Source organism: Pedobacter sp. JY14-1 (assembly GCF_029269825.1).
Classification (GTDB): domain Bacteria; phylum Bacteroidota; class Bacteroidia; order Sphingobacteriales; family Sphingobacteriaceae; genus Pedobacter.
Genome location: NZ_JARJHU010000003.1, coordinates 872,353 through 970,001, shown reverse-complemented (window position 1 = coordinate 970,001; position 97,649 = coordinate 872,353). Strand labels below are relative to the sequence as shown.

General features: G+C 47.7%; 88 protein-coding genes. 40 read left to right on the top strand and 48 right to left on the bottom strand.

The features are described from left to right. Positions 1 to 244: 244 nt before the first annotated feature. From P2W84_RS10475 to P2W84_RS10460, 4 genes are read right to left on the bottom strand one after another with little or no spacing between them, the layout of a single operon-like run. Entirely contained in the window at positions 245 to 964 is a 720-nt protein-coding gene (locus P2W84_RS10475; RefSeq protein ID WP_276090063.1) for a hypothetical protein, read from the bottom strand. Between the two features lie 42 nt (positions 965 to 1,006). Beyond that, positions 1,007 to 1,390, bottom strand: coding sequence for a GntR family transcriptional regulator (locus P2W84_RS10470; RefSeq protein ID WP_276090062.1), 384 nt, complete (start codon positions 1,388 to 1,390; stop codon positions 1,007 to 1,009). 1 nt (position 1,391) lies between these two features. Beyond that, the gene (locus P2W84_RS10465) at positions 1,392 to 2,171 is read right to left on the bottom strand and encodes a hypothetical protein (RefSeq protein ID WP_276090061.1); all 780 of its coding nucleotides are present in this window, start codon (positions 2,169 to 2,171) and stop codon (positions 1,392 to 1,394) included. Positions 2,172 to 2,174: 3 nt separating this feature from the next. Then, the gene (locus tag P2W84_RS10460; RefSeq protein WP_276090060.1) at positions 2,175 to 3,008 is read right to left on the bottom strand and encodes an ABC transporter ATP-binding protein; all 834 of its coding nucleotides are present in this window, start codon (positions 3,006 to 3,008) and stop codon (positions 2,175 to 2,177) included. A gap of 74 nt (positions 3,009 to 3,082) precedes the next feature. On the opposite strand from P2W84_RS10460, the gene P2W84_RS10455 reads away from it, so the two are divergent. The 10 genes from P2W84_RS10455 (at position 3,083) to P2W84_RS10410 (ending at position 12,915) form a co-directional block, all read left to right on the top strand. After that, positions 3,083 to 3,226 (top strand): hypothetical protein, encoded by a 144-nt coding sequence (locus tag P2W84_RS10455; RefSeq protein WP_276090059.1) that lies wholly within the window; start codon positions 3,083 to 3,085, stop codon positions 3,224 to 3,226. Positions 3,227 to 3,434: 208 nt separating this feature from the next. Then, positions 3,435 to 4,367, top strand: a complete 933-nt coding sequence (bamD, locus tag P2W84_RS10450; RefSeq protein ID WP_276090058.1) for an outer membrane protein assembly factor BamD — start codon at positions 3,435 to 3,437, stop codon at positions 4,365 to 4,367. Continuing rightward, a complete protein-coding gene (locus tag P2W84_RS10445) occupies positions 4,367 to 4,690 on the top strand; it encodes a DNA-directed RNA polymerase subunit omega (protein WP_276090057.1) in 324 nt (107 codons plus the stop codon). The genes bamD and P2W84_RS10445 overlap by 1 nt, the downstream gene beginning before the upstream one ends. Positions 4,691 to 4,733: 43 nt before the next feature. Further along, the gene (gene coaBC / locus P2W84_RS10440) at positions 4,734 to 5,927 is read left to right on the top strand and encodes a bifunctional phosphopantothenoylcysteine decarboxylase/phosphopantothenate--cysteine ligase CoaBC (protein WP_276090056.1); all 1,194 of its coding nucleotides are present in this window, start codon (positions 4,734 to 4,736) and stop codon (positions 5,925 to 5,927) included. Positions 5,928 to 5,929: 2 nt separating this feature from the next. Next, positions 5,930 to 6,883 (top strand): DUF4835 family protein, encoded by a 954-nt coding sequence (locus tag P2W84_RS10435; protein ID WP_276090055.1) that lies wholly within the window; start codon positions 5,930 to 5,932, stop codon positions 6,881 to 6,883. A 91-nt stretch (positions 6,884 to 6,974) separates the two neighbouring features. After that, positions 6,975 to 7,355 carry a BlaI/MecI/CopY family transcriptional regulator gene (locus P2W84_RS10430; RefSeq protein WP_276090054.1) on the top strand — a complete coding sequence of 127 codons (381 nt, stop codon included), beginning with the start codon at positions 6,975 to 6,977 and terminating at the stop codon, positions 7,353 to 7,355. A gap of 3 nt (positions 7,356 to 7,358) precedes the next feature. Further along, positions 7,359 to 9,140 (top strand): M56 family metallopeptidase, encoded by a 1,782-nt coding sequence (locus tag P2W84_RS10425; protein WP_276090053.1) that lies wholly within the window; start codon positions 7,359 to 7,361, stop codon positions 9,138 to 9,140. A gap of 37 nt (positions 9,141 to 9,177) precedes the next feature. Beyond that, positions 9,178 to 10,836, top strand: coding sequence for a DNA repair protein RecN (recN, locus tag P2W84_RS10420; protein ID WP_276090052.1), 1,659 nt, complete (start codon positions 9,178 to 9,180; stop codon positions 10,834 to 10,836). A gap of 43 nt (positions 10,837 to 10,879) precedes the next feature. After that, positions 10,880 to 11,698 carry an SDR family oxidoreductase gene (locus tag P2W84_RS10415; RefSeq protein WP_276090088.1) on the top strand — a complete coding sequence of 273 codons (819 nt, stop codon included), beginning with the start codon at positions 10,880 to 10,882 and terminating at the stop codon, positions 11,696 to 11,698. Between the two features lie 146 nt (positions 11,699 to 11,844). Beyond that, on the top strand, positions 11,845 to 12,915 hold the full coding sequence (locus P2W84_RS10410) for a PA0069 family radical SAM protein (protein ID WP_276090051.1): 1,071 nt from the start codon (positions 11,845 to 11,847) through the stop codon (positions 12,913 to 12,915). 36 nt (positions 12,916 to 12,951) lie between these two features. On the opposite strand, the gene P2W84_RS10405 is transcribed toward P2W84_RS10410, so the two are convergent. From P2W84_RS10405 to P2W84_RS10385, 5 genes are all read right to left on the bottom strand, one after another. Further along, on the bottom strand, positions 12,952 to 13,884 hold the full coding sequence (locus tag P2W84_RS10405; protein ID WP_276090050.1) for a TIM barrel protein: 933 nt from the start codon (positions 13,882 to 13,884) through the stop codon (positions 12,952 to 12,954). A 55-nt stretch (positions 13,885 to 13,939) separates the two neighbouring features. Continuing rightward, complete coding sequence (locus P2W84_RS10400; RefSeq protein ID WP_276090049.1) at positions 13,940 to 14,959, bottom strand: FAD:protein FMN transferase; 1,020 nt, start codon at positions 14,957 to 14,959, stop codon at positions 13,940 to 13,942. Between the two features lie 11 nt (positions 14,960 to 14,970). Next, the gene (locus P2W84_RS10395) at positions 14,971 to 16,296 is read right to left on the bottom strand and encodes a Gfo/Idh/MocA family oxidoreductase (RefSeq protein WP_276090048.1); all 1,326 of its coding nucleotides are present in this window, start codon (positions 16,294 to 16,296) and stop codon (positions 14,971 to 14,973) included. Positions 16,297 to 16,361: 65 nt separating this feature from the next. Further along, positions 16,362 to 17,327, bottom strand: coding sequence for an SUMF1/EgtB/PvdO family nonheme iron enzyme (locus tag P2W84_RS10390; RefSeq protein ID WP_276090047.1), 966 nt, complete (start codon positions 17,325 to 17,327; stop codon positions 16,362 to 16,364). Positions 17,328 to 17,518: 191 nt separating this feature from the next. Further along, a complete protein-coding gene (locus tag P2W84_RS10385) occupies positions 17,519 to 20,059 on the bottom strand; it encodes an ATP-dependent Clp protease ATP-binding subunit (RefSeq protein WP_276090046.1) in 2,541 nt (846 codons plus the stop codon). 341 nt (positions 20,060 to 20,400) lie between these two features. On the opposite strand from P2W84_RS10385, the gene ettA reads away from it, so the two are divergent. Further along, positions 20,401 to 22,077, top strand: a complete 1,677-nt coding sequence (gene ettA, locus P2W84_RS10380) for an energy-dependent translational throttle protein EttA (protein ID WP_276090045.1) — start codon at positions 20,401 to 20,403, stop codon at positions 22,075 to 22,077. A 41-nt stretch (positions 22,078 to 22,118) separates the two neighbouring features. Here ettA and P2W84_RS10375 read toward each other — a convergent pair whose 3' ends face one another. The 7 genes from P2W84_RS10375 to P2W84_RS10345 form a co-directional block, all read right to left on the bottom strand. Continuing rightward, a complete protein-coding gene (locus P2W84_RS10375; protein WP_276090044.1) occupies positions 22,119 to 23,060 on the bottom strand; it encodes a sugar phosphate isomerase/epimerase family protein in 942 nt (313 codons plus the stop codon). Positions 23,061 to 23,111: 51 nt separating this feature from the next. Beyond that, positions 23,112 to 23,984 carry a sigma-70 family RNA polymerase sigma factor gene (locus tag P2W84_RS10370; RefSeq protein WP_276090043.1) on the bottom strand — a complete coding sequence of 291 codons (873 nt, stop codon included), beginning with the start codon at positions 23,982 to 23,984 and terminating at the stop codon, positions 23,112 to 23,114. Positions 23,985 to 24,129: 145 nt separating this feature from the next. Next, positions 24,130 to 24,945: an alpha/beta hydrolase family protein gene (locus tag P2W84_RS10365; RefSeq protein WP_276090042.1), complete on the bottom strand. Its 816-nt coding sequence runs from the start codon at positions 24,943 to 24,945 to the stop codon at positions 24,130 to 24,132. A 20-nt stretch (positions 24,946 to 24,965) separates the two neighbouring features. Then, positions 24,966 to 25,832 carry an ROK family protein gene (locus P2W84_RS10360; RefSeq protein WP_276090041.1) on the bottom strand — a complete coding sequence of 289 codons (867 nt, stop codon included), beginning with the start codon at positions 25,830 to 25,832 and terminating at the stop codon, positions 24,966 to 24,968. Between the two features lie 119 nt (positions 25,833 to 25,951). Beyond that, complete coding sequence (locus P2W84_RS10355; RefSeq protein WP_276090040.1) at positions 25,952 to 26,944, bottom strand: type IX secretion system membrane protein PorP/SprF; 993 nt, start codon at positions 26,942 to 26,944, stop codon at positions 25,952 to 25,954. 98 nt (positions 26,945 to 27,042) lie between these two features. After that, positions 27,043 to 27,282, bottom strand: coding sequence for a DUF1456 family protein (locus P2W84_RS10350; protein WP_276090039.1), 240 nt, complete (start codon positions 27,280 to 27,282; stop codon positions 27,043 to 27,045). A gap of 1 nt (position 27,283) precedes the next feature. After that, positions 27,284 to 28,591, bottom strand: coding sequence for a DEAD/DEAH box helicase (locus P2W84_RS10345; protein WP_276090038.1), 1,308 nt, complete (start codon positions 28,589 to 28,591; stop codon positions 27,284 to 27,286). 168 nt (positions 28,592 to 28,759) lie between these two features. On the opposite strand from P2W84_RS10345, the gene P2W84_RS10340 reads away from it, so the two are divergent. Continuing rightward, on the top strand, positions 28,760 to 29,233 hold the full coding sequence (locus P2W84_RS10340; RefSeq protein ID WP_276090037.1) for a ribonuclease H-like YkuK family protein: 474 nt from the start codon (positions 28,760 to 28,762) through the stop codon (positions 29,231 to 29,233). A gap of 14 nt (positions 29,234 to 29,247) precedes the next feature. Here P2W84_RS10340 and P2W84_RS10335 read toward each other — a convergent pair whose 3' ends face one another. From P2W84_RS10335 to P2W84_RS10325, 3 genes are all read right to left on the bottom strand, one after another. Further along, the gene (locus tag P2W84_RS10335) at positions 29,248 to 29,844 is read right to left on the bottom strand and encodes a hypothetical protein (RefSeq protein ID WP_276090036.1); all 597 of its coding nucleotides are present in this window, start codon (positions 29,842 to 29,844) and stop codon (positions 29,248 to 29,250) included. Between the two features lie 118 nt (positions 29,845 to 29,962). After that, positions 29,963 to 30,979, bottom strand: a complete 1,017-nt coding sequence (locus P2W84_RS10330; protein WP_276090035.1) for a porin — start codon at positions 30,977 to 30,979, stop codon at positions 29,963 to 29,965. A 69-nt stretch (positions 30,980 to 31,048) separates the two neighbouring features. Next, positions 31,049 to 32,410, bottom strand: a complete 1,362-nt coding sequence (locus P2W84_RS10325; RefSeq protein ID WP_276090034.1) for an ammonium transporter — start codon at positions 32,408 to 32,410, stop codon at positions 31,049 to 31,051. 286 nt (positions 32,411 to 32,696) lie between these two features. Between P2W84_RS10325 and P2W84_RS10320 the strand changes: the two genes are divergently transcribed. Further along, on the top strand, positions 32,697 to 33,164 hold the full coding sequence (locus P2W84_RS10320; protein WP_276090033.1) for an SRPBCC family protein: 468 nt from the start codon (positions 32,697 to 32,699) through the stop codon (positions 33,162 to 33,164). On the opposite strand, the gene P2W84_RS10315 is transcribed toward P2W84_RS10320, so the two are convergent. The 3 genes from P2W84_RS10315 to P2W84_RS10305 form a co-directional block, all read right to left on the bottom strand. After that, positions 33,159 to 34,112: a TIGR01212 family radical SAM protein gene (locus tag P2W84_RS10315; RefSeq protein ID WP_276090087.1), complete on the bottom strand. Its 954-nt coding sequence runs from the start codon at positions 34,110 to 34,112 to the stop codon at positions 33,159 to 33,161. The genes P2W84_RS10320 and P2W84_RS10315 overlap by 6 nt on opposite strands. A gap of 91 nt (positions 34,113 to 34,203) precedes the next feature. Beyond that, complete coding sequence (locus P2W84_RS10310; RefSeq protein ID WP_276090032.1) at positions 34,204 to 35,160, bottom strand: DUF3137 domain-containing protein; 957 nt, start codon at positions 35,158 to 35,160, stop codon at positions 34,204 to 34,206. A 17-nt stretch (positions 35,161 to 35,177) separates the two neighbouring features. After that, positions 35,178 to 35,735: a LemA family protein gene (locus tag P2W84_RS10305; RefSeq protein WP_276090031.1), complete on the bottom strand. Its 558-nt coding sequence runs from the start codon at positions 35,733 to 35,735 to the stop codon at positions 35,178 to 35,180. Positions 35,736 to 35,857: 122 nt separating this feature from the next. Here P2W84_RS10305 and P2W84_RS10300 point away from each other — a divergent pair, with 122 nt between their 5' ends. The 8 genes from P2W84_RS10300 (at position 35,858) to P2W84_RS10265 (ending at position 47,747) form a co-directional block, all read left to right on the top strand. Continuing rightward, positions 35,858 to 36,295 carry an SRPBCC domain-containing protein gene (locus P2W84_RS10300; RefSeq protein WP_276090030.1) on the top strand — a complete coding sequence of 146 codons (438 nt, stop codon included), beginning with the start codon at positions 35,858 to 35,860 and terminating at the stop codon, positions 36,293 to 36,295. 199 nt (positions 36,296 to 36,494) lie between these two features. Further along, positions 36,495 to 37,499, top strand: coding sequence for a hypothetical protein (locus P2W84_RS10295; RefSeq protein ID WP_276090029.1), 1,005 nt, complete (start codon positions 36,495 to 36,497; stop codon positions 37,497 to 37,499). A gap of 94 nt (positions 37,500 to 37,593) precedes the next feature. Continuing rightward, positions 37,594 to 39,036: a PP2C family serine/threonine-protein phosphatase gene (locus P2W84_RS10290; protein ID WP_276090028.1), complete on the top strand. Its 1,443-nt coding sequence runs from the start codon at positions 37,594 to 37,596 to the stop codon at positions 39,034 to 39,036. A gap of 1 nt (position 39,037) precedes the next feature. Then, a complete protein-coding gene (locus P2W84_RS10285) occupies positions 39,038 to 43,033 on the top strand; it encodes an FtsW/RodA/SpoVE family cell cycle protein (protein ID WP_276090027.1) in 3,996 nt (1,331 codons plus the stop codon). A gap of 1 nt (position 43,034) precedes the next feature. Then, the gene (locus tag P2W84_RS10280) at positions 43,035 to 43,820 is read left to right on the top strand and encodes an FHA domain-containing protein (RefSeq protein WP_276090026.1); all 786 of its coding nucleotides are present in this window, start codon (positions 43,035 to 43,037) and stop codon (positions 43,818 to 43,820) included. Continuing rightward, complete coding sequence (locus P2W84_RS10275; RefSeq protein WP_276090025.1) at positions 43,820 to 45,109, top strand: serine/threonine-protein kinase; 1,290 nt, start codon at positions 43,820 to 43,822, stop codon at positions 45,107 to 45,109. The genes P2W84_RS10280 and P2W84_RS10275 overlap by 1 nt, the downstream gene beginning before the upstream one ends. A gap of 18 nt (positions 45,110 to 45,127) precedes the next feature. Then, the gene (locus tag P2W84_RS10270) at positions 45,128 to 46,714 is read left to right on the top strand and encodes a serine/threonine-protein kinase (RefSeq protein ID WP_276090024.1); all 1,587 of its coding nucleotides are present in this window, start codon (positions 45,128 to 45,130) and stop codon (positions 46,712 to 46,714) included. Positions 46,715 to 46,946: 232 nt separating this feature from the next. Continuing rightward, positions 46,947 to 47,747 (top strand): hypothetical protein, encoded by an 801-nt coding sequence (locus tag P2W84_RS10265; RefSeq protein WP_276090023.1) that lies wholly within the window; start codon positions 46,947 to 46,949, stop codon positions 47,745 to 47,747. A gap of 59 nt (positions 47,748 to 47,806) precedes the next feature. Here the strand turns inward: P2W84_RS10265 and P2W84_RS10260 are convergent, their stop codons facing one another. After that, complete coding sequence (locus tag P2W84_RS10260; RefSeq protein WP_276090022.1) at positions 47,807 to 49,219, bottom strand: amino acid permease; 1,413 nt, start codon at positions 49,217 to 49,219, stop codon at positions 47,807 to 47,809. A gap of 238 nt (positions 49,220 to 49,457) precedes the next feature. Here P2W84_RS10260 and P2W84_RS10255 point away from each other — a divergent pair, with 238 nt between their 5' ends. The 3 genes from P2W84_RS10255 (at position 49,458) to P2W84_RS10245 (ending at position 54,309) form a co-directional block, all read left to right on the top strand. Next, positions 49,458 to 51,788, top strand: a complete 2,331-nt coding sequence (locus tag P2W84_RS10255) for a sodium-translocating pyrophosphatase (RefSeq protein ID WP_276090021.1) — start codon at positions 49,458 to 49,460, stop codon at positions 51,786 to 51,788. Positions 51,789 to 51,923: 135 nt separating this feature from the next. After that, positions 51,924 to 53,630, top strand: coding sequence for an amino acid permease (locus tag P2W84_RS10250; protein ID WP_276090020.1), 1,707 nt, complete (start codon positions 51,924 to 51,926; stop codon positions 53,628 to 53,630). Between the two features lie 109 nt (positions 53,631 to 53,739). Then, positions 53,740 to 54,309, top strand: a complete 570-nt coding sequence (locus P2W84_RS10245) for a MarC family protein (protein ID WP_276090019.1) — start codon at positions 53,740 to 53,742, stop codon at positions 54,307 to 54,309. A gap of 59 nt (positions 54,310 to 54,368) precedes the next feature. On the opposite strand, the gene P2W84_RS10240 is transcribed toward P2W84_RS10245, so the two are convergent. Genes P2W84_RS10240 through P2W84_RS10225 form a run of 4 tightly spaced genes read right to left on the bottom strand, consistent with a single transcriptional unit; the run spans position 54,369 to position 58,721 of the window. Further along, a complete protein-coding gene (locus P2W84_RS10240) occupies positions 54,369 to 55,535 on the bottom strand; it encodes an RsmB/NOP family class I SAM-dependent RNA methyltransferase (RefSeq protein ID WP_276090018.1) in 1,167 nt (388 codons plus the stop codon). A 9-nt stretch (positions 55,536 to 55,544) separates the two neighbouring features. Further along, positions 55,545 to 56,774: an ABC transporter substrate-binding protein gene (locus P2W84_RS10235; protein WP_276090017.1), complete on the bottom strand. Its 1,230-nt coding sequence runs from the start codon at positions 56,772 to 56,774 to the stop codon at positions 55,545 to 55,547. Further along, positions 56,731 to 58,260 carry a glutamine-hydrolyzing GMP synthase gene (gene guaA / locus P2W84_RS10230; RefSeq protein ID WP_276090016.1) on the bottom strand — a complete coding sequence of 510 codons (1,530 nt, stop codon included), beginning with the start codon at positions 58,258 to 58,260 and terminating at the stop codon, positions 56,731 to 56,733. The genes P2W84_RS10235 and guaA overlap by 44 nt, the downstream gene beginning before the upstream one ends. Before the next feature lie 8 nt (positions 58,261 to 58,268). Continuing rightward, on the bottom strand, positions 58,269 to 58,721 hold the full coding sequence (locus P2W84_RS10225) for a dCMP deaminase family protein (RefSeq protein ID WP_276090015.1): 453 nt from the start codon (positions 58,719 to 58,721) through the stop codon (positions 58,269 to 58,271). An 89-nt stretch (positions 58,722 to 58,810) separates the two neighbouring features. Between P2W84_RS10225 and P2W84_RS10220 the strand changes: the two genes are divergently transcribed. Continuing rightward, positions 58,811 to 59,437 (top strand): LysE family transporter, encoded by a 627-nt coding sequence (locus tag P2W84_RS10220; protein WP_276090014.1) that lies wholly within the window; start codon positions 58,811 to 58,813, stop codon positions 59,435 to 59,437. A 10-nt stretch (positions 59,438 to 59,447) separates the two neighbouring features. Here P2W84_RS10220 and P2W84_RS10215 read toward each other — a convergent pair whose 3' ends face one another. The 14 genes from P2W84_RS10215 to ubiE all read right to left on the bottom strand — a co-directional run bounded on the left by P2W84_RS10215 (position 59,448) and on the right by ubiE (position 72,795). After that, entirely contained in the window at positions 59,448 to 61,349 is a 1,902-nt protein-coding gene (locus P2W84_RS10215) for a class II glutamine amidotransferase (protein WP_276090013.1), read from the bottom strand. A 91-nt stretch (positions 61,350 to 61,440) separates the two neighbouring features. Then, the gene (gene murI / locus P2W84_RS10210) at positions 61,441 to 62,268 is read right to left on the bottom strand and encodes a glutamate racemase (RefSeq protein ID WP_276090012.1); all 828 of its coding nucleotides are present in this window, start codon (positions 62,266 to 62,268) and stop codon (positions 61,441 to 61,443) included. A 52-nt stretch (positions 62,269 to 62,320) separates the two neighbouring features. Continuing rightward, the gene (locus tag P2W84_RS10205; protein WP_276090011.1) at positions 62,321 to 62,902 is read right to left on the bottom strand and encodes an OmpH family outer membrane protein; all 582 of its coding nucleotides are present in this window, start codon (positions 62,900 to 62,902) and stop codon (positions 62,321 to 62,323) included. A gap of 43 nt (positions 62,903 to 62,945) precedes the next feature. After that, the gene (locus P2W84_RS10200) at positions 62,946 to 63,479 is read right to left on the bottom strand and encodes an OmpH family outer membrane protein (RefSeq protein ID WP_276090010.1); all 534 of its coding nucleotides are present in this window, start codon (positions 63,477 to 63,479) and stop codon (positions 62,946 to 62,948) included. A 15-nt stretch (positions 63,480 to 63,494) separates the two neighbouring features. Next, positions 63,495 to 66,041, bottom strand: a complete 2,547-nt coding sequence (bamA, locus tag P2W84_RS10195) for an outer membrane protein assembly factor BamA (RefSeq protein WP_276090009.1) — start codon at positions 66,039 to 66,041, stop codon at positions 63,495 to 63,497. 63 nt (positions 66,042 to 66,104) lie between these two features. Continuing rightward, on the bottom strand, positions 66,105 to 66,845 hold the full coding sequence (locus P2W84_RS10190) for an isoprenyl transferase (RefSeq protein WP_276090008.1): 741 nt from the start codon (positions 66,843 to 66,845) through the stop codon (positions 66,105 to 66,107). Between the two features lie 19 nt (positions 66,846 to 66,864). After that, the gene (locus tag P2W84_RS10185; RefSeq protein ID WP_276090007.1) at positions 66,865 to 67,668 is read right to left on the bottom strand and encodes a DUF6089 family protein; all 804 of its coding nucleotides are present in this window, start codon (positions 67,666 to 67,668) and stop codon (positions 66,865 to 66,867) included. Positions 67,669 to 67,670: 2 nt separating this feature from the next. Then, positions 67,671 to 68,555 (bottom strand): NAD kinase, encoded by an 885-nt coding sequence (locus tag P2W84_RS10180; protein WP_276090086.1) that lies wholly within the window; start codon positions 68,553 to 68,555, stop codon positions 67,671 to 67,673. Positions 68,556 to 68,578: 23 nt separating this feature from the next. Then, complete coding sequence (locus P2W84_RS10175; protein WP_276090006.1) at positions 68,579 to 69,241, bottom strand: CBS domain-containing protein; 663 nt, start codon at positions 69,239 to 69,241, stop codon at positions 68,579 to 68,581. Next, positions 69,242 to 70,006: an alpha/beta hydrolase gene (locus P2W84_RS10170; protein WP_276090005.1), complete on the bottom strand. Its 765-nt coding sequence runs from the start codon at positions 70,004 to 70,006 to the stop codon at positions 69,242 to 69,244. A 70-nt stretch (positions 70,007 to 70,076) separates the two neighbouring features. Continuing rightward, positions 70,077 to 70,523: a GatB/YqeY domain-containing protein gene (locus P2W84_RS10165; protein WP_276090004.1), complete on the bottom strand. Its 447-nt coding sequence runs from the start codon at positions 70,521 to 70,523 to the stop codon at positions 70,077 to 70,079. A gap of 5 nt (positions 70,524 to 70,528) precedes the next feature. After that, the gene (locus P2W84_RS10160; protein WP_276090003.1) at positions 70,529 to 71,287 is read right to left on the bottom strand and encodes an SDR family NAD(P)-dependent oxidoreductase; all 759 of its coding nucleotides are present in this window, start codon (positions 71,285 to 71,287) and stop codon (positions 70,529 to 70,531) included. Between the two features lie 45 nt (positions 71,288 to 71,332). Next, entirely contained in the window at positions 71,333 to 72,067 is a 735-nt protein-coding gene (locus P2W84_RS10155) for an outer membrane beta-barrel protein (RefSeq protein WP_276090002.1), read from the bottom strand. After that, complete coding sequence (gene ubiE / locus P2W84_RS10150) at positions 72,064 to 72,795, bottom strand: bifunctional demethylmenaquinone methyltransferase/2-methoxy-6-polyprenyl-1,4-benzoquinol methylase UbiE (RefSeq protein WP_276090001.1); 732 nt, start codon at positions 72,793 to 72,795, stop codon at positions 72,064 to 72,066. The genes P2W84_RS10155 and ubiE overlap by 4 nt, the downstream gene beginning before the upstream one ends. 51 nt (positions 72,796 to 72,846) lie before the next feature. On the opposite strand from ubiE, the gene yihA reads away from it, so the two are divergent. Genes yihA through P2W84_RS10130 form a run of 4 tightly spaced genes read left to right on the top strand, consistent with a single transcriptional unit; the run spans position 72,847 to position 78,026 of the window. Then, positions 72,847 to 73,485, top strand: coding sequence for a ribosome biogenesis GTP-binding protein YihA/YsxC (gene yihA / locus P2W84_RS10145; RefSeq protein WP_276090000.1), 639 nt, complete (start codon positions 72,847 to 72,849; stop codon positions 73,483 to 73,485). Next, on the top strand, positions 73,482 to 74,348 hold the full coding sequence (locus P2W84_RS10140) for a UbiA-like polyprenyltransferase (protein WP_276089999.1): 867 nt from the start codon (positions 73,482 to 73,484) through the stop codon (positions 74,346 to 74,348). The genes yihA and P2W84_RS10140 overlap by 4 nt, the downstream gene beginning before the upstream one ends. Positions 74,349 to 74,359: 11 nt before the next feature. Then, a complete protein-coding gene (locus P2W84_RS10135; protein WP_276089998.1) occupies positions 74,360 to 76,075 on the top strand; it encodes a M3 family oligoendopeptidase in 1,716 nt (571 codons plus the stop codon). Position 76,076: 1 nt separating this feature from the next. Beyond that, the gene (locus tag P2W84_RS10130) at positions 76,077 to 78,026 is read left to right on the top strand and encodes an amino acid permease (RefSeq protein ID WP_276089997.1); all 1,950 of its coding nucleotides are present in this window, start codon (positions 76,077 to 76,079) and stop codon (positions 78,024 to 78,026) included. 244 nt (positions 78,027 to 78,270) lie between these two features. Here P2W84_RS10130 and P2W84_RS10125 read toward each other — a convergent pair whose 3' ends face one another. Further along, on the bottom strand, positions 78,271 to 80,223 hold the full coding sequence (locus P2W84_RS10125) for a KUP/HAK/KT family potassium transporter (RefSeq protein ID WP_276089996.1): 1,953 nt from the start codon (positions 80,221 to 80,223) through the stop codon (positions 78,271 to 78,273). A gap of 149 nt (positions 80,224 to 80,372) precedes the next feature. Between P2W84_RS10125 and P2W84_RS10120 the strand changes: the two genes are divergently transcribed. The 4 genes from P2W84_RS10120 to bcp all read left to right on the top strand — a co-directional run bounded on the left by P2W84_RS10120 (position 80,373) and on the right by bcp (position 83,776). Next, positions 80,373 to 80,891, top strand: a complete 519-nt coding sequence (locus tag P2W84_RS10120) for a T9SS type A sorting domain-containing protein (protein WP_276089995.1) — start codon at positions 80,373 to 80,375, stop codon at positions 80,889 to 80,891. 81 nt (positions 80,892 to 80,972) lie between these two features. After that, positions 80,973 to 81,584 (top strand): fumarylacetoacetate hydrolase family protein, encoded by a 612-nt coding sequence (locus P2W84_RS10115; RefSeq protein WP_276089994.1) that lies wholly within the window; start codon positions 80,973 to 80,975, stop codon positions 81,582 to 81,584. A gap of 6 nt (positions 81,585 to 81,590) precedes the next feature. Next, on the top strand, positions 81,591 to 83,309 hold the full coding sequence (locus tag P2W84_RS10110) for a M23 family metallopeptidase (protein WP_276089993.1): 1,719 nt from the start codon (positions 81,591 to 81,593) through the stop codon (positions 83,307 to 83,309). A gap of 5 nt (positions 83,310 to 83,314) precedes the next feature. After that, the gene (bcp, locus tag P2W84_RS10105; protein ID WP_276089992.1) at positions 83,315 to 83,776 is read left to right on the top strand and encodes a thioredoxin-dependent thiol peroxidase; all 462 of its coding nucleotides are present in this window, start codon (positions 83,315 to 83,317) and stop codon (positions 83,774 to 83,776) included. Here bcp and P2W84_RS10100 read toward each other — a convergent pair. The 4 genes from P2W84_RS10100 to P2W84_RS10085 all read right to left on the bottom strand — a co-directional run bounded on the left by P2W84_RS10100 (position 83,745) and on the right by P2W84_RS10085 (position 87,471). Beyond that, positions 83,745 to 84,899 carry a response regulator gene (locus P2W84_RS10100; protein ID WP_276089991.1) on the bottom strand — a complete coding sequence of 385 codons (1,155 nt, stop codon included), beginning with the start codon at positions 84,897 to 84,899 and terminating at the stop codon, positions 83,745 to 83,747. The genes bcp and P2W84_RS10100 overlap by 32 nt on opposite strands. Continuing rightward, positions 84,896 to 85,264, bottom strand: a complete 369-nt coding sequence (locus tag P2W84_RS10095) for a hypothetical protein (RefSeq protein ID WP_276089990.1) — start codon at positions 85,262 to 85,264, stop codon at positions 84,896 to 84,898. The genes P2W84_RS10100 and P2W84_RS10095 overlap by 4 nt, the downstream gene beginning before the upstream one ends. Before the next feature lie 87 nt (positions 85,265 to 85,351). Next, a complete protein-coding gene (locus P2W84_RS10090) occupies positions 85,352 to 86,614 on the bottom strand; it encodes a sugar MFS transporter (protein WP_276089989.1) in 1,263 nt (420 codons plus the stop codon). A 152-nt stretch (positions 86,615 to 86,766) separates the two neighbouring features. Beyond that, positions 86,767 to 87,471 (bottom strand): DUF92 domain-containing protein, encoded by a 705-nt coding sequence (locus P2W84_RS10085; RefSeq protein ID WP_276089988.1) that lies wholly within the window; start codon positions 87,469 to 87,471, stop codon positions 86,767 to 86,769. Between the two features lie 294 nt (positions 87,472 to 87,765). Here P2W84_RS10085 and P2W84_RS10080 point away from each other — a divergent pair, with 294 nt between their 5' ends. After that, entirely contained in the window at positions 87,766 to 90,408 is a 2,643-nt protein-coding gene (locus tag P2W84_RS10080) for a HEAT repeat domain-containing protein (protein ID WP_276089987.1), read from the top strand. Positions 90,409 to 90,940: 532 nt separating this feature from the next. Here P2W84_RS10080 and P2W84_RS10075 read toward each other — a convergent pair. Further along, a complete protein-coding gene (locus P2W84_RS10075) occupies positions 90,941 to 91,975 on the bottom strand; it encodes a glycosyl hydrolase (RefSeq protein ID WP_276089986.1) in 1,035 nt (344 codons plus the stop codon). Between the two features lie 153 nt (positions 91,976 to 92,128). Between P2W84_RS10075 and P2W84_RS10070 the strand changes: the two genes are divergently transcribed. The 6 genes from P2W84_RS10070 to P2W84_RS10045 are packed head-to-tail and all read left to right on the top strand — an operon-like array spanning position 92,129 to position 96,729. Further along, a complete protein-coding gene (locus P2W84_RS10070; protein WP_276089985.1) occupies positions 92,129 to 92,974 on the top strand; it encodes a transketolase in 846 nt (281 codons plus the stop codon). Positions 92,975 to 92,987: 13 nt separating this feature from the next. Beyond that, complete coding sequence (locus P2W84_RS10065) at positions 92,988 to 93,947, top strand: transketolase family protein (RefSeq protein WP_276089984.1); 960 nt, start codon at positions 92,988 to 92,990, stop codon at positions 93,945 to 93,947. Between the two features lie 17 nt (positions 93,948 to 93,964). Continuing rightward, the gene (locus tag P2W84_RS10060) at positions 93,965 to 94,525 is read left to right on the top strand and encodes a sigma-70 family RNA polymerase sigma factor (protein WP_276089983.1); all 561 of its coding nucleotides are present in this window, start codon (positions 93,965 to 93,967) and stop codon (positions 94,523 to 94,525) included. Positions 94,526 to 94,559: 34 nt separating this feature from the next. Next, positions 94,560 to 95,069: a hypothetical protein gene (locus P2W84_RS10055; RefSeq protein WP_276089982.1), complete on the top strand. Its 510-nt coding sequence runs from the start codon at positions 94,560 to 94,562 to the stop codon at positions 95,067 to 95,069. Between the two features lie 10 nt (positions 95,070 to 95,079). Continuing rightward, a complete protein-coding gene (locus P2W84_RS10050; protein WP_276089981.1) occupies positions 95,080 to 95,529 on the top strand; it encodes a hypothetical protein in 450 nt (149 codons plus the stop codon). 15 nt (positions 95,530 to 95,544) lie between these two features. Then, a complete protein-coding gene (locus P2W84_RS10045; protein ID WP_276089980.1) occupies positions 95,545 to 96,729 on the top strand; it encodes an aspartate aminotransferase family protein in 1,185 nt (394 codons plus the stop codon). Between the two features lie 55 nt (positions 96,730 to 96,784). Here the strand turns inward: P2W84_RS10045 and P2W84_RS10040 are convergent. Continuing rightward, positions 96,785 to 97,649: DUF58 domain-containing protein (locus P2W84_RS10040; protein WP_276089979.1), on the bottom strand; the 865-nt coding region annotated here is incomplete at its 5' end.

The following is a 97,649-nucleotide window of genomic DNA, read 5'->3' as shown; positions in this document are numbered from 1 at the left end:
GGAATCTTTTTGGCTTCGTCAAGAACTTTTTTTTCTTTTTTTTGTTGCCCCGTTACCGGATAAACAACCAAAAATCAAATCAAGCCACACTCAACCATCACCCTTCCAGCCTTTCAGTCAAACCCCTTCCTTCCGAAGCGGAGTGCAAAAGTAGAAATCTTTTTTACTCCTGCAAAACACCCAGCAAACATTTCTGACACCACAAACATAAACCCACTGATAAACAAGGAGAAAAAATCACGCGCTAACGCCGCAAATTCACGAGTGCCCTCCCCTTGAGGCGAACCACAGCAGAATCTGATATATTAAAATTAGTCCGCCCGATCTCCGTATCGTCTATTTCTACACTCCCCGCCCCGGGGATATTCAGATCAAGCTGTGCCAGTTTACTGGTCCTGTCCAGATACAATACGCCATAAGGATCGCCCTCTCCGCGAATACCAGCATGAAGTTTCCCTAACTTCGCCAGAAAAACATTGACCCGGGTATACCTGCCGATATTCAGCGACAGGGAATCACCGGACAGGCCGACCAGGTTCACATTACCGTACGCATACTGATCACTGAACCAAAAGGCCATCTTCTGACTGGCATCCGTAGTCAGCGAAGCCAAGCCATCCGTCTGCAGAATCAGGTCGTTGTCACCATAACCTTTGCTGTCGAGCTCAAGAGAATCCCTGAACGACACCGTCAGCCGCCCGCCTTCCCTTTTCACCAGGACTTTGTCACGCAGTCCCTTCTTGATCCAGAGCCCGTGTTGTCCTGTCCTTACCTGTACATTAAAACGTTCCGCATTCCTCAGGTACAGTTCAGTTACCCTGCCGGTATCCGCCCTGTCATAACCCGAAAAAGGCTTTTTATATTCTCCGGAACGATAAACGGACCTCAGCCCGAAATTAAAAGCGGTCAATGTGCCCAGAAAGACAACCATTGCGCATACGATTAAGATATTACTCCATTTCATCTCTGTTATTTTTATGGTCTGATTAAGATACCCGCTGGCCAGTCAGGCCCCGGGCTGTTGATAATGTTCGGCTTTAAACTGTTCATAGCTTTCACGCAATTCATCCATACTGATATTGAGCAGGTAAATATTACGGAAAAACTCGGGAAGCTCATTGGTCATAAACCGTTCCCGGCTATAAGCCATGACCCGTTCCCGGGCATCGGCAGTAATGAAAAAGCCGATCCCCCGCTTGTTGATGATCACTTCCTTATGCTGTAAAAACTCATAAGCCCGCACCACCGTGTTTGGATTTACCTGAAGTTCTGCCGCAAGTTCCCGGACAGAAGGGATCTTCTGATCGGCCGGCCATTTACCCAGCAGGATCCGCTCTCCTGCATAAGCAGCGATCTGAAGATAGATCGCCTCGTTGTCCCTGAATTCCATTTTACACTTCCTTTTCCTGTAACTTAAAATACGCGGCTATCCAGAGGATCATCACGATCACCGTCATCGAGCCATTCACCAATAGAGTCGGACCATCCTGCCCGATAGCATAGATCTGTCCGCTTTCGATCTCGCGGAACTGCAGCGTTCCGAAAGGTGAAACGGCCGACAGTTGTTCCGGGACCATTACATTCAGCATCATACTGTTCAAAACGACCATCACCAGGGCAAAAACTGCAAAGGCAAACGCCGTCTTGATGAAATGCAGCCGCTGAAAAGAGATCGCACCCAGAAAAACGATACTGTGCAGTATTCCGTAAACGACAAAAGTATTGGTGTAGGCCTTTTCACTGAAAACATTGAGCAACTGACCGTCCGCAACCGGATCCAGCCCCCGCAAAGTCAGCACACCAAAATCTACTGCATAAAAACACAGCAGGAAAACCACCTGAAATACGACAAAAGAATAAATCCAGGCAACCAGATAGCGTTCCATACCAGACACCGGCAGTGTGAGCACGCCTGCTGCCCTGCGCCGGTCTCCCATTTCAGAAAAGACCGTACTGGTAAAAAGTGTTCCCGACAACAGATAGAAGACCAGGAAAAACGCAAACTGAGTCTCCGTCGAAAACTTGTGGTCTTCCACATAGCTTATATATAACATCGATACCAGTAAAATACCACCGACGACAACCAGAGCCATCAGGTAGACCCGGTAATGTTCCAGTGTATGCTTGGCAAATAGCTTCAGGAAGCGTCCTGAATTGAAAAAACTGTTCATTTCTTATCTGTTTAAAATATCCGCGATGGTTTTAGCATTACTGGTCACCGCATTAAAAAATAATTCAAGATCTACCCTTCCCTCATCCTCTCCATGGTTTATACTTATCGTATTCATCCCGAAAGCGTCCGGTTCACTGTAAATAATCCCGGCCTGGGTGGCCCGAGTATGATTACTGAACCGGAACCGCTCTGCAATCCGGTCAAGGCCGGCGTCAACTACAATTTTACCATCATCAATCACGATCAACGCATCGATCATACTGTCAAGATCCCTGACCTGATGGGTAGATATCAAAATGCAGCGTTCGTCATTTAGCGCAGCCGCGATCAGCTTCCTGAACTGCACCTTGGACGGAATGTCCAGCCCGTTGGTCGGCTCGTCCATGATCAGCAAGGGCGTATTGGCCGCAAGCCCGAAGGAAATCAGCGCTTTCTTTTGCTGTCCGAGTGACATCCTGGTCAGCAGCTGATCCTGAGGGACACCGAATTCCCTCAGCAGGGTAAAAAACTGCTGCTTATCGAATGCAGGGTAAAAACGACAGGTACTGTTCATCAACTGCAACGCAGTTACAGGCGGCAGAAAAATATCTTCAGGGATGAAAAACAGCTGCTGCAGAAAAGCAGGCTGTCGCTTTGCCGCATCGAAGCCCATAACACTGCAGGCCCCGGAGTCCGGAAAGACCAGGCCAGCGATGCTTTTCAGCAAGGTCGATTTACCGGAGCCATTTTTTCCAAGCAGCCCATAAATATGGCCTCCATCAATGGTGAGATCCAGATTTTGAAATAAAGGCCGCTTACGCTGGTAACCGAACTTCAGGCTTCTGATTTTTATCATATCATGTAATTTTAAGTGTACTACATAACTAGTACACTACAAATGTATACATCCAATTCATAATTCCAAAAAAAATGATAAAAATAATAGCGGCCGGGCTGAACCAGATGGATGGTTTACGTATGACCTCACTAAGCACTAGTCCCGGAGATCCGACTGGTATTGGTCTGGTATTGGTCTGGTCTCCGACTGGTCATCATCTGGTCAGACCAGGATAAAACCGGTTTAAAGGCGGTTAAGCACCAACCGATGATCAGCTCCTGCTCCTTATCAACTGCATGGGTGGTAACCGGAAGTGCTACGGGCAGCAGCAGCCCGGACTATGTTAAAATATGTTAAGGGCTTGCCGGGGAAAGGGCCTTTCGTTAGCTTAGCCCACAGATTTAAATAATTGACGATATCGTATTATTCCCTTATCTTTGCAGAATGTTTAAAATTAAACACGCCTTACTCATCAGTTTTGCCGTTATCGCCCTGGCCGTAGCAGGTTGCAAAAGCCAGTTCGAAAAGATCAGGGCCAGCAATGACGTGGCAAAAAAATATCAGGAGGCACTCCGGTTGTACAATAAGAAAAACTATAGCAAGGCGCTGATCTTATTGGAAGACCTTTCTCAAAAATACAGGGGCCGTACGGAAGCAGAAGAGCTGAATTACTATTATGCCCTCACCCTTTATAAATTAAGGGACTATACCACGGCCAGGTACCAGTTCAAAAACTTTGCAGATACCTATCCTACCAGCAAGTATGCGGAAGAGTGCAGGTACATGAGTGCCTATTGCTACTATCTGGAATCGCCGCGTTACAGCCTCGACCAGGAAAATACCTATAAAGCCATCGATGCGCTCCAGCTGTTCATTAACTTCTATCCACAAAGCGAACGTGCCGCAGAAGCCACCAAATATATCGGTATCCTGCGGACGAAACTGGAAGACAAGGCTTATGCCAATGCCAAAATGTATTATGAGCTCGGAGGCGTCGGTGCCAACGCGACCAACTACCGCGCAGCTGTTATCGCACTCAAAAACGCCCAGGTTGACTTTCCGGACATTAAGTATGCAGAGGAAATGGACCTGCTGATCATTAAGTCGCAGAAGGCCTATGCAGAGAACAGCATTGAGGAAAGACAGGAAGACCGTTTTAATGAAGCCATATCCTATGCAGATGAATTTGCAGAAGCCCATCCGCAAAGCAAGTTTACAGAAGAGGCTAAGCAACTGAAACAGGAAAGTGAAGAAGCCATAGCGCGTGCAAAAAAATCTCTGGCCCTTAAAATGGCCGATTATGAAAAATATAAAGCTCAGATGGCAAAAGAGGCCAAAAGAGATAGCATTACCACAAACAAAATACCGTTGAAATAATGAGCAACAGCAAGACGATCCCGAATACCACAGTAACCAGAAATGTAAATGATCTGGACCAGAGGACAGAAAACATCTATGAGTCTTTGGTGATCATTGCCAAAAGGGCAAACCAGATTTCCAACAACATGAAGGAAGAGCTTCACGGCAAACTGGCCGAGTTTGCTTCATCCAATGACAACCTGGAAGAAGTATTCGAAAACAGAGAACAGATTGAGATCAGCAAGCATTACGAGCGACTGCCTAAGCCTTCGCTGGTAGCTATCGATGAATTCCTGAACGGAAAGGTTTACCACAGGAACCCGGCCAAAGAGCAGCAATAAATACTGGCATTGGCGTTAAATTGCAATTTTGCATTGACAGACCATGCTTAAAGACAAAAACATTCTTCTTGGCGTTTGCGGCAGCATTGCCGCTTACAAATCTGCCTTATTCGTTAGGTTGCTGGTAAAGGCTGGTGCAAACGTCAGGGTTATTCTCACAGCCAGTGCGGCAGATTTTATTACGCCGCTTACCCTGGCTACACTCTCCAAAAATCCAGTTTACACCCGGTATTTCGAAGAAGAAACAGGGGTATGGAGCAACCATGTTGAGCTGGGCCTCTGGGCCGATTATATGCTCATTGCTCCGCTCAGTGCCAATACACTGGCCAAGATGGCTTCCGGGCTTTGCGACAATTTACTTACTGCAACTTACCTTTCTTCCAGGTGCCCGGTACTTGTTGCCCCGGCCATGGACCTGGATATGTGGCAACACCAGAGTACACAGGAGAACATCCGGCAGCTGGAAGGTTTTGGCAACCTGGTTATTGCTCCCGAAAGCGGCGAGCTGGCCAGCGGACTGACAGGAACAGGACGTATGGCCGAACCGGAACAGATCCTGATGTTTCTGGAAAAAACGATCAGGGCCGGTCTTCCTTTGCTGGGTAAAAAGGCCCTGGTCACCGCAGGCCCTACCTATGAGGCAATTGACCCGGTCAGGTTCATCGGCAACCACTCCTCCGGAAAAATGGGTTTTGCCATTGCTGACGAACTGGCTGCGCTTGGCGCTGAGGTTACACTGGTAGCGGGCCCAACGCAGGAGAAAAGTACCAGACCGGTGCAGCGTATCGACGTCATGAGTGCGGCTGATATGCTGAGGGCCTGTGAAACCGCCTTTGAAGGCACCGACATTACCGTCATGAGTGCCGCGGTAGCGGATTATACCCCAGTGGAGGTAGCAGATCAGAAAATCAAAAAGGCAGATGGTGAACTGCACCTTATGTTGAAGAAAACAACCGATATCCTGGCGCAACTGGGCAGGACCAAGCAGGCAGGACAGCTGCTGATCGGCTTCGCACTGGAAACAGAGCACGAGGAAGCCAATGCACTGGGTAAGCTGGAACGGAAAAACCTGGATATGATCGTGCTCAACTCACTGAACGATAAAGGTGCGGGCTTCCGTTCCGATACCAACAAAATCACTATCTTTAACAAAGCTGCTGAAAAAAAGGAATTCAGTACAAAATCAAAAACAGAAGTTGCCCGGGACATTTGCCTGGAAATATTAAAACTGGTCTGAATATGAAACGCGGTCTGATCATCCTTATCCTGTTATTGTGCAGCCATGCAGGGCTGCTAGCCCAGGAACTCAACGCTAGAGTAACCGTACAGGCACCTCAGGTACCGAATATAGACCGCCGCAACATAGAGGTACTGCAAAAGATCATTACCGAGTTTCTGAACAATAACAAGTGGACCAGCGAAACCTATGCCCCGCAGGAACGCATTGACTGCAACCTGGTGATCACCATTACGGACTGGGACGGCAGCAGCAGTTACAAGGCAGAAGCACAGCTGCAATCGGGCCGGCCTGTCTATGGCAGCTCCTACAACAGCACTTTGCTGAATCTGAGCGATAAGGACTTTGATTTCCCTTATAGCGAGGGCCAGTCCATCGATTTTTCGGATGTCAACTTCATATCCAACCTGAGTTCGCTGCTCAGTTTCTACGCCTACACGATCATCGGACTGGATAAAGACAGCTTTAGCCGGATGGGCGGGACCAGCCTGTTTAAAAAGGCACAGCAAATCCTCAATAATGCGCAAAATGCAGGCTATAAAGGCTGGAGACCAATTGACGGACTCAGAAACCGCTACTGGCTGAATGAAAACCTGCTGAACAAGAATTTTGAAGACCTGAGAAGCTTCATTTATGACTACCACTACAATGGCCTTGACCGTCTGCAGGAAAACAGCGCAAGGGGCGTAAAGAAAATGCTGGCACTGCTGAACGGCCTGAAGCAGATGGACAAACAGAAGCTAGGTGCCATATTTCCGAACTACTATTTTGCCACTAAGGCAGACGAAGTCGTCAATGTATTCTCTATCCCCACCGGAGATCCTTCAGACCGTATCAAAGCGTACAATATGCTGGTGGAAATAGACCCGGCCAATATCAATAAATATGAGGCGCTGAACCAGGCACCATCTCCGGGCCAAGCCGGCAGCACCTCAGTTAAACCGGGCCAGCGCTAGCCTCAGCTCCTATCTGTTAAAATTTGTTAAAATAATTTTGTTAATACGAATACATTCGTACATTTGATTACGAAACAATTCGTATTGAAGAATGACAACAGAAAATCTGAAGCCTACTGAAAGTGAACTGGAAATCCTGCAGATCCTGTGGGAACGGGGAGACAGCACGGTCAGAGCAGTACACGAAATCCTGGAAAAGACAAAGGACTCCGGTTATACGACCACACTCAAGCTTATGCAGATCATGCATGAAAAAGGACTGGTTGACCGTGATACTTCCTCGAAGACACATGTTTATCGTGCGCTGGTAAACCAGGAAAGGACACAGCAGCAACTGGTCAGCAAGATGATCGACAATGTATTCAACGGATCTGCGGCGCGTTTGGTGATGCAGGCACTGGGCAACCATAAGGCCAGCAAGGATGAGATTGATTCGATAAAGAAATATCTGGACGAATTAAGCAACAAATAAACTATGGAACCAATTGTAAACCTACTGATCAAGGCCCTTGGCTGGAGCATCTTTCACTCACTCTGGCAGGGGGCGGTTATTTACGGACTGATGATGCTGGTTACCGGCCTCTTTCCGAAACTGAGTGCCAGGCTCAGGCACAATTTAGCCTACGGAGCGGTAATGGTCATGTTTGCCGGGTTTTGCCTTACTTTCTTTTCTCTCTTCAGGCTTCCGGTAGATGAGCCTCTGCAAACGGCAGCATTGGTACAGCTAAAAGACAGCACCGGCCATGAGGTGCAGCAGGGGCTGAGCTGGCTGATTGCAGGTTTGGGTAACCGTGCAGAAAATCTCTTCCCCTACCTGAGCCTGGCTTACCTCACGGGCATTGTGCTGCAACTGCTGCTGATCGGTTCGGGCTACCATAAACTCCGGAAACTGAAACAGGCCGGACATATTGCAGTTCCGCAGGCCTGGATGGATGCATTTGAACGTCTGACCGGCCATATGGGACTGCGCAGAAAAGTAGTATTCGCGCTGTCTGGCCAGGTGAATGTTCCGCTGGTCATCGGTTACCTGAAACCTATAGTGTTGTTCCCTGTCGCACTCGCCAGTCAGCTTGACATTGAACAGGTAGAGGCCATCCTGATCCATGAACTTTCGCACATCCGCAGAAACGACTACCTGCTCAACCTGGTCAAGGCCGGGATCGAAACACTGATGTTCTTTAACCCATTCATCTGGTTATGCGGAAAATACATCGGTATAGAACGTGAACATGCCTGTGATGACCTGGTACTCAAGTTTACCGGAAAGCCGATCGCCTACGCACATGCCTTGCTCAAACTTGAGCTGCTGAAAAACAAGACAGCACCTGCGCTTTCCCTGGCGGCCTCCGGCGGCACCCGCCACCTTTATCAACGTATAAAAAGAATAACAGATATGAAAACTACTTACATGAATGCAAAGCAACAAGTCTTTGCGGTAACGCTGACCGTAGCTACGGTACTTTCCCTGGCCTGGGTAAGTCCTGAAAAGAACAGGCCTGTTCAAACACAACCCGGGCATCCGGATCTTAAGGGGAAGACCGCTAGAAAGCCGGCAGTGAAGCTCATGAGCAAAACGGAGATCCGGAGCATGGCCACATCAACTGTTTCCGATGACGATACCGCTAAGAAGAAGAAAAAATTCAGGATCGTGACGGTAGATACCAATGGCATCAGAAAGGAATACGACTCCGTTAGGGAAATGCCGGACAGCCTGAGGGCAGAGGTGGTTAGTGAGACCTTTATGAACGGTGGTGACTTTAAACTGGACTTCAACCTCGATTCGACCCTGGCCAGGCAAATGGTCTTTATCAAATCCCCTGAGTTCAAGAAACAGATTGAAGATGTAAAGATGCAGGCCAGTGTCCTGGCCAGGCAACTGCAATCTAAAGATTTTAAGAAGGTGCAGGCCGATGCCAGGAAAATGAGCGAAGATATGGCCAGACATTTCAATTCCGAAGCCTTCAAAAAACAGCAGGAGGGTTTTAAGAAACAGGCCGAAAAAATGAAATTGAAAGCGGAAGAAATGAGGAAGAGGTTCGATTCCCCTGAATTCAAAAAGCAGCTGGAAGACATGCAAAAGCTACATGACTCGCAGGAATATAAACAGCTGAAGGAAAAGTTTGATAAAGACCTGGAACAACTGAAAAAGGAAAAAGGCATTAAGTCGGACCTGAAGACACTGAACTTTTCTCCCGACCGGCTGATCATCACAGACGGTCCGGAAACTGAGGAGACGAGGATATTTCAGGCCGATTAACGAGCTGTGACGAAGTTTTGCTACTTTAGCTTCGTCTATGCTACAGAAACTTTCCATCCGCAATTATGCACTGATCGATAATGTTGAACTCGAACCCGGAAAAGGGCTGAACATCATTACCGGAGAGACAGGGGCCGGCAAATCTATTATGCTCGGGGCCCTGTCACTCATTCTGGGCCAGCGTGCAGAAGCCAGGTACTTTTTCAGCCAGGAAAAAAAATGCATCATCGAAGGGCATTTCCTGCTAAAGGGGAATAACCTCAGGGAATTGTTTGAAGACAACGATGTAGATTTCTGGGAAGAGGGTATCCTACGCAGGGAAATTTCGGCAGACGGGAAATCCAGAGCCTTTATCAACGATACCCCGGTAACGCTTGCGGTGATGAAACAGGTCGGCGAACAGCTGATCGATATCCACTCTCAGCATGCGACGCTGGAGCTCAACGACCCTGCCTTCCAGCTGCAGATCGTCGATACACTGGCCGGTCACCTGTCCTTACTGGAAGACTACCGCAGCGGTTATAAGTCCTGGCAAAAGAAACAGCAGTTACTGAAAAGCCTGCAGGAAAAGGCGGCCGATGCGCGCAGCCGCCAAGATTATGAGCAGTTCCTCTATAATGAGCTGGAGACTGCGGCACTGAAGGCCGATGAGCAGGAACAACTGGAAGCCGAACTGCAGTTGCTGAACAATGCGGAGCGCATCAAAAGGAGCTTGCTTGGTGCCTGTGGCCTGCTGAGTGAGCAGGATGCCGCTGCGCTGAACACCATCAAGGAAGCCGTCTCCCAGTTACAGGATATCGAAAAATTCAGTGAAAACTACCAGACGCTCACCCAGCGGCTGCGCTCGGTTCAGATTGAACTGAAAGACATTGCTGGCGAGGCTGCTGCCCTGGAAGAAGACGTTAATTTTAATCCCGGCCGGGCCGCAGAGATCAGCGATCGCCTGGACCTTCTTTATACATTGCAACAGAAGCACAAGGTGAATTCGGTGAAGGAACTGCTGGATGTACAACAGCAACTCTCGGATAACCTGGGCAGGCTGATGGACAGCGACGAGGAGATTGGGCAGTTGCAACAGGAAATTGCCGCCATCCTCGGCAAACTGCAGGGACAGGCTTCTCAGCTTTCCGCCAGGCGCAGGGATGCCGTGAAACTCGCTGAAGGCCAGGTCGCCGAAATTCTGGCGAAGGTAGGAATGCCCAATGCCCGCATCAGCTTTGTACAGCGGGATGCTGCCGGGCTCAACAAAGACGGTGCTGACGAGATAAGCCTGCTTTTTACCGCCAATAGCGGCCAGGCCCCCGCACCGGTAGGCAAGGTAGCTTCGGGCGGGGAACTTTCCAGGCTGATGCTGGCCATTAAATCCGTGATGGCAAGGCATACCGCCCTGCCTACCCTCATCTTTGATGAGATCGATACCGGGATTTCCGGTGAAACTGCCCTGCAGGTTGGCCAGGTGATCGGCGAACTGGAAACCAATATGCAGGTCATCTGCATTACCCACCTGCCGCAGATCGCGGCTAAGGGAGATGCGCATTATTTTGTCTACAAAAAGGAAGAAGGAGAAAGAACGACTACCGGCATCAGGAGGCTCTCCCGTCCGGAACGCGTGAAGGCGATCGCGGAAATGCTGAGCGGCAGGGAACCAGGGGCTTCTGCCATAAAAAATGCAGAGGAGCTGCTCGGAATTGCTTAAATTGCTTACTTTCGGTGTTTGAAATAAGAAATTAACCATAAGCATTATGTATAATTTATTAAAAGGTAAGCGCGGCATTATTACCGGTGCGCTGGACCAGAATTCGATTGCCTGGAAAGTGGCTGAAAAGGCCCATGAGGAAGGCGCGACATTTGTATTGACCAATGCTCCTATCGCCATGCGTATGGGAGAGATCAACGCGTTGGCGGAGAAAACCGGTACACAGATCATCCCGGCCGACGCGACCAATGTAGACGAACTGACCAACCTGTTTACCCAATCTCAGGAAATCCTGGGCGGTAAGATCGACTTCGTACTGCATTCCATCGGCATGAGCGTGAATATCCGTAAGAAAATCCCTTATGCCGAGTCTAACTACGATTACTTCATGAAAGGCATAGATGTTTCTGCCATGTCTTTCCATAAAATGCTTTCTGTTGCCAGGAAACTGGATGCCATCAGCGAATGGGGAAGTGTGGTGGCCCTCACTTATATGGCAGCTCAGCGTACCTATCCCTTCTATACCGATATGGCAGACATCAAGGCGATGCTGGAATCCATTGCCCGGAGTTTTGGTTACCACTATGGGGTAGAGAAAAAAGTAAGGATCAATACGGTGTCGCAGTCTCCGACCAAGACCACGGCCGGTACGGGCATTAAAGGTTTCGGCGATTTCTTCGATTATGCGGATGCAATTGCACCTTTAGGCAATGCTGATGCAGAAGCCTGTGCAGATTATTGCATTACGTTGTTCTCCGATTTGACGCGCATGGTGACCATGCAGAACCTGTTCCACGATGGCGGCTATTCTTCTACGGGAGTCAGCGACCTGGTGATGCAGAAAATGGGACTGCAGGAATAAGCATACCTGATGACTATCTAAAATAACTGCCGGTTCGCCGGATTAAAGCTGTTCGTTACACGGGCAGCTTTTTTTATGCCCTCACACCTGTAAAAAAAATTGCATAAGCTTATGTTAAAAACTAATATTATTAGTAATTTTCGCTAATGAATTTAGACAATCAGCATGAAAATTATTTCAAGGGGCGGGGAGCGCAGTTTAACCCGCACAATCGCTTTACCAGGGACGATTACGTAAAGGAGCATGAAGAGGGCATTGACGACTGGGAAGAAGAAGACCATAAGACTACGTTTATCACCGGAAAGTCGAAGTCCATCGTCAACAAGGTAGAGAGCCCGGATGTAGGAATGGCCTATTCACTCAACCCCTACCAGGGGTGCGAGCATGGCTGCACCTATTGCTACGCGCGCAATGCCCATGAGTACTGGGGTTTCAGCGCAGGGCTGGATTTTGAACGTAAGATCATCGTCAAGACAGATGCCCCGGCATTGTTCAGGAAATTCCTGGAACGCAAATCATGGGATGTCTCGGTGATCTCCATCTCCGGTAACACGGACTGCTATCAGCCTGCGGAAAGAAAGTTCGGCATTACCCGGCAATTGCTGGAGATCGCACTGGAGTACCGGCAGCCGATCGGCATGATCACCAAGAATTCGCTTGTCCTTCGGGATAAGGATATCCTGTCTGAAATGGCCAGGCTGAACCTGTGCATGGTATATGTGTCGATCAACAGCCTCAACGAAAAACTAAGACAGAAAATGGAACCGCGCACCACTACAGCGAAGCAACGCCTGAAGGTGGTCGAGGAATTGAGCGGGGCCGGCATTCCGGTCGGCGTAATGGTTGCGCCCCTGGTACCTGGCCTCAGTGATCACGAAATCCCCAAAGTACTGAAAACCGTGGCTTCCTCTGGTGCTGTAGCGGCAGGCTATACCATCGTAAGGCTGAACGGCGCTATCGGCGGCATCTTTGAAGACTGGCTGCGCAAGAACTTTCCGGACCGGTTTGACAAGGTATGGCACATGATCCAGTCCTGTCATGGTGGTCATGTAAACGACAGCAGGTTTGGAGAAAGGATGCGTGGCGAAGGGAATATTGCCCGGATGATTAAGGACAATTTCAGGCTGCACTGCAGGCTGAACCATCTGAACGAGAAAAAAATAGAGCTGGACAGCAGCCTTTTTAAAGTGCCGCAGGCCCAGCTCCGGTTATTCTGAGGTTTGGAGTATAGACTTTCTGATTATTCCGGCAGGTTAGCCCAGGAAATTGTCGACTTCCCTGTAGGCCTGGATAACGCGCATTTCCCCTTCTTTTCCGCCTTTTGAATTGCCATGTTCCATGCCCATGACACCTTTATAGCCTTTGTCATAGATATGCTTGAAGAGGTTCTTGTAATTGATCTCTCCTGTTGTCGGCTCATTCCTTCCCGGGTTGTCCCCGATCTGGATATAGGCGATCTCATCCCAGCAGCGGTCTATATTGACCATCAGCTGCCCTTCGGTTTTCTGCATATGGTAAATATCGTAAAGTATCTTGCAGGAAGGGCTCTTTACCGCCTTGCATACGGCATAGGTCTCGTGGGTCTGCTGTAAAAACAACTCCGGCGTATCGCTCAGGGTTTCCAGTACCATAACCAGTCCGTGCGGCTCAAATATTTCTGCCCCGGCACGCATGGCATCCACAACATTGGCAAACTGGATACCATAAGGCAAATGACGCTCGTAAAAACCCGGAACGACGGTAAGCCATTTCGCATTGCAGCGTTTTGCCGCCTCCACTGAACGCTTGCAGGTTTCGACGAACTTATCTTTGAACTCCTTCTTTCCCGTAGTCAGGGAAACTTTCCAGTTGTCACCGCCGTCTACAACAAATACACCCATCCTCATACCTAGTTTAGACAGTAAGTTGCCAATCTTGTCCTGTTCCTCTACCGAGCGGCCCAGAAATCCGTTGTCCTCAATGGAACGGAATCCCTGATCGTACATAAACTGGATCTGGTCAAGGAAACTTTTTCCTGCGCTGTTCTGGAACATTCCCTGATGCGGGGCATAGTCCAGGTTAAAGGTTTTTCCTGCCAGGGCAGCGGCACCATTGCCGGTGACCGAGGCTCCTGCGCTCAGCGACTGGCCGGCAACCAGCGCTCCTGTAGCGACAACGCCATTTCTTAAAAAATCTTTTCTGTTCATTATCTGGTGTTTATTGGTTATCTGTTTGTTGGTTACCAAGCGTACTTTCCGCGGTCTACCGGGCAGGCACGTCTGCGATCAGCTGCCGGAAACCGGTAGTCATCGTATCTGCGACCTGTCCCTTTTCATTGTGATAAATCAGGTAAGCTTCCATTCCCTTGCGGGCATTGACAAAGGCCAGCGCCTGGTCCACATTCATGGCCATCAAAGCGTTATCGTATCCGTCGGCCGTGATGGCATCCTGCGCATACAGGGTAACACTGATCATCGTACTTTGCAGGGGATAACCTGTCTTCGGATCGATCAGGTGCGAGATCCTGGAGTTGCCCAGTTGCAGAAATTTCCGGTAATTGCCCGAGGTCGTTACCGCGCCGTTATTCAGGACGATGGTATGTTTCAGCAGCGGCCCGGCATCCGGACGGTCAGCAGGCCCCTCCACTCCTATCCTGAAAGCACTGCCATCGGGCTTTGGCCCCCTGATCTTTAGTTCCCCGCCAATTTCCACTACATAAGCCTTCAGTTTACGTTGGTCCAGGAATCCGGCGACTACGTCTACACTGTATCCCTGGGCAATTCCATTTAAATCCACTTGTATACAAGGCTTCTGCTTCTTCAGCATCCCCCCCTGCAGCTTCAGGTTATTCATACCCACGCAGCCGAGCAAAGACCTGATCTGTACACTGTCAGGAAAACTTCCGGCGGGCCTGACCCCGAAACCCCAGGCCTGCACTAGCGGTTTAACGGTAACATCAAATATTCCCCTGGTCTCTCTGTTGACTTCAAATGACTTCCTGATCACCTTTTCAAAATGCATGTCCAGCTTCAGGCCCTTTTCTGAAGCATTGAACCTGGAAATCAGGGAAACGGGCTTATACAGTGACATGGACGCATCGATCACACCAAGTATACTGTCTATCTGGGCTTTTGTGACCACATTGTCCGCAGCAAAATATTTAATGGTATAGTCCGTGCCTTGTGCATACCCATGGATCGTATATTGCCGCTGCTCCTCCCGTGTAAACGAGAAGAGCAGGGGCAGGCTCACCAGGAGCAACAATAGGTTTCTTAAGGCCATAGCCTTTCCGGTCAGATTACCTTGGTTTTTCCCGGCGTAGGTACCGGATACAATCCGTCTGCATCAGGCAGTATCTTCGGCTTGGCATCCCAGGCCAGCTGATCAGGGAAAAGGCTGTTGTTTGCGTTAAGCGCATCCTGCCATTTGATCGTCTTTCCCGAATAAGTAGCATAACGCCCCATAATCGCCGTCAGACAGCTCTTTGCACCACGTTCTGCATCCCAGAATTTATACTCTCCTTTCGCGATGGCAGCAAAAAGTTCGTCATGTTCTGTCTGGTAAGGGTTCGGGTTCACCTTTGAGCTGTAATTATAGATCAGCTTGCCTTTGCTGTCATACAGCCTGCCTTCATTGCCTGCAGACAGGAATACCCTGCCGCCGGTGCCCTGGAAACTCTCATCTACCCGGTTGTCAATTCCCTCAAAATGGCGGCACTGGCTGTGGATCACTGCCCCGTCCTCATAAGTCATTTCTATAGAATGGTTATCGTAGATCTCTCCATAGTCCTTTCCGGTTCTCCAGGCACGGCTGCCTGTTCCCTGTATAGAAACCGGATAAGCATTTTTAACCCAGTTGGCAATATCGATATTGTGTACGTGCTGCTCTACGATATGGTCGCCACACAGCCAGTTGAAATAATACCAGTTGCGCATCTGATATTCCATTTCGGTCTGTCCCGCTTCGCGCGGATGTACCCAGACACCACCGCTGTTCCAGTATACCTGGCCACCCGTAATGTTACCGATTGCGCCATCCTGGATGCGTTTGACCACGTCCCTGTAGTTATTCTGATACCTGCGCTGTAAACCTACGACGACATTCAGCTTCTTTTGCTGGGCAATCTTATGGCTTTCCAGGACCTTACGGATACCAGGAGAGTCGACCGCTACCGGCTTTTCCATAAACACATGTTTATTCTGACTGATCGCTTCTTCGAAATGACTTGGCCTGAAACCCGGAGGCGTGGCCAGCAGCACGACATCTGCAAGAGCAATGGCTTTTTTATAGGCGTCAAAGCCCACAAACCTGCGCTCCTGAGGTACGTCCATCTTGTCTTTAAACTTCTCAGAAAGTTCCTTATAGGCGCTTTCCAGACGATCACTGAAAGCATCGGCCATAGCCACCAGTTTCAGGTTCTGCTTAGTGCTCAGTGCCTGGAATGCGGCACCTGTTCCGCGGCCACCACATCCTACCAGCGCAATCTTAATCGTATCGTCAACAGAAGAGTGGGCTCCACCCGCAGCAAAGGCTACGCCATTGATCATGACCCCGCCGGCTACAAGCGCAGAAGTCTTCAGAAATTCCCTGCGCCCGTCGCGCAATTCTTCATGGTTCATATTTGGTTTATTTTGGTTTTGGTTGTGTGAATATATTGTATTTTCTTCTTCGGTTAATCTGAGGGCTAATAGTCTTTAATCGGGGCCTTATTGTAATATGCATCAATTTCTTCCTTCGAAGGAACTTTTACAGGCCTTACGAGGCGCATACCGACAAACGGAGCCTCTGGGAACCACCAATTGCTCTTCGGAATCTGCGGATCCAGTTGCTTCCAGCTTGGATCGGAAGCCAGGCGGGAAGCCGAACGTAAATCCTTAGCCTCATCATTATAAGCTCCTCCACGTACCGAATTCGGATAAAGCTTCTCCGGCTTCGCTACCGGATTTACGGCCAAATCACCTTTCACGGTTGCATAAAAGTCCGGAAGGTACTGGTCATACGTCCATTCTGCTACATTGCCATACATATCGTAAAGGCCCCAGGCATTAGGTTTCTTTTGCCCGGCTACATGAGTTTTACCATCGCTGTTGGCACTATACCAGGCATATTCTCCCAGTTTAGAAGCGTCATTACCAAAGAAGTATTCGGTACCCGCCCCCGCACGACTGGCATATTCCCACTCTGCCTCTGTAGGCAAACGATAGAAAATACCGGTCCTGGCATATAACCATTTACAATACTGGATCGCATTATACTGCGTCATGGCGAGCGCTGGCTGTCCCTCTTTACCCATACCGAAAGTCATGTCAAGATATGGCTTTGTAGGCCGGGTTACGGCATCGACATTTGCCGGAACAGGTGTGGTACTGTGCGCAGCTTCATAGTCTTTATATAAGAATGGCTCATAAATATCCCAGGTCACTTCATATGCCCCGATCCAGAACGGATCGACCTTTACCTTGTGCACCGGCTTTTCATCCGGGTTTCCCCTGGTGCTGCCCATCGTAAATTCACCTCCCGGCAAACCAACCATATCAAACGATAATTTAGTGCCTTCGAGTGTCTGCTTATAAGATTCCGGTTTCTGCTGTGCGGAACTGCTCATACCCAAAAATGCCAGCGGGGCGAGCAGTAGTAGTTTTACATTCATTAAAAAGATGTTAATACTTGGCCTAACCTATTAGGTAGCCCTAAAATAGCCGCTATTATTGACAAACCCAAATCATTTGTCCATAAAATGTGTAAATAAAACACTAAGTCAGGGGAAAATTCCCTGGACTGATTCAATAAAAAAGCCCCCGGCATTGGTGCCGGGGGCTCATTATATCCGATAAAGGCTGGTTATTCTACACTTCCCTCTTCCTTTTTCTTCTTCTTACCGTGGCTCTTGTTATCAACCACGATCTGGTCTTTCTCCTTATCGTAGTCAATTTCAAGTACGTCTCCGTCACTGATCTCACCTTTGAGTATTTCCTCAGCAATGGGGTCCTCCAGGTATTTCTGAATGGCACGCTTCAATGGCCTTGCCCCAAAATTAGCGTCAAAGCCCTTCTCGGCAATGAACTCCTTGGCGCCATTTGTCAGCTTCACTTCATAACCCAGGTTATGCACCCGGCCAAACAGCGATTTGAGCTCAATATCGATGATCTTAAAGATATCCTCCTTAGCCAGCGAGTTAAACACCACAACATCATCTACACGGTTCAGGAACTCCGGCGCAAAGGCACGCTTCAGGGCGTTTTCAATTACACCTCTTGAGTGGGTATCCACCTGGTTCATTTTTGCCGTGGTTGAAAAGCCTACTCCCTGACCGAAATCCTTAAGCTGGCGTGCACCGATATTGGATGTCATAATGATGATCGTATTCCTGAAATCTACCTTGCGGCCCAGGCTATCAGTCAGCTGGCCTTCGTCCAGTACCTGCAGAAGGATATTGAACACGTCCGGATGCGCTTTCTCGATCTCGTCAAGCAACACTACTGCATAAGGCTTGCGGCGTACTTTTTCAGTCAGCTGGCCACCCTCTTCATAACCTACGTATCCCGGAGGCGCTCCTACCAGTCTTGACACCGCAAATTTCTCCATATACTCGCTCATGTCGATCTGGATCAGTGAGTCATCACTGTCAAACATGAACCTCGCGAGTTCCTTCGCCAGCTCGGTTTTACCCACACCGGTAGGCCCAAGGAAAATAAACGAACCGATCGGCTTCTTCGGATCTTTTAACCCGGCCCTGGTACGTTGTATCGCTTTAGTGAGCTTCTTGATCGCATCATCCTGGCCGATGATCTTGTTATTGATCGTTTCATACATGTTCAGCAGCTTCGCACTGTCAGTTTGTCCTACACGCTGCAACGGAATGCCTGTCATCATGGAAACAACCTCGGCTACATTGTCTTCACTCACCGTATAACGCCTGCTCTTGGTCTCGTTTTCCCATTCCGCTTTGGCGCGGTCAAGTTCTTCCAGCAGGTTCTTCTCTGTATCCCTCAGCTTGGCAGCCTCCTCGTATTTCTGGCTTTTCACTACCTTATTCTTCTCGAGTTTGATCTCCTCGATCTTACTTTCGATATCGATAATGTTCTGTGGCACATGAATATTGGTCAGGTGTACCCTTGAACCCGCTTCGTCCAGCGCATCGATTGCCTTATCCGGCAGGAACCTGTCTGTAATATACCTTGCCGTCAGTGCAACGCAGGCATTGATCGCCTCATCGGTATACGTCACGCCGTGATGGTCCTCGTACTTCTCTTTAATACGGTTCAGGATCTCGATGGTCTCGTCAGGAGTAGCCGGTTCAATCATTACCTTCTGAAAGCGGCGGTCCAGTGCGCCGTCCTTTTCTATATACTGGCGGTATTCATCCAGCGTCGTTGCGCCGATGCATTGGATTTCTCCCCTGGCCAGGGCAGGCTTGAACATGTTGGAGGCATCCAGAGAACCCGAAGCGCCGCCGGCGCCCACAATGGTATGGATCTCGTCGATGAAGAGGATGACATCTGTAGATTTCTCCAGTTCGTTCATCACCGCCTTCATGCGCTCCTCAAACTGCCCGCGGTATTTAGTACCGGCCACAAGTGAAGCCAGGTCCAGTGTTACTACCCGTTTATTGAACAGGACCCTGGAAACCTGACGCTTTACAATGCGAAGGGCAAGCCCTTCAGCTACCGCTGATTTACCTACTCCAGGCTCACCGATCAGGATCGGGTTGTTCTTCTTACGGCGCGAAAGAATCTGCGAAACACGTTCAATCTCTTTTTCGCGGCCTACAATGGGATCCAGCCGGCCCTCCTCTGCAGCCTTGGTCAGGTCCCGGCCAAAGTTGTCCAGCACAGGTGTCTTCGATTTGATATCAGAAACCTTTTTAGGTCCGCTGAAACTCTCGTCTTCACGATAATCATCATCGCCACCTGTAGAGGCACTGTTCTGTACATCATCCCTGAATCCGTTCTTATTTACTTCTACCTCCTGTTTAAAAATCTCATAATTTACACTGAACTGCAATAAGATCTGCGAAGCAATGTTATCGTCGTCACGAAGGATAGAGAGCAGCAGGTGCTCCGTACCGATCAGATCGCTTTTAAATATCTTGGCTTCCAGATAGGTAATCTTCAATACTTTTTCTGCTTGCTTGGTCAGCGGAATATTACCAAGATTGGCCGTAACACTGGAAGTCCCCCTTACAGAGTCTTCAATGGAACGGCGTAATTTTACGGTATCAACCCCCAGCGACTTCAATATCTTGATTGCCATGCCATCCCCTTCACGGATCAGCCCCAGCAAAAGGTGCTCTGCGCCAATGTAATCATGTCCCAGCCTCAGGGCTTCTTCCCTGCTGAAGGAGATTACATCCTTAACTTGTGGTGAAAATTTAGCTTCCATATATAACCTTTCTAAAAACCCCCGATGCCCCTAAACTAAAGATTTTGCTGAATAAAAGCATCTGAGTATTTTTTTATTTTATCAACAATTACGCCATTGGACACGATATAGATGTTGCAACTGCTGTTATTTCATAAATTTTATCCCTTATTCCTGGTTATGGGCCGGACCACAGCCTTCCGAAGCAAGATAAAAAATGGGTTTGTCACACCAATATAATGATTTCCACACAGGAAAACACATGCCATTCTGTACAATTCGGTTCATGTTTTACTAGCAAATTGGCAGGTAACCCCATTTTTTTATCTTTGTTGCAATAAACTCATTTAAGAGCTCAACGCATGGACGAAAAGATCATATTTTCTATGGCTGGTGTAAGCAAGATCTACCCGCCGCAAAAACAAGTTTTAAAGAACATATACCTCTCCTTTTTTTATGGTGCCAAGATCGGTGTGATCGGCCTCAACGGTTCGGGAAAGTCCTCCCTGCTCAAAATTATTGCAGGATTAGATAAGTCTTTTCAGGGAGAAGTGGTTTTCTCGCCTGGATATACGGTGGGTTACCTGGCGCAGGAACCGGAACTTGATCCTGAAAAAACAGTCAGGGAAGTTGTCGAAGAGGGTGTAGCTGAAATTACGGCGATCCTGAAGGAATACGAAGCCATCAACGAGCAATTCGGTTTACCCGAAATATATGAGGACCCCGATGCGATGGATAAGCTGATGAGCAGGCAAGGCGAACTGCAGGATAAGATAGATGCTTCAAACGCCTGGGAACTCGACAATAAGCTGGAACGTGCCATGGATGCGCTGCGTTGCCCGGAGCCTGATGCCAGAATAGGTGTCTTGTCAGGAGGAGAACGCCGTCGCGTCGCATTATGCCGTCTGCTGCTCCAGGAGCCGGACGTATTGCTGCTTGATGAGCCCACCAACCACCTGGATGCAGAAAGCATAGACTGGCTGGAACAATTCCTGCAAAATTACAAAGGCACGGTAATCGCCGTAACCCATGACCGTTACTTCCTGGATAATGTGGCCGGATGGATACTGGAGCTTGACCGTGGAGAGGGTATCCCATGGAAGGGAAATTATTCCTCATGGCTTGATCAAAAGGCAAAACGACTGGCCCAGGAAGAAAAAACCGAGTCCAAACGTCAGAAAACCCTGGAACGCGAGCTTGAATGGGTAAGAATGGCCCCAAAGGCCCGCCATGCAAAATCGAAGGCACGTTTGTCCAATTATGACAAGCTCGCTTCTGAAGACGGCAGAGAGAGGGAAGAAAAACTGGAGCTCTTTATTCCGGCAGGCCCGCGTCTGGGCAACGTTGTCATCGAAGCCAGCGAAGTTACCAAAGCCTACGGCGACAGAATTCTGTTCGAGAACCTTAGTTTTTCACTACCACCCGCGGGCATTGTAGGCATTATAGGCCCTAACGGTGCAGGTAAAACTACTTTATTCCGGCTCATCACCGGACAGGAAACCCCTGATAACGGAACTTTCCGTGTTGGTGAAACCGTTGCCCTAGGTTATGTTGACCAGATGCACAATGACCTTGACCCGGATAAGACCGTTTACGAAAACATAACGGACGGGCTTGACAATATCCAGCTTGGCAATAAAGCTGTTAATGGCAGGGCCTATGTATCTAAGTTTAATTTCAACGGGGCGGACCAGCAGAAAAAAGTAGGTGTACTTTCCGGTGGAGAACGTAACCGTGTACACCTGGCGATCACGCTTAAGAAGGGAGCCAACGTACTGTTACTTGACGAACCTACCAACGATATCGATGTAAATACGCTCCGGGCACTGGAAGAAGCACTGGAAAATTTCGGCGGCTGTGCCGTGATCATCAGTCACGACCGCTGGTTCCTTGACCGGATTTGTACCCATATCCTGGCTTTCGAAGGAAATTCACAGGTTTACTTCTTCGAGGGCAACTACAGTGAATATGAGGAAAACCGCAAAAAGCGACTCGGTGATTCCACGCCGCACCGTATCCGGTACAAAAAATTAGTTTAGTTATAAAAATAGTAAGGCGCAGTAAACTGCGCCTTACTATTTTATTGATATTGCTTCAATACGCTTTCCAACAATGCCTTAGTCTTTCTTATGCCTTCTTCTTCGGAAAGACCGTCTCCCTCCCATTCAATTCCTACGATCCCCCTGAACTTCGCATCATGGATGATCTTAAACATCTTGGTATAGTCGATGTCCGCTTCCCCGCCCTGTTCATTGAACCGGAAAGTCTTGGCACTGATCCCCTTGGCGAAGGGCACCAGGTCGCTCACTCCCTGGTACATATCATATACCCGGTCCTGACTGATCCTGAAGTTACCAAAATCCGGCAAGGTCCCGCAATAAGGACTGTTCACTCCCTTCATTACATCCGAAAGCCATTTCCCGTCCGACGAATACCCGCCATGGTTCTCGACAATAATATTGATCTTGTTCTCCTTGCCGTATGCTGTCAACCTGCCAAGGCCGTCAATTGCAGCCTTCTTTACATCCTCTTCCGCACCCTGCCCGGCAGCATTGACCCTTATGGTCAGGCAACCCAGCGTCTTTGCGGCGTCTACCCACTTATAGTGGTTTTCTACAGCCTTTAATCTTGCCTTTTCGTCGGGATTGCCCAGGTCACCCTCTCCGTCCACCATGATCAGGTGGTTCTGTACACCTTCATTTTTTGTAATGTTCAGCAATTCCTTCAGGTAAGAAGCATCTTTCTCCTTTTTATTAAAGAACGGGCTCACATACTCCACGATATCAATCCCAAATTCCCTCTTTGCCCGGACCGGAAAATCCAGATTGGTCATTTTTCCCCCGAACAGCGCCTTATGAAAGGACCATTCGGCCAGTGAGATCCGGAAAAAATCCTTCTTCCAGGGTAAAGATGTTCCGGAGAAGGAAGCCATTGCATCCAGGGGAAGCACGGCCGCGGTTCCTGCGGCTGCGGCAAGCATCCCTATATTTTTAATGAAGTGTCTGCGGTTCTGCGTGTTCATTGATCTTGTTTCTAACGATTTGGTTTCTCCCCAAGATAGCATTTTTTTGACCTAAGCTACTAAACCCTGTATATAATCTTTCTGCCGGATCAGCTTGCGCAGCTTACCAAGTGCCTTACTTCTGACCGCCTGGCTCCACTGAGCGGTATATTCGTAAACAAGCCCGATATCTCCGTCGTTCATGCCGAATCCCTCATCCAGCCCGAAATAGCGTTTCAGTACATCTCTTTCAATATCTGTAAGCGTTTCAAGCAGTCTTCCAAGCAACCAGGTACGATATCCGTCATCCACATATCTTTTAATCGCTTCATCCTCCTGAACAACACCAAACAGGTCTGCCATTCTCTCCTTTTTATCATCTGCCCCCGGAATCGTATCATCCAGATATGCCGTCAGGTTGGTAAAACCAAAGATGTCAGCCACATGCTGTTCGGTAACTTCCCCGTACTCGGCCAGCTCTGCATAAGTGGGCTCCCGCTCCAGCTGCTGCAAAAGCTTGTCCTTTAACTTGACCAACCTGTAATATTCCCTGGATCTGCTGTAAGGGCGCTCGACGACGCTCGAAGATAAGTCCCTGTACCTGATCAGGGCAGACTTGATTACAGCGACTGCATAAGAAATGTATTTCACCCCACGTTCGGGCTGAAAATGACCCGCTGCCTTAAGCGAACCTATCGTTGCCTCGCTGACCAGATCGGATATACTGATACCCGTACGTTCATACTTTCTTGCAATGGAAAATACAAACCCCATATTAGACTGTACCAGAAGGTTTCTTGCTTCCAGATCTCCCTGCCTGATTTTCTCGGCGAGGCACCGCTCCTCTTCTGGTCCCAGCGGCGAAAACGCGGAAAGTTCTTTTACGTAAATCTTTTGGACCTTGTCCGAATGAACAACATCACTTCCACCTTTTTTTGTTTTCATAATTTTTCTTGAATAATAAATAAATTAATTAAATACTATTCAAAAATAATCCGTCGCTTATTTTCAAAAAAGATAGAAATCGATGTTTTTATATTGAATTTCTTAATTAAGGAAACCCAAGAGAAAGCAACGGTAACCGAAGCAATTATTTCTTACCGAAGAAATTACTGAAATACATCAGTTGGAAACCAATTGCATTCTTCCAGTAATCCCATGTATGACCACCCGGCCTGATCGTGAAATCATGAGGAATATTGTTATACAGCAAGCTGTCGTGCAACCTGAGGTTCACCTCATAAAAGAAATCGTCGCGGCCACAGTCAATGATCAGGCCCAGTTTTCCCGGCACCAGCAAATGTACCTGATTTATCACTGTATGCTGCTCCCAGCGTTCAGGATATTTATCTTTCGGGCCAAGCCTTTTGGCAATATCCCAGTTTAACGGAAAAGGCCTGATGTCTACGCCACCGCTCATGCTTCCCGCCGCACCATAAACGTCCTGATGCCTGAACGAAAGATAAAGCGCGCCATGGCCGCCCATACTCAGACCCGTTATGGCCCGGCCCTCCCGTGCTTTAACAGTACTGTATTTCTGATCGATGATACCAACAAGTTCCTTAGAGACATAGGTTTCATATTTCCATGCCGGGTCTTCCGGACTGTCGAAATACCAGCTGGTCACATTACCGTCGGGACAAACAATGATTAGTTTGAGATCGTCCGCATACTTCTTGATGCCCGGAACCTTGCTTACCCATCCGGAAAAATTGTCCCCCGCTCCATGCAACAGGTAGACCACCGGATATTTGTCCGAGGTATTATAGCCTTCAGGAAGAATCACCACCGCCTTAATATCCTTTTTCATCGAAGTACTGTGTGTCAGCAAGGTATCTACTTTTGCGGCCTGCAGGGACTGCCCCACCAGCATGGAGAGCAGCAGAAAAACGATATATTTATTCATCACCTTCAGTTTTTATTGATCTATATCCAGGCACAGGCGGCACCGACCAGAGCAGCGTCCTCCCACATTTTGCTTTGCCTGATCTCTACCGTTTTATCTGCAACCTTATCCTTCAGTTTATCGATAAAGTGCTCCCAGCAGCGGGCAATATTGCCACCGACCACTAATACCTGCGGTTGCTCGCCGGCAATGAATTCGTTCAGGAAAGCAGCCAGATTGGTCGAAAATTCCTCAAACAATACCTCCCGTACCGCTTCATCCGCCGTATTCAGTACTTCTTCGACATTCTTGGCCTGCCGGCTTGTGAGTTCCCGGTATCTCTTCAGGAACCAGCGCGTGGAAATATATTCTTCCGCTATACTGTCCAGAAATGGCATAAAGGCGAGGTTCATATCCTGAACTTCACCCTTGCAGTTGCTGGTAGAACCCAGCCCCGTACCTAATGTAATGCCTATGGCGCGGTCAAAGCCAGCAGCAGACCCAGATGCCAGCTCGCCTCTCAGGAAAGCTTCCGCATCGTTAACGAACACAATATGTTCTCCGGGAATCCTAAGTCGTCCGGAAAGCACTTCCCTTACGTTCAAACCGTAAAGGGCATCGTATTTCTGCTGGTTCTGCATCAATGAGATTCCCTCTTTATAGTCGAACGGGCCTGGCATCGCGATACCTATATATATGTTTTCCTCAGCTGACTCCGGGATAAGGGCCGACAATGCATCTACCCAGGACTGGATGATGGTTTCAGCATTATCCATTGAAGCGACACGTTCCCGTTTCAGCGTATGGTCAATTACCTGATAAGTATAGCAATCTACATGGGCTGCGGTAATATGAGAGCCGCCTATATCCACCCCGATATAGGGCAGCTTAGATGAACTGGTATTCATTATTGGTTTAAATTTGGTTCTAAAGCCTTTGGTTTCAATATTCCAAATAAAGGCATTTAAACCGTTTTAGCAAAATTTAATTTCATTTAACCACCGTTCTGTATAACTTCTGTCTCCTGTCAGAAGAATTTAGCATGAACTGTGCGGTTATTCCTTCCCGAAAAGGCGAGGCTTAGGCTGATCTCATGAGAACCCTGCTGGTAATTTGCGAGCGCATTCAGACTGTAATCGTAGGAGTAACCCACTTTAAAACGATCACTCACCAGCACCTGGGCAATTGCCGCGATCGCATTACGCTGATCGAGTCCCGTTTGTAAACCGGCTTTATTCCAGAGTTTTACACCCATACGGTAAGCCGTACCGATCCACACTGTTTTATGGATAAGCAGACTAGCATTAAGGTCAATATCTGTAGGGCCGTTAAAATCATCCTTTATCAGGAAAGTTGGTTTAATGTCCATGGCTGCTGACAGCCGGAACAAAGCTCCGCCTGACAGGTACACATGTCTTACCTGTTTTAGTATCTTATAGTTGTTATCGGTCGTGATCTGATCGCGGGCAGAGGAAAACATATCCAATATGGAAACGCCTATAAAATACCTGGGGTCAGCATAATATACCCCTATACGAAAATCAGGATAAATCTTATTTTCGGCCCCCCGGGGTATACTGATATCATTGGGTTCTACAGCCACCAACCTTGTACCATCTATTCCGTACTGGGTAACTCCGAAAGCGATGCCAAAGGTAAGCCGCCGCTGTTCTTCATCGTCGATCTGTAAACGGTAAGCATAGTTGCCATAAAATGAAGAGGTGCTTTGCGCACCAAGACGGTCACTGATCGCAATAAAACCAAGCCCAACCCGCTTTTCACTGACATCGGTCACCCCGTCAAATGAGGCAACCGCAGTCCTGGGTGCCCCGTTCACGCCTGCCCATTGCATCCTGTAGCTCAGGCATGCATTCCATTCTTCTCGGTAACCTGCGTAGGCCGGGTTAACGGCAAGCCCGTTGAATAAGTATTGACTGAACTGGACTGTTTGCTGCGCAAATGCATTAAAACCGTAAAAAAGCAATAGAAGAAGAAAACCCTGCTTCGTAAAATTCCCCATCAAACAAACGACATTTTAACAACTGTCCTGAATATACAGCTTAAATGCCCTCAGGCCGGTTGTTCAAATCGTTCATTTTCCCGAACCAGGGGTACAGGTTATTTAATTGTGGTCTTTTCCGGTCTCGGGCCGCGCTTGTAAATTACCAGGCCGTTCAGAAAATTACGCAGAATCTGGTCGCCGCATTTTTTAAAATTAGGATGGTCCTCCCGCCGGAAGATGTCACCAAGTTCACTGCGTGTCACCTTGAAGTTTACCAGGTCCATGATCCTGATGATATCATCGTTCGTCAGTTCAAGTGCTACGCGCAGCTTCTTAAGTACCTCATTATTGCTCATATTACTTCGCTATTTCTATTTTCACCTTTTTGTTTTTGATTTTCTGCCCCGTAAGGAGCCTGATCACCGCTTCACATTTTTCACGGGCAACGGCAACATAGGCACACCGGTCCATGATGGTAATCAGTCCTACTTCCGCAGGTGTTAACCCTCCCTTTTTCAAGAGCATTCCGGCAACATCCGTCTTACCAACTTTATCCTTCCGGCCTGCTCCGATGTAAAGTGTTTCCCAGGTACTCCGTACCGGGTCTTCAAAGGTACCGCTTAATTCTTCAGTAACTGCACCCTCCCCTAAAAAAGCACTATCCTCATCCTGCTCACTGAGCATATACACTGTACCCTCTGCCTTCATTCTTGCAGTACGTCCGTTGCGATGTGTAAACGCAGCTGCGGTAAGTGGCAGCTGATAATGCACAATAAGAGCTACCTCCGGAATGTCCAACCCGCGGGAGGCAAGGTCCGTAGTTACCAGTATATTTGCCGTCCCGTTCCTGAACTTCAGCAGGGCGCGCTCCCGCTCATCCTGCTCCATACCTCCATGATAAAGCTCAGCAGAAAAACCTTTTTGCACAAGTAAGCGGCTGATCATTCCTGCAGTCGCCCTTTCGTTGCAAAAGACGAGCGCAGCGGCTCCTCCCGTTTTGGCCATCAGGTCCAGCAGGGCAGCTTCCCGCCCAACCTCAGCAGCATCTACCCTTTTTAGCAGCAGCTTTGGAACTGCCGCTTTCCAGTCCAGAAAATTGACCAGCTCAGGATCACGAATGCCGGTAAAACCAGGTATTTCGTCCATGCCTGTAGCAGAAATAAGGATCCGCTGCCCAAGCGTCCGTAACTGCGCGATGATATAGTCCAGGTCGTCCTGAAAGCCGAGTTCGAGGCATTTGTCAAATTCATCCAGCACGAGTATTCGTATACCCGATTCGTCAAGGTTTCCGGCCTCGAGATGAAAGGCGATACGTCCCGGAGTACCAATCAGCACAACGGGAGGGTCTGAAAGGCTCTTCAATTCTGTGCTGACCGGATGACCGCCATAAAAACAACTCACCTTGAAACCGCTGCCAGCCTTGCGGAATACTTGTTCGGTTTGGAGGGCAAGCTCTCTTGAAGGCACCAGCACCAGGACCTGTATGTTTTTATAGCCCGGATCCAGCCGCTGCAGGACCGGCAGCAGGAAGGCTAGAGTCTTGCCGCTGCCCGTAGGGGAAAGTAACACCACATCCCTGCCAGTACCCACCGCCCGGCCGGTTTCCAGCTGCATATCATTAAGCATACCGATGCCCAGCTTTTCCAGTATCTGTTCCTTTTTCATAGGCACAAAGATAGTCCCGAAGAGACTTTCCCGTAAAAACAAAAGCTAAAGTGTTGACAACTAAACCATTGTTAGCAATTAAACAACCGAACGTTAACCTGTTTTTAATCTTTATCAGTTACTTTTAGTAAACCTGTATGCGGGTTGTTTACCAAACACCATTAACGTATGACTTGGAAAAAATTTAGCGGCGAGGTGATCCACTCGTCTATCCTTCAGGAAATCGAAAGCGCGATTATCCGGGAAACGGAAAAAGGCTACAAGCTCAAGGTCTGCATCGGCACAGACTCTCAGGTAAAAGGCACCGTAACCGATTTTGCTACAGTGATCGTTCTGCTCAGGGCACGCCACGGAGGCTTTATGTACATTCATCAGGAACGGAGCAGCAAACAAATGAGCATAAAGGAGCGAATGCTGGTAGAAGTACAAAAGTCTATTGAAACCGCCTACTCGGTTTGTGACCTTCTGGACATTTATGATGTAGACCTCGAAGTACACGCCGACATCAACACCAATCCAATGTTCAAATCAAACAAGGCGCTGAATGAAGCAATGGGCTACATCCTAAGCATGGGCTTTATCTTTAAAGCCAAACCCGAGGCCTTCGCCAGTTCTGCCTGCGCAGATAAAATGGTCCACTGACAGGCACTTCCCGGCTACCATTTGGTAGAAATAGCGACTGGCTTTTTGGCACCGGGCTTTGCCTCAGACTGAGTTTCACCCATGCGTTGTTTTAACTGATCAGCAATTTTCCGGCACTGCGCTGTAATAAAAGCCATATTGGCCGTCCAGGTAGGCTTACTCAGTGCATCGGGCATCCTTTCCAGCGGAGTACTCACGGCGGTAGGTACAAAATTGCCATACCGGTCCCGTTCATAAGGAGTAACCACAAACCCAGTCATCAGCAGCCGGTATTTTCCCTCACGTAACGCGACCGAAAAAGTATAGCTCGCCGCTGCAGACGGATGACCGATTGCCGAACTGCCTTTATGGATGATCATCCTCCCTTTGGCAGTAAATACAGAATCACCCTCCTCTGCTTCCGGTTTCAGCATTTTAGCATTGTTTTCCAGAAACTGACGCATATTGGCCGCAAGCGTCTTTTTTGAAAACCCCTTGACTTCTGCCACGTCCATAAAGGTATAAAGCCCCGTTTCATCAACCGGCAGGACCTTTTCCTGGGCCATGGCAACTGCCGTTACCGAACAAAAAGTTAAAGCCAGGAACAATCTCATCTTCATTAATCTGTTCATTTGGAAAATGATTAAGGGGGTTAGCAATCTGATAAAAAAGGCTGCCAGATCATCTCTGACAGCCCTAAATTTAAAAAATAAAGTCCAGTTTTTTTGAATAATAAGTTACATTCAGTTATCAGAAGGCATATACAAATGCCAGTGAGAACTGCGAAGCCTTCTTAGTAGGGTCTCCGTTTGTTTTCGAGAACATCTCTGCAGAAGCATTGTCGAAACGCACTTCAGGAATGAAGGTAAGCCCTCCTGCCTTTACGTTAGCAGACAAGGTAACAGCAGCAACTTTTTCGTCATCAGCCCCCTGAGCGCCTTTCCAATTAAAGTATTCTCCTCTCAGGCCCAGACCAAAAGATGGCGTGAAAGCATACTGTGGGTATAAAGCAGCGCCTATATATCCGCCGTTGTCATCGGTAACCGAGTAGTCAGCCGCATTCAGTCCCAGTTTGAACTTTTCAGAAATCTGGTAAGCTGTGGTCAGGTCAAATATGGTACCTGTTCCGGCTACGCCTACAGACTTTCCGGTCAGGAAGTTCAGGTAAGCAGTCCAGCCTTCTACAGGGCTCACGGTCAGCTGTCCGCCGAAATGCGAGACCCCGTTAAGGTCGGTGTACACATTCCAGTCGTTAAACACCCCCAGCATCAGGCTTACTTTGTCTGTAAAGGCATAAGAAGCCTTCAGACCCGCATTCTGGAAAGGACCGTTGGTGAACAGGTAAGAAGTCGAATAGTTGAAGTTACCGGTCGGAGCGATCACCTCATACCCGATAAACGTACCCATAAAACCTGCAGTCATGCTAAACTTATCGGTAAATGCATAGGAAGCATACAAGTTCTGGATGTGAAACGATTCACCGCCCTCTGGCAGGATCGATTGCCCCTGTCCCCGCGGACCAAAGGAAATCTCACCAACAAAGGAGGCCTTACCAGTAGTCTTTTTCAGCGCGAGGTCAATCATACCCAGTGAAACGGAGTTCTGGTCACTTGCGAAACTGGTTGGAATGTTCGCATGCTTGGAGAAGTCGTACTTGTAATAAGCGTCGGCCGAACCTGAGATTTGCAGTGGTGCTTCTGCTTCCTGAGCGAAAGATGCAGATACAGTTGACAGGAACGCGACGGTCAGTATTGATTTCAGTTTCATAAATTTAGGTTTGAGGTTGAAATTTAGTTTGGTTTTGGTTGGTTTGGTTTAGGTTGATTATCTGTAAGATTAAAAAGTGTTCTCAACTTCCTGACCGGCAACGATCAGTGTACCCTGAACATATTTCTCATTGTGCTGCGTAGCATCCAGACCTTCTTCTTCTTCCTCCTCAGATACACGGATCGGCTGCACCAGGTTAACAATCTTAAATACGATGAACGACATCACAAAGCTGAATACTACCGAGATCAGCATACCCTTCAACTGGGTAAAGAAGAACTCAGGATTGCCGTAAAGCAGCCCGTCGGCACCGGCAGGGTTAACAGTTTTTGTAGCCAGTACACCAGTAAGCAACATACCTACGATACCGCCAACACCGTGGCAAGGGAATACGTCCAGCGTATCGTCCAGGCTGGTCTTTTGTTTCCAGGCAACGACAAGGTTAGAAATCACCGCGGCAACGACACCAATGAAGATACTCGAAGGAATGCTCACAAAACCGGCTGCAGGCGTAACCGCCACAAGACCTACTACCGCACCGATACAGAATCCAAGTACAGAAGGCTTTTTACCGCGTGCCACATCAAAGAACATCCAGGAAAGACCTGCAGCGCCGGCAGCCATATTGGTAGTCAGGAACGCAGATACCGCCAGTGCGTTAGCGCCCAGTGCCGATCCGGCGTTGAAGCCAAACCATCCGAACCAAAGCAGGCCGGTACCGATCAGCACATAAGGAATGTTTGCAGGAGGAACCTCTTTGTGCTCCATGTGCGACTTCCTGCGTTTCAGTACCAATGCACCAGCAAGTGCTGCCATACCCGCCGAAATGTGTACAACAGTACCACCGGCAAAGTCAAGTACGCCCATTTTGAACAGCATACCATCAGCGCTCCAGGTCCAGTGTGCCAGCGGAGAATAAACGAGCAGCGAGAACAGGACGATAAAGAGGATGTATGAAGTGAAGCGGATACGCTCAGCTACCGCACCAACAACCAGCCCTGGCGTAATGATCGCAAACATCAGCTGAAACACTGCAAACAGCGACAGCGGAATGGTGCCCCAGGCCGGTCCGGAGTTTACACCCTGAAAGAAGAAAAAAGTTTTAGGGTTGCCGACAAATCCGCCGATGGTATCACCAAAAGCGAGGCTAAAGCCAACAACTACCCAGAGTACGGTAACTACCCCCGCAGCAACCACACTTTTGATCATGGTCGAGAGGATGTTTTTACGGTGTACCATACCACCATAGAAAAACGCCAGACCCGGAGTCATTAAAAATACGAGTGCAGAAGCAATCAGAATGAATGCGATGTCCGGTGCGCTGTATTTTCCATCATCAAAGTTTGGAAGCAGCGGAATAAAAAGAGCCATTACCGCAACAATCATCAGAATTGCGAAGGGGCCCCACTGTTTAAATAGAACTTTTGCCATAATTTGTGTGGTTTAATTAGTTTTTAAATTTGTTTTACTTAATTTTTTGATAAAACTATGGAATAAATTTCAACTTTCATCATTTTTTCAAAAACATTTTTAAAAAATATATGTTTTAAACCAATTTTTAGGTCAAAAAACATGAATTGCAGATAAAAACAAGACTTATTTTTTACAAAAAACACCAAAAACCTAAAAAATTACCATTTTTTCGATGAAAAAATAAAAATCACACAAACGCAGATGATTTCTATATTCGTCTTCCAGTCTATACGTTATATACTATATGAGATCATATCAGCTCGAATACCTGCAAAACATACCTGTATCCACTGCAGAAGCATGGGATTTCTTTTCTTCTCCCCTGAACCTGGCGAAGATCACCCCGGAAGACATGGCCTTCACCGTCACTTCAAAACCATCAATGGTTAGCAAAATGTATCCGGGTATGCTGATCACCTATAAGGTATCGCCGCTACTAGGAATAAAACTGGATTGGATGACAGAAATAACCCATGTAGCAGAAGGAAAGTATTTCGTGGACGAGCAGCGCTTCGGCCCGTATAAATTCTGGCACCATCAGCACCACTTCCGGGAAATTCAGGGGGGAACAGAAATGAAAGACATCGTTACCTACGGTTTACCATTAGGCCCGATCGGTACATTGGCCAACAATCTCCTCATAGCGGCTAAGCTCAGGAATGTATTTGAATACAGGAAAAGAAAGATTACCGAACTGTTCGGCACACTATAGACCAGGGCGGTAAGCCGAGCCCTGCACGATACCGCGGCGCTCGATCTCCTTGTCGATATAAGTCTGCACTGCCGATTTCGGAAGCCCCCACTTGGGGGCAATCAGCAGATCCCAGTCAGACACGCCAAACAGGCGCTGGATCACGATATCTGGCCTCAGCAAGGGAATGGCCCTGCAAAGCAGATCGGTATATTCCTCCAGGGTAAAGAGCTTAAACGGCTGACGCTTGTATTTTACACCCATAATCGAACCTTCCACGATATGGAGATGGTGAAATTTCACGAATTTGATCTGCGGAAAACGGTTGATCTCATGGATATACCCGAGCATCATCTCCTCGGTTTCATTAGGGAATCCGAAAATCGTATGTACACAAAGATCTAGCTTGCTGTTTTCCAGCAGCTTCACCGCGGCTACGAATTCACCGTGGCTGCAGCCCCTGTTGATCTGGTCCAGCGTTTCGTCGTAAATAGATTCCATACCCATTTCCAGATCTACATGAAAACGGTCGGTATAGCTTTCCAGCAAGGCGATCTTTTCAGCATCGATACAATCCGGGCGGGTACCCACCGCAAGCCCAACAATATCTTCTGTATTTACCGACAAAGCCTCGTCGTACATCATCTTCAGATAATGTGCCGGTGCGTAGGTATTGGTATTGGGCTGGAAATAGACAATGAACTTATCGGCTTTGTACAAATTACGTCCCCGCTCCATGTTCTCTGTCAGCTGCTCACGCAGCGTAGGCAGTTTGCGGGCAGTTTCAGGGGTAAAGGAGTCTACATTACAATACGTACAACCGCCATATCCCTTGCTGCCATCACGGTTGGGACAGGTAAAACCTCCGTCCACGATGGCCTTAAACACCCTTTGTCCCTTATATTTTTCCTTCAGGTGTGTCCCGTAGTTGTTATAGCCTTTAATACCCGTATCCAGTAATGTTCCCAATGCCTTATTCTTTTTTTGCAAAAATAGGGCTTTTCCTGCACAATCACTAAACGCCTTCTCATTGCAGGACTGGAAACTACTGCGGCTTTGTCTACTGTTTGGTCCAGATCCTGGTATTGAGATCCAGATCCTTAACGATATTGTACATAAAGCGGAGTATGTTCAGATCATGGTCAAGAATACCTGGTTTCAGCAAACTTGTGAAGACAGGCGGCTCAAAATAATTTCTGTCCAGCGGGAAAGCAATATACATCCTGGAATCTATGAAAGACAAGGAAACCGTATAGGCGCACAGTTCGTTCAACTTACAGATACGCTCCATCAATGCCGGTGTAAGGATATACCTGGCTTCCACCTGGTCTGTACTATGTGTGATAAACAGCTTACTGAATGCCTCATTTTCCAGTTCCACCACGTCATTGCTACCAAAAGAAAATACATGCTTAGAAAACCATCCGCCCAGCTTCGAGCCTATGTCCTGCGGGCGTACTACCGTAAAACCCCTGAAATCTTTATTAAAGTCAGCACAGAAAACGATTCCGCTCAAAATATCATGCCATTCCGTCCGCGTTCCGTTCTTGGTCCTTACCTCCGTCTTATATTCTGCATGTACCTCAGAAAAATAAAACCCGGTTTTCCCTGCCTTTCCCACTACCAGGTCTTCAGCATTGTAGCGGTCAGGCTCGGTAACGAACAACCGGGAACTGACAAACTCGTGCTCTGGTATCCCCTGATCCGGCTGCATGCTCAGGCTGCTGTCCATCCTGGTGAGTGCCGCACCGATTACCTTTTGCTTAAAACCGGATTTATATGCTCCTGACCTGCTTCCCGCCCTGCTCAGAAAAACTATACCCGGTATCAGGGCACATAAACCCAGCACCACGCCTATTTCGACACCTGCAAAACTATTCCCTGCTATAAAAACCAGTACCGCCAGAGCAATACAGGCAATGCCCTGTATGTTCATTCTGGCAATATACTTCCTGGTCAGTTCCAGTTCATTAAGCGCAGTACTAACTGAAGGATCCTGCACAAAAAACGCTTCCATTCAACAGTATCTGAAACTTAGCTGTTGAAAAGTTCTTTAGCACTGATGTTCGCCCGCTCCTGTTCAGAAGCCGCCAGCACGGGCATGGGCACGTAACCGAGCATACCGGCAAACATATTTCCGGGGAACTGCATCACTGCATTGTTATAACTCGTCACAGTGGCGTTGTAATTCCTGCGCGCAGCAGCAATCTGTTCTTCGCTTTCCGTCCAGGTCGACTGCAGGTTGAGAAAATTAGTATTTGCCTTCAGCTCCGGATAATTCTCCACACTGACCATCAGGCCCTTCACCGCCGCACCAATCTGCTGATCAAGCGCAAGCTTATCGCCTTCTGTTGCAACAGGTGATATTGCCCTGCCCCTTAGTTCCGTGATCTTTTCCAGCGTACCTGCCTCATGCCCGGTGTATTGTTTCACTACTTCTACAAGGTTTGGGATCAGATCAAAACGTTTCTTGACCATTACATCGATAGCCGAAAAGGCGTTGGTTACCTGGTTTTTCTTGTTTATGAGTGAGTTGTAAATTCCGATACCGAAGATCAGCACCAGGACAGCGATAATTCCTGCAATAAGCATAGTATGTCTTTTTATAAGGTTTTTATAAAGATAATAAATTCTACGGAGTTGGCACAGGAACAGTATTGTCATACCTGGTTGCAAAATTTTTCGTATAATAGCTGTAACCTAATCTTACAGCTATGAAAACATCACCCCTGATCGTAGAGCGCACTTACACGGTACCTGTCGAAAAGGTATGGGCTGCCATCACAGAAAAAGACCAGATGAGGAAATGGTACTTTGACCTTAAAGCGTTCAAACCTGAGAGCGGTTTCCAGTTTGAGTTTACCGGTGGTGACGAAAATGTGCAGTACCTGCACAGATGCGAAGTACTATCTGCCGATGCCCCTAATCGACTCAGCCATACCTGGACCTATCCTGAACATAATGACGGTTACTCTGTAGTAACCTGGGAACTGATGGGGGAAGGCCCGGGAACGACCACCGTCAGGCTAACCCATGAAGGACTGGAGAGCTTCCCGGATAATGACCCTAATTTTGCTGTGGAAAGCTTTACCGCGGGCTGGAATTTCATCCTGGGTGAGTCGCTGAGAAAGTTCCTGGAAGAAGAAGAATAAAACTTTTAAAATAAAGCGGACGGCTGTTTGCAAGCCGCCCACTACAAAAAAATCAATTAAAAGATCAATATGCCCTTAAATACATACTGACCAATTTGATTTGAGACCTCAGCCATAAAACAATTCATCTTTGCTTTGGTTTTTCTATCTTTAGGAATACTTTAGAAATTACTTTTCAGATTATTACCTGAGCGGATCAATGACGACAAAACCCTCTTTCTGGCAGCGTATTGGCATACAGGACTGGTTCCTTACCAACGAAGGCACATCATCATCGGGCAAACCAAAACAACTGAAACCGGACACGGTCTACAGATACATTGTTGACGGATTTAAAAAGTCACTGGAAGAACTCTCCTTTGCCCAAAGGGTCGTATTTTACCACGAGTTCATCATTTGCCTGAATGGTGACGATTACAGGGAATTTATGGACCACAAAAAAGGCATACTGGGCCTGATCGCACACGAAACAGTGAAGAATTTTTACACTATCCTGAACAGGGAGATCAAAAACGGCAAACAGGTGGAGCCGGCCAGCAACAAATGGGTATTCCGCTTCGTGTCGCACCCTGACTACAGGCCCGGTGATATCGGTTTTATCGGTAAGCTCCTGCCCGACAGTCACCAGAAGGAAGAAAACCTCAGGGTAACATTCATTCCGCGTCAGACGGGGATGGCCCAGACCTTTGACATCAACAATGATATCCTGAAAGACTTTATCTATTACAGTGACGGCTATTATGAGATCCCTTTTCAGGATGATCAGCTCGTACCACCACCGGCGCCACCGGAAGCTGCCCCGGTGCAAACAGAAACAACCGCGGGAGCAAAAAAAACAACCGCTGCACAGCAATCTGCTGTACTGGCCAGGTTTGAGACCACCATACCCGACAAGGCATATGCCGGTAAGAAACTGGAGTTTGTCATGAAATACGAACAGATCACCATATCCGGAGATGAAGAGGAGCGCAATGCGCCTGACATCTTCAGGATTCCTTCGGAATGGGTGAACACACCACACCTGAAGGTACGTTATGACCGGCAGGAAGACAAATTCTACCTGGCCTCATTTGGAGAGAAAACAATTTTAAACGAAGTGCTGATGGAGCGCAGCGATATTAATGGCCCGAAATGGGCGGAACTGCCCCTGAACTCGAGGATCATCCTGAACGGCATCATCGGAATGAACATATTTAAATCCTGAAGTATGTCACAGTTACTCTCCGCAGCGTTATTTATCTTATGTGTGCTGCTCCTGCTGGCACACTTTGCAGACATTAAAAATTCATCGCGTAAGAATGGATAAGCATTTCTTTGGCACCACAGATACCGGCAAGGTAAGGGACAATAACGAAGATGCCTTTATTGCCGAGAAGATTGCAGGCACAGCACTGATCATGGGCTGTGTGATCGACGGTGTAGGTGGCTATTCGGGAGGGGAGATCGCTTCTGCAATTGCCCGTAAATCAATTTTGCAGCACCTGAACCTGCCCAATGCCGATCTGCCTGCACTGATGCGTGAGGCGATCATCGCAGCTGACCAGCAGATCATGAATGAGAAACAGCTGGTAAAGGAACATGAAAAGATGGCCTGTGTGCTGACACTGGTGGTCGCGGACCCTGAACGTAACCTGTTCCATTATGCCCATGTAGGTGATACACGGCTGTACCTGTTGCGTGACCAGTCGCTGGTAAAGATCACCAAGGACCAGAGCTTTGTGGGCTTTATGGAAGACAGCGGGCGCTTGTCGGAAGAGCAGGCGATGAAGCACCCTAAGCGGAACGAGATCAATAAGGCGCTGGGTTTCGGAGCCAACATCAAAGGGCAAAGCGATTATATTGAAACGGGACAGTCGCCCTTTTTGCCGGGAGATGTACTGCTGATCTGCAGTGATGGCCTGTCGGATATGGTGAACAGGGAACAGATCACTTCGGTGATGACCATCAATGCTTCGCTGCAGGAAAAGGCATTGAAACTGACAGAGATGGCCAACGCCAATGGCGGGCTGGACAACATTACGGTAGTACTGATAGAAAATGACAGGAAATCGGCGCTGCATAAACCGGAAAAACCAAAGACAAGATTGACACGAAAGCCTGCGGCAAGCCAGGTCCCGGAAAAAGAAGCGGTGCAGCCCGCAATTACAGGAAACAATCATCCCGCGAATCATGACAAAGGCAAAAAGGGAACAATAACCCTGCTGGTTGTCATTTGCCTGGCCTTGCTCGGGGCAAATGCATACCTGCTCTGGCGGAACCGCAGCAATGAACGCAAGGCACTCAGCAGCCAGCGGCTGAGCCAGATCAAGCCGCCCCGCAATCCACAGGAGAAGAAACTGCAGGATACCCTGAACCGCATGACAGGAAAGATCCTGGTGCTGACAGATTCCTTGTTTCAGTCGCCCATACTGATCACTGAACCGCTGCGCTTCAGGGGCGATACGGTATACCTAATCGCGGAAAAAGGCATCACCCTAAAGCGGGATACCAGCTTTAACGAAGTGCCGATAGAGGTGTTGCCTTCCAACCAGCATCTGCAGCTGGAGAACCTGACCTTTGAGGATTTCCCTACAGCCATTGCCTCGCAGAACAATGCGGTCATATTGAAAAATGTGCGTTTTGTCAATTGCCCGAACGCGATGGAGATTGTCTACCATTTTCCGCAGGGCCGGTATGTGAGCGGCAAGCTGCCGAAGAGTACCTTTAAAACTGATTCATTACCTGTCACTGTAACCCCTTGATATGCGCTTTTTATTCCTGGTCATTTTCATCATTCTCGGAGGTTTCTTCATCACGCTGTACGGAAATCTGCAACCGGGTTTTGCGAATGTACAGGAGCGCCTGTCAAATGGTACAATAATGAACCTGAACGACAAAGAACCGGGCAAAAGAATCGTACAGTTACTGGAGAAAGGTTATTACTTTGAGGACAAAAGGGATATCGCCCTGATCGGTGAGATCGTTACGCGTGCAGCGGCATCACTTCCTGAACCACTGGACAATGTGGGTGAGTTGAACAAACGCCGTTTCTTTGTCAACGCGGACGAGGCCTTCATCAAAGGCGGAAAGAATTTTAAGAAAAGGGTGATGGATTCGAGGGCGCTGCTGGGTTATACCGGCGCAGACTCCCTGCGTTTCGAACAGGAAAGAAAACACCCTCCCCGCCTGCCGGCATTTACCGATCTGCACAGCGGCCCATACAGCCTGGGTGGATACATACTGGATTCGCTCGACCACCCCGTGGCTGGCGTGCTGGTGAAACTGCAGATGGTGTTGCCTCAGGACAGCAGCTTTGTGAGCGATGAGGAAGGCACCAGAAATATCGGCGTGACTGCTTATGCCCGTACAGATGCCTCGGGGCGTTTTGGTTTCCGGAACCTGCAGGAAGGTAAGGCTTATAATGTGTTGCCTTTGCAACCGGGCTTTCAGTTCGGCCGTTCGCAGGGAGTGCAGGCGCTGGATGAAGATGCTGTATTTACCTTTCACCAGAGTCCGCATACCATCCGCCTGTTCTCTGCCCGCGACTTTAAGATCCTGAAAAAGGAAAAATCGCTGATCGTACGTACGCCGGAAGACTTCAGGAAGTGGTACTGGATCGTTACAGGTGGTTTCCTGGGTGGTTTCCTGCTGCTGAACTTATTTTTACGCTACCGGTTCCGGGAATCGGACCGGCTTATCCTCCCGGTGGTGATGCTGATGACAGGACTTTCGGTCATTACCTTGCTCAGCCTCCAGGACCCGCTCCGCGACCGCTTCCTGGCAAAAGATACCCTGATCTTCTTCGGCATGGGGCTGCTGGGTATCGTGCTCATGCTCCTGGTCAATTTCCGTAAGCTGACGGTGGATTCGAGGTTTTACCGCATGTTGGTCCTTGGTCGCAACAGCGGTAAAGCCAATGGCTGGCAATGGGCACTTGCTGCACTGGCCCTGCTCTCGCTGACCGTCATGTTCGGACATGGTCCGGAAGGCAGTGGCGTGAAGGTCAATCTTTTCGGGGTGCAACCCAGCGAAATTGTAAAATATGCGATCATCCTTTTTCTGGCGGGTTTCTTTTCCGCAAACGAGCGTTTCATTTCCGAATACCTGAGCTGGCAGAAGCGTTGGTATTTCTTTTCCTTCGCTTTGGTGGCCATGTTGTTCGCCATATTGCTTTACCTGGCACTGGGCGACCTTGGCCCGGCAATGGTGGTCTGCTTTACCTTTATTATCCTGTTTTCCTTCTCTAGGGGCGATTTCATGATGATGGTCGTCGCTGTCCTGGCCTACGTGCTGACGGTATGGTTCCTGAACATCTGGATCGCGAGCCTGCTGACAGCTGTATTGCTGACCCTGATCATGGTATTTGTCCAGAAGCGCACGAGTGAGTCGGCAATCATGGTCACGATGGTCATGGCAGGTTTTCTCCTGATTGACCAGGTGCCTTACCTCGACAAACTGATCCCCGGTCCGGTGAACCGTCTGACCGAACGAAAGTCGATCTGGCAGGATCCCTGGAACAACGAGGTCTACGGTGGAGACCAGGTAGCTAACGGCATCTGGGCAATGGCCGGGGGCGGCCTGAACGGTCAGGGTGTGGGTGAGGGATTTGCTAAAAATATACCGGAAGCACATACCGATATGATCCTGCCTGCTATCGGTGAGGAATTTGGTTGGACAGGTATCGCTTCTGTATTTATTCTCTTTCTCATCTTTCTGAACCGGTCCATTGTGATCGGGAGGAAAACAGGTACACCTTTTTTATTTTATTTATGCGCGGGCATAGGAATCAGTCTGTTTACACAGTTTGTACTGATCGCCGGCGGATCTACCGGTGCCCTTCCCCTGTCGGGTGTAGCTCTGCCCTTTATCAGTTACGGAGGGTCGTCGCTCATTGCCAACATGCTGGCTGCGGGCATCCTGCTTTCGGTATCCCGGATCCGCGGCACACCGGTACAGATGGAGTTCATTACTGCACAGCAGGACAAGAACCTGGTGCCTGCACTGCTTTCCGCTACCGTGGCCGTAGGGCTGCTTTGCTTTACGGTATCGAGATACGCTACGGAAAACCGGAAATGGGTGGTACGGCCGGCCCTGGTAGCTGACCGTAGTGGCTTGCGCATGTTCAGCTATAACCCCAGGATTTCGATACTGATGAATAAGCTGGAGGCCGGTCAGCTTTACGACCGCAAAGGGCGCGTACTGGCAACCAGCAATCCTGCCTTTGTTCGCGGACAGGTAAAGACACTTCAGGCAGCAGGGATCCGGTATAACCTGGATTCGGCCATCCACAAACGCGTGGACAGGTATTATCCTTTTGAGGAACAGACTTTCTTCTGGACCGGCGATGTGAATACAGGCGTGTTCAATGGCAGCACGAACGGCTATTTTGCGGAATACGAACATGCAGCTGAGCTGCGGGGTTTCCACACACCGGCAATATCCTTTACTACCAGGGCAAGCCATTATCAGGAAGACCGTTTCCTGCCTAGGGGTATTAAAGAAATGACGGTAAGCAAGAGAGATTATTCGGCCCTCGCTCCACTCCTGCTGGCGGGAATCAACAGCGGGGAAGTGGCAGCATTCAAGAAACGTAACAGAGATGTCCAGCTCACCATTGATGCACGCCTGCAGGCAACCATTCAGCATGCACTGGCCGCAGATGACTCGCTGAAGAAAAGCCGGGTTTCGGTAGTCGTCATGGAAGACAATACGGGCGATGTCCTGGCTTCGGCGGTGTACCCCCTGCCGCCGGTGAAAGACTGGGAACTGCTGACCATGACCACTGCAGAACAGAACAGGCTGGCGGGCTGGTATACGACAGCGGACCTGGGTTTTACTACCGCTACGCAGCCGGGTTCTACGGCAAAGCTCGTTACGGCCATGGCAGCCTTCAATAAACTGGGCATGGCGGCCGCTGACCGTAAGTTTACGGTAAGTATGGGCGAAAGGATCCGGACAAAGGGAATTGAACCGGATGAAACCGGTGTCATTACACTGGAAAAGGCCGTGGTAAAATCAAACAACGTCTATTTTATTAAACTGGCAAATGAAGAACATCTGCAGGATAAGATGACGGAACTTTATCAGAAGACTGGTATGTTCCTGCATGGTGTCGGCGGTTATTACTACGAACCAGGCAAGGTTACACCGGAGCAACAGCAGAAATGGCATGCGCTCTGGGAACGGACAGAATTTAATACGAAGCCACGTTATGACCCGTCAAACATCAAACGGACGCGGGCCAAAGGCATCTCGGGCATGTCCTGGGGCCAGGGAGAACTGATCGCTACACCTGCAGCGGTGGCCAGGATGGCTTCCGGGATCGCCAACGGAGGCACGCTGATGACCAACCGCTTCGTCCTGAAAGTAAATGATTCGCTGACCTCCGTGAAAAATGGCATAAAACTGGCTGATCAACCGGGATACGCAGCGCTGATGACGGATTATATGCTGAAGCAAAGTGCGGGGAAAGTATGGACGCTGAAACTGACGGTGGCCGGGAAAACCGGTACGCCGGAGAGAATATGGAAACAGGAGCAGATCAATGATGGCTGGTATGTTTTCTTCGTCCCGAAAAAGACGGGCGGCGGACATATTGTGACCTGCATCCGGATCGAGTCGACCAGGGGATCGAGTAAGGCAGTACTGGCTGCAGGGCAGCACGTGATCCCCGCATTGCTGAAACTGGGTTATATCCGGGATTTTAAACAGGCAAAGAAAACGGACAGCCTGAAAACTAAAACGCAAATACAGTTTTGATATGTTTAGCTTTTTTAAGAAGAATACGCCGGAAAGGCCGCAGGATGTAAAAACGGTAAGGGAAGCCTTGCTCCTGTTTATCAGGCAGGAACTGCAGAAAATGGAAGGCGGCGAGGGCCGGCATATCCGTGGGCTGGAACTTTATATCGCCTGCCCCCCTGAGGAAAGGTTCCTGTATGACTCTGCGGTATTCTTTGAGGATGAGGAGCGTTTCAAGAATGAGGTACAGCGGATCGCAGATGATTTTGCAATTGACCTGCCATCCAAATGGTTACTGGAAATCCACTTTACAGAAGAACTCCCGGAAGGCAGTGCGAAGACGGAACGTATGGATGTTGCGCTTGTGGTAAAGGTTCCTGAGCATGTGGTGGTCCAACGCTCGGATGCGGCTTACATCAGGGTGATAAACGGAGAGGCGGAACAGGAGGTGTACAGGATCCATGCAGGCGAAGGACGGATCAATATCGGACGGGGTCGGGAGACCAGGGACAACGAGGGATTCGTACGCGAAAATACGATCGCTTTTCCAGACTCAAGCAGCAATGCCGGGAACAAATACATCAGCAGGCAGCATGCCCATATAGAATGGAATAAAAACGACTACGTATTTATGCTCTTTGCAGATGAAGGGGGTATCCCCCCAAGGAACAAGGTAAAGGTGAAACCGGCTGACGGACACAATACCGTAAAGCTGACCTTCACCGAGTTTGGGCATGTGCTGCAGGAAGGCGACCAGATTGTTCTTGGTGAGTCTGCAATATTGGAGTTTAGTTATCAGATGAGTTAATGGCAAAGGTATTTACCATAACCGAGGGCCTGGAGAATATGGGGGCGATACGCACAGGCGGACAGGGCTCTGTGTATAAGGGCAAACGCATGGCACCCGTAATGACGGCGGTGAAGCTGCTGCCGACACCGATCTATACGGAAAATAAAGACGACAGGAATTTCCGAGATTTCCAGAATGAGGTGGACAAGCTGAAAAAGGTGAATGAAAACCCCTCCCCTCACGTGGTAAAGATACTCAATTCAGGGTTAACTGAAAGCGGGTCATTGCCATTCATTGAGATGGAATATATTGAAGGCCCCGACCTGGAAGATTTGCTGCGGCCTCCGCATAATCCCGTATTTACGATCAGAGAAGTGATGAAGCTGGCGGAACAGCTGGCTGCGGCGCTTGCCCACTGCCACCGGGTAGGTGTAAAACACGGGGACATTAAGAGCAATAATGTAAAGTTCAATACGGAAACAGGCAATTATATGCTGCTGGATTTCGGATTGGCGGTCATGTCGGACGAACAGCGCCGCAGCAGCCTGCGCAATGCTGGTGCGGTGGAATTTATGGCTCCGGAACAATACGACGGGAAGATGCTCCTGGAAAGCGATGTATATAGTTATGGTGTGGTGTTGTATGAGGTGCTGACAGGCACGGTGCCTTTTCCGTTGATGAACAGAAATGAATCGTCAAGAAATATGGTCATGCTGGCACACCTGGAAAAGCAAGTCCCCGATCTGGGGGGACTGCGGAGTGTCCGCATACCGGAAGACTGGCCGGAAGACAAAAAAGCGCATGAACAGCAAATTCCCGAATGGTTGCTGGCGGTAATTGACCGGTGCCTGGAAAAACAGCCGGAACGGAGGTTTGCAGATGGGATGGAACTGCATGAGGCCGTATGCAGCGGCATTGAAGCCAGCAACAATACAGAACGTTATCTGGAGGTATTGAGCGGTTATAAGACTGAGAACGAACTTTTACTGGGAGAACTGAAAAAATACCGTTCACTTGAGAAGCTGAAGTGGGTATTCGGAATAATGGTCCTGATATTACTGGCCCTGAGTATCTTTGGCGTAAATGCCCTCCTGGGTGACTACAGGCAAGGCAATTCCGGAACCGGAAAAGACAGCACAGGTGTGCAAGCCACCTCCACTGGTATACCAGGCACTGAAAAGCCTGCTGCGGATACGGTTAAAAGGGCCGGGAGCGCGGTAAAAAGAGATAGTGTGAAGAAAAAGCCGGGGACTGTCAATCTGCAGAAAACAAAAGATGGAATAGTGAACGATGTACCTTATTTTTGATATTAACTAGCGACAGATATGAGTAAAGTATTTACCATAGCAGAAGGACTGGAAAACATGGGCGCCCTGCGTACGGGCGGTCAGGGTTCAGTATATAAAGGAAAAAGAATGGGTGCAATCTTTACTGCGGTAAAGATATTACCTACACCAATCCATACTGAAAATGCTGACGACAGAAATTTCAGGAACTTCAGGAATGAAGTGGAAAAACTAAAGAAGGTCAATGAAAATCCTTGTCCAAATGTGGTAAAAATCCTTAATTCGGGACTTACCGAAAGCGGGTCCTTTCCTTTTATCGAGATGGAATATATTGAGGGGCCCGACCTGGAAGAGTTACTGAAAGCACCTCATGATCCTGTATTTACCATACGGGAGACCATAAAGCTTGCGGAACAGCTGGCAAATGCCCTGGCGCATTGTCACAGCGTGGGCGTGAAGCACGGGGACATCAAAAGCAATAATGTGAAATTCAATACGGCTACCGGCAACTATATCCTGTTTGACTTCGGTCTGGCCGTGATGTCTGATGAACAACGCAGGAGCAGCATTCGCCATGCCGGGGCAGTGGAATTTATGGCTCCCGAACAGCACGACGGTGAAATGTTTTTCCAGACAGACATCTATAGTTACGGGGTGATCTTATATGAGCTGCTCGCCGGTACTGTACCTTTTCCGCAGACGGGGAAGGGCGAGACTTCCAGGAACACGGTAATGCTGGCACACATGGAAAAACCGCTGCCAGACCTGATGCAGTTGAGAAGAGTACATTTACCCGAATCCTGGACAGACACACAGAAACAACAGGAGATGAAAGTACCTGGCTGGCTGCTGGCGCTGATCAGCCGGTGCCTGGAGAAACAACCGGAGAAGCGTTATGCAAATGGAATGGCCCTGCAGGAAGCCATTCAAAGAAATAATATGGAGGCCGAAAAAAAGGTAGCGGTGCTGGAGCAGATCGTAACTGCAGACAGGGAGACAGGTGCCACGCTACCTGCAGAGCCGGAAGGCGGCATAGTGAAAGTGTCGAGACCAATCTTTTTTGTAATGATCCTGGCCCTGGTCGTTTTAAGCCTTTTTGCAGGTTACTCCATTTACAGGTCTGACATGGACAAACGACAGCTGACTGCTTACACAGATAGCTTGTCGGCTGCCGGCCAGGACACAACAGCAGAAACAATGCCTGAACCGGAGCCTGATACGGCAAATGCAATCAAACCGATCATTACGGATACGGCGGTATTGAAAGAAAATACAGAAGTGGATAGTCTTCAAAAAGAATATGAGCGTCAAACTGCGGCCGTCAGCACAGCAAAACCGGTTATTCCGCCGCCTCCGGCAACAACCAATACCGCGACGAAGGAAAAAAGCCGTGAAGTAGTACTGACGAGTGAAGGAAAAAGATACCTGGTGCCGAAAGGGATTCTTTACTTTTATGAGGCCCCCGACCCGTCGAAACCGCGAAAGGGTGTATTGGGGCTCTGGACGAGCAACGGTTTTTCAGTTGTGGACGAACAGAACAATTTCATCTATGTAACCCATACGAACAATGATGGTGAAGTCACCAAAGGTTGGATCAACAAAGCGGATCTGAAGGAGGTCCCGTGAAATATTTATAAGTTTTTTTTATATCCTAAAACTTTTTTTAACCAGCAGCGTTATAATGTTGGTTTGTTTGGTTTAGGTTGATCTGTGGTGGATCAACCATCTAATAACAGGGGTAGCCGCGAGGGTTTTACCCCTGTTTCTCTTTTTTCGCATTTTGTTTCGGTAATCCCGCTGAAGTTTTAATTTTACAGGATAACTTAAAAAACCTTTATAAACCTTAAAACTAATCGATATGAAAAAAGCGGTATATCTTTTGGTCCTGTCTGCCGTAGTTTACAGCTGCGGCAAGAAAGGTCCTTCGGCAACCTATGTTCCCCGGACGATCACAGTGACCGAAAAATTCAATGACAGCAATGACCAGGCCGACAGCGCTCTGAAAATTGTAAAGTATACGGCGGACGAAAAAGAAGAGGCTGCATCGAAAGACCTGATGGCCATCACTTTCCGGGACACGCTGGTAAATATTAAACTTCATGAATCCGACAGTGGGGCAGTTGGCAAATTCGGGTTCGCTGAATTTATAAATACCCAGAAAACCGCAATCCTGGCCCAGATCTCGGATAATTCCGGGCTGACTGCTCCTTTCTTTGTCATTGCGCTGAAGGATGGTAAGCTGGATGTAGTGAGTCTTTACAGGCCTTCTAACGGAAAGATGGACAGCGAGTTTACCAAGGGCCAGACACGGATAGGAAGAAATGGCTACCTGGTAAACAACGATTTCTTTGTCGCCAATGTAAATGCAAAGGTGTATATCCTGAAGCGCCAGAAGCCTGAAGAAAGGATCCAGGGTGAATTCCTGGGCAATTCACCTGACCGAACTACACTTGCATTTCTGACTTCCCAGACTTCATCGGTATACCAGACAAATTATGTTTCAGGAGAAGTTCTGGATCAGCCGCTTTCAAAAGAGGCCCTGGAGGATGCTTACCGATATGTACAAAAGAACTTCACCTGGCAACCCAATAAAAACGGCACTTATTTCTTTAAGCCTGGCAGTGCTGAAAATCCGGTAGATATCAGCTCCTTTAAATAATTATTTTCAGGACAACTCATATTCCTTGAAAGCCCGACCCTGACAGGGACCGGGCTTTTTTATGCCTTATCCTTGGTGAGGTAATAGATCGGGATACCCGCAAGCATGATCAGGACTCCCCAGCCACAGGTACTGGTTTTGTAGATGAGCAGGCCAATGCATAAGGCAGCAGCGAGCAGGATATAAAACATCGGCAGCAGCGGATAACCAAATGCTTTATAAGGACGTTCAGCATCGGGCATTTTCTTCCTCAGGATAAAGATGCCATATATGGTAAGGATATAAAAAATCATGACAATGATGACCACAAAATCAAGCAGGTCACCATATCTGCCCGTGAGGCAAAGCGCCGAGGCCCATACCCCCTGTATCCACAGCGCCCAGCCAGGCACATCCGAGGTATTGAGCATTGCAGCCTTCTTGAAGAACAGGCCGTCTTTAGCCATGGTATAATATACACGGGCACCTGCCATGATAAGACCGTTATTGCAGGCAAAAGTAGAGATCATGATCATGATGGCGATGATCATGGTACCATAAGGCCCGAAGATCTGCTGTGCCGCAACGACTGCAACTCTGTCTGACTTGGCAGTAGCAATGGCATCGAGCGGCAGCACGGCTACATACATGAGGTTGGCCAGAATATAGATGAGACTGACGATAAAGGTGCCCATAAACAGGCTTAGACCTACGTTGCGCTTAGGGTTTCTGATCTCGCCGGCAATGAACGTAACACCTGCCCAGGCGTCGCTGGAAAAGAGAGAACCCACCATCGCGGCACAGACACCGGAAAGCAACAGGCTACCACTGATGTCCGACCACTGAAGGGTATCCGGGCTGAACCTGCGGGTCTGCCAGGCATCGCCCCAGTTGGCATTCCAGATGTCTGCTTTTGCGGCAAGTGTAAAACCGAAGACAATAAGCCCGAACAGCGACAGGATTTTGATGATGGTAAGTATGGTTTGCAGGATCTTACTGTCTTTTACACCTTTACTGTTGAGGTAGGTGAGCAGCACGATGGTAACGATAGAAACGATCTGAGCAGCATTCAGCTGGAAACTGCCGGTCTGCCACAGGATGTGCTCATCGCCGAACGGTTTATAAAGATAAGCGGCAAACTTAGCGAAGGCAACGCCCACTGCTGCAATGGTGCCCGTCTGGATAACGGAGAATAAACTCCACCCGTAAAGAAAAGCGATCAGCTTGTTATAGGCTTCCTTCAGATATACATACTGGCCGCCTGCTTTAGGGAACATGGCACTGAGTTCACCGTAGCTGACCGCTGCTATAATGGTCAGGATTGCGGTAAGCACCCAGATGAGGATCAGCCAGCCCGCCGAACCCACATTCCGGGTAATATCGGCACTGACGATAAATATCCCTGAACCGATCATAGAGCCTACAACGAGCATGGTGCCGTCCAGCAGGCCAAGTTCTCTTTTGAATGATCCGTCTTCTTGTTGTTCTGTCATGTGAGTTGAGTTGATAAGTTAAGCATTAGACGCTAATATATTTAATCCTGAGTAAACACCACTATTGAGGCTTGCGGTTTGCAAAAATTATTTTAATTTGGTAATTACACTGACACCGTTATTTTTGCAGACCACCTGTTCTGTAAATGAACGGCCTTGCTGCCTTAACTTAAACAAGAATCAGAAACCAAGTATAAACAATATCCTGACAAGGAAACCTAAACGAGAAAATTAATATATGGAGTTTTTACAGAACAATTTGATCTACCTGATCCCGGCGATGGGTCTGGTGGGCATCCTGGTAATGGCCGTGAAGAGTGCATGGGTAAACAAACAGGACGCCGGAGACAAGAACATGCAGGAGCTGGCAGGCTATATTGCCGATGGAGCGATGGCTTTCCTGAAGGCGGAATGGCGGGTACTCAGCGTTTTTGTGCTGATCACCGCTGCCCTGCTGGCCTATTCAGGAACAGTCCATGAGGTAAACGGGGTACAGCTGCATTCAAGCTGGATCATCGCTGTAGCATTTGTGATCGGCGCGGTATTTTCTGCTACGGCAGGTTATATCGGTATGAAGGCGGCTACCAAGGCGAACGTAAGGACGACGCAGGCAGCAAGGACCAGCCTGAAACAGGCACTTAAGGTATCGTTTACTGGCGGTACCGTAATGGGACTGGGTGTGGCAGGCCTAGCCATACTTGGACTTGGAGGATTGTTCATTGTTTTTCTGAATATCTTTGGCGTGGTAAGCGCCAACAGCAATGAGATGAGAACAGCCATAGAGGTACTGACCGGCTTTTCGCTGGGTGCTGAATCTATTGCACTTTTTGCCCGTGTAGGCGGCGGTATCTATACCAAGGCTGCCGATGTCGGTGCTGACCTGGTAGGCAAGGTTGAGGCCGGTATTCCAGAAGATGACGTGCGCAACCCGGCTACAATTGCAGATAATGTCGGGGACAATGTGGGCGACGTTGCGGGGATGGGTGCAGATTTATTTGGTTCTTATGTGGCCACAATTCTCGCTACGATGGTACTTGGACAGGAAATCGTTGCCCAGGACCGTTTCGGGGGGATGTCTCCTATCCTCCTTCCTATGGTGATCTGCGGACTGGGGATTATCTTCTCTATCGTCGGTACCTGGTTTGTCAGGATCAAAGGCGAGGATTCCAATGTGCAGCATGCACTCAACCTGGGCAACTGGGGCTCCATTGTGATTACGGCAATTGCCGCTTACTTCGTAGTCATCTGCATGCTGCCCGAACAGCTTTCCCTGCGGGGGGTGAACTTTGAAAGCATCGATGTGTTCTATTCGATCATTGTCGGCCTGGTGGTAGGTACTTTGATGAGCATCATCACGGAGTATTACACAGCTATGGGCAAGGGTCCGGTAAACTCGATCATCCAGCAATCGGGCACAGGCCACGCAACAAACATTATCGGTGGCCTCTCGGTAGGCATGAAATCCACTGTAGCACCTATCCTTGTCCTTGCGGCCGGGATCATCTCCTCTTATGCTTTTGCCGGGCTGTACGGAGTAGCCATTGCAGCTGCAGGGATGATGGCAACTACAGCTATGCAGCTGGCGATCGATGCGTTCGGGCCAATCGCGGACAACGCGGGCGGCATTGCCGAAATGAGCCAGCTCCCCCCGGAAGTGCGTGAACGTACAGATAATCTGGATGCAGTGGGCAATACAACTGCGGCCACAGGTAAGGGATTTGCCATTGCTTCTGCTGCACTTACCTCACTCGCACTATTTGCTGCATTTGTAGGTGTGGCCGGAATTTCCGCCATTGACATTTATAAGGCTCCAGTATTGGCGGGCCTGTTCGTAGGGGCCATGATTCCCTTTATTTTCTCAGCCCTTTGTATAGCTGCGGTGGGTAAAGCCGCGATGGATATGGTACGTGAGGTACGCCGGCAGTTCCGGGAAATTCCGGGCATCATGGAATACCAGGCAAAACCTGAATATGAAAAATGTGTTGACATTTCCACAAAGGCCTCTATCCGGGAAATGCTTCTGCCCGGTGGTATTGCCATACTGGTACCGATCATTGTCGGTTTTGGCTTTAAGGGCGTATTTCCTGCCGTAAGCTCTGCGGAAATCCTTGGCGGTTTACTGGCCGGGGTGACGGTGTCGGGTGTACTGATGGGCATCTTTCAAAGCAATGCCGGAGGCGCCTGGGATAATGCGAAGAAATCGTTTGAGAAAGGGGTAGAGATCAATGGCGAAATGCACTACAAGAAATCGGAACCCCATAAGGCTTCCGTTACCGGTGATACGGTGGGTGATCCGTTCAAGGATACATCCGGTCCTTCAATGAATATCCTCATTAAACTGATGTCTATTGTTTCGCTGGTTATCGCACCTTATATTGCGGTGTCTGGGACCGATGGAGGGGTGGTGACCAGAATCGGAAATGAGATCAAGGTCCAGAGCAACCCGACGGAAAATTCAATACAAATGACCGTGAACCTGGAGACTATCCAGAAAATGCTCAACAAAAAGTCAGATTCATTACAAAATCTGGTAGACAAACTCAGGACCGATGCGGGGAACGCAAATTAATTCAGCATTTTTAGAAACAAAAGGGATTTTCAACAGGAATCCCTTTTTTATTTTTAGATATATTTAATTAGGTTTGACTCCTAGATATAAAATAAGCGACATTTACTGAAAAAACTGTAACTAAACTTTGAATTTATGAATTTTAGAAAGTCGATCGACTTGCTTAAAAAAGAAGCTGCCGAGAGTGGAGAGGGTACGCTGAAACGGACACTGGGGCCGGTCAATCTGGTGGCCCTGGGTATCGGCGCAATTATTGGCGCTGGTTTATTTTCGATCACCGGATCTGCTGCCGCAAACAATGCCGGCCCTGCAATTACAGTCTCTTTTGTAATTGCGGCAATTGGATGTGCCTTTGCCGGACTCTGCTATGCCGAATTTGCATCTATGATCCCTGTTGCGGGAAGTGCGTATACGTATTCCTATGCCACAATGGGTGAGTTCATTGCTTGGATCATCGGCTGGGACCTTGTATTGGAATATGCTGTCGGTGCTGCCACGGTCTCCATCAGCTGGAGCAGGTATCTGGTGAAGTTTCTCGACTATTATAATATTCATCTCCCCCCCCAGCTGACGATGTCTCCATTTGATACGGTAACGCTGATAGACGGCACCGTGGTTTCAGGTATGCTGAATCTCCCCGCTGTTTTCATCATTATTTTGATGTCTTTTGTACTGATCAGGGGAACGAGCGAATCCGCTTTTGTCAATGGCCTGATCGTAGCCGTTAAGGTGGTAATCGTCTTTATCTTTATCTTCCTCGGTTGGAAATACATCAATACCGATAACTATACTCCTTATTTTATTCCAGCTGACAAGGCTGGTCATGAAAGCATATTCACGCATGGCTGGGGCGGGGTAATACGTGCGGCAGGTATAGTGTTCTTTGCCTACATCGGCTTTGATGCCGTTTCAACAGCTGCGCAGGAGGCTAAAAATCCTAAAAAGGATATGCCAATCGGCATCCTGGTATCGCTGTTTATCTGCACTATATTGTATATTCTCTTTGCACATGTCATGACCGGTGTGGCTAACTATGACCTGTTCAAAGGCCAGGACGGGATCGCTCCTGTTGCAGTTGCCATAGACAATATGGGCACTAAAGATGCAGCCGGAGTAGTGACACCGGCCTATCCATGGCTCAACAAGGGAATTATCGTAGCCATTCTTGGTGGTTATGCATCAGTTATCCTGGTCATGTTGCTCGGACAATCGAGAGTATTCTTCTCCATGAGTAAGGATGGCTTGCTGCCAAAGGTATTTTCGGATGTACATTCCAAGTTCAGCACGCCCGCTAAAAGCAATTTACTTTTCATGGTATTTGTGAGTCTTTTTGCCGCATTCGTTCCTGCGAGGGTAGTTGGTGAGATGACCAGTATCGGTACACTGTTCGCTTTTATTCTGGTTTGCATCGGCGTAATTATTCTGAGGAAGCGCATGCCGGAGCTGGAGAGGTCATTTAAGGTACCAATGGTCCCGCTGATTCCTGTCTTGGGTATTCTTGTGTGCCTGGGCATGATGGTTTTTCTACCGCTGGATACCTGGGTGCGACTGCTGGTATGGATGATCATTGGCATTAATGTTTATCTTTTTTATGGCCTTAAGAACAGCTTACTTTCTGACAATCTGAAGACTACGCTTGTGAAAAGTACAAAAGTTGTATCCTGGGTCGGCCTGGCGCTTGCTGTTCTGCTTATCGTTGTTGCAATCATACACCATAGCGTAACCAATGGCGAGGATACGGGACTCTATTATTTCTCCCTGGCCTTTGCGGTAGCGCATATCCTGCTATATGCCTATAAGTCTGCAAGTTCCGGCAATGTTGAACCCAAGCGGATCGGCTGAACCGAACGACAGCTGAAATAATTACATGGTAACAAAGCCGTCCTTATGGGGCGGCTTTTTTTGCTGGATTTATCAGATATAAATTACCTTTGTTCAAAAACTAGCTTTTATGCGATTCAATTTCAGTCAGATCCTGTCCAGCACCATGGTGATCTTCGCGATCATAGATATCTTGGGATCGATCCCGGTTGTTATTGAACTGAGAAAAAAAGCCGGTGGCCATATCCAGTCTGAAAAAGCTACTCTGGTAGCGGCATCGCTGATGGTCATTTTCCTTTTTGCAGGTGAAAGTTTGCTTAAGATCATTGGACTGGATGTGGAATCCTTTGCGATTGCAGGTTCATTTGTGATCTTTTTTATTGCCATGGAAATGGTTTTAGGCCTGACCATCTTTAAGGAGGATGTTCATGAAACAGTTTCCATAGTACCGCTTGCTTTTCCGCTTATTGCCGGTGCCGGAACGATGACTACATTGTTGTCGCTGAAGACGGAATATGAAACACAGAATATCATTATCGGAATATTGCTCAATATGCTGTTTGTCTATTTTGTCCTTAAAAACACAAACCGTCTGGAGAAACTTCTGGGCAGGTCTGGCCTGAGTATACTGCGTAAGGCATTCGGGATTATTTTGCTGGCGATAGCCATTAAACTGTTCCGGAACAATACAGGCCTTTAGTCCAATACCACTTAGCAATAAAACCTCTCTCTACTTTAGTGGGGTTGAGCCTTATCGGATCAGACCTTAATGAGGCGTGCAACAAACATACTATCGGCCCTTTCCGCATATCCGGTAATTGTTTCCATTCTTTCCAGTTTAAGCGGCAGGTTCTCCTGCATCCAGGAAACTACATATTCATTCTCCTCCCTGAAAACAGAACAGGTAATATAAATCAGCGGTTTGCCTGGTTTCAGGTATTTCACGACATTGCCCGAAATGGCTTTCTGTAACCTGGAAAATGAATTGATTTTGACCGGATCAAAGTAATGTAGCATTTCGGGTGTACGCCTCCAGGTACCCGAGCCCGAGCAGGGGGCATCGAGAATAATCCCGTCGAATTCGTAATGATGAAGATCAGGATCATTATTGGCAACAAGGTCAAGTACCTTTTTCTGATATTTCCTGATCCCTGCTTCCCGGAAACGTTCATCCAGGTTTTCAAGACTACTTGACCGATAGTCGCTGACCAGTAACTGGACCTTAGGTTCAAGGTCATGCAGCAGCAAGGACTTTCCTCCCGATGCGGCACAGCAGTCCCACCAATACTCCCATTCCCGGGGCTCAAAAAATAAAGCCGTTTTCTGAGAGGAAAGATCTTGTACCTGGTATTTACCCGCACCCTGGATCAATTGCTCTAATTTAGTCCCGTTTGGTAAGGCAAGGGTCTGGTTTCCGATCTGTCTGCATTCTATATGATTTGCCTTCAGCCGGGCAATGATTTCGTCCATGGCGCTGAGTTTTACCCGGATAAAGAGATCAGGCTGAACGAAGCTGGCCAGATTCAGCTCATACCGCGTAATTCCTTCACTCAGTTCTGCCGAGAAGGCAAATACGTCATCCAGGTTAAAACTGCCAAACCGCTCCCGGATCAACTCGACTTTCCTTACCGTACTTTCGCCCTGGAAGGCTGTCAGATCGGACAGGAAATAGGAGGTGACCATACCAGGTTCAGCATTACAAAGAAAATCTGCTACCGCAAGCCGGATATCAACGTCGTGGTCAGCAAGTGCCCGGCCTAGGCGGAAATAGCTATAAATATGACGGGTAGCCCACCTTCTGTCAGATGAGCCCATTTCTCTATGCTGTTTAAAATAGGTAAACAGGAAACGGTGCAGGGGTACATTACCATTGTATTGTTCCAGGATTTGCCGGAAGGCCCTGATCTGGTGTGCTGCTTTCATCATATGAATCCGTTATTCTATTTTCTTTAGCGCAAACTTCTCATAGCGCAGCAGCATCAGGCTGGTATTGACATAGCCTGTCTGTTCATCTTTAACGAATGAAAAATGGTTATGCAAGCCTTTATAGTTATCCTTTGTAAGGTAAGCTGTAAATTCCCGGCCATGCCTTGCCAGAAGTGTCCCGAAGTAATATCCGATATCAAATCCCTTAAATGCATATTCACCCGGCTCAAAGTGAAATGCCGAACGGTATCTTTTGATAAATGTACTGACCGACGCATCGCTGTAATCAACTTTATAGGAAGAGCTGATTGTCGTATGCAATGCCTGTAGTTTATCTGTACTGTAGTTTTGCCTTATCCAGTCAGGGTGACCAAAAACATCGGGGTTTAATATGCCCGCAGATTTCATTTTTACCAGTTTATCCAGTGTCGGCACTACAAACTTCCGATCACTTGAACTGACAATAATTACATATTTCTTCCCCTTGATGAGTTTGGTCTCCATCGTAAATACGGAGCCATATTCCTGGAAAACAAACTTAGCTCCTTTACTTTTGAAATAATCTCTGACGGGCGCACCCATGACCTCATCTTCAGGGGATTTTGGATTGATCAGGACCACAACGGTTTGCGCCGGATCATAATGCCCTACGATAAAATCTCCTGCCTTCCGGGCATGCAGGTCTATGTTATTGACTATGGAAATGAGATTGGGATTGTTGAACTCACTCGGATGGCTTGCTGAAAGTGGATTTACAATAGTTAACTTGTGTGCAACGGCATAGTCCCGGATATACTTCAAGCCATCCGGAAATACTGGTCCTACGATCAGATCAGCTGTATTCAGACTCCCTTCCTTCAGCAATTTGTCAAGCTGGGTATTATTGTCCCTTGTATCGTAGACCTTAAGCTTGAAATTCAATCCTGTTGCAGCTGCAGAATCAATGCCCATTTTAAATCCCTGGTAAAAATCGACTGCCATTGCAGAACGCTCGACATCCGCCTTTGTAGCCGTTTTCTGATTGAATTCATTAAGTCTAAAAGGGGCCAGAAGTGCAATTTCTGCCTCACGAAACTTAGCCTCCGGTTTCTCAACCGGTTTTTCCGGCACCTTTTCGGGCTCCTTTTTCACCGGGCTTGTTACCTTTGGCGCACACGAATACAAAAAAAGGCTGACCAGTAAAGTCAGCCAGTATTTATTCCCACTCAATGGTTGCAGGTGGTTTTGAACTGATGTCATATACTACGCGGTTAATTCCTTTTACTTTATTGATGATTTCATTGGAAATCTTTGCGAGTACGTTATAGGGAAGATGGCACCAGTCTGCAGTCATACCGTCCACTGATTCTACCGCCCTCAGACAGACTACATTTTCATAGGTGCGCTCATCACCCATGACGCCGACAGATCTTACCGGAAGAAAGATTGCCCCTGCCTGCCATATCTTGTCATACAGGCCTGCTTCTTTAAGGTTATTGATATAAATAGCATCTGCCTCCTGAAGAATTGCGACTTTTTCTGCAGTTACCTCACCAAGGATCCGGATGGCCAGCCCCGGGCCGGGAAAAGGATGCCTGCCGATGATGAAATCCTCTAGTCCCAGAGAGGTCCCCACTCTTCGTACCTCATCCTTGAAAAGTGTATTTAGCGGCTCAACAACTTTGAGCTTCATAAAGTCAGGGAGCCCCCCTACATTATGGTGTGATTTTATCGTTGCTGATGGCCCCTTTACCGATACCGATTCAATGACATCAGGATAAATAGTGCCCTGTGCAAGCCATTTTACATCTTTTACTTCGTGCGCCTCATCGTCAAAAACTTCGATAAATACCCTGCCGATTGCCTTCCGCTTTTGCTCGGGATCACTTACACCTGCCAGTTGCCCAAGGAACCGGTCCTTTGCATCAACCCCCTTGATATTCAGCCCTAGGTGTTTATATTGTTCAAGAACAGCATCATACTCACCTTTGCGCAGCAATCCATTGTCTACAAAGATACAGTGCAGGTTTTTACCAATGGCCTTATGTAACAGTATGGCAGCAACGCTGGAGTCGACTCCTCCAGAAAGAGCAAGTACAACTTTATCATCACCCAGTTTCTCGCGTAATGAGGTAATTGTGGTATCTACAAAGGCATCGGGGGTCCATTCCTGCCTGCAACCGCAGATATCTACCAGGAAGTTTGCCAGTAATTGTTTGCCGTCAGTACTATGGGTGACCTCCGGATGGAATTGAATTGCATAAGTATCAGTCCCCCTGACCTGATAAGCAGCCACCTTCACCGAATCTGTACTGGCAATCAGCTCAAAATCCTCAGGGATACTGGTAATGGTATCGCCGTGAGACATCCAGACCTGGGACCCTGCGCCGATATTTTTAAATAACTTATTGTCTGGAGCGATAAAGCCAAGGTTGGCTCTGCCGTATTCCCTGATGGAAGAAGGCTGCACCTCCCCGCCCGAATGCTGGGCAATATATTGGGCTCCATAGCAAACACCTAACAATGGATACTTCTGATGAAACCTCGCGATATCGATCTGCGGAGCATCTTCCTGCCGCACGGAATAGGGACTGCCGGAAAAAATGATTCCCTTTACATCGGAAGAAATCTCTGGAATATTATTAAAGGGATGAATCTCGCAATAAACGTTTAATTCGCGTACCCTACGGGCAATTAACTGTGTATATTGGGAACCAAAATCGAGGATTATGATTTTTTCTAGCATGGCCAAAGTTAAGCATACTTCACCACATCTACTCCAAACTTTCTCAAAAAATCTACCCCTTCATCGCTGGGAAGGCCTTTGTAAGCCGCATAGGAGTGCTTAAAATATACTTTTACTATTCCTGAAGAGAGGATAAGCCTTGCACAGGCGATACAGGGAGAAAGCGTGGTATAAAGCGTAGAGCCCGCAATATTTGACCCGTTCTTCACTGCATAAAGTATTGCATTTTCCTCGGCATGTAAAGCCAGAGAACAACTTCCCCTGGAATCACGTGCGCAACCAGTTTCCGGCCATTCCTCATCGCAATTGTGCGTACCGGAAGGCGGACCGTTATAGCCAATGGAAATGATGCGCGTATCCTTTGCAAGCACTGCTCCCACCTGCGCACGTACACAATGCGAACGTCCGGCCAGATCTGCCGCAAGATTCATATAAATATCTGTGAAACCTGGTTTATTCATGTCTTAAGGGTGCTAAACATAAGTAAAAAAAAGCAGATGAAAAAAAGCAATAAAATCGCATATTAGCGCCAGATATATGCAAAGACTGAATGTTTGAAGCCATAGTACAAGGGATAGGTGCCGGCATCCTGTTTTCCTTCCTGACAGGGCCAGTTTTCTTCTCCATGATCAAAACGAGTATCGAACGCGGATTCAAAGCTGGGTTCTCTCTTGCAATAGGCGTTGTTTTCAGTGATATCATCTTCATTTCACTAACTATTTTCAGTTCCCAGTTCGTAGATTACAACGCTGCGTATAACCAGTATGTCGCTATCATCGGAGGCTTGTTTTTGTTGGGTATCGGCTTGTACTATCTCTTTAATAAAGTGAAGGTCAGCTACGACGTCTCAGAAACTATAAAGATCAAAAAAAGAGGCTATATACTGAAAGGCTTCCTGATGTGCCTCCTCTCGCCTTCAACATTGATGTTCTGGATCATGGTTGGCGGCATCATATCGGTACAGTTGCATTATGACATGGCAGAAAAAATAGTTTTCTTCGCCGTTGCTATGACCACTCAGCTTTCAGTAGATTGCATTAAAACGTATTATGCAGCCAAACTACGTTACCGCATTAAGGAAAAATCCATTCAGAACCTCAATAAGATAGCCGGAGCGGTAATTATCGTTTTTGCCATCAGGTTGTTCATACAGGTAATCATCAAACATTACATGTAAAAAAAGGGCTTTAATAAGCCCTCTGATTATTTCCTTCCTTCCAGTTTACAAAAGCCTTATTGACGACCTTGTTACCTCCGGGGGTCGGATAATCACCGGAGAAATACCAGTCTCCGCTATGGTTCGGACAGGCAACATGAAGATTGTCCAACGTTTGATAAATGACCTGCACTTCTGCCTCAATATTTTCAGGAGTAATGATCTTGGTGATCTGAGCAGAGATCTCCTCTTCAGTAAACGGTTTATAGATCTCCTTTACATGGTTAACGATCTCTTCCTTCGGCAATTTCAGGGACTCTTTACATTTTTGATAGACATCCTCGATCACTTGTTCCATACCCCTTTGCTTCAATAGCTGCACAGCTGCCTCAAAGGCAACAAACTGGCCCATTTTAGACATATCGATGCCGTAGCAGTCAGGATACCTGATCTGAGGTGCCGAAGATACTATGATAATTTTCTTAGGGTGCAGGCGATCAATAATTTTAATGATGCTTTGTTTTAGTGTTGTACCTCTCACGATGGAATCATCTATAGCCACCAGCGTATCTGTATGGTTCTTGATCACTCCGTAAGTAGTATCATATACGTGGGCAACCATATCCTGTCTGTCCGCGTCCTGGGTAATAAATGTCCTCAGCTTGACATCCTTGATGGCTAGTTTCTCAACCCTGGGCGTCATGGACAGCAACTCGTCCATTTGCTCATCGGTAAGCACATCCTTACGGTGAAGCAAAGTATCCTTCTGTACGCCTCTGATGTAAGCATGGAGTCCTTCTACCAAGCCGTAAAAAGAAACTTCCGCAGTATTGGGAATAAAAGAGAAAACAGTATTCTTAAGATCAGAGTGAACTGCATCAAGAATCTGCTTACACAGCAGCGCACCCAAATGCTTCCGTTCTCTGTAGATCTCTGCATCACTTCCTCTTGAAAAATAGATCCTTTCAAAGGAACAGGCCCGCTTCTCCTGAGGCTCACGGAAAATCTCCTGCGAAACGACCCCATTTTTCTTAACGATCAGTGCATGCCCCGGCTGGATCTCCTTTACATCCCTGAATGCAATATTGAAAGCTGTTTGTATTGCCGGACGTTCGGACGCCGCTACTACAATTTCATCATCACAATAATAGTAAGCTGGACGAATACCCGACGGATCTCTTAACACAAAGGCGTCACCATTGCCCACAATACCGGAGATCGCATATCCGCCATCCCAGTTTTTAGCAGAACGTCTTAATATCTTGGCAATATCAAGATTAGCAGAAATCTTCTGGGTGATCTCTACATTGGTCAACCCTTCTTTTTTATATTCATCAAACAAATCCTGGTTTTCGTCATCGAGGAAGTGACCGATCTTTTCCAGTACGGTTACGGTATCTGCCTGCTCTTTAGGATGCTGGCCCAGCTCATAAAGTTGCCTCAGCAGTTCATCTACATTGGTCATGTTAAAGTTCCCTGCAATAACCAGGTTCCTGGTCATCCAGTTGTTCTGGCGGAGGAAAGGATGGCAATTCTCAATACTGTTCTTACCATGAGTACCATAACGCAGGTGTCCCAAAAGTACTTCGCCAATAAAACTTACATTAGCCTTTAACCATTCCGTATCCTGCATCAGCTCAGGTCGTTCGTTCTGAATATCCACAAACTTGTTCTGAACATACCCGAAAATGTCTGCAACAGCATTTTGTGCCATAGACCTGTACCTGCTGATATAGCGGTGCCCGGGCTTCACATCAAGCTTGATAGTGGCAATACCCGCCCCGTCCTGGCCGCGGTTATGCTGTTTTTCCATCAAAAGATAGAGCTTATTAAGTCCGTAAAGTGCTGTTCCGTATTTTTCCTGGTAGTATGAGAGCGGTTTTAAAAGGCGGATAAAGGCAATACCGCACTCGTGTTTTATGGAGTCACTCATTAGGTGTTTAATTTGAGCCGCAAATTTACCTTTAATAATAATGAGAACCTAGAAAGAAATAGAATCTTATTTTCAGATTATAAACCTGACCCTAGCCCACAGACATCGGTTCAGAAGCCACATGCTCGCCAAAGAAAACAGAGGTATGGCGGTCAAAATTTTCCGTATCACCAGAAGTAAAAAACTTCCGTATACCCTCCTTCGCAATTATTTGTTCAATTTCCGGATGTCTGTTCAGATAATCACCAAGACTGTCCGCAACGATCTCCCCCTGTGCCATCAAACGGATGTTTTCAGGCAGTATTTTTCTGATTTTGGGGATCAGCAACGGATAATGTGTGCAGGCAAGGAGCAGGCAGTCGATCCGGTCATCGGCCTCCAGGATTCTGCCAATATATTTTTCAACGAAATAGTCTGCGCCGGGCCCAAGATGCTCATTGTTTTCCACCAGCGGCACCCACATAGGACAACTCTGTTGCAGGACGCGGATTTCGGGATAAAACTTAGAAATTTCCATCAGGTAAGATGCAGACTTAACTGTACCCCTTGTGCCCAGCACACCCACTGTCTTTGAATCTGTATAATTTCCGATGACCTCAGCAGTCGGGCGGATTACGCCTAAAACCCTGCGGCCGGGATACTTATAAGGCAGGACATTTTGCTGAATAGATCTCAACGCCTTTGCGGAGGCCGTATTACATGCCAGTATCACCAGGGGGCATCCCTGAGAAAAAAGCCACTCCACACATTCCAGTGTATACCTGTAAACCGTCTCAAAAGAATGGTCACCGTAAGGTGTACGGGCATTGTCTCCCAGATAAATATAATTGTACTCCGGAAGCTTCCCGATTATAGACTTAAATATCGTCAGTCCACCGTATCCAGAGTCGAAAATACCGATTGAGTGCCTGTTCTCCATAAAAAAAGCCCAACTAATTCGTTGGGCCTGCAATTTAAACTTTAAATTCCAATTATTTCTTAGGAGCCGCTTTAGGTGCCGCAGTTGCAGCCGGCGCAGTAGCACTGATACCCAGCTTAGCCTTTACTAACGGAGTAATGTCTTCTCCCCCATCAAAGTAGACCAGGGCAGGGTTTGCTGTATCGAATACATAAGCATATCCTTTCTCCTTAGATACTGCCTTGATCGCACCATCAGCTTTAACCTGGATCGGATTGAACAATTCTGCATTTTTCTGCTCCATTTCCTGCTGAGCTTTAGTTCTTGCATCTTCGATACGTTTCTGAAGATCCTGCAAGTCATTGCCCATGGTCTGAAGTTCTTTGGTCACCGCTTCCTTATTGGCCTCGCTCAATGTTTTTTCTTTGTCCTGTGCAGCCTTATATTTAGTCTGATACTCATTGATCATTTTATCAATGTCGGCAGTCTTAGTCTTCCTGAAGGTTTCCAGCGTCTCCTGAGCAGTTTTTACCTCAGGCATAGCCTGGATAATATCTGCAGAGTTCAAGTGTGCGATCTTCTGTTGAGCATTGGCAATATTTGCAGCACAAATCAAACCCGCAGCTACAAAAAAAGCGTTCATTAACTTTCTCATTTCTATTTTTCTTAATTGTTTTTAAATTATCCCTTTGTGTGTCCTATTTTACTATCGACCCCGGCTTGTAACCAAGCCTTGTAATTACATCATTACTGATATCATAAGATGTACTGGCGTAGATCATCATGGTAGCCTCACTGCTCTTGTCAAAGATAAAGTCCAGCAATTTTACCTTGGCCACTTCAGCAACAGCCTTGCTGACCTTATCCTGAATCGGGCTCAGCAGTTTGGTCCTGCTTTGAAACAACTCCCCGTCCGGTCCGAATATCCTCCGCTGAAAATCCTTCGCCTGCTTCTCCTTTTCGATAATCTCGTTTTCCCTTCGCTTGCGCATGTCCTCAGTCAGCAATACCTGATCTGCCTGATACGCCTTGTACATCTTGTCAATTTCCGTAAAATTATTGTCAACCTGCTTCTGCCACTGTTCGGACAATACATTCAGCTGGTTCAATGAAGACTTATACTCTGGTAAATGCTTGAGGATATATTCTGTATCTACATAAGCAAATTTCTGGGCAGACGCTACTGTTCCGGATAAGAGCAAAACGATAAATGCGATTATATATTTTTTCATCCTGATTTTCTCAAATTAATTAAATCCTCCAAGCTGCTGAGCGATACTAAAGTGGAACTGGCCTTTATTTGCATCCGGGATACCTGGGATCTTATCAAATCCATATCCATAATCAATGCCAAGCATTCCGAATATCGGTAAAAATATCTTTGCTCCCAAACCGACAGACCTTCTGATATTGAAAGGATTAAAGTCGTTAAATCGATTCCAGGTATTTCCACCTTCCGCAAAACCTACCAGAAAGGCAGTTGCCTGCTGGCTGGCAATAACCGGGTACCTTAACTCCATCACATATTTGGTGAATATCGGGCTGCCTGAATTCCTTGCAACATTCTCATTCGCACCGACAGGGATTACCGAATTATTTGCATAACCACGCATTGCGATCAATTCAGAACCCTGTAAGAAGTCAAATCCCTGCATACCGTCACCGCCGAGTTTAAAACGCTCAAACGGAGACTGCCCAACGGCCTGATTGTACGATCCAAGGAATCCGAACTGCGCCTGCGCCTTTACTACAAACTTACCCGCCAGTTTCTGGAACCATTGCGTCTCAAACTTCCATTTGTGATACTCCGTAAACTTATAACGTTGTTTATCTGATGCTGTTGCGTAGTTGATATTATTTAGTAACGAATATGGTGGTGTAGCCTGTATGGTAAACCTGAATATAGAACCTTCCGTTGGAAAAATCGGCGAGTTTCTGGAGTCACGTGTCAGTTCCTGTGTCAGGTTAAAGTTATAAGAGGTACCTGTACTGAAAAGATAGCCAGGATAATTGTTCAGTATATATTGCTGAATATTGATCGAATGGCTTAACTGAAAATAGTTATCCGGAAAATTAAGCCTTCTTCCAAGACTGACAGTCACACCGTTCAAACGGATCTTCTGAAAATTTGAGGCTGTTCTCGCAGCGCCGTTTGACTGCAGGGAAGTAAATGCACTGACGCCAAAGCTGATCGGCTTCTTCCCGCCCAGCCAGGGCTCAGAGAACGAAAAGCTGTAAGACTGATAATACTTACCATTGGTCTGACCCCTCAGGCTCAGTTTTTGGCCATCTCCTTTCGGAAGGGGTTTGTAAGCATCCAGATTAAACAGGTTCCGTAAAGAGAAGTTATTAAAAGTCAAACCTAAAGTACCAATGATATTACCGCCGCCAAAGCCGCCAGACAGCTCAACCTGATCAGAAGGCTTTTCTTCTACCGTATATTCGATATCTACAGTACCATCTGCCGGATTCGGTCTTGGTGTCGGTACAGTCTTAGACTCATCAAAATTACCCAGCTGTCCGATTTCACGCACCGTACGGATCAGCAGGTCTTTAGAGAACTTCTCGCCTGGTTTCGTACGCACTTCACGAAGCACTACCCTGTCATTGGTAATTGTATTGCCTTTTACGGTTATCCTGTTATTGGTATACTGAGGGCCCTCATAAATACGCATTTCAATATCAACGGTATCTCCCTGTATCCGGCTCTGTACAGGCTCTACGTTAAATGTCAGATAACCATCATTCAGGTAGACACTGGAAACATCGTCGCTGTTGGCACTGCCCCGTAGTTTCTTCTCCAGTTTCTCCTCACTGAATACCTCGCCTTTTTCAATGCCAAGTACCTTTTCCAGGTACTCAGTAGTATATTTTGCGTTTCCGGCCCAGGTTATGTTACCAAAGTAATATTTAGGTCCTTCGAACAAATCAATCTTTATACCTACAGATTTCTCATTATACTGGTAGACAGTGTCCTTCAGGATGGCTGCATCCATATAACCACGGTCCTTCATCTTAGCGATCAGTTTCTGCTTATCTTCCTCATATTTTTCTTTGCTAAACTTTCCCGAGCCAAATATTTTATAGAATGCCTGTTGCTTTGTCTTACTGAGAAATTTCCTCAGCTTTGAGGCAGAGAAATCCTGATTACCCGTAAAGTTGATCTCGTAGATTTTGACTTTACGGCCCTTATCTACATATACCTCCAGTACCATTCCATTATCAATCGTCGAATCCGGCCTCGTCTTAAAGTTCACCGAAGTAAAGAAAAACCCTTTCTGGAGCAGATATTTTTTGATCGTAGTGCTTGTAGAATTGTAGAGGTTATCATTAATGATCGATTTTCCGCTTTTCTCATTCAGCTTTTCGAGAATATCTGTCTTCTGCGACTTGCTGACCCCATGCAGATCAAAAGATGCAAGCCTCGGACGTTCCACTACACTGATGTCAAAGTAGACAGTATCCTCAACGATCTTCTCGATATCCAGTTGCACATCATCGAACAGCCCCTGTGCCCAAAGGTTTTTGATTGCATTTGCCGTGCCTTCCCCCGGCAAAACAATACGTTCACCTTTAATGAGTTTGGAAAGGGTAATGATCACATCTTTTTCAAGAAACTTAGAGCCACTCAGTGTGGTACCACCAATAATATATTCCTTGGGATTGAAATAATCTAAGTCCAGTCCGTTTACCTTGAGGGAAGGCTGCACCGGGTTTACCTGCGGCCTGCTAATCTGCGCCGTCGCCGGCAATCCCATCATCAACAGAAATATAAATTGGTATATTCTTTTCATTTAAATCTAAAAAATCGATGCTAAGTTAATTTAAACACATGTTAAAAAGTGTTAAAAGTAAAATTAGTTCAGTTGCTCACTAGTTTTACCGAAGCGTCTTTCCCGTTTCTGGAAGTCCACGATTGCCTCAAAAAGATCCTCTCTTCTGAAGTCCGGCCAGAGGGTATCCGTAAAATAGAATTCCGTGTAAGCCATTTGCCAAAGTAAAAAGTTACTGATCCTGTGCTCACCACTGGTCCTGATCATCAGTTCAGGTTCCGGCATATCGTGGGTCGTCAGCTGGGCGGAAAAGCTATGTTCATCAATATCCTCGATATTAAGCTTTCCTTCGGCAACCTGGGCCGCCAGTTTTTTTGCAGCGGTTACCAGTTCCCACTTTGCGCTGTAGCTCAAAGCGAGTGTCAGTGTACAACGGGTGTTGTCTGCCGTCTTTCTCATCGCCTCCCCCAGGTCATGGATGCACTGCTCGGGAAGGGATGAAATATCTCCAATTGCATTTAGTCGGACATTATTTTTAGTCAGGGTAGCCGTTTCCTGGTTAATGGTAGAGATCAACAGTTCCATCAGTGCATTCACTTCCTCGACAGGTCTGTTCCAGTTTTCCGTAGAAAAGGCATAAACCGTCAGGTATTTGACACCGATATCCGCACAGCCTTCTACAATGTCCTTCACGGACAAGACTCCGCTTTCATGCCCGAAATGTCTGATCTTTCCCTGGTTTTTGGCCCACCTGCCATTACCATCCATGATCACAGCGATGTGCTGGGGTAACCTCGTGATATCTAATTGTTCTCTAAATCCCATTAATTCCGCGCAAATATGCCTAAAATGTATAACATTTTTGGGACACAAAGGTATAAGATATGCCAATACCTACAAACATATAAGTATCTCTTTTTCTCAAATCGCCCCGCTGTAATTCAGGGCGGTATGGATTTCCGGAAGGATCGGAAAGCATCCGTCTTGTTGCTCTCAATTCAGGGGAGTCATTTTCAGGCCACTTAGATTCATTGGGGTACCGCCCCCTGACATCATCCAGGTAGTCTGAATAGGAAGTCCTGTACCCGGCCTGTGCAAACATGCCCCAGTTTTCCTTTAATCTTACCTTTACCCCGGCACCATACGGTACTGCAAATGTATAATTCTTGTAGGGCGCCCCTTGCCCTTCTGTCAGGTAGTGCCTCAACTTATAGTCTGTGCCATTATAGGTGGCAGAAGGGTTAAACAATGTTGCCCCGATACCGGTGAAGATATACGGGGAAAATATCCTGCGCCCGCCGCCGGCAAAATATTCAAAAAAGTTAAAGTCTACCTGTAGGCTTATTTCGTTCAAGGGTGTCCTGAAATTCAGATTCCTGTTCCTGAACTGTTCATTATCGGAATCTGCATCGTTGGCCCTGATCTTGCCATAAGTGTAGTGAAGCCCGAGCGCCCAGTAAGGATCAAAGTTCATTTTCACGTATGCGCCTGCAGAGATCCCGCTTAACTTAAACAGCCTGTCCTGGTTAAGGTCACCGATATAGCCCGCTCCGCCGGCACTTAATCCGAGTTCCATTGTCTGCGCCCGAAGCATACTCCCTGTCAGCACAAACAAAAAACTCAAGAAACCCCGTAAAATATACCGCATACTTAATAATTCCTGGAGTCAATGCCCCAAAGTAACTTCTTCCTTAACGTAGTTAAATAGCTTTCATTATTCAGCCGCACAAGGTTCACATAAAAAGCAGCTTTTTTCAGGATGATCTTTACAGATCTGTCAACGATCTCGGTCCTTGAATCACAGGACACCAGAAACTTCGCACTTCTGGCTTCGATCTCAAAGACAAGCGACACATCGTCAGGCACTACCAGGGGCCGCACGTTCAGGTTGTGGGCCGCAATAGGTGTGATTACCAGGTTCTGGGCACCCGGGTAAATGATCGGACCACCGCAACTCAGCGAATATGCAGTAGAGCCGGTGGGCGTCGCAATGATCAACCCGTCTGCCCAATAGGAATTGACAAACTCGTCGTTCATATAAGCATGGATAATCATCATTGCCGAGTTGTCGCGTTTATGAATGGTAATGTCGTTCAGTGCGAAATTCTCGTCCTCAAATAGCCCATGCTTTGATTCCAGGCTTAAAAGCGTCCTCTGATCAATTGTAAATTCTTTATAACGTAAGGCAGTGATCGCTTTGCGTATTTCCTCTTTGTTGATACTGGCAAGGAACCCCATACGGCCAAAATTAATCCCGATAACAGGTATTCCCGAGTCCCGGATCAGTGAAAGTGTATCCAGCAATGTACCGTCACCACCCAGACTTAACAGCACATCGACTCCGTTCAACAAATCCAGATTGCCCTCAAATGTACCGACCGATGTATTTAGCTTCACATTCCTTCCGCAGATAAAATCGAAATACTTGGAATAAACAACGGCCTCTGCACCAGATTCATACAGCACATCAAACACCTCCTGGACATAGGGCAGCACACTATCGTTAAATTCCCTTCCGTAAACAGCAATTTTCATGACATCAGCCGGCATCAGATACCTTATACATTTAAATAATTCATCAGTGAATTATACCTGTCTTCCGTTCCGTTATCGGAAATGGTACTATTGAAAGCTGCTTTTACCTCGTAGCTATACCGCTCGAAAGCAGCGACAATACCGGACAGATCAGTTTTGTTTATTTTCAGTGTGACCTCCAGCCTGGTCGAATCCGGAAATGACTGCACATAAGAAGACAATATCTGTGCGCCGTCTGCCTCTACGATCTGAGCCATATGCGCAAGAGAATTATTCCGGTTGCTGATCTCCAGTACCAATATACCGCCAGGTTCCTTTACCGCAAACAATTCCGATATGTATTCAGTAAGATTGTTCACCGAGATCAGACCGAGATAATTCCTGTTGACATCCAGTACCGGTACAACGGACAACCGAAGCTGGTTAAATAACCTGATCACATCATATATATGTGTATCTTCATATACAAAGGGATTCAGAATAGACAGGGACAAGCTCCCGACCGGCAGGTCACCATCCCTTACCTCAATCAGATCATCTTCCTTCATAAGTCCCAGAAATTTAGACGCGTTGACCACCGGCATATGGGACAACTTAAACTCCGTCATCCTTTCCAGGGACTTCCTTACCGAATCCGAAGTCTTCAGCGGCGGGATGGCATCAGATATCATTTGGGAAGCCAGCATTTACTTGAGCAGTATTCTGTTTAAAAATTTATCAAGGTAAACATTAAATTCATGAGGCCGTTCCATCATCGGCGCGTGACCGCAAAGATCAACCCAGTTCAGTTCAGAATTGGGCAACAGTTCGTGAAACTCTTCTGCAACATCCGGTGGTGTAATCTTATCCTGCCGGCCCCATATCAAAGACACCGGAATCGTGATCCTGGAAAGTTCCTTTGCCATATTGTGGCGGATCGCAGATTTCGCAAGCGCAAGTATCCTGATCACACGGGAGCGCTCATTTATTGTTTTAAAGACTTCGTCTACCAGTTCCTTCGTCGCGATAGCAGGGTCATAAAAGGTAAATGCTACCTTTTCACGCACATAGTCATAGCTCTCCCTTCTTGGGAAAGAGCCACCGAATGCGTTCTCATAAAGCCCTGAGCTTCCCGTAAGTACCAATGCCTTTACGTGTTCCTGGTGTGTAGTAGTGAACACGAGTCCGACATGTCCGCCCAGTGAATTTCCAATGAGTACAACCTGTCCTAACTTCTTATGCCTGATAAATCTGTATATATATTTTGAAAGACTCTTTACCCCAAGTGTGAGTATCGGCAATTCATAGATCGGCAAGATCGGAACGAGAATATGATAGCGGTCCTTAAACTCGTCGATCACCGGTTCCCAGTTGCTCAGTTCCCCCATTAAACCATGAAGTAATACCAGGGTTTCACCTTTTCCAGCTTCAATATACTTAAACCCGCTCTCGTCTATCACTTCGTATTTCATATATCAGATTATAACGTCTCGATGCTAAGTTAGCTGACTTAAATTAATTTAATGTAATTTGAAATCATTTTTATGCCAGAAGGGCCTTTACTACCTCAGCGATCAGCTTCCCTTCTGCTTTCCCCGCAAGTTCCTTATTGGCCAGTGCCATCACTTTTCCCATGTCCTTTACAGAACTTGCGCCTGAAGCAGTAATTAGTCCCGTTACGATTTTCTCCACGGCATCGCGGTCCAGCTGAGCAGGAAGATAGGTGCTGATCACCACGACTTCCTCTTCTTCGATGTGACTCAGGTCTTCCCTGCCCTGCGAGCGGTAGATATCAGCAGATTCTTTTCGCTGCTTGATTAATTTTTGAAGTATCTTCAGTTCCGTTTCTTCCGTAATGTCCTCAGACGGTCCCTTCTCAGTCCTGGCCAGCAATATCGCCGCCTTTATTGCCCTCAGCCCTCTGAGTTTTACCTGATCTCTGGCCAGCATGGCCGCTTTTATCTCCTGGTCTATCGTATTTGCAATCATATTATCTACTTTCTGTTAATGACCGTAGCCGTAGCCTGTGCAGTCGGCATGATCAGCATATCGTTAATATTTACATGGGCAGGCCGGCTCACCGCAAACCAGATCGCCTCCGCAATATCATTGGCAGCCAATGGTTCAAGCCCATCGTAAACCTTCCTGGCCCGCCCCTCATCCCCCTTAAACCTCACCATTGAAAATTCTGTCTCCACCATACCCGGGTTAACCGAGGTCACCCTTATCCCGTGTGGCAGCAAGTCAATCCGCATACCCTGGCTCAGTGCGTCAACCGCGTGCTTTGTCGCACAATATACATTACCGTTAGGATACACCTCCTGGCCTGCAATTGACCCGATGTTCACAATATGCCCGGTCTTTTCTGCCACCATCCATGGCGATACAAGCCTGGTAACATAAAGTAAGCCCTTGATATTGGTATCGATCATCGTGTCCCAATCCATAATGTTCCCTTTGTCAATCGGATCCAGACCCAGGCTCAGCCCGGCATTATTGATCAGTACATTTACCTTCTTCCACTGAGCAGGTAAAGTATCCAGCCTGTAGGCCAGCTCTTCCTGGTCCCGTACATCAACTTCCAGGCACTTTACGTTGACATGATGTGTTTCCCGTAACGCGGAAGAAATAACCTCCAGCAGCGCTGCACGCCTCGCAAGCAGCACAAGATCATAGCCCTGGGCGGCAAATAAATCAGCACAAGCTTTCCCTATGCCCGAAGTAGCGCCGGTAATCAATGCGATTTTTGACATTATCCAAACAGCTTTATTTAACAAAACTATGCTTTTTCAGCACATTTATTCAAAAAACAAACTAAAGGTGATCTGTCGTAACATCAGTTTGTCAATGGGTGAAGCATAACGGTTAGGCTCATGCCTCAATACATCCTTCAGCGAATAAGACAATTTCAGTTCAGGGGACATCTTGAAATATTCAAAATACAAGTCAAATCCAAAACCTGCCTCATAAGACAAATAACTTCGCTTATTGTTCACAAACTTCTCCATCGGATCAGTGATCAGCGCATTATTTGTTTTCTTTCTGGAAGAAATATCAACGGAATACTTTGCACCTCCAAGCATATAAGCCCTGAAGTTGTTTCTGCGGTCCGACTTCAATTTGACCCCCAGTGGAAATTCCACCAGCGTTGCCTGGACCTTCTTATCGGTATTATCCTCCGGTTCCTCATAGGTATACCTCAGGATACGATCGCTGAAGACAAGCGTAGGTGTAAATCTTACATCGGCGTTTTCGTTGATCCGTTTATTGGAAACAAAGCCAATACCAAACCCTGCAGAGGGTATGGCCGCAATCGACCTCATCCGGGAAGGTATCCTGTCCTGTCCATCTATATCTATGGTATAGGGCTCCGCCCAGTCCTTGTTTTTCAATACCTTATATTCAGAAGACAAATACTGGAAAGTGAACCCGAAATGCAAATCCGTTTCATCCACGCCACCACCCCAGTTTTGTGCACCTGCGCGTGAGCAGCAAAGCAAAAAAACAAGAATCAGTCCTGGTCTTATGTTCATTTGGTACCGGTATAAATTGCACTTATTCCAAACGTTAAACGTTTTTCTGTAGTATTTTTAAAGCCTGCCCTCTTCATTACTCCGAGAAAATCAGACCCGTCAGGAAAAGCAGCCACAGACTCAGGAAGATAAGTATAAGCCCTGCTGTCTCTGGAGAACCATTTGCCCAGGATCGGAGTTACATATTTAAAGTAAAAATGATAAGCCTGCTTTACCGGAAACCTTCTTGGCTTCGAGAATTCGAGTACCACCAGTTTGCCTCCCGGCTTCAGAACACGGTGCATATCCCTCAGTCCCTTTTCCAGATTTTCAAAATTTCTCACGCCAAAAGCCACGGTTATCGCGTCAAAGGTATTATCCGGAAAATGTAGTCCCTCTGAATCCCCTGCCTGCACAGAAAAAATCGGTTCCAGACGTCGTTCGGTGATCTTCTTCCTGGCGACCTCCAGCATTCCCTCCGAAATATCTACGCCGATCACCTTTTCAGGCTTCAGTATCCTTATCGCCTCAAAAGCAAAGTCACCTGTACCGGTGGCTACATCGAGGATCAGGGCAGGTTTCAATTGCTTCAGCTCACCGACCGCCTTCTTTCTCCAGATAATATCAATGCCCATTGACATAAAATGGTTCAGAAAATCATAGGTGCCGGAAATATTGTTGAACATCTCCGCAACCTGCTCCTTTTTAGAAGTGGTAGCAGATTGATAAGGTGTAATGTTTTCGTTCATGGATACCGCAAAGATAAGTATTGTTGAAAACTAATTTTCTACCTTTGTCAGATGATTATAAAATCAGCGGCCTTCGTCTGCAGCAATACCAAAGTTTCTGCGCTGCCCCCCCCCGTGATGCCCGAATACGCTTTTATTGGGAGATCAAATGTGGGTAAATCTTCATTGATCAACAAACTGGTCAACCAGCACGGACTTGCCAAAACCTCCCAGAAACCAGGCAAAACACAACTGATCAACCATTTCCTGGTTAATAACGAATGGTATATCGTTGATCTTCCTGGTTATGGTTATGCAAAGGTTTCCAAAAGCAGCCGTGAAAAATGGGAAAAATTTATCCGCAATTACATACAAAAAAGGGAAAGCCTGCAATGCATCATGGTGCTTATCGACAGCCGGCTTGAACCTCAGCAGATTGACCTGGACTTCTGTTACTGGCTGGGTGAGATACAGATCCCGTTTGTCCTCATTTTTACCAAATCAGACAAACAATCGGCTACCAAAACCAGTAAAAACGTTTCCCTGTTCAGGAAAGCGCTGCAGCAATGGTTTGAAGAAGTTCCGCCGGCCTTTGTAACGTCCGCTGAAAGTGGCCAGGGAAAGGATCAGGTCCTGGACTTCATCAGTCAGACCAACCATGATTTTGTCATGCCAGTCCTCCAAAAAACAACGCAACCGCAAGACCAATGAAGAAATACTTTTCACTCGTATTATTTGCGCATTCCGTTTTTGCCCTGCCTTTTGCCATGATCGGCTTTTTCCTTGGACTCGCTGACAATACGTCTCCTTTTAGCTGGAGTTTGTTTGTTCTGGTGATCCTATGCATGGTATTTGCGCGAAATTCCGCAATGGCTTTTAACCGCTATCTTGACCGCAAGATAGATGCAAAAAATCCGAGGACAAAAACACGTGACATTCCATCGGGCAGGGTCTCTGCCAGTGAAGCGCTCATTTTTGTGATCATCAACTGCCTGCTCTTCGTCACCACCACTTGGTTCATCAACCCCTTGTGCTTTTACCTTTCGCCAGTGGCATTGTTTATAGTACTGGTTTACAGTTATACCAAAAGGTTTACCGCCCTTTGCCATCTTGTGCTTGGACTTGGGCTTGGGCTCGCTCCGGTCGGTGCCTATATTGCCGTAACCGGAGCCTTTAGCATTGTGCCTGTATTGTATTCTTTTGCCGTACTCTTCTGGGTAAGTGGCTTCGACATCATCTATGCACTTCAGGACCAGGATTTTGACCGCCGGGAGAAACTACATTCCATTCCCGCAGCACTCGGGACCCGCAATGCACTAAGACTTTCCGAACTGCTCCATACCGGCGCGGCCCTATGTGTCATCGCTCCTGTATTCCTTACCCAGCTCAGCTACGCCTACTATGCGGGCGTCGTTTTCTTTTGCGCAATGCTTGTCTACCAGCACTTGCTGGTCAAACCTGAAGATATCAGCAGGGTAGACCGTGCCTTTGCTACCACCAATGGCTATGCCTCAGTAATTTTTGCGGCTTGCTTCCTCCTTGACACCTTTTTACGTACAAACTTCAACCTATAATATTTCAGATAATGATAGACCTGACCATACCTCCCAAAAAACGCAATTATATTCCACAGGAACTGGAAATCAAATGGGATAACATTAAGCCCATACTCGATGAGCTGTTATCAAGGGAAATCAATAGCGTACAAGCACTTGAAAACTGGCTGAAGGACAAAAGCGAACTTGAGGCAGCCCTCGAAGAAGACTTTGCCTGGAGGTATATCCGGATGAGTTGCGATACCGCGAATGAAAAACTGGTACAGGACTTTCAATATTTTGCTACAGAGATCGAACCTAAGGTCTCTCCAATCAACAATCAGCTGAACAAGAAGTTCAACGATAATCCCTATATAGACGCGCTTGACCAGGAAAAATACTTCGTCTATATCAGAGGCATCCGTAAGGCCATAGAGATCTACAGGGATGAGAACGTTGAACTGCTGACCAAACTACAGGTCGCGCAACAAAAATACCAGGCCACCACCGGCGCCATGAGTGTAATCATCAAAGATCAGGAATATACGCTGGAACAGGCGTCCAATTTCCTCAGGGACACCGACCGGGCAGTAAGGCAGAACGCCTGGGAAACCATACAGCAGCGCAGGCTGGTTGACAAAGATAACCTTAATCTTCTTTTTGATGAGCTCGTTGCCATGCGCCATCAGGTTGCCCTCAATGCAGGCTTCGAGAACTACCGGGATTATATGTTCCAGGCATTGGGCAGATTTGACTATACGCCACAAGACTGTTACCAGTTCCATGAGGCTATTGAAAAACATATTGTACCTCTGCTGAGCGAACAGGCCGAAAAAAGAGCCTCGGCACTAGGCATACCCAATCTCAGGCCCTGGGATATGGAAGTCAGCACCACCGGAAAACCGGCCCTCAAGCCTTTCAGAAACGGAGAAGAGCTGATTGACAAAAGTATTGCCTGTTTTAATCAGATCGACCCGAAACTTGGGCATATGTTATCTATCATGAAAGCCAATAAGCTTTTCGATGTAGAGAGCCGCAAAGGAAAGGCCCCGGGAGGTTATAACTATCCGTTAGCAGAAACCGGAGCTCCGTTTATCTTCATGAACTCTGCCAATTCGCTGCGTGACCTGACCACGATGGTCCATGAAGGGGGGCATGCCGTGCATACCTTTCTTACGGCCGGGCTTGAGCTGAATGACTTCAAGCACTGCCCGTCCGAAGTAGCCGAACTCGCTTCCATGAGTATGGAACTAATCTCCATGGGCAACTGGAATATCTATTTCGACAACGAGGATGACTTGCTGCGCGCAAAAAAGGAACAACTCACCGATGTCCTCAAGACCCTGCCGTGGGTAGCTGTTATCGATCAGTTCCAGCACTGGATATACACCAATCCGGAGCACAATGCGGCCGACAGGGAAGAAGCGTTCAAGCAAATCTACAGCAGGTTCGGTGCAGGCTTTACACACTGGGACGGGCTGGAACAGCAAATGGGCAACCTATGGCAAAAACAGCTGCATCTGTTCGAAGTACCCTTTTACTATATCGAATATGCCATTGCCCAGCTTGGTGCGATCGCCATATGGAAGAACTATAAAGAAAATCCGCAGGATGCGCTGAAACAATACCTTGCAGCCTTATCTTTGGGCTACAGCAAGCCAATAGGTGAGATCTATAAGACAGCGGGGATCAGGTTCGACTTCAGCCCTGCTTACGTGCAGGAGCTTGCAGCATTCATTAAAGAAGAACTGGCTAAATTAGGTTAAGATGTTCGAACAACTCTTCCGGAAAAAAGAGGTATCAAAAATACTTGCTGACGCAGAAAAAGGCGATTCCACACACGGTACCTCCTTACATAAGACTCTCGGCGTAAAGGACCTGACCGCATTCGGCATCGCTGCGATCATCGGCGCCGGAATTTTCAGCACCATTGGCAAAGCTAGTGCAGACGGCGGCCCGGCGGTCATCTTTCTGTTCATTTTCACTGCAGCTGCCTGTAGTTTCGCTGCCTTTGCCTATGCCGAATTCGCTTCGATGGTTCCTGTTTCCGGAAGTGCATACACGTATTCCTATGTAGCATTTGGAGAACTGGTAGCCTGGATCATCGGCTGGTCGCTGATTATGGAATATGCCATTGGCAATATCACCGTTGCCATATCCTGGTCTGATTACTTTACGGGGCTTTTATCTTCCATAAAGATACCGGCCCTGCAAATTGAGGGCATCCATCTCCCCGACTGGATGACCATGGATTACTTCACCGCTTACAAGGGACACCAGCACGCACAAGCACTCATGAACGCGGGCAGCAATTATGAAAACCTCGACAGTTCCATCCGGGAGGCCAGCAACGCCTGGCTTACCGCTCCAAACATAGGTGGCCTGCATATCGTTGCAGACCTTCCAGCCCTGGGCATTATTATCTTCATTACCTATCTGGTATACCGCGGTATGAAAGAATCCAGAAACGCAAGTAACGCTATGGTCATCATCAAGCTTGCTGTAATTCTGCTGGTACTTGCCGTCGGCGTTTTTTATGTCGACACCAGAAATTGGGATCCCTTCGCTCCAAACGGCATTTCCGGTGTACTTAAAGGTGTATCTGCAGTATTCTTTGCCTACATCGGGTTTGATGCCATCTCCACCACAGCCGAAGAATGCAAAAACCCGCAGCGGGACCTGCCCAGAGGGATGATGTGGGCCATCATTATCTGTACCATTCTTTATGTTGCGATAGCGCTTGTCCTTACCGGGATTGTCAGTTACAGATCCCTGGCGGTAGGAGACCCGCTGGCTTTCGTATTCGATCAGATCGACCTCAAGTTACTCAGCGGAATCATTGCTGTCAGCGCGGTTTTTGCCATGGCGAGTGTACTGCTGGTCTTTCAGATGGGACAGCCCAGGATATGGATGAGCATGAGCAGGGATGGCCTGCTGCCCAAATCCTTTTCGAGGATACATCCAAAATACAAAACCCCTTCGTTCGCTACGGTCGTTACCGGTTTCGTTGTCGCCATACCCGCCTTGTTTATGAACCTGACCATGGTTACCGATTTATGCTCTATAGGTACCTTGTTTGCTTTTGTGCTCGTTTGCGCGGGCGTACTGGTATTACAAAACAGACCAGGTATTCAACGTGGAAAATTCCGTATCCCTTATATCAATTCCAGGTTCTTTATCCCGGCTGCCTTCGTTGCCGGCATTGGGATCGCTTTTGGTCTCTATCGCTCAGAAAGCACCGCATTTCTCCTGAACCAGCCGAAAAACCACGATCCTGTTGCGTTGGTTACTTCGCTGAACAAGCAACAGCTCGTGGTATTGAAAAGAGAAATACAGGCAGAAAAAGCGAAGACGGGCAGCGTTGAACGCAACATCAACGCTATCGACTATCTGAACAGCCTCAGCCCTTCGGCCTACGGAGAATTTATCGCCAATTCCGCACTTCCTGCGGACAGCAAGTATGAAAGCGGCTGGGCGCTCTTCAAACATAAAATCCCCATGTGGATTTTTCTGCTCATCTGTATGGTGATTATGTATTACTGTATTACCCGAAACCTATCCCTGATCCCGGTCCTGGGACTCATCAGCTGCCTTTATATGATGTGCGAGCTCGGTATCTCCAACTGGATAGGGTTTGGTGTTTGGCTTGTTGTCGGGCTGATCCTGTACATTTGCTACGGATACCACCACAGCAAGCTCAACAGTCAGAATATGTAGAAAAAATTACACAATAAAAACCTTCTTTTGTGGAAATTAAAAAATATTTAAAATAAATTCTACAATTCGAGAATATATCTCTACATTAGTATTTATAACTCAATACAATATCCCGGAGAGGATATCTGTTGAATTGCCCTCCTAATTATCCCTACATTGTCTGGCAGGAAAACCAGACAGTAAAAGCTCCTCCCCGGAGCTTTTTTTTTATACGGTCAACTATGCTGGAAACCCCTACACCCTCCTATGTGCTGATCCTGTCCAGTTCAATATCATCAGGTGCCACAAAGATCAGCGGTACCTTTTCTACATTCACATAGCTTGAATCCAGACCAAAACTTCTTACCTCTGAAAGGCTCAGGCGTTTCAGGATAAAGTAATAATCCATAATCGTACGCTCATAGAAGCTCAGATTGGAAAACTTGGACAAATGTTTTTCAAGAAGTACAAATCTGAAATCTCCGGCAATTTTGTGCTTGTTCAGCGAAGTATACTGGCTTGTAATGTCAATTTCCCCGTTTTTCACCAGTTCTTCCACAACTTTCCGGTACAGCAGATTAACCCTTTGCTCCACGCGGAAACCCAGTTTGAAGTCGATACGTATCAGCTTACCCGGGATCAGGAACTCTACCTTATATTCCCTGGTAAACGGCTCGTCAACTACATCTACATGCACCAGCCAGTACACATCGGCACGCTTAGGTTCCTTTTGTATGATCGAGTAAATGATTTTCGATTCTATCTCTGTTTTAAAGTTGGCGCTGGTCAGGTAAACCAGCTGAGAGCAGTATTTAGGTACAGACTCATCGTTGCTCAATTCTCCGATGATCTGGTAATAGTCCTCAATCTCCACATACTTTACAAAGCGGTTCTTGATCTTACGGGATACATACCAACTCCACATCACCGTGAAAAGCGCCATACCGATCATCACCGTTACCCAGCCACCGTGCAGGAACTTGGCCATGTTACCTACCAGGAAGGTGACCTCGATAGCGCCATAGATCAGCAGGAAGACAACGATGACATACAAAGGCACTTTTTTACGCTTCATATAGGCCGCAATCAGTATGGTGGTAGCAAGAAAAGTCATATTGATGGCCAGGCCATATGCTCCTTCCATTCTGGATGAATTCTGAAAGATCAAAACGATAACCATACATCCCGCCCACAATATCCAGTTGATTGAAGGCACATAGATCTGTCCCTTCTGGTTACTCGGATAATTGATCCGAACTTTAGGCCAGAGATTCAGTCTTACAGCTTCAGAGATAAGGGTAAAAGATCCTGTAATCATCGCCTGGCTTGCAATAATCGCTGCACACGTGGCCAGACCGACCAGGAACAATAAATATTGGGACGGGATCATCTCAAAGAACGGGTTCAGGTGCGTATCGTAATTGCCGTGTTTCAATGTCCACACGCCCTGACCAAGATAGTTCAGGATCAGCATCAGCTTCACAAATACCCAGCTTACCCGGATGTTCTTCCGCCCGCAATGCCCCATGTCTGAATACAATGCCTCCGCACCAGTTGTACACAGGAACACACCACCTAAGATCAGCAGGGCGATAGGGCTTTTAGCCAGCAGCATCACCGCATAATAAGGATTGAAGGCCCTCAGGATACTCAGGTCCTGCATCACAAATAACAACCCCAGGAAACCAAGTGTAGTGAACCACAGGAACATTACCGGGCCGAAAAGCCGGCCTACCAGGTCTGTGCCAAATTGCTGGATCACGAATAAAACCGTAATGATCGTCAATACAATCGGGATCACCTGAACCTCCGGGAACTTCAGTTTCAACCCTTCGATGGCAGATGTGACGGTAATACTTGGCGTAATGATACCGTCCGCCAGCAATGCACAACCTCCGATCACTGCCGGGATGACCAGCCACTTTGCATTCTTCCGTACCAGGGAATACAGCGAAAAAATTCCGCCTTCTCCTCTGTTATCTGCCCGCAGCGTCACCACCACATATTTCAACGTCGTCTGCAGGGTAAGCGTCCATATGATACAGGAAAGAGCACCAAGTACAAAATTTACATCCAGCGGATGCCCCCCTGCCGCTGCCGAATTAAAGATCGCTTTAAGTGTGTAGAGTGGTGAGGTACCGATATCACCATAAACAATCCCTAAACTGACCAGCAGGCCACCAGCAGTGACCGCATTCAAATTCTTATGATCTGACACTTTGATTTAATTATGCGCGCAAAACTACAAATAAATATTCAGGTAGCCGCTCAACGTAATAACTTGTTAAATATTGTTAAAAATCTGATCATCGAACAAAATCATTAATTATTTTGTTTTTTTATTTATATTTTTGGCGAGTACCAAACATGAGCAAGACCCTCCAGACAACCCGGCTCCTTTATATCTTTTGCATTTTATGCTTGGGTGTTCTGGGCAGCAGTGAGGTTTATGCTCAGAAATCTGACAGTATCATCAACAGCATCCGCCTGAAAAGGATCAGTAAGACGCCGCAGATCAAGGCAAGTGTTCCTACCTACAGGCCCAACTATGGTATTGGTTCCAATCCCTACGCGGATGCTTCCGCAACCGGCATAACAAAATCCATTCCGCAGCCTGCATCAAAACTGCTCTCCGTACTTAAAGTGTATCCTAATCCGGTCGAAGACCAGATCAACCTGATCCTGCGCCTGGACCGCGAATCCCCGCTTTCGGTGAAGATCATGGATTTACTGGGCAATGAGATCGTTACGCTTTCCAATGAACGTACCCAGTCTGGGGAGCAGACCAAAAATTACAACATCCCCAACCGTCTCAATGCCGGTATTTACTTCCTGAAAATCACCGCAGGATCAGAAACGGTCGTCAAACGGATTTCTGTTCTCTAAACAGCCCCCCGGTTTTATTCCTTCTTCTAAGGATTTAAGCGCAGGAATGTCTATTTTAGCAGCATTCTCCAGTATAACACTATGAAGATAATTGCCGTAGGACGTAATTACGCAGCACATGCGAGGGAACTCAATAATCCAGTACCTGGCCAGCCCGTCATCTTTCTCAAACCTGATACCGCAGCATTAAAGGACAACCGCCCCTTCTATCTGCCGGACTTTTCAGCCGATATCCATTATGAACTGGAAGTTGTGCTCAAGATCAGCAGGGAAGGCAAGCATATCGCAGAAAAATTTGCCCATAATTATTATGAAGAGCTCGGCCTGGGCGTAGATTTTACCGCCCGTGACATCCAGGCAAAACATAAGGAACAGGGCCTGCCCTGGGAATTGGCCAAAGCCTTTGACAATTCCGCTGCCATCAGCCCGTTCCTACCTAAATCTGGTATCCCCGACATTTACGGCATCCATTTCGACCTGCAGATTAACGGAGAAACGAGACAGCAGGGCAACACTGCCAATTTGCTGTTCTCTTTCGAACATATCATTTCCTTTGTATCCCGGTACATTACCCTGAAAAAGGGCGACCTCATTTTTACCGGGACACCCGAAGGCGTGGGCCGTGTTCAGCAGGGCGACCACCTGGAAGCCAGCCTCAACGGGACGCAACTGCTCAGTTTCGACATCAAATAATCATCCATGAAACTTCCCTTACTGTTCATCCTGTTCGCAGGCGCATACCTGAAATTAAATGCTCAGCATATCTATAGCGGAAATAAGTACCCGCTTACTGACTTTAGGCGGCCCCTGGACATTACACCGCCAGCGCTGGCAGGATCCTTTGGGGAACTACGGGCGAACCACTTTCATTCTGGTATCGATTTCCGGACAAACCAGCGCCAGGGTTATCCTGTGTATGCAATAGCCGACGGGTATATTTCCAGGCTCCGCGTGCAGAACAGTGGTTTCGGGCTTGCGCTTTACATCAATCACCCCAACGGTTACACCTCGGTATACGGCCATCTGCAGCGCTTCAACCCAAAAATCGCCCGTGAGGTCAAAGCCCTTCAATATCAAAAGAAATCCTACGAAATCGACGAATTCCCAAACGCGCTGCTGATTCCTGTACATAAGGGCGAGATCATCGCTTATTCAGGAAATACCGGGAGCTCGGGCGGGCCACACCTGCATTTCGAGATCAGGGATACAAAAAACGAAGCCACCATTAACCCGCAGTTCTTTGGTATAGACATTCCGGATGATATCCCACCGGTGATCTACGCTATTTACAGCTACCGGCTCGGCCACAGGCCATTTAACGAATTTACCCCCAAGCAGCTGCACCAGGTAACCGGAAGTGCGGGCAATTACCGGTTGTCTGGTCCGGCCTTACAGCTCAGCGGTGAGACCGGGTTCGGTATTGTGACGACCGACAGGCACAACGGCGCTTCCGGACTCAATGGCGTATATTCCATAGAATTACAGCTGGATGGTACACCGGTCTGTATCTCAGCACTTGAACGTTTCCAGTTCGAAAACAGCAAGGCCATTAACGCTCACATTGATTACCCCGCATGGCTCAATACCAAACGTTCTATACAAAAAAGCTTTGTCGATCCGGGCAACCCTCTCGGCATTTACAGCAACCTGGTCAATAACGGGCGCATGCTGTTCAATGACGGAAAGTTACATGAGCTTAAATATATTGTTACTGATGCAAAAGGCAATAAAAGCAGCCTCAGTTTCCAGGTTCAGGCCGGTGCCGATGACGCTCCTCTTCCTGCAGCCGGCAGTTCCGGTCAGCCTGCCTTTTCGTATGCCACAGCCAATGAATACAACACCGAAGATATTAGGGTCATCATCCCAAAAGGCAGCCTTTATGACGACCTGAGCTTCGTTTACAAGAAATTACCCAATTCTGCTGCCGGGGCCTATTCCGGTATACACCAGGTACACAACAAGCTTACCCCGCTGCATAATGGGTTCCAGCTCTGGATCAGGGCAGACGCAGTGCCTGAAAAATACCGGGAAAAAGCACTGATCGTTAATACAAACAGGGTCTCGCAGGGCGGAGCCTATGAAGATGGTTACATCAAGACAAGCCCCCGGAACTTCGGCAGCTTCTTTATCGCATTAGATACCATCGCGCCCTCTGTAAGCCCGCTTAACATTTCGGAAGGTAAACGTATGGCCGGCCTCAGCAAAATGTCCTTCCGGATAAGCGATAACCTGTCTGGCATCAAGAGCTTTAACGGTTACATTGACGGACGTTGGGTACTAATGGAATTTGATACCAAGACTGCCGGCCTTTGGCATACCTTTGACGAAAATACAGGTCCGGGCAAACATAGGCTCGAGCTGGTGGTTACAGATATGAAGGACAACACCAGGAACTATTCCATTACTTTTTACAGATAAACATCATGAGCGAATTAAAAGAAGGCCAGAAGGCCCCCGATTTCACCTCAACAGACCAGCATGGTAACACGGTATCCCTCGGACAGTTTGCAGGGAAGACTGTCGTGCTTTATTTCTATCCTAAGGACGACACTCCGGGCTGTACAGCAGAAGCGTGCGACTACCGCGACAACTACCAGGGCCTCAGCGCCAAGGGTATCGTCGTGCTTGGCGTAAGCGTAGACGATGAAAAATCACACCATAAATTTGCCAGCAAATACAGTCTTCCGTTTACCCTGCTCGCAGATACCGACAAAAAGATTGTGGAAGCCTATGGTGTATGGGGAGAAAAAAATATGTACGGAAAGACTTATATGGGTACCAACCGCAGCACCTTTATTATCGACGAGAATGGCAACATTGCCCATATCATTAAAAAAGTAGACACTAAAAATGCTACGGCCCAGGTGCTTGACCTGCTGAAATAGATGACCTGCCATACAGGGCTTCAGAAAGCTTGCTGTAAAGTTCTGCCGCCCTGTACGGTTTGGATATGTATTCATTGATTCCGATTTCCAGGCAACGCTCCCGGTCACCTGTCACAGTATGCGCAGTCATTGCAATGATGGGTACCGCTGCTTTTTCCGAAGGCAAACCCCGGATCCTGCTGCTTGCCTCGTAACCATCCATCTCTGGCATCTGCAAGTCCATCAGTACGATATCTGCCCCCGCTTCTTCAAGCCTTTGCAGGGCAACCCTGCCATTTTCAGCTGCCAGAACTTCGAATCCACGCTTTTCCAGCAGTTTCTGAACCAGCATCAGGTTGATCTCATTGTCCTCCACGACCAGTACCCTGACCCCCTTCCCCCAGTCCTCATTGCGCTCCTCATACATCGTCGCTTCCACTGTTTGCATGACAGCGCCCCCTTTCTCTATTTCCAGTTGCTCAAGTGCCTTATTCAGTGCCTGCAGCAAACGGTCACCAGACTCAATGATCAGTTGCAGAGACTGTCTACGTTCTTTATTATATTCTGTCTCGATCAAATGCCGGGAAAAGCCAAGTATTGCGTTCATCGGCGTACGTACTTCGTGGCTCATGTTCAGCAGGAATTCGCGCCGGGCATTTTTATTCCGCTCTACAGTTGCCGTCATTTCATTAAATGCCATTGCGACCATTCCGATCTCATCTGAAGAAAATACTTGCACACGCTCAGACAGTAAACCGCTTCCTACCCTTGCTGAACCTTCAATAATTGCGTCCACGCCCTTTTTCAGATTCCGATTGATGGAAACCGATAACAGTACAGTTGCCGTTCCAATTGTCAGCGACAATGCCATGACTACCTTTAATATGAGTCCCTCCAGCCAGCGGGCCCCTTCGCCAAGTGTATAGGAAAAATTATCCTCTAATCCGGTCAGTTGTACGTTGATATAATCAACCTCCTTCAGCAACACCTGTATTTCGTCCTGATCCGCACCTTGTGCGACAAGATCGTGGAGGTTTTCGCCGATCACGATCAGTTTTTCCAGCGCGGGTTCTGCATTCGCCCATGCGGTAAAGGCCCTCTTCAGGTAACTTACGTCATGGAAACGCATCAACAGGTTGATCATTCCATCGACATCATCCGGATGGTTCCGGCCCTGGATAAAATGCTGCCTGGCTTTTCAAAATCAGGCATGGACTTCATCAGTTCCAGCCTGGCGGCTTTGTCCCCGTAGGGTACCTCCAGAAAACGCTTAAACTCCTCGTAGTCATTTTCATCTTGCGTTTGGGCATATCTCCGCAGGTTCATGACCGCATCCTTCTGCGCCTTGGACCAAAGGCCTTCTCCGCTTACATAAGACCGGACCGCAGACAATGTCGTTATTGCAAACCACAACGTACACAGTTCGATCGTCACAAGCAAAGCCGTAAACCCGATCGTAAAGTACAGTTTCCTGGAAATGGATATGTTATTCAGTCTTAAAAACGCCACACTTGCTCATTCAATACCCTTAAAATAGCACTTCAGTGAAGATTTCAGGTACTGATGAAAGTGTTCATTTCGTTCAATCTCCCGAAATTATGAACGGGACCTGAGTTTATGGCCATAAACCGCATAATACCAGATTACCAGGTAGCAGGGCACCATGATCCAGTAAGCCTGCTGTGCATTGACCACATCGGTCAGATAGCCATAAAGCAGGGGCAGCAGCGCACCGCCGGAAATACCCATGATCAGCAGTGAAGCCCCGGTCTTGGTAAAGCGGCCCAGACCATCAATGGCCAGTGGCCATATCGCCGGCCACATCAGTGAATTGGCCAGCCCGAGTAAGGAAATCATAAGTACCGAAGTATAACCACCTGAAAAGATGGCAGCCAGCGAAAATATAACGCCCAGTACCGCAGACCCCTTCAGCGCGGTTTGCTGACTGAAAAATCTTGGGATACAGATGATACCAACGATATAACCCACGATCATGCTGATCAGCGTATAGGTAGTAAAGAATTTAGCCTCAGATAAAGCAATACCCTTGGTCGCACCGTACGCAATAACCGTATCTCCGGCCATTACTTCAACACCTACATATAAGAACAGCGTAAATGCGCCTAGTAACAAATGCGGAAACTGCATAATGCTGGTCTTGTTGGTATTTGCCTGTGCAACTTCACCTTCTTCTTTCTCAGTATCTACCTCAGGCAGGCCGGAAAAATAGATCAATACGGCAAGTACCACTAGTACTGCTATTATGGCCACATAGGGCCAGATTACCTTATGGGCAAGGGCATCCAGCTCGGCAGCCTTTTCCACAGCGTTTGCGGTAGCTACCCGGGCAATAACACCATCAGCATCTTTCAGCGTGACCGCACCCAGCAATATAGGTGCTATCGCACCTGCGACCTTATTACATATACCCATGATACTGATCCGCCTGGCTGCGCTCTCTACGGGACCCAATATCGTAATGTACGGATTAGAAGCAGTTTGCAGCACCGCAAGGCCGGTACCCTGCACAAAAAGTCCCAGCAGGAACAGCATATAGGTACGACTCAGGGCCGCGGGGATAAACAGCAGTGCGCCTACCGCCATGATCACCAGGCCCACTGCCATGCCATTTTTAAATCCGGTCATCTTCAGTACCCATGCGGAAGGCAGCGCCATAACAAAATAGGCAATATAAAAAGCAAAAGCTACGAGATAAGACTCAAAATTGGTCAGCTCACAGGCAATCTTCAGATAAGGGATCAATACGGAGTTTAACCAGGTAACAAACCCGAAAATGAAGAATAAGGCGCCTATGATTGCAATTGGAGGTATTCCGGATGTTCTGCTTTGATTTGGCATGTGTGGTTCTAGTTTGGTCAGTTGTATTTTGTTTAGTTATCAGGTCATTATTGCCCTTCCCGGAAAGATGCCGGTCAGCAGATAAAAACCGCTTGCATTTCGTAAATATAAAGCAAGTCGGACTGTAAATGCCAAAAGATTGTATAAATCTTTTACGCAAACGCTTGTGTGGCAAGAAAAAGCCCCAGTACGACCAACGCTGCAACAAGCGTATTTAGAAAATTCACCAGATCATTACCAATATGGCCTTTGCGTTCCAGCAGATCACCCAGCAATGAGTCGGCAAAATTGCCCGCCATACCCGCCAGTGCTGTTAATAAGGCCTGGAGACTCCAGCCTGCGAAGATCAATGCTACGAGGGCAGACCCGGCCAGCCCGGCAAGCGTACCTTCAAGGCTAATGACGCCATCTGTTCCCCTGACACCAGGCCTGAGGTTCAGTATATGATAAAACCTTCGTCCGTAGACCATACCCAATTCTGAAGATAAGGTATCAGATAGTGCCGAGGCAAGGCTCGCCGCCATCATTAACAGGTACATCTCATCATGCACCCGATCTGTGATCATGGCGATTGCCATCAGCGCAGCTACTCCCCCGTTTGCCAGGACCTGACCTGCATTACGCCTGCCCGAATGCACCTCACCCGCTGCCACTTTCTTTGCCCGGCCGTGTGCAGTTGCCCAGACACTGACCAGGAAGAAGCCAAGCAACATCAGCAGTCCATTCCAGCCTGAGGCAAGATACACCAGTGCCCCTACTAATCCCGCGGCAAAGGCACCTCCGGTAGTCAGTTTTTGTTTCCTAACACAGACCACCATCAGGAATACCAGGCAGAGCGTCAATAAAATCATATCCATAAACCTGACTTTTCCAGGTAAAGCTAAGCTTTTCCGGCTTAATACCTTGCAATGCTTAGCCCCTTCGCTACGGCATTGGACCGGGTTTCATACGGGTTTGGTTCGGCTATTTCCGCCAGAATGCTGCAAAGCGCCTGTATGAAACACCGGTAATACCTTATTGTAAGTTCCTGGTAAGTACAACGGTGTTTCATGCATGAACATCTGTAGAATTATCGCCAAAAAATAGTAAGTTTGATAGTACCAAAAACACACACTAATCACTATTTCCCGCCAGGGACTATAACCAAAACCATGTTTAAGATCAACCTTTTACTCATCTACTCCTTCCTGCTGCTGCTGGGTTTTGCAGCACGCATGGGTTTTAACACCGAAACACACCAGGCGCTGAGCATTCAGGCCGATACACCACGCAATGCTTCCAGCTGGCCGGGAGCGCTGATACTGAACAATTTTGCCGGTTCCGACCTTACACCAAGTCCCGCATGTCTTGCTGTGGCAGCTACCGGCGAAGTATTTGTAGGTGTAGACCAGATCGGTTCACTGGGCAAAGACCCGGGGAAAGGCAGCATCATCAAGCTGATTGACAAAGACAACGACGGAAAGCCGGAAAGCCACACCGAGTTTGCCGCGGTAGACAATCCCAGAGGAATTATTGCTATGGGCGACAAAGTTTTTGTACTCCATACCGTTTTCGAGAAGGGAATTGCTACCGGCATGGACCTGGTCGTGTTTGAAGACAAAAACAATGACGGCGTAGCCGATGGCCCTTCCAAGCCCTTGATCGAACACATCAGCGCCCCGAAATTCCTGCAGAGCCGGGGCACCGACCATGCCACCAACGGAATCCGGATGGGCATAGATGGCTGGATCTATATTGCTGTCGGGGACTTCGGCTTTTATAATGCTGTGGACCGTAACGGCAAAAAACTAACCATGCATGGTGGCGGTATCGTACGGGTAAGGCCGGACGGAACTGAAATGGAAACCTATACACATGGTACACGTAATATTTATGACGTGGCCATCGACCCCTACATGAACATCTTTACCCGTGACAATACGAACGACGGAGGTGGCTGGAATATCCGCTTTAGTCACCATATCCAGTCAGGAGAGTATGGCTACCCGTTATTGTTCAAGCATTTTACAGAAGAGATTCTGCCTGGCCTGGTCGATGTAGGCGGAGGCTCAGGTACAGGCTGTCTTTTCATGGATGAGCCGACCTGGCCAGAGCAATATAATCATGTACCGATGATGGCAGATTGGGGAAACAGCTTTCTTTACCTTCACCGTGTAACACCTGACGGCGCGAGCTTTACGCAAAAGGACGAAAACTTTATCAAGCTGAACCAGATCACTGACCTGGATGTTGACGGCTCTGGCCGACTGTACCTTTCTGCCTGGGATGGTGCGGGTTATTCCGGCAGTCCGGATAAAGGCTTTATTGTCAGAGCCGTTCCAAAGGGCTGGCAATACACTGCATTTCCAGATCTGAAAAAGGCACCGGTAAAAAAACTCAGCGAACTGCTGAAATCGAATAGCTCCGTAGCCAGGCTGAATGCCCAGCAGGAATTGCTGAGCCGCAAACCGGCTGATGCTGCAAAGGCATCGTGGATTATTGCCGCCGACAGATCTCTCCCTCTGTATAACCGTGTAGCCGGTATCTTTACATATGCACAGGCCGCGGGGGCACAAGGCACCGTAAATCTGGTAAAACTGACAGCAGAACCTGAGGTAAGGGAATTTGCCCTGCGTGCACTTGCAGACCGGAAGGCCAATGCACCGAGTGTGCCCGTACAGCCATTCCTGGAGGGGCTTAAAGACAACTCACCTAGGATACAGGCTGCTGCCATTATCGGCCTGGGCCGTCTGGGTAAGGCCGAAGCAATTCCTGCACTGCTGGGGGTAAAGGTACCCAGCTCGTTTGCAGCCCCGGCCAAAGATACTGAAGGTCCTCATGCAACGCCGAACTCGGCGATCATTCCTGCTCACCTTGCCGTACAGGCACTTTTGGAGCTGAATGCGACCGATGCGTGTTTGAATGCAGTAGGTACTGAAAACGCTACACTGGCACTATGGGTACTGCGTTATGTGCATGACCAGAAAGCAGTTAGCAGCCTGATCACAGCCTATCAGAAGAGCAATGACCAGAATCTGAAGACTGCGATCATCAATACACTAGCAAGAACGTATAAGACGGAGGCTCCCTATACCGCAGAGACCTGGTGGTCTACCCGGCCAGACGGTCATGGCCCCTATTATGATGCCGTAGAATGGGCAGGCTCTGCCGCCATCAGACAGTTTATGCTGGCTGAGGCAGGAAAATCAGGCACTGCCGGCAAGACCTTCTTCATCGATCTTAATGAAAAATACCAGATGGAAATACCTGAATTCAGTGTTGAGGAAAAACCGGTAGCCAAAGTGGAAGATAAGATCGACCTGGAAAAGATCAGAAACAAAAAGGGGCAGATCGGCGAGTCTTCTATAGAAGATATCATGCTGGCTATGGCAAAGATTAAAGGCAATCCGGCCCTGGGCAAAGGTATTTTCACTAAGCAAGGCTGTGTTGCCTGTCATAGCCTGAGCAAGGGCGAACCGCTGAAAGGGCCTTTCATGGGGCAGATTGGATCAATCATGAGTCGCGAGCATATTGCGGAATCCATCCTGAAGCCAAACGCATCAATTTCACAAGGCTTTGCCACAGTAATGATTACGACAAAAGATGACAAGACTTATATGGGCTTTGTAACTGCCGAAACAGCGGGCAAGGTTACCCTTCGCGACATTGCAGGACAGGTGAGCAACATCAAAACCTCAGACATTGCCACACGGAAGGAGCTGGAAACGTCCATGATGCCTGAAGGACTTGCCAATTCGCTGTCTTACGAAGAGTTCGCATCATTGATCACATTCCTTTCTGAACAGAAAAAATAACCTTACGCTTATATATACCAAGGGCGGTCCATGTCAACGCTGACATGGACCGTCTGCTTTACTATGCATGCATAATACCCAATTTGCTACAAATTGATGAATTTATTTCCTGGCTTTCCCGGGTTGATCTGCGTTGAAGGTGATATAAACGTGGAAATCTCTGCTGGCACTATCTTGGCAATACTGGAATTGTCCGGGGAGGACTTTTTTAGATGGGGACCGTTGAGGGGAAGACGCGCAGGATCAGTGAGCAGTACATGCAGACAACGAAGGGAAAATCCTGCGCGGGGATTCCGGAAGCATGGAGCGGGTGTTTTTAGGGTTACATCCGCTCCTACCGCCCCGGAAATGGTAGATATATACCAAAAACAAGAGCGGCCTTGTATCCACAATCCGCTCCTGAGGGAAAAAATTAATAAACCTGATTATGGGGATTTTAACCTCATATGGTCGCTCCGGCTGATTGATCAGCACAAAACGTATGTTTATTTGTTATTAAAACGGTTAAGGAAACCCGAACAGGAAGATTCTTTTATTTTTTTAATTCGTCCAGCGTAAGGACATTCGATGCACCGGCTAGCATCCTGATGGCTTCCTGGTTATTATATTTAAATACCAGCTCTGACCAGCCCATAAAAAATGTCCATTTTGGCTGTCTGGATAGCTGGTCTGCCGTAGGATATTTCTGGCATTCGCCGATTGCAACCGGCTTGCCTTTAGCTACTTCAACCATAACATCGTATTTTTCCCTGCTGAAGCCACTCTTGTCGTCGTAAATGTCGAGGGCAGCGATATCCCAGTAGGCATGTCCCGGGTTATAAACGTTCACATCATGCTCCAGTGTGCCGAAGTCCTGCATGTCCCATATCCAGATCAGGTTACGGAGCCCTTTGCGCTTTGTAAAATAATCATGCGTCAGCTGGTAGAGTTTAAGCGTCCCTTCCGGGCCCGGACGCCCGCCCCACCAGAAGACTTTCTGGTTCATCTCATGCAATGGGCGGAACATTACTTCTACGCCTTTGTCCTGCAACTGCTTCAGGTAAACAGCGATTTCATCCATCATCATTTTCCAGCGCACATTAAGCCGGGTACCGCTTGTGAGCAATTCCTGCCATTGCTCGTCGCTGAGCTGGCTCAGCACGCCTTTTTTATCCCAGCCGCAGGGTTGCTCAAAGGCCGGGTTACAGGCATGCCACATGAGGTTGATCAAGGCACCTTTCTTCCATTGTCTTACTGCTTCATCGATCATAACCTGGCGGCTGGCAATATTCTCGCCCTGAAAAAGGAAGTCGCCGCTCCAAAGTGCCGGATACTTACCACTTACCCTAAACATTTCGTCTGTCCAGGCGGCAGGCTTTGTATTGGGTTCCCTGTTGTGTATGCCCATTATGGACTGTTTCCCTGAAATCCGGTAAAGCAGTTCCAGTGTGCGCCCGTTTCTTTGTGCTATGACGCAATTACATACCGTAACAAAAATAAGGATAAGGCCGATTTTCTTCATCTGTTCATCTAGGGTAGTAGCTTTTTCACAAATTAATATACTACCTTTGTACCAACTTTTGTTCATAAAGCTTAATTTTTCATTAAAGGGGCAGGTATTTCTGCCCCTTTTTGTTTTTACAGGCGATACGGCCTGCATTTTGTATGTCTGCGGGGCGGGAGATCGATTGCATATCCGGCTCCTTTTCTATAAGTTTGTGAGAATAAATAACCCCAATTAATGAAACATACAATAAATGAACTAGAAGATATCGCTACTCAGGTAAGAAGGGATATTGTCAGAATGGTACATGCCTGCCAGTCCGGTCATCCGGGTGGGTCACTGGGCTGCGCCGACTTTTTAACCGCACTTTATTTTGAAGTCATGAAGCACAATCCAAACTTCTCGATGGATGGTAAGGGCGAAGATTTGTTTTTTCTTTCCAACGGGCATATTTCTCCGGTTTTCTATAGTGTACTGGCCAGATCGGGCTATTTTGAGGTAAGTGAGCTGGCTACTTTCAGAAAGCTGAATTCAAGGCTGCAGGGGCACCCGACCACACATGAAGGGCTTCCTGGAGTAAGAATAGCTTCCGGTTCATTGGGACAAGGCATGTCGGTAGCCATTGGTGCCGCGCTTGCCAAAAAGCTGAATAAGGATAACTCCATAGTATATTCCCTGCACGGTGACGGGGAGCTGCAGGAAGGCCAGAACTGGGAAGCCGCCATGTTTGCGCCTTTCAACAAAGTGGACAACCTGATCGCTACTGTCGACTATAACGGCCAGCAGATCGACGGACCGACCGAAAAAGTACTTTCTCTGGATAGTCTTCAGGCCAAATTTGAGGCGTTCGGCTGGCAGGTGATCACATCGGACGGCAATGATATGGACAGCATCATCAAGGCACTGCTTCTGGCCAGGTCACTGACCGGCAAAGGCAAACCAATTATGAACCTGATGAGTACACAGATGGGCTATGGTGTGGATTTCATGATGGGATCTCACAAATGGCATGGCGTTGCCCCTAATGACGAGCAACTGGCCAATGCCTTGTCACAATTAAGCGCTACATTGCAGGATTACTAAAAACAGAAAAGCTGTGAAAAAATATACATATACAGAAAAGAAAGATACACGTTCCGGTTTCGGTGCGGGGCTACTGGAAGCCGGAAAGAAAAATCCAGAAGTGGTTGCGCTTTGTGCTGACCTGGTTGGCTCGCTGAAAATGGATGCCTTCATCAAGGAATTTCCGGAACGTTTCTTCCAGGTGGGTATTGCGGAAGCCAATATGATCGGCATTGCCGCAGGTCTGACCATTGGCGGAAAAATTCCTTTTACCGGAACTTTTGCCAATTTCTCGACAGGCAGGGTGTATGACCAGATCCGTCAGTCAGTGGCGTATTCGGACAAAAATGTCAAGATCTGTGCTTCCCATGCGGGCCTTACCCTTGGTGAGGACGGAGCTACCCACCAGATCCTGGAAGATATCGGCCTCATGAAAATGCTGCCGGGTATGACGGTGATCAACCCTTGTGACTACAACCAGACAAAGGCGGCGACCATGGCCATTGCGGAGCACCATGGCCCGGTATACCTGCGCTTCGGACGTCCCGTGATCCCGGTATTTACTGATCCTGACCAGAAATTTGAGATCGGCAAGGCCTGGATGGTAAATGAAGGTAAAGATGTGACCATCATTGCCACCGGACACATGGTATGGAAGGCAATAGAAGCAGGTGAAAAACTGGCCGATCTGGGAATCGATGCCGAGATCATCAATATCCATACGATTAAACCTCTGGATGAAGAGGCAGTCTTGAAATCGGTACGGAAAACCGGATGTGTAGTAACCTGTGAAGAACACAATAAGTTTGGCGGACTGGGCGAAAGCATAGCCAGGCTGCTCGTTACCGAACTGCCGACACCTCAGGAATTTGTTGCTGTGAACGACAGTTTCGGCGAAAGCGGCACCCCTGACCAGCTGATGACCAAATATGGTCTGGACAGTATCAATATTGTGGAGGCTGCACAAAAAGTGATGAAGAGGGCAGGCAAATAACAGCTTAAGCACAATACATGAAGCAGGTTGAAGACGCAGATATCCTGGAAAAATTCTCGGATAGCAAAACACGCAATGAGGCCTTCAATCTGCTTCTTAAGAAATATCAGCAAAAGATCTACTGGCATATCCGCAGGCTGGTCATTGACCATGACGATGCAGATGATCTGGTGCAGGAAACTTTTATTAAGGTATGGAACAACCTGGAAAAGTTCCGCAGCGATTCCCAGCTCTATACCTGGATTTACCGGATCGCTACCAATGAATCCATTACTTTCCTGAACAAACAAAAGCAGCGTAACAATACGCCCCTTGATGAGGTATCTGGAGAACTGGAACAAAGCCTGGTCGCGTCTTCTTATTTTAACGGTGACAAACTGCAGCTCAAACTACAGAAGGCCATCCTCAGTCTGCCCGAAAAACAGCGGCTGATTTTCAACATGAAGTATTTCGATGACCTTAAATACGAGGAGATTGCAGAGATCACAGGTACCAGTGTGGGCGCGTTGAAAGCCTCATTCCACATCGCCGTCAAAAAAATAGAAACTTTTATGCTAAATGAGGACATTACCTTTTAAACCTTTTGCCCTCCGATGCATCAATATATCTGAAATGGAAGAACATAGCGAACATAGTGAAAGGAGTGTGAGCGGAACTGGCTTTACTGTTCCTTCCGGTTATTTTGACGGACTGAGCCATGAGATCAATACCCGTATTTCAGTGGAACGGCTTAAGGTGCTGGTTCCTCAGGATTCCGGCTTTACGGTTCCTGATGCCTATTTTGATCACCTGGAGACAAGTATTACAAACAAAATCAGCCAGAAGCCTGTGTTCCGGCTGTGGCGGTCCGGCGTACTGAAATATGCTACTGCAGCCTGCTTTATCATTATAGCCGCAGCAGGCATTTTATTCTTCAGTACCGGCAACCGGGAAAAGATACCTGGAAACCCGCATGCAGATATAGCCGCAGAACAGATCCTGTTTGATATCGATGAAGATGTAATCATGGAACACATTGAGGCTAACTACAAAGAAGACAAGAAGACAAATACTGCCGATATGGAACTGGAAAATTACATTCTAAATAATTATTCACAGAATGACCTGGCCAGTATTTTATAAAAGACGCACTATGAAAAACCTAATCCTTTCTGCAATGTTGCTTTTTACAGTTACGGTCTCCGCAAAAGCACAAGGTGATCGCATCAACGAGATTGAAACTTATAAAATTGCATACCTGACCGAAAAGCTTGGTCTGAGCGCTGAAGAGGCTAAGATTTTCTGGCCTATTTATAATGACTATCAGAAAGAACAGGCAGCACTGCGCAAAGAACGTTTTCAGAAGATGATCAGTTTCCGGAAGATCAACGAAATCGAGGACCTTTCAGATGCACAGGTACAGGAACTCATTACTAACGATTTCAGCATCAGGCAGCGGGAGCTGAACCTCGAAAAGAAATATTACTATAAGCTCAGATCGAACCTGCCCATTAAGACGGTAGGTAAGTATTACCGTGCCCAGGAAGCATTCAAACGTGAGATCCTGTCCAGGTACCGCAACGGCAGACCGGGAAGAAATTAGTACCTTTGCGTTGTTATGCTTACACAACGCCAGCTGTTCCTCCGGCACAATGCCCAGACTACTTTAGCACCGCTTCTTCTTGAATTTGTCAAAGCTGAAGGCATGTACCTGTATGATCCTTCCGGGCGCAGATACATGGACCTGATCGCAGGCATAGGGGTCAGCAATGTTGGTCATTGCCACCAGAACGTGGTGACCGCGGTCAAGGCCCAGGCAGAAAGCTATATGCATATCATGGTTTACGGGGAATTTGTACAAAGCCCTCAGGTCAACTTTGCCAGGGCCCTGGCTGAAGTCCTTCCTCCACCCCTCGACTGCACCTATTTTGTCAATTCAGGAGCTGAAGCTGTTGAAGGAGCCATGAAACTTGCAAAACGTTATACCGGGCGGGCAGAACTACTTGCCTGTCATCATTCCTATCATGGCAGTACCCAGGGTGCGCTCAGCCTGATGGGCAACGAGGAATTTAAACAAGCCTACCGGCCCTTGCTGCCTCGGACCGGATTCATTCATTACGGCTCGTTCACTGATCTCGACCGTATTACCGAAAACACAGCAGCAGTATTTGTGGAGACCATACAGGGCGAAGCAGGTATCCGGGTGGCAGACGCTGCTTATTTCCGGGCCCTACGCGAAAAGTGCACAGAGACAGGAACCTTACTGGTACTGGATGAGATACAAACGGGTTTCGGGCGTACGGGTAAGCTGTTTGGGTTCGAGCATTTCGGTATAGTCCCTGACATTCTGTTACTGGCCAAGGGTATAGGAGGCGGAATGCCCATCGGGGCATTTATCAGCTCTGGTGAGCTCATGGCTTCCCTGGCCACTGCCCCCATTTTGGGTCATATTACCACTTTTGGCGGACATCCGGTAAGCTGTGCCGCTGGCCTTGCGACACTGCAAACCATCCTTTGTGAAGAGATGATAGCCGGTGTTGAAGCCAAAGGCCAGCTTTTCCGCGAGCTGCTCAGGCACCCGGCCATTAAGGAAGTACGTGGAAAGGGACTTATGATCGCTGTTGAATTTGAAAATTTTGATCAGAACAAAAGGATAATCGACGCTTGTATTGAAGATGGACTCATTACTGACTGGTTCCTGCATTGCGCCAATTCGATGCGCATTGCGCCTCCGCTGATCATTTCCGAAGAAGAGATCAGGCAGGCGTGTGCAATCATTTTAAAGAATTGTGATCGCATTTGAGGCGAAGACGTTGCGGAAAATCATCCGTCTGCCATGATACCGGGAAAAGCGCTCACTAGCTCATTTTCTGACGCTTGATCAAATAGGCCTGCAATACCGGATAAAAACCTTCAGCTATGTCTGCATCCACCATATCGATCTTATACTGGATGCACTTCAGTTGTATGGCATGACGGTATGCCCTCATCCGGTCCAGATAATTTTCCCGTATGCCCGAAACGTGGGCTTTTAGTTTCATCCCAGTCTCCATATCTACGAACTCATAAGGACGGTTATCAAAAGCAAAATCCACTTCACGTGCCTTATCCGTTACATTAAAGATCACTACTTCGTGCTTATTGAATTTCAGGTGCTGCAAGGCAGAAAACAATACTTCTGTCTGTTCTTCGCTGTACAGGGTGTTCAGAAGATCACTGAAGACGACCACCAGCGATCGTTTATGGATCAGCTCGGCCACCTGGTGCAATGCCTGCTCCAGGTTCGTCCTTAGCTCCATTTTCGGGCTGGAAAGCACGCGTTCCAGTTCACCGAATAAATATTTCTGGTGAGCTGTGGTCGATTTCGCCGGAGTATTCAGCAACAGTTCTTCTGTAAACAGACTGAGTCCGAACGCATCGCGCTGGCGTTTCAGCAGATAGATCAGCGAAGCGGCTGCTTCCACAGAAAAATTCAGTTTGTTATAAGCGCCGGGCGGAAAATACATAGAGGAGGAAATATCCATCACAAACTGGCACCGAAGATTGGTTTCCTCTTCATACCTTTTACTGAACAACTTATCTGTCCGGGCAAAAAGTTTCCAGTCGATGTTCTTTACGCTGTCTCCTGTATTGTAAAGCCGGTGTTCTGCAAATTCTACTGAAAATCCGTGAAACGGGCTTTTATGCAGCCCTGTGATAAAGCCCTCCACTACCTGCCGCGCC

Bases quoted from the DNA above. Each gene is read 5' to 3' on its own strand.
- P2W84_RS10435 (WP_276090055.1), top strand. From the start codon at position 5,930: ATGAAACGCGGTCTGATCATCCTTATCCTGTTATTGTGCAGCCATGCA.
- P2W84_RS10165 (WP_276090004.1), bottom strand. From the start codon at position 70,523: ATGATTGCAAATACGATAGACCAGGAGATAAAAGCGGCCATGCTGGCC.
- P2W84_RS10335 (WP_276090036.1), bottom strand. From the start codon at position 29,844: ATGAACAGATTAATGAAGATGAGATTGTTCCTGGCTTTAACTTTTTGT.
- P2W84_RS10045 (WP_276089980.1), top strand. From the start codon at position 95,545: ATGCTTACACAACGCCAGCTGTTCCTCCGGCACAATGCCCAGACTACT.
- P2W84_RS10370 (WP_276090043.1), bottom strand. From the start codon at position 23,984: ATGAAAACAAAAAAAGGTGGAAGTGATGTTGTTCATTCGGACAAGGTC.
- P2W84_RS10100 (WP_276089991.1), bottom strand. From the start codon at position 84,899: ATGATCAACCTGTTGATGCGTTTCCATGACGTAAGTTACCTGAAGAGG.
- P2W84_RS10430 (WP_276090054.1), top strand. From the start codon at position 6,975: ATGACAACAGAAAATCTGAAGCCTACTGAAAGTGAACTGGAAATCCTG.
- bamD (WP_276090058.1), top strand. From the start codon at position 3,435: ATGTTTAAAATTAAACACGCCTTACTCATCAGTTTTGCCGTTATCGCC.
- P2W84_RS10175 (WP_276090006.1), bottom strand. From the start codon at position 69,241: ATGCTGGCTTCCCAAATGATATCTGATGCCATCCCGCCGCTGAAGACT.
- guaA (WP_276090016.1), bottom strand. From the start codon at position 58,260: ATGCTAGAAAAAATCATAATCCTCGATTTTGGTTCCCAATATACACAG.
- P2W84_RS10470 (WP_276090062.1), bottom strand. From the start codon at position 1,390: ATGGAATTCAGGGACAACGAGGCGATCTATCTTCAGATCGCTGCTTAT.
- murI (WP_276090012.1), bottom strand. From the start codon at position 62,268: ATGGAGAACAGGCACTCAATCGGTATTTTCGACTCTGGATACGGTGGA.
- P2W84_RS10310 (WP_276090032.1), bottom strand. From the start codon at position 35,160: ATGGAAGCGTTTTTTGTGCAGGATCCTTCAGTTAGTACTGCGCTTAAT.
- P2W84_RS10360 (WP_276090041.1), bottom strand. From the start codon at position 25,832: ATGAATACCAGTTCATCTAAGCTGCCCTATATCGGGGTGGATATAGGC.
- P2W84_RS10350 (WP_276090039.1), bottom strand. From the start codon at position 27,282: ATGAGCAATAATGAGGTACTTAAGAAGCTGCGCGTAGCACTTGAACTG.
- P2W84_RS10215 (WP_276090013.1), bottom strand. From the start codon at position 61,349: ATGAGTGACTCCATAAAACACGAGTGCGGTATTGCCTTTATCCGCCTT.
- P2W84_RS10190 (WP_276090008.1), bottom strand. From the start codon at position 66,845: ATGGGATTTAGAGAACAATTAGATATCACGAGGTTACCCCAGCACATC.
- P2W84_RS10120 (WP_276089995.1), top strand. From the start codon at position 80,373: ATGAGCAAGACCCTCCAGACAACCCGGCTCCTTTATATCTTTTGCATT.
- ettA (WP_276090045.1), top strand. From the start codon at position 20,401: ATGGACGAAAAGATCATATTTTCTATGGCTGGTGTAAGCAAGATCTAC.
- coaBC (WP_276090056.1), top strand. From the start codon at position 4,734: ATGCTTAAAGACAAAAACATTCTTCTTGGCGTTTGCGGCAGCATTGCC.
- P2W84_RS10225 (WP_276090015.1), bottom strand. From the start codon at position 58,721: ATGAATAAACCAGGTTTCACAGATATTTATATGAATCTTGCGGCAGAT.
- P2W84_RS10395 (WP_276090048.1), bottom strand. From the start codon at position 16,296: ATGAACCATGAAGAATTGCGCGACGGGCGCAGGGAATTTCTGAAGACT.
- P2W84_RS10465 (WP_276090061.1), bottom strand. From the start codon at position 2,171: ATGAACAGTTTTTTCAATTCAGGACGCTTCCTGAAGCTATTTGCCAAG.
- P2W84_RS10180 (WP_276090086.1), bottom strand. From the start codon at position 68,555: ATGAAAATTGCTGTTTACGGAAGGGAATTTAACGATAGTGTGCTGCCC.
- P2W84_RS10235 (WP_276090017.1), bottom strand. From the start codon at position 56,774: ATGACATCAGTTCAAAACCACCTGCAACCATTGAGTGGGAATAAATAC.
- P2W84_RS10340 (WP_276090037.1), top strand. From the start codon at position 28,760: ATGACTTGGAAAAAATTTAGCGGCGAGGTGATCCACTCGTCTATCCTT.
- bcp (WP_276089992.1), top strand. From the start codon at position 83,315: ATGAGCGAATTAAAAGAAGGCCAGAAGGCCCCCGATTTCACCTCAACA.
- P2W84_RS10160 (WP_276090003.1), bottom strand. From the start codon at position 71,287: ATGTCAAAAATCGCATTGATTACCGGCGCTACTTCGGGCATAGGGAAA.
- P2W84_RS10115 (WP_276089994.1), top strand. From the start codon at position 80,973: ATGAAGATAATTGCCGTAGGACGTAATTACGCAGCACATGCGAGGGAA.
- P2W84_RS10330 (WP_276090035.1), bottom strand. From the start codon at position 30,979: ATGAAACTGAAATCAATACTGACCGTCGCGTTCCTGTCAACTGTATCT.
- P2W84_RS10075 (WP_276089986.1), bottom strand. From the start codon at position 91,975: ATGAACAAAAGTTGGTACAAAGGTAGTATATTAATTTGTGAAAAAGCT.
- P2W84_RS10355 (WP_276090040.1), bottom strand. From the start codon at position 26,944: ATGGGGAATTTTACGAAGCAGGGTTTTCTTCTTCTATTGCTTTTTTAC.
- P2W84_RS10185 (WP_276090007.1), bottom strand. From the start codon at position 67,668: ATGCGGTATATTTTACGGGGTTTCTTGAGTTTTTTGTTTGTGCTGACA.
- P2W84_RS10385 (WP_276090046.1), bottom strand. From the start codon at position 20,059: ATGGAAGCTAAATTTTCACCACAAGTTAAGGATGTAATCTCCTTCAGC.
- P2W84_RS10400 (WP_276090049.1), bottom strand. From the start codon at position 14,959: ATGGCCTTAAGAAACCTATTGTTGCTCCTGGTGAGCCTGCCCCTGCTC.
- P2W84_RS10240 (WP_276090018.1), bottom strand. From the start codon at position 55,535: ATGATGAAAGCAGCACACCAGATCAGGGCCTTCCGGCAAATCCTGGAA.
- P2W84_RS10455 (WP_276090059.1), top strand. From the start codon at position 3,083: ATGATAAAAATAATAGCGGCCGGGCTGAACCAGATGGATGGTTTACGT.
- P2W84_RS10475 (WP_276090063.1), bottom strand. From the start codon at position 964: ATGAAATGGAGTAATATCTTAATCGTATGCGCAATGGTTGTCTTTCTG.
- P2W84_RS10260 (WP_276090022.1), bottom strand. From the start codon at position 49,219: ATGACAGAACAACAAGAAGACGGATCATTCAAAAGAGAACTTGGCCTG.
- P2W84_RS10270 (WP_276090024.1), top strand. From the start codon at position 45,128: ATGAGTAAAGTATTTACCATAGCAGAAGGACTGGAAAACATGGGCGCC.
- P2W84_RS10345 (WP_276090038.1), bottom strand. From the start codon at position 28,591: ATGAAAAAGGAACAGATACTGGAAAAGCTGGGCATCGGTATGCTTAAT.
- P2W84_RS10365 (WP_276090042.1), bottom strand. From the start codon at position 24,945: ATGAATAAATATATCGTTTTTCTGCTGCTCTCCATGCTGGTGGGGCAG.
- P2W84_RS10280 (WP_276090026.1), top strand. From the start codon at position 43,035: ATGTTTAGCTTTTTTAAGAAGAATACGCCGGAAAGGCCGCAGGATGTA.
- P2W84_RS10245 (WP_276090019.1), top strand. From the start codon at position 53,740: ATGCGATTCAATTTCAGTCAGATCCTGTCCAGCACCATGGTGATCTTC.
- P2W84_RS10425 (WP_276090053.1), top strand. From the start codon at position 7,359: ATGGAACCAATTGTAAACCTACTGATCAAGGCCCTTGGCTGGAGCATC.
- P2W84_RS10255 (WP_276090021.1), top strand. From the start codon at position 49,458: ATGGAGTTTTTACAGAACAATTTGATCTACCTGATCCCGGCGATGGGT.
- P2W84_RS10305 (WP_276090031.1), bottom strand. From the start codon at position 35,735: ATGCTTATTGCAGGAATTATCGCTGTCCTGGTGCTGATCTTCGGTATC.
- P2W84_RS10050 (WP_276089981.1), top strand. From the start codon at position 95,080: ATGAAAAACCTAATCCTTTCTGCAATGTTGCTTTTTACAGTTACGGTC.
- P2W84_RS10285 (WP_276090027.1), top strand. From the start codon at position 39,038: ATGCGCTTTTTATTCCTGGTCATTTTCATCATTCTCGGAGGTTTCTTC.
- P2W84_RS10290 (WP_276090028.1), top strand. From the start codon at position 37,594: ATGGATAAGCATTTCTTTGGCACCACAGATACCGGCAAGGTAAGGGAC.
- P2W84_RS10250 (WP_276090020.1), top strand. From the start codon at position 51,924: ATGAATTTTAGAAAGTCGATCGACTTGCTTAAAAAAGAAGCTGCCGAG.
- P2W84_RS10220 (WP_276090014.1), top strand. From the start codon at position 58,811: ATGTTTGAAGCCATAGTACAAGGGATAGGTGCCGGCATCCTGTTTTCC.
- P2W84_RS10460 (WP_276090060.1), bottom strand. From the start codon at position 3,008: ATGATAAAAATCAGAAGCCTGAAGTTCGGTTACCAGCGTAAGCGGCCT.
- yihA (WP_276090000.1), top strand. From the start codon at position 72,847: ATGATTATAAAATCAGCGGCCTTCGTCTGCAGCAATACCAAAGTTTCT.
- P2W84_RS10300 (WP_276090030.1), top strand. From the start codon at position 35,858: ATGAAAACATCACCCCTGATCGTAGAGCGCACTTACACGGTACCTGTC.
- recN (WP_276090052.1), top strand. From the start codon at position 9,178: ATGCTACAGAAACTTTCCATCCGCAATTATGCACTGATCGATAATGTT.
- P2W84_RS10375 (WP_276090044.1), bottom strand. From the start codon at position 23,060: ATGAACACGCAGAACCGCAGACACTTCATTAAAAATATAGGGATGCTT.
- P2W84_RS10410 (WP_276090051.1), top strand. From the start codon at position 11,845: ATGAATTTAGACAATCAGCATGAAAATTATTTCAAGGGGCGGGGAGCG.
- P2W84_RS10055 (WP_276089982.1), top strand. From the start codon at position 94,560: ATGGAAGAACATAGCGAACATAGTGAAAGGAGTGTGAGCGGAACTGGC.
- P2W84_RS10155 (WP_276090002.1), bottom strand. From the start codon at position 72,067: ATGAACATAAGACCAGGACTGATTCTTGTTTTTTTGCTTTGCTGCTCA.
- P2W84_RS10080 (WP_276089987.1), top strand. From the start codon at position 87,766: ATGTTTAAGATCAACCTTTTACTCATCTACTCCTTCCTGCTGCTGCTG.
- P2W84_RS10060 (WP_276089983.1), top strand. From the start codon at position 93,965: ATGAAGCAGGTTGAAGACGCAGATATCCTGGAAAAATTCTCGGATAGC.
- P2W84_RS10320 (WP_276090033.1), top strand. From the start codon at position 32,697: ATGAGATCATATCAGCTCGAATACCTGCAAAACATACCTGTATCCACT.
- P2W84_RS10085 (WP_276089988.1), bottom strand. From the start codon at position 87,471: ATGGATATGATTTTATTGACGCTCTGCCTGGTATTCCTGATGGTGGTC.
- P2W84_RS10390 (WP_276090047.1), bottom strand. From the start codon at position 17,327: ATGAATGTAAAACTACTACTGCTCGCCCCGCTGGCATTTTTGGGTATG.
- P2W84_RS10405 (WP_276090050.1), bottom strand. From the start codon at position 13,884: ATGAACAGAAAAGATTTTTTAAGAAATGGCGTTGTCGCTACAGGAGCG.
- P2W84_RS10090 (WP_276089989.1), bottom strand. From the start codon at position 86,614: ATGCCAAATCAAAGCAGAACATCCGGAATACCTCCAATTGCAATCATA.
- ubiE (WP_276090001.1), bottom strand. From the start codon at position 72,795: ATGAACGAAAACATTACACCTTATCAATCTGCTACCACTTCTAAAAAG.
- P2W84_RS10325 (WP_276090034.1), bottom strand. From the start codon at position 32,410: ATGGCAAAAGTTCTATTTAAACAGTGGGGCCCCTTCGCAATTCTGATG.
- P2W84_RS10070 (WP_276089985.1), top strand. From the start codon at position 92,129: ATGAAACATACAATAAATGAACTAGAAGATATCGCTACTCAGGTAAGA.
- P2W84_RS10170 (WP_276090005.1), bottom strand. From the start codon at position 70,006: ATGAAATACGAAGTGATAGACGAGAGCGGGTTTAAGTATATTGAAGCT.
- bamA (WP_276090009.1), bottom strand. From the start codon at position 66,041: ATGAAAAGAATATACCAATTTATATTTCTGTTGATGATGGGATTGCCG.
- P2W84_RS10295 (WP_276090029.1), top strand. From the start codon at position 36,495: ATGACGACAAAACCCTCTTTCTGGCAGCGTATTGGCATACAGGACTGG.
- P2W84_RS10200 (WP_276090010.1), bottom strand. From the start codon at position 63,479: ATGAAAAAATATATAATCGCATTTATCGTTTTGCTCTTATCCGGAACA.
- P2W84_RS10445 (WP_276090057.1), top strand. From the start codon at position 4,367: ATGAGCAACAGCAAGACGATCCCGAATACCACAGTAACCAGAAATGTA.
- P2W84_RS10265 (WP_276090023.1), top strand. From the start codon at position 46,947: ATGAAAAAAGCGGTATATCTTTTGGTCCTGTCTGCCGTAGTTTACAGC.
- P2W84_RS10140 (WP_276089999.1), top strand. From the start codon at position 73,482: ATGAAGAAATACTTTTCACTCGTATTATTTGCGCATTCCGTTTTTGCC.
- P2W84_RS10205 (WP_276090011.1), bottom strand. From the start codon at position 62,902: ATGAGAAAGTTAATGAACGCTTTTTTTGTAGCTGCGGGTTTGATTTGT.
- P2W84_RS10110 (WP_276089993.1), top strand. From the start codon at position 81,591: ATGAAACTTCCCTTACTGTTCATCCTGTTCGCAGGCGCATACCTGAAA.
- P2W84_RS10135 (WP_276089998.1), top strand. From the start codon at position 74,360: ATGATAGACCTGACCATACCTCCCAAAAAACGCAATTATATTCCACAG.
- P2W84_RS10275 (WP_276090025.1), top strand. From the start codon at position 43,820: ATGGCAAAGGTATTTACCATAACCGAGGGCCTGGAGAATATGGGGGCG.
- P2W84_RS10130 (WP_276089997.1), top strand. From the start codon at position 76,077: ATGTTCGAACAACTCTTCCGGAAAAAAGAGGTATCAAAAATACTTGCT.